We start from the raw sequence: 109,434 nt of genomic DNA on the forward strand, positions 1-109,434 counted from the left end.
AATTCTTGCCGCTTCAGTAGAATCTTTTTTATGCAATTGTTTATACAAGTCTGTATAATGCTTTTCTTCAGATGCTTTTTCTTTACTACTTGAACCACTCTTTATTGAATTATTTGTATTTATAGGTGTCTCATCTCCAGCTTTCCATTTTTGATACCCTTTTTCTAATTCTTCATCTTCGCCACCATCTACCCAGCTATTTACTCTAGCTATTATATCATCTAGGTTAGGTTGTACCTGTGTTGAATAACATAGACAATTAGGATGTGATATTGGATATTCTTCAATAGGAAATACTCCTTGACCTAGATTGTAGTTATTTTGGTTAGCATATACATCGCAAATATCTGGGCCCCACCTTTTAATTTGCCTTTCATAATGACTTGAAGATAAATTCCATTTAAACCCCTGACAAAATACATTTTCTTTTGCACTTTCCCGATTAGCTTCATTAGCAGTTTAAAAATTTGAGCCTTTACATCTTAATGACTGTTAATTATCTTAACCTTTATACTTTTATAGCATAGCTCTTTAATATGTTTTTATTGAATGAAAAAATAGGTGTCTTAACTATAGATTTACTATAAATGCGACACCTATTCTTTCGAACATATAAAAAATAACTATATTTTTTAATTAAATTATTTAAATTATATTATTTATAAATAAATTTGTAATATTACTAAATATCCTTTGATTTAAATCCACGGCCTCGTACTTCATTTATCTCATTAATTGTAATAAATGCATTAGGATCATGTCTAAACACAATTTCCTTTATCTCAGGAATTTCATCATATGAAATTGTTGTATAGATTATCTTTTTTTCTTGTCCCGTATACGCACCGGTGGCATGTATATATGTAACTCCTCTAATCATTTCCTTAATAATATCATCGGCTATCACTTCTGGATGGTCAGATATTATTATAAGTGATCGTTGGTAATTCATGGCATCTTTTATAAAACCAAGTGCCATGGAACTAACATAGAACCCTATAAGTGTATATAGACCTAATGTCATATTAAAAAACAAGCAACCCACCAAAACTACCACAATATTAAATGCAAGCGAGGTGTTTTTTACCTCAATATTTCTCTTCATTTTTAGTATTGCAGAAATAATATCTGTACCACCGGCAGAGGCTTTTGCCCTAAATATCAATCCGATACCAAGTCCGTTTAAAAATCCCCCAAATACCGTTTGTAGCAATATGTCATGTACAGGAATAATTTTACCCATATTTTGAGTCAAACCCAAAATCAAAGAGTATATTATCATGTTGAACATGCTAAACAAACAGAAATCTTTTTTCAAATATATAAATCCAAGTACAAATATCGGAATATTTATCAAAAATGTCACAAAACCAACATTTAGACCTGTCAAGTAGTTTATTGCAGTTGCAAATCCAGTTACTCCACCACTCAACAGATGAGCTTGCCTCAAAAATCCGTTTACTCCAACGGCAGAAATAAACAACCCCAAAATCATTGTCAATATTCTGAGACTCGGATGTTCTTTGAATTGATCTCTCACCTGACTCATAAATACCTCCGAGAATTATAGCTTTATTGAGTTGACAATATAGAGCTTGATCCTGCAGTACCAGTTGTTGCTCCTCCAGCCTGCTGTGATGCTCCACCGGCTGGTTTCTGTGTTGCTGGCTTCGTTACAGGCTTTGCTCCAACTCTTACAATACCCATCTTTGCTGGATAGCTACTAATACCAATTTTTTCAGTTTTAGTAGTTTTCCCACTTGCATCTTTGTATATTCTATAGGTTGCTACTGTATATCCTGGACTGGCATATTTTTCAACTACTTTTTTTCCAGCAGGTAATGTCGGATCTGTTATAGTTTTTGATCCAGCGCCAGTATAACCAAGCATTTGAGTAGTCACATCTATGTTTGAAAGGTCGTCCTTATTTCCAAATATCTGTGAGTATATTTTTCCATTTGCTGTAAAATTTTTAATATATATATTGTGTTTATATGGATTTTTAAATTTAAAATCCTGTCCTGGATTACCATCATAAACTGTTGCATCTCTACCCAATGCAACATAATCGGAAGGAATTGTATGATTTCTTCTAGTAGTTATTTCCATACCTGATAGCAATGCAGCATTGAATATTGTCGATGATGTCTGGCATACTCCACCGCCAACTCCCATAGTTAATTTTCCACTTTCAATTACTGGTGCATACTTGTATCCATTACTGATAGTCTTTTCACCAGTCAAGCCATTGAATGAAAATTCATCATTAGGCTTAAGTATAATTCCACTGGAATCCTGAGCAGATTTTCTAATATTGAAATCTCTTCCAGGCATACCACCATAGTTTGTAGAAAATCCTCCCAGCAATGTATCAATGCCTTTTAAATCATCCGCCTTTAGCTTTGCTTCTTCAAGCTTTACGACCAATGATATATCAAACTTATCATTTTTTATTTCCCCATCAATCTTCTTCTTTGATTCTACAACATTCATTTCCCTTCCAGCTTCATCAGGTACAATTGATGTTTTTTCATCCTTATAAAGCAAGGATGCATTTTTCACTGGAGCATCTAGCTCTTCCTTTATTGATGTTAGTTTTTTTTCAAGCTTGGCTACATCATATGCTGTAGCCAATGATATGTTAGTTTTAGATCCAAAATCAGACTTTAACGTTGTAAATATATTCGATATAAAGCTACCACTACGATTTATATTGAAGGCATTATCGACCGTCTTTTTAAAATCTATTTTCATATCTAAATCTGAAGGAGAAATTTGCCACTTCATATCTTTGTGATTCAATGTTATATTGTCAAATTTTTTGCTGTCTTCAAGCTTGGATATTGCCTGAGACTTCGTCAAATTCTGAATATTAATACCGGCAACATACACATTTTTTGCAATTTTGTCAGAGCTGACTTGATATCCAAGTACACTCGTCCCAACAACCAAAATCCCCAAAATTATACCTACAGGTATAACTACCTTTTTATTATCTTTCAAAAAGCTCATAAAATATCTCCTTTTTTTAATACAAAAAAATAAATCCAAATTTTCTTTCATTAAAAAGCAATTTTTAATAATTACCTTTATTTAATATCTAATTAGAAATAAGTTCTATCAATATTATATCACAAATTATTGATTTTCAAACAAATAAATACTGACCAGAAATAAAAAAATAAAATAAAAAAATATAGGTTGCGTTTTCTAAACTATTCTGTTATAATTATGATAAGATATTTTATTGGAGGAACTGATATATGAACAAGGAACTCTTCATTAGCAGATTGAATTTTGCTATTAAAATAAGAAATTATACTCAATACTCACTTTCAAAAAAAACCGGAATAAATAAGGGATCATTGAGTTCATATATGAGCGGAAAATACCTTCCAAAGCAAGATAAAATTTACATTTTGTCTGATGCCCTTGAGGTTAACCCAGAATGGCTGATGTGTAGCTCGGATGATATGGAATTAAACCTCCCAAATAAATTTGGATACGACGAGGCTTCAGAGGTTGGCTCATATCCATTTATAGAAGATTCCGTATCAGCCGGTGTACCCAACCTTATCTCCGGATATGATTATCTAAACCATATTCAGATACCTGATTTTTTTCTTGGTAGATATGCTGGAAGAAAAGATATTGTTGTATTGAAGGTCAATGGTGATAGTATGAATAAGATAATTCCTGATGATTCGATTATTGTCGTACTACAGGATGTTCCTCTATCTTCTCTATCCACAGATGATATTGTCGTTTTCAGCTATAATTATGAATATGGAGTAAAAAAGCTAATAAAAGACAAAGTCAATAATAGACTTATTTTTAGACCTGAAAGCTATGAGAGTTGTTTTCAAGATCTGATTGTTAATTATGGTGATACCAATCTTCAAATTGTCGGTAAAGTAATTATGTATAATGTTATGCTATAATTTAAAGCAATCGTGTATAATTTTATGCTTTTAAATATAAAGAAATCATAAATAAAAAAAGACACAACAAAATGCTGTGTCGAAATTTCAAAACTAATCTTATTGAACTGTCGTGTCAGTATTTATGATGCTAGAAATTCATTAAGATGCTCTATGATTTGTTTTCTTTCTTCTGTTGAACTCTCTAGCTCTTTCAACCTCTTCTTCGTTAAGCTTCTTGATAAGCTTTCTATTGATAGGAACGAACAATTTATGACTGTTGTAGAAGCATATCAAAAATGTAAGTGTCAAATCGAAAACTAAGAACACCAACATATAAAAGGATAACGACACAACAACACCTGCAAAAATATTTGCCAAAATTATTATGAAACCTACTCCAAAAGTGACAATTGTTGAAAATACGAAATATCTCAAAGATCTATTAAAGAAACTATGCAATTTTAGACCTAATTCTCTCATTATTTTCACCCACTTTCATCAATATTTGGCTCCATATATTTTTGGATAATAACCAAAACTTTTTACAGTATTTCAAAAATTATACTCAACCTAAATATATAATAACAAATTATGACACTAATATCAATACAAAACAACAAATTATTATAAATTTATTTTTATTGATTTTTTTGCGAGCTCGTCTGCCAGTTCATTATACTTGTTTCCACTGTGTGCTTTGACCTTTACAAATTTAATTTTTATCTTTTCACCATAGAAATTAGATATTTTTTTGTATTCCTGAGTTCCTTTTTTGTTTGCCTTCCATTCTCCAGTGAACCATTTTTCGATGCCATTATAATCATAATAAATAGTTAAATTGTCATAATTATTGTCATAACAGTACTTCATTGCGATTATTGATGCATTTATTTCTCCAGCAACATTTCTCATGCTTGTAAATTCATCATTATCACCTTTAATTGAAAATTGTTCGATTACAACATCATTCTTAAGAATTACGACACCGGAGCCATATGTGTTAAAAGTAGAATCAAAACTACCATCAACATATGCTTCAATAATGTCATTATTACCATAAATTGTATCTATATGTTGATTTTCATCGCAATTTTTATCAATATTTTTTTTATTATCTGTACTAACATCTTTTTCAATATTTTTTTGTAGATAATCCATCGCTTCATATGGTTTATAAAAGGATTTGTATGAGGCATTTGAAAATCCCTGAATCATTTCTTTACAATCATTCCAATTTAAAAAAATCCCATTTATCCTACCATTCAAAACTACATAGTATTTTTGCTTCTTCATACACATATCTCCTTACCAATAATATTTTTCATTTTATCAAATATTTTTACTACTAATACAATTACAATTGCTTCAGATACGAATTATTATGAAATAAATAGCTATTGCATAGCTATTTATTTCATAAATCATTGCTGCATAATAAGCTTTGTCCTATTGAAAAATAGGACAAAGCTTATTTTACTTTTTTCTAGCCTTTAGTATATCATAGATAATTCTAAAAATCATCTTTATCAATTCTCTAATGTAGTATTGCTTCACTAAAAAATTTTTTGTTCTAGCTTCCACCATATATTTGTCTTTTATATCCTCTTTTGATGAAATGTACTTCACATATTCTTGCTTGACATTATCCTCGCTCTTTTCTAAATCCTTCTTAAGAATACTTGCAATATAATAAGTAGCTATTGTGATCAATGTAACTACGATAATTTTCACAGGACTATGAATAAATCCGTTAATATCGCTACCAACATAGCTTACTAGAAACATCATCAAAAACTTTCCAAACATCATAGGTGGAATAAATATCTTATAGCTAATATTGCATAATGAAGATGCAACAGTCAGCAATGAGCTAGGTAAAAAAGGAAATGTATAAAAGGCAAATATCCCTAAAAAGCCTTTTTCTTCAAGTATTTTTGATGCCTTAAAAAATTTGTCTGATTCAAATTTTTTTCTTAACTTGGAAAACACCTCGAGCTTTAATATTTTTTTTAAAAATAAAAATACGCAAATTGTTCCAACTGATGAACCCAACCATGTAGCAACAAATCCAGCTATCAATCCATTAACAGCTGCACTCGTTGCTACAATTGCCAACAATGGTAATGCGGGTATAAAGCTTTCCAAAAATGCTGCAAAAAAACTAATCAGAATTGATATGATAAAATAGTCTTTTGCAAAATAAAGTATATTGTTTATTAAATCCAAAATTATCACCTCTAATTATTGACTTAACTAATGATAACATAATATCCTAAATAAACACATAATAATCAAAAAAAGAAAAAACTTTATCTTAGATAAAATTATATCTAAAATAAAGCTTCTATGCCACAGAATGAGATTTTATTGTGTTATTCAAAATATTTTCAAGAATGTAGTTTGTTACTGTGTTGCAAATATATGTCGAGAATTTCAAATCATTTACTTCAAAATTTCCATTTGTCTTGTATTCCCCATACAAGGTTTCAATAAATGAATTGATATCATCCAAATATTGTATTCTATTATTTTTTATATTAAAATCCTCAGCTACTTTTGTCAATCCCTTCTCATATTTTATATGAATTATCATGCTGTGCTTAAATTCCCATCTTTCACTATGGGCAACACAGAAAAAATCTGCCAAAAAGTGACAAATCACACCTATCTCTTGAGAAAATTCCTTCTTCGTAAATATCTTTTCCATTTTATCTAAATCGAGTCTCTTTAAAAAATCTATTTTCTTTAAAATCATCTCATAGGATTCATCCATATAATGCTTTTTTAATTTATACTTTGAAATAATATCTGGCTTGACATTGCCATATATAAAATTTTTGTCATCTATTAAAAATCTCTTGTTACTATCAGTGTGTTCTATTAATGAATTAGCAATAATAATATGCGTCTTCATCATCATAAAAAACCACCTACTCCCTAAAAAAATACTTGCCTTGCCAGCTATTTCGTCTATTGAGTTCATCATCAATTGCATTTAATACTTCCCATTTTTTCAGACTCCATAGCGGTCCCACCAATTCTTCTTTTTTCCCATCACCGGTCAGCCTATGTATCACGATATTTTGTGGTATAATCTCCAACTGATCACATACCAAATCAATGTATTCATCAAATTCCATAAGCTTAACCATATTTTTATTATACATCTTTTCCATTGCTGTGTCACGAATTATATGCAATAAGTGTATCTTTATACCTTGAATATCCAATTTGCAAACTTTTTTCACAGTCTCAATCATCATTTCCTTTGTCTCGCCAGGAAGTCCATTTATTATATGAACAACAACATCTATTCCCTTTTCTCTCAGACGCATGACGCAATCTTCAAAAGCTTTGTAATTATGTCCTCTATTAATAAGCCTTGATGTATTATCATGAATGGTTTGTAACCCAAGCTCCACCCATAAATTTGTACGAAGATTTAATTCTGACAAATATTCTAGCACATCATCCTCGATACAATCCGGTCTTGTCGAAATAGACAATCCAACGACATCGTCCAAATTTAATATGGTTTCATATTTTTCCTTTAATACTTCAACCGGTGCATATGTATTCGTAAATGCCTGGAAATATCCGATGTATTTTGCATTAGACCACTTCTTTTCCATCATTTTTTTTATATTGTCAAATTGTGATACTAGGTTTTCATTTGGATTCCCAGCAAAATCACCAGAGCCCTCCTTGCTACAATACGTACATCCACCTGTCGATATTTTACCATCAATATTAGGGCAAGTAAAACCAGCATTTATAGAAACCTTAAATACCTTTGAATCAAACCTTTTTCTTAGATAATAGTTCCAAGTGTGATATCTTTTGTTTTCAATTTTGTATTTAAATTCATTTTCAATTTTTGAATCTTTACTTTTTTTCATTCCAAATAATAAACCCCTTTTTATGAGCAGGACATAGGTTAATATCTACTTGCATTGAATTTCATAAATTCATATAAGCTACTGTAAATATTATCTATTGCCTTCTCTATTTATAATGTTTATTCCCACAACAATAAAATATATTCCGAAAATTATTACTATACCAGATAGTATACTCACTAAAAATCTACTCAAAAATAGTGGAGAAACTATTAACAGTATTCCGACCAATAGTTTTAATACATTTGATGTACTAAAGTATACAGTCGAAAATCTTCTATAGTTCATATAATTTTGCAGCTCTCTAACCAATAAAAATAATCCTATAGAAATCGATAGAAGCATATTTACTTGCTTTGGAAAAATGAATAATAGGATGGCAGTTACAAACAACCCCATGCATTTTATCCTGGCTTTGTTGATTTCTTTTTTATCAGAGTATCTTGTAAGTTCATTTAAATTTTTTAGACTTAACCAAGCACCATATAGAAAAGAAATCCCCATTCCCCAAGAAAATACATTTATTCCAATATTTTTTCTCGAAATGCAATAAGTTCCTATTGCCAATAGCATAACACCAAGTACGATAAACTTTTTGCTATTTTTACTATCAAATATTCCACTAAAATTAAAATTACTAATCATACTACCACCAACCATTCATTCAACAAATATTATTTTAAAACTGAGTTATAATCCATTATCATATTAATCGCATCGGCAACCGATGGAGTTTCGTAAGCAGCCGAAGCTTTTACAGCTTCAGCAGATTTTGACATTGCAAAGCTCATTTTAACACCACCTAGCATATTGATATCATTTGGAGAATCGCCAATAGTCGCTACCTCATCCAAGCTTATATTATTCATCTTACAAACCTGCTTAATAGCATTAAGCTTTGATATAAGCTTTGGTACTATATTCATCGTATACTCACTTGAAATATAAACCTCACACTCGTGACCTATTTTCTTTTTAAAATCCTCAACTAGCATATTCAGCTTATCTCTATCTAGTGATGAAATCCCGATATTTCCAACATTTGAAGCATAGGTTTTTTTTGACATTATTTCCGGATCAATTTTGTATCCACTTTTGAAATATCCCGATTTAGATCCATCATTTGGCATAATCACTTCACCGCCATATTTAAAATAAATAACGTCTTTACCAAAGTCTATATAAGCAATTGAACTGTATACCTCAATAATTTTTTTTATCTGTGTATCCGACAAAACACCCTTGAATATGCATTGATTGTCTCTATCGTATATATAAGAACCATTTTCACAAATAAGATATCCATTGAAATTGATATTCCGTATAATATTCTGAGCGTGAGTATGTACTCTTCCTGTTGCAATATTGAATTGAATATCCAAGCCTTCAGCAAACTCAATAGCCCTAATATCCCTCTCCGAAATAGTATCATTATATAAAGTTCCATCTAAATCACAGAAAATATATTTTATCATAAAGCCTCCATCATACATTTTTTCTGAATCTATATAATTTAAATTTTTACATCAACCTTTTTTCAATATCAATCTAATTTCATTAAGAGCAAATTTTGTAGCTTTATTTCTTATCGTATTTCTATCACCTGTAAAAATTCGTTTTATAGAATATACTTTTCCTCTATTATATACACCAAAATACACTAATCCAACCGGTTTTTTTTCACCTTCCCCATTTGGACCTGCAATTCCAGTCGTAGAGATACCAATGTCAACACCTAGAGATTTGGCTATCCCAGTTGCCATCTCCATTGCTGTTTCTCTGCTTACCGCACCAAAATTGTCTAAGGTTTCCTTATTTACACCCAATCTATGCACCTTTGACTCGTTTGAATATGTAACACATCCTTCCATTAGAGACGAAGAAATACCTGGATAACTTATTAGGGATGAAGCTATCAATCCACCAGTACATGATTCGGCTATTGAAATCTTTAATCCGCTTTCAACCAACATTTTTGCAACGACAGTATCTAATTCTGATTGACTATCTGAAATACTTTCATCACCCACTAGATAGATGTATTCTCCACAAATTTCCTCGATTTTGGATACTAACCCATCTATTAGCAAGTCACATTCCTCGCTCGTCCTACATTTTGCTGTGACTCTAATCAAAACCTCGCCTTCCTTTGCATATAGTGCCATAGTCGGATTGGTTTGACTGTTTAGTAAGTCAATTAATTTGATCTCAAGTGATGATTCACCAATTCCAAAGAATCTAATGTATTTTGACTTTATTACCTCTTTAGATTCAGAAATCAATAACGGTAATACATTTTCTCTAAACATAGCTTTCATTTCTCTTGGTGGTCCAGGTAAAACAATTATCTTTTTACCATTCTTGGCAAAAATTGCTCCTGGAGCAGTTCCATTATTATTTGGAATTATTGTTGCTTCTTCAGGAAACATGGCTTGTCTGATATTATTGGCTGGAATCTTACTTATATCTCCACTGAATTTTGCACATTTTTCAAGAATGATTTTCCAATAGTGTTCATTTAGCTTCAGCTCTTGATTAAAATATTTTGCTGCACCCTCCTTAGTTATATCATCAATTGTCGGTCCTAATCCACCTGTAGCTATTACAATATCAGCCCTTCTAAATGCGAAGTCGAAGCAGTCAACCAATCTATCAATATTGTCACCAACAGTCATTTGTGTATATACATTCATTCCCAAATTTGCTATTTCCCTTGAAAGAAATTGAGCATTGGAGTTCAAAATATCTCCCAATAACAGCTCTGTACCAACAGAAATTATTTCAATGTTCATAATATACTCCTTCTTTTACCCATATATTCGAGGTAAACTTTTGACATAGAAAATATCTCTACATCGAAATATTTTTTTAATTTATATACTATAATACTATCAGAAAAATCAATATTATTCAAGGTTTACACGCTATTACCACTTAATTTACTTGTTTTTATTATGTCATTTCCTTCATTAGTCTTTTTTTATTAGAAAACCACACAAAAAGCATGATATTTTTTTTATAAAATAAAGTGTTTTATGATTTTTATCGGTCAATAGTATTGCAATATTGGTGTGTTTACGTGTATAATTATCATATATCATAAATGACTAAAAGGGGGTATATTATGAAAGTTGCTGTAATATATGGTGGAATTTCTTCAGAGAGAGAGGTTTCATTAAAATCAGGTAAGGCTATGGTTGAAAATCTAAAAAAAGATAAATATGATGTATTAGATTTTAAGATAGACAACAAGACCGATGTTTTCAATCTTGATAAAGATGTCGATTTGGTAATATTGGGTCTACACGGAAAATTTGGAGAGGACGGTTGTATACAATCTATTCTTGATGCAATGGACATAAAATACTGCGGATGTAGTCCACTTACTAGTGGAATATTGATGGACAAGAATTTTACCAAGACAATTGCAAGACAAAATGATATCTTGACTGCAGATTGGCTGACGATTAAAAGTGTAGATGAAATAAACTATGATGATATCGATAAGCTTGGATATCCAGTATTTATCAAGCCTAATTCTGGCGGCTCAAGTGTGGCTACTTTTTTTGTAAAGAATAAGGAAGATGTCGAAAATGCAGTAAGAGAGGGCTTAAAATACGATGAAATTGTCATGATTGAAAAATATGTAAAGGGTATCGAATATACATCATTTGTATTGAATGGTGAAATATACCCAACTATCAAAATAACCTCTGACCAAGAGTTTTTTAACTATGAAGCAAAATATTCCACTACCAAGGGTGCGAAGGAAGTTGTTGTCGAATTACCGAGAGAATTGGACGAAAAGGTTTTATCGACCTCATCAAAATGTTGGAATGCATATAATTGCAAAGGATATGTCAGAGTCGACTATATAATAACTGATGATGGAGATGTATACTTGCTTGAATTAAATACTTTGCCAGGAATGACAGAAACAAGTCTGATTCCGAAAAGTGCTGCAGCAAGGGGTATTTCATATTCTGATTTACTGGACAAGCTTATTGAAACATCAATGTAGCATATAATATTCGAATTAATATAAAAGGAGCCAAAGGGCTCCTTTTAACTTATAAAAAATATCAATAGCTACAGCTTTGGCAATGATTTTTTGTCCACCTTTCCAATCGGTGTGACTGGCAGCACACACAATCTAGCAATGTTTCGTGGAATCATATGAGGAGGCAGGTTTTCCATTAGAAAGCTTTCAACTTTTTTTTCTTCATAATAATCCTCATATGGTACAAAATAAGCATCCAAATAGTTTTCACCATTTTTGTCTTCCCTTTTTACCACTACACTGTTTTTTATCTCTGGAATCATATTTATCATATTTTCAATTTCAAATATTTCTATTCTTATTCCGTTTATCTTAATCTGAGAATCCATTCTTCCCAAAACAGAGATAGTACCCTCATCATCAATCCATTTTCCCAAATCACCTGTTCTATACATAATCTGAGTATTTTCATCATGGGCAAATGGATTTTTTACGAAGGACGATTTATTTTGCTCTTCATTATTCAAGTATCCGTTTGCAATCTGGATGCCAGAAAGACACAATTCACCCGGCATACCAACAGAGCAAATATTGTCATATTTATCTAGAACATATATTTCAGTATTATACACAGCCTTTCCTACTGGAACTTGTTCATAATACTTATCCACATGAAACTGAGTACACAAAACAGTGAACTCTGCAGGACCATATTCGTTATAAATTTCATAGTTTCTTTTCCTATAGCCCTTAAATTTATCACCACCGACCTGCAAAACTCTCAATGTCGGACAAGAACAATTCATAACAAACAGCTTTCCCAATATTGAAGGCAAAGCTAGTATAGTAATCCCTTTAAGCATACAATAGCTTTCAAGGGTATACTCATCAACTCTTGAAATTTCTGGTATGACATCAACAGAAGCTCCAACCAATAAATAAGGAAATATCTGCTTCATAATGGCATCAAAGCTAAAGCTCAAATATATTCCACATCGATCTTTTTCAGTTGCTTTTATATAGTCTATTGAAAAATAGCACATATTCATTAAGCTTTCGTTTCTGATACTAATACACTTAGGTCTACCGGTAGTTCCAGAGGTAGAGATTCTATATGCCTCGCCTTTTGGATCGTATTTATGCTTTTCAAGCTCGAAATCATTGCTTCTAACTGCTTCATCATCCATACTCACAATATCATAATTCCAGCCACAGCTCTTAATTCTTTCCAAGAGAGAATCACAGGTAAGTATAACCTTTGCTTGTCCATCTTCTAAAAGATACCCCAATCTCTCATCTGGATTCGTTCTATCAATTGGAAAGAAAACTGCCCCAGCTTTTATCACAGAAATTGCAGCCAAAGGAACATAGATTGTTCTCTCTTGCAAAACAGCGACCGTATCTCCTATTCCAATGCCAATGTGGTTCAAATACGCTGCTATTCTATCAGTAATTTCATCCATTTCTCTGTATGTAAGGCTCCTATTAATATCACATATCGCAATATTTTCAGGTGTTGTTTTTATCTGTACCTTCAATTTGTCTAAGTATCCGACCATTTTATCAAATTCATATATATTGGATTCGTTCGTCTTTGTAAACAAATCTCTATGCTCTTCCTTCATATTCTGGATTTCTCTCAATCGAATTTCAGGATTCGATATAATTTGCTGAAGAATGTACTTAAATAAGTAAACGACACTTCTAGCTGTATTTTTATCGTAATAGGATTGTCTGTACATCAGCTTGATTTTTAATCCGTCATGAACACTTACCCTCATATACATATCGAGCTTATCAAGCTGTTCATCAGAATGGTTACTATCGTCAAATACGTTGAATAAAAATGCTGTATTTATAAGCTTGTCGTTTACAGCGTTCTTAAATGTGCTAGAGCATCCAACATAATAACTGTACTCATGAGATTCAATTGTTTGATTCATAATATTTCTACAAAAATCAATAAACCTCATGTTGTAATTATTTGTGTTGATTCTTATTGGAAGCAGATTGTTATTCTTTCCAAAAACGACATCATCTTCATGGGTAAATTTTTGTAGAACTATTCCGAAAACTGTATCCAAAAGTGAATCCAAATTTATTGAGTTTTTCTCACAATACGACAGCATATTTCTAAACGCTGTTTTCTTAATTGATTTTTGAATCATACTGAATTTTTTTGATTCATTATTATAAAAATCATTTGGAAATCTAGCCAGAGTTATGTAACCGGACAAAAGATTGTTCCAGTATTTTTCTGCAAAATTATGATGTTTATTTTTCACCATTCTAATCACATTCCTTTTTCCAATTAAGAGATCTCTTTACAGCTCTTAACCAATTATTATAATATTCCTCGTACTTTTCTCTATTTTTATCAGGGAAATAATTTTTTTCGTCAAATGACATTCTTCTAATTTCAGATAAATTTTCGTATACTCCACAGCCCAAGCCTGCCAATAACGCTGCTCCAAGTGCGGTACTTTCGGATAAATATGATTTTTTCACATCAATCCCCAATATATCAGCTTGAAACTGCATTAAAAAACCATTATTGCTGGCTCCACCATCAACCTTTAAATTTTTTATAGGACAATTTAAATCCTTTTGCATATCCAAAATCACATCCTTGCTTTGATACGCTATAGATTCCAAGCAAGCCCTGATAATATGCTCCTTTGTTGCTCCTCTTGTCAAGCCCATGATTGTACCTCTGGCATACATATCCCAATATGGTGCTCCTAGCCCTGTAAAAGCTGGAACAACATAAACGCCATTGTTATCTTCAACCGCTGTAGAATACTTTTCACTCTGTTCAGAAGTTTTTAACATTCTTAGATTATCTCTAAGCCATTGAATCAACGACCCAGCAACAAAAATACTTCCTTCAAGAGCATATTGAACCTTGTCGCCAATACCCCATGCAATAGTTGTAATCAAACCGTTGTTAGATCTTATGATATTTTTTCCTGTATTCATCATTACGAAGCATCCAGTTCCATAGGTATTTTTCACATCACCAATATCAAGGCATTTCTGTCCAAATAAAGATGCCTGCTGATCTCCTGCACAGCCTGAAATAGGAATTTCAGAGCTTGCAAGCATTTCCTTATCTATGTGACCAAATATGGAATTTGAAGGCATTGGATCTGGCAGCATGCTTTTTGGTATTCCAAAAAGTTTTAGTAGTTCATCGTCCCAAGCCAAATCATTTATATTGAACAGCATAGTCCTTGAAGCATTCGAATAATCAGTTACGTGCGACCTTCCTCTCGTAAGATTCCAAATTAACCAAGTATCTATAGTCCCAAACAGCAGATCACCATTATTTGCTTTTTCTATTGCTCCATCTACATTATCCAATATCCATTTTATTTTACTGGCTGAAAAATAGGCATCTATAGGAAGACCTGTTTTTAGCCTTATCATTTCTCCAAGCCCTTTTTCTTCAAATTCTAAACACATTTGAGCAGTTCTTCTACACTGCCAAACTATGGCATTATAAATCGGTTTGCCGGTATTTTTGTCCCAGACGACAGTTGTTTCTCTTTGATTCGTTATCCCTATGCAATGAATTTCTTTTGGTGATATTCCGGAGAATTCTATAACCTCTCTCATTACCCCCATCATAGTTCCCCATATTTCAAGTGCATCATGCTCCACCCAAGCATCGTCAGGATAATATTGCTTAAATTCCTTTTGTGACAATTTATGGATTGTTCCATCGACGTTGAACAGAATAGCTCTACAGCTTGTAGTACCTGCATCAAGTGCCATAATGTATTTCTTTTTTATATCTTCCATAAAACCACCTCCAGCATCAAGTGTATTTTTTATTTATTTTTGAGAATAAATATTTTCAATAAATTTTTGAACTTGTTCAACTACCTGATTTTGCTGTTCTTCGTTTGATATATTTGCATTGTTGTCGTTATTTAGCAATTGTATGTCCGCAAAATTGGAATTGTTTCCTCCAACAATCTCATGGAAAAATGTCTTATCCGGTAGATTTTTCTTAAACTCATTAAATTTTGAAAAATCAAGTATTCCATCATTAGTTCCCCAAACCAATAAGGATGGTTTATTTATTAGCTTTAAATCATCACCAATCACATATGCTCCTAAAAATACAGCACCTATTACCTTTTTTTCATTTGCAGCAATTTTTAGTGCCATATTGCCACTATCTGAGTGTCCAACCACAATCCATTTTGTTATATCCTCGTGTTTCTTAAAAATTTCCTCTATTTTATTTTTTGAAAACATTGCAGAATTCAATGTCAATTTTGGTACGAAAACTTGATGATTCTTTTTTGCCAAACTTTTGGAAAACCTTGCATATGACTTTTGCTCAACCCTTTCTGCTGGAATAATGATAATACCAATATCACCCTTATTTGAATTGTTGGTAAAAAAGAAGGTAGAGCCCTCCAATTTTTGAATATCTACACCATAACTTGAAATCATTGCATGGTTGGCATATTCATTGACCTTATATGTCTTGTTTAGCCATATTACATACACAATACTTGAAATTATTGAAATCACAACAACTAGAGCGAGTATAAGCTTTAACACAAATCGCTTTCTCTCTTTTTTTATTTTTTCTTTTTCTAATTCCAAGGTCTGATTTATATTTAATGTCTTTTCTAGCTCCATAGTAATATTCAATGTATCTATACTACTATCCTTCTTATTTTTTCTAATCCTCAGCTTCGATTCTTTTATTTCCCTCAACAAATATCACCACCATATTATAATTATACAATTCATTATATTTATCTTATCTAAATTATACCATAAATACTACTCTTAATATCTTAAAAATTCCATAACAATAAAAATGCTTAATAAAAGGAAAATATTAATAACAAAAAGCATTGATAACACACTTTATACTCATATATCATCAATGCTTTTTGTATTTTTAAATTATATTCCATTCCTCAATTTATTTAAAAAGCAGATGGAACTATATCAATCTCTAAAACTCGGCATTTTTTGGTGTTCTTGGGAATGGTATTACATCTCTAATATTAGAAACACCTGTCAAATACATTATAATTCTTTCAAATCCCAATCCGAAACCTGAATGAGTTGCTGTTCCGAACTTTCTAAGCTCAAGATACCACCAATAATCCTCTTCCTTTAGACCCATTTCTTTTATTCTATCCATCAATACCTCGTATCTTTCTTCCCTCTGAGAACCTCCAATTATTTCTCCAACACCTGGTACTAGAAGATCCATGGCTCTAACTGTCTTTCCATCATCATTGGCTCTCATATAAAATGCCTTGATATCTTTTGGATAATCAGTTACAAACACTGGTGCGTTGTATACCTGTTCTGTAATATATCTTTCATGCTCAGTTTGAAGATCACAACCCCATTCTACAGGATACTCAAAAGAATGATCTGACTTCAATAACAAATTTATAGCTTCTGTATATGTTATCCTAACAAAATCAGAGCTTACTATATTATCAAGTCTATCCAGTAATCCTTTATCAATAAAGCTATTAAAAAATGCCATTTCTTCTGGGCAATTTTCCAGAACAAAGCTTATTATATATTTAATTAAATCTTCAGCCAATTCCATATTGTCTTCCAAATCAGCAAAGCTTATTTCAGGCTCAACCATCCAAAACTCAGATGCGTGTCTGGCAGTATATGAGTTTTCAGCTCTAAAAGTAGGTCCAAAAGTATATATATTTCTAAAAGCAAGAGCCATAATTTCGCCATTCAGCTGACCAGAAACGGTAAGATTGGCCTCCTTGCCAAAGAAATCTTGGCTAAAATCGATGCTTCCGTCTTTATTTAGCGGAGGATTTGTCATATCCAAAGTCGTTATTCTAAACATTTCCCCTGCTCCCTCTGCATCACTGCCTGTTATAATCGGCGTATGTGCATAAACAAAATTTCTTTCCTGAAAAAATTTATGTATTGCGTATGCAACTACTGATCTTACTCTAAAAACTGCAGAGAAGGTATTACTTCTCGGTCTTAGATGGGCTATTGTTCTCAAATATTCAAAGGTATGCTTTTTCTTCTGTAGTGGATATGATGAATCTGATTCTCCCTCAACTATCACTTTCTTAGCATGAATCTCTATTGGATTTTTTGCATTGTCTACCTTTACTAATTCTCCCTCTATCAATAATGATGAAGATATTGGTAGCTTCGATATTTCAGCAAAATTATCAAGATTATTTTCATCAACCACTATTTGAAGATTTTTGAAAAATGAACCATCGTTCAATTCAATAAACCCAAAGCTTTTTGAAATTCTAGACGTTCTTATCCATCCAGCAACGCTCACACTTTTACCTAAATACTCATCACTATTTCTATATAGTGATTTTACTTCTAAAAATTTCTTTTGCATTTCTTATTCCTCCTAAATATAAAAAAACACACAGCATCCTCAAAGGGACGATGTGTGTTAAATCGCGGTACCACCCTAATTATCGAAAAATCGATCTCTTAGTCAGACTATAACGTGTCCAAACGTCAAATCCTAATAAGCAAAATGCCTTTCAGACTGAAACTCCGAGATGTTCTTCACTATTGATATTACACTAGACTCTCACCACAACTAGCTCGCTGTAAAAATTGATCAACAACTACTCTTCTCTTCACAGTAATATTGTATTTATGTTTTTTATATGAACCTAAAAACAGTATCCACATATATAAAATTAACTTAATACATACAATATAGTATATCAACGAATAAAATTACTGTCAACTATAATATATAATAAATTTGACGAAAAAATTGTGTTTTTCTCCTAATCACTTAGGCTTGTGTACACCGGCAAGGCTTTGCTAAAATCTGACACTTGACCTTTTGAATTAATGGCTACCACAAAGAATTCATAATTAATACTTCCATCCTTTAATTTCAATGTCACATTATTTTTTTCAATATTTTTAGCATACAATATATATTTTTCATCTTGAAGCTTCTTGTTTACATAATAAACTCTGTATTTATATTTTTGCTTATTGTCAAGCTGTTTCCATTTTAAATGAATTGTTTTCTTTTCGAAGTCTATGCTATAATCAAGTCCCTTGACTTTTTTATGCTGAAATTCTACATTTAAGTCTTTTTCAATAGTAACAATATTGCTAGGCTTCGTTTCTTTGACACCATTATATCCCACAACATATATTTGGTAGTCCTGATTTTTTTCCAGTTTTAATATTGTTGAAATCCTATTGCCTACTGGAACGCTTCTCTTATATGCTTTAATATTTGTAAACGCCTCAAATTCTCCATCACCTTTTTTTAGATAAACTCTATAGGTATTTACATATTCAGAAAAATCCCAGCCGATTTCCAGTGTTCTACTATCACTCCTCAATCTGTATTGTAGATTTTTTATTTCAATATTGCCAAATTCAGGCTTTACTACAGAAACAGATGTGTATGTTTTTTTATTTCCAGAATTAATTTCTACTTGATATGTACCAATCCTATTTGCATTGACCCTTCCATTTGCATCAATTGTGATACCATAGCTCATTTCTATTCCAGAATCTCCATTTATAATTCTTTTATTTTCATCATACTTCGATTGGTCAACGTTGTTTAGAACAGAATATTTAATCTCTGATTTTTCATTGTTCGGAGATGTTTTAATACTTGGACTCAAATAAATACTTTGATTTTGTTCAAGCTCGAAGTATTTATCTATACTTAGATCATCAACCCTAGGATAAATTCTTATTGTCTTTTGAATCTCTTTTCTATCGTACCTCGAAATCAATTTTGCTTCTCCAGTTCCAACTGCTTCAACATAGTCGTTCTCTATCTTTAATATTTTCGAATCTGTAGTTGAGTAATTAAATTTATACCCTTTTTCCAGTTTTTTGTAATCTTCAATGTCAATTACACTTTGTATTTTTGTTCTATCTCCATAGTAGTTTAAATCTGATCCAAGATTGATTTTTAAATCATTAATTTTGGGGTTTACTACCATTATTGTAGCTTTTCTCAAGACACGATTTTTGTTCATTATTCCAATCGTAGAATAACCTTCTCTCAATGCTTTTATCTTGTTGTTTTTCATGGTTAGCACATTTTTCTTATCCAATATTACAAACCTTAGATTAGGTTTTTTTGCAAAGGAAGGTACAACAATGTAATCTCCTGCAGATATATTTACCTCATCACCAACCTTAATAACGTACTTATTAAGGTTGGTGATAAATGTTCCACCAATTATTCGTATATCAATTCCTTTAATCATAGGCATAACATATCCGTGCTTTAATCCAATCGACAATAAAATAAACAAAATAGGAAGGATAAAAATTAATATGTTACTTTTCTTTTTCATAAAAATTTCTCCTTCCTACTATAATAATTTATTTAATAAAATGCTTTAATAAAATACTCTAATAGAATGAATTTAATTAGAATTAATTCTTATATTAGCTTTCCTTAATAAAATATCTTTCGTACCACACCAAGAATACCAATATAGTATAAATTTTTCTGGCATTATTTGATATACTATTGTAGTGATCATCAAGTATTTTATTTATTTTTTCTTCTTCAAAAAATTCAGCTACATATGGCTTATTAAAGTACTCTTTAACAAAATTATAATGCTTTTCTTCTCTAAACCAATGCTTGATAGGCACTGGGAATCCTTTCTTCTTTCTCTTATACCATTCTTCAGGTAATTTCTTTTCAGCAGTTTTTCTAAGTATGTATTTTGTTGTTCCATTCGCAATCTTTTGCTCAGTGCCAATTTCTTCACCGACACGCATTACCTCTTTATCAAGGAATGGAACTCTAAGCTCTATAGAATGTGCCATACTCATTTTGTCCGCTTTTTGGAGAATATCACCTTCCATAAATAGCTTTATATCTATCATCTGTTTTTTTGTTACATCATCCTTTCCCTTTACCATATCGTAAATAGGTTGAGTGATTTGTCTAACAGTTCTAGAATTTTGGAATTTCGGCTTAAGTATTGATTTCGCCTCTCCTTCATCAAATATCAAAGCCTCCCCTATAAATGTTTCCTCAACAGGTCTTCCTGCTCTCAGCAAAGTGGTTTTTCCTCTAAATTCAGGTAGCCCTTTGGCTATTGCAGCAGCTGGCTTTAAAATAAAGTTAGGCAATTTTTTCAATTTTTTCTGTCCAGCATCATCGTCATACCACTCATAGCCTCCAAATATTTCATCTGCACCTTCTCCAGAAAGTACAACTATTACACCATTATCCCTTACAAGCTTAGATAAGAAATACAGTGGTAAAGTCGAAGGATTTGACTGTGGCTCATCCATATGATATTGAATTGTTTCAAGGTTTCCAAGACAATCATCTCCCGTAATAGTTTTTCTGATGTTCTTTATCCCCAATATTTTTGACAATTCAGCTGCATAGATTGATTCATCAAAATTCTCCTGCATAAACCCTATCGAAAAAGTAACATCTGGCATTAAGCATGCTGTTACGTAGCTGGAGTCTATACCTCCAGATAGAAATGAGCCAAATGGAACATCGGTATGACTATGAAGCTTAATAGACTCGTCCATAACTGATTGAATTTTTTTGATATTTTCCTCAACTGAATGATGCTTGTCATTGAAGCTGACATCCCAATACTTTTCAACTTTCATTTCTCCATTTTCAAAAGTAAAGAAATGTCCAGGCTTCAATCTTTCAACCCCCTTGAAAAATGTTTCATCAGCCTGCGAAGAATACTGGAAAGTCAAGTATGGTTTTAACGCCTTTTCGTTCAATTCTTTCTTAAAAAATGGGTGTTCTAAAAAGCTTTTAATTTCAGAGCCAATCAACAATCCATTCTCATTACCATTTTTGTATTTGTAAAAATAATATGGCTTTATACCAAAATGATCTCTGGCTCCAAAAACTCTTTTATTCTGCTTGTCCCATATACAAAATGCAAACATACCTCTAAGCTTATTTACCAAGTCAGTTCCATATTCCGTATAGCCATGAATAAGTACCTCACTATCCGTTTCACTTATAAAATGATATCCTTTGGCTATCAAATCATCCTTAATATCCTGATAATTATATATTTCACCATTGAATATGAGAATTTTGTTACCATCCTCACTATACATAGGCTGAGCACCAGATTCAGATAAGTCCAATATGCTCAATCTAACAAATCCCATTGCAGCATTATCATCTATGTACTTACCTGACATATCAGGACCTCTATGCCATATCCTTTTATTCATATTGTCAATTATTTCATTCTTGTTTTCAACAGTATCAAAAAATGCTGTAAATCCACACATATAATTAAATTCTCCTCACCTAAATTTATTATCTTAATTTTTTATTTATTTCTAAACCATACCAATTGATAAATGAAGATACACACATCAGTGTCTATTTTCTATTATTCATTTTATTTATTTTTTCAAAAACTATTTCACAAAGCACAAAAGTCACAATAAAGAGTAACACATAGTAAACAATAGCTTTTCCAATCTCGCCTTGAAATAGTTTTTCAAAATTGCCATTAGAGCTTTTTATCATGTAGTCTATACCTGTAACTCCAATAGCAAATAGAAAAGAGTTTAAATGCTGTTTTTTATTTCTCATATCTATCTCCTTTTTCAATACTAATATTATATCACAAGAAGATAGTTTTTCCCACACATTAACAAATATTAAGACTACAAAAAAGAATAACTCTTTAGCCAGAAACTGCTCAAAAGTTATTCTTAATTCTATTACCATCTTCTCAATTCTACTATCATCTCTTATTTTCTTGATTTTATTATTGTCTTAAAATCAAACCTATATAAGTATTATTAACTTTTATTAAAGCTTAAAATATTAATTTCAATATTAATCTACAATACATTTTTAATTAATCTACAATACATTTTTAATTAAGCTACAGTACATTTTTATTCATATATATCCAAATATCCTGATGGATGGAAATAATACATCTCTTTTGTATTTTTATCTACAAAAACACCCAAATCAGTAGGAGCATCAGGTAGGTATACATAGCCTTCATGACCTTTTTCTTTTAGAACACTAAAATCTTTTTCATCCCCCATGTAATTATAATCGACACTTGAATTTTTTGATTTAAGTGCTTCCAATGCCTGTGACTTTGTCAACGCAGTATCTTCATTATTATTCTGTACACTATCTACTGAGGAATCAAGCTTTTTAGCTTCAGCAGTAGCCTCTGCATTTTCATTCTTGCTTTTTGAAGCCATATTTTGGATATTCTCATTCTTTGCAGAATTTTTGTCATCACTTACAGCTTTTTTATAAACCTTTACATTTTTGTAAGTCTTTTTATTAATCTTTTTTGAGATTGTTTTTTTGCTCAAATCAATGCTATTAGAGTCCTTATTAACTCGTTCTTCAACCTTTTGGACTACTACACTACTCTGCTTATCCAATAACTCAGGAGTTTCATTACTACTTTCTCTGCTATTGACAGCATTACTATCAGATACTGTGACATACATAACATCAGCTTTAGTATTTGCACTATTAAGTTTTTTATTTGTATTCACTGCTCCCGAAATAGGACTAACCAAAGCCAAGCTAGTAACTAAAATTCCAATTGTAAATAATCTTTTTTTCATAATATCACATCCTTTACTTCTATATCTATATCATATCACTTTTTATGAAAAATATTGATTACAGTGGTGTTATTTAGCATTACATTTTAGTTACAAAGGTTACATATTGTAATAAGTTTAGCTATATTTTTTTCATTAATAACACTTATAAAATCAATCGATTGATCGTTTTTTTACTTAATTATAAAAAACCGTAGGCAATATATCACCTACGGCAAAATTTTGGAAAATTACTTTATATTTAAAGATGCCTTTTCAATATCCTTGTTAAATGCTTCTATACCTCTATCAGTCAGTGGATGGTTAATCATTTGCTTGATTACCTTGTATGGTACAGTAGCGATATCAGCTCCCATCTTTGCAGCATCTATAACGTGTAGAGGATTTCTAACACTTGCAACTATTATTTCAGTATCGATAGAATTTATTGCAAAAATCTCTGTTATTTCGTCAATTAGGCTAAGTCCATCAAAAGATATATCATCTAATCTTCCAACAAACGGACTTACATAAGTTGCACCGGCTCTAGCTGCTAACAAAGCCTGACTTGCTGAGAAAATCAATGTAACATTTGTCTTAATTCCTCTCTTTGTAAACTCCTTTACAGCCTTTAAGCCTTCTTCACACATTGGAACTTTAATAACAATATTTTTGTGAATTGACGCTAGCTTTTCGCCCTCCTTGATCATCTCAGCATAATCCATGCTAAGCACTTCTGCACTTATTGGTCCATCAACTATTCCAACTATTTCATTTACAACATCAGTAAAGTCTCTTCCTTCCTTTGCAATCAAGGATGGATTTGTAGTAACCCCACAAATTACACCTAATTCGTTTGCTGCTTTAATTTCTTCGATATTGGCAGTATCAATAAAAAATTTCATTTTTTCCTCCTAAATAATTTTTATATATAAATTTTTATTTAAACTTTATCATCTTATTCTCCAGCGATTCAATACATGCCAGAGATTCAACTCTTATCCCCTTATCCTCCAAAAGTATACTTCCATCCTGATATGATTTTTCTATTACTATTCCTACTCCAACAAGCTCTGCCCCTGCTTGAGTAATGATGTCGATTAATCCCATTACTGCTCCACCCTTCGCTAAAAAATCATCAACAATCAATATTTTCTCTCCGCTCGAAATATATCGCTTTGACACCATAACATCGTATAGCTTGTTCTTTGTATAAGAGAAAACCTTGGATTTGTATACATCCTTATCCAAATTGCTAGACTCATTTTTCTTTGCGAAAACAACTGGAGCATAGTCAAAATACTGTGAGGTAGTTGTAGCTATGGCAATTCCAGACGATTCTATAGTCAAAATCTTATCTATTTTCACATCGTAGAACCTCTCTCTAAACTCCTTACCTATCTCGTTTAAAAACTTAACATCAATTTGATGGTTTAAAAAACTGTCTACCTTTAAAATATCGCGACTATTTATCGTACCATCTGTTAAAATTTTATGTTTTAGGGACTGCATATTAATTCCTTTCATATTTTCATTCCATTTATGACTTTATATCCAACTATATTATAAACTATTTGAAGTTTTTTTTCTATCTTATTTTTTTATTTGAAACTAAATATAATATTTGATATAATATAGGACAACACTATTTTAAAAGGAGATGAAAATTTAATGGCTTTTTATTTTGATACACCTTCGAGAACTTTTAGTGAATACCTATTAGTTCCAGGGTATTCTTCTGCTGATTGTATACCAGCAAATGTTAGTTTAAAGACACCGGTAGTTAAATTTAAGAAGGGCGAAGAACCTACTCTTACTATGAATATACCACTAGTTTCTGCCGTTATGCAAGCCGTTTCTGATGATAGAATGGCAGTTGCTCTAGCAAAGGAAGGTGGAATTTCTTTTATATATGGCTCTCAAACAATTGAGGATCAGGCTGCTATGGTTACTAAAGTTAAAATGCACAAGGCCGGATTTGTTGTCAGTGATTCAAATTTAACACCTGAAAATACATTATATGATATTTTAGACCTAAAAGAAAAAACTGGTCACTCTACAGTTGCCATCACTGATGATGGTACTAGCACTGGAAAATTACTTGGCATAGTTGCAAGTCGTGATTATAGAGTTAGTAGAATGGATAAAAATACAAAGGTTAGTGAATTCATGACTCCAATCGAAAAAATCGTCTATGCCAATAAAAATGTTACTCTAAAGGAAGCAAACAACATTATATGGGATAATAAGCTTAATTCCTTACCTGTTTTGGATGATGAAGGTAAGCTTATGTATATGGTGTTTAGAAAGGACTACGATTCTCACAAGGAAAATCCTTTGGAATTGCACGATTCTCTAAAGAGATATGTAGTTGGAGCAGGTATCAACACAAGAGACTATGAAGAAAGAATACCGGCGTTGGTCAATGCTGGAGTTGATATTCTATGTATAGACTCATCTGAAGGATATTCAGAGTGGCAAGCAAGAACTATAGCATGGGTAAGAGAAAAATACGGTGATACTGTGAAAATTGGAGCTGGTAATGTTGTTGACAGAGATGGATTTAGATTTTTAGCAGAGGCTGGCGCAGATTTTATAAAGATCGGTATCGGTGGTGGTTCAATATGTATCACTAGAGAACAAAAAGGTATTGGAAGAGGTCAGGCAACTTCAGTTATTGATGTAGCAAAGGCCAGAGATGAATACTTTAAAGAGACTGGTATATATATCCCAATTTGTTCAGATGGTGGAATAGTATACGATCATCACATTACATTAGCACTTGCCATGGGAGCAGATTTCGTTATGCTTGGAAGATATTTCTCTAGATTTGATGAATCACCTACAAACAAGGTAAACATAAATGGTGTATATATGAAGGAATATTGGGGTGAAGGATCTGCAAGAGCGAGAAACTGGCAAAGATATGACCTTGGTGGAGACAAAAAACTTTCTTTTGAGGAAGGTGTCGATTCATATGTTCCATATGCGGGATCTTTAAAGGATAATGTTGGCATGACTCTTTCAAAGGTTAGATCTACAATGTGTAACTGTGGTGCATTGTCAATACCAGAGCTGCAAAAAAACGCAAAGCTTACATTGGTTTCTTCAACTTCAATCGTTGAAGGTGGAGCTCATGATGTAATGCTTAAGGATAATAGAAACCTATAAAAATATAATGACCGATAAGCTTTAGAAATGATAAATAGATAAAGGCTAAAAAACGGCTAAGCTTCAGAAATTAAATTGCTGAAGCTTAGCCATTTTTATTTAAAATTATATCTTATTTAAAATTATTTTCATAATTTAGTGGATTTTCTAATCCTGCTATTTTAACAATATCTAGAAAGGAATATTTTCCTCCTACTTTACAAATATTAATGTATTTTTTCCATGCATTATCATAATCAAGCTTTGACAGCTCATAGAATTGCAAAGCACAAAGCTGTGCCAATACATAATCTATATAATAAAATGGATCTTTAAAAATATGTCCCTGCCTATACCAATATCCACCATTTTTCAAAAATGCCAGATCAGAATAGTCTCTATGTGGCAAATATTTTTTTTCCAATTCTCTCCAAATACTTTTTCTTTCACTAGGACTCAAGCTTGGATTTTCATATATTATATGCTGAAAATGATCCACCAATGTTCCATATGGTATGAATTTCAATGCGGAATCGTAATGGTATTTTTTATATTTTTCTTCATCTTCACCAAAAAATAAATTCATCCATGGGTAAGTAAAAAATTCCATACTCATAGAATGTATTTCACAGCTATCTAGTGTTGGAAATGCAATTTCAGGCATATCAATATCTCTAGATAAGTACATTTGTAATGCGTGTCCTACTTCATGTGTCAAAACATCAATATCATCAACAGTCCCATTGAAGTTTCCAAAAATAAATGGGTCCTTAAATTCTGGTAAAAGAGTACAATATCCACCCATAGCCTTATTTGGTCTAGGCTTGACATCGAATAATTCATTATTTACCAAATATGTATAAAATTCACTTGCCTCAGGAGAAAGCTCACTATACATTTTTGCACCCATTGAAATTATATATTTACCATCCCCAATTAATTTTGCATTTCCATCAGAAAAATGAACCCCTTCATCATAATAATCGAATTTTTCAGAGTTTATTCTTTTTGCCTGCTCTAAATATATTTCGTTTGCCAAAGGAACATATTTTTCGGTCACGAATTTTCTCAAGCCTTCTATATTTTTCGTAGAGTAATCAGTTCTCAGCATTCTCATATAACCAAGCTCAATAAAATTATCATATCCCAGCTTATTTGCCATTTCATGCCTAATTTTAACTAATTTATCGAAAATTAGGTCGAAGCTTTCTTCGTTTTTTTCAAAAAATTCTGTGTGAAGCTTGATTGCTCTCACTCTTACTTCTCTATCCGACGAGCCTATATATGGTGCCAGATCAGAAAGATTACACACTCGCCCATCAAATTCAATCTTAGCAGAAGATAACAATTTTGTATATTCGCTCATCAGCAAGTTTTCTATTTGCAAGAGATCGACAATTGACTCTGAAAAAGATTTTGCTTTTAACTCAATAATAGAATAAAATTGCTTTCCAAATTCAGCAACTAGCTCCTTTTCAATATTTTTTTCAAGTAATGCTTTGTAAAATATGTTATCGAGTTTTTTAAAATAGGGATCATATTCATCCCAATAATTATTTTCTTCACAAAATAACTCATCTGTAGTATCTATTGAATACCTTATAGAGGCATATTCTTTCATAGTCTCTACATGATTTCTAATTCGATTAAGCTCATTTATAAATTTTAGTATTTCTGTAAAATCATCGCTCTGCCTTATTTTTTCTATTAATCCTAAAAACTGAAAGTTCACATCCTCATAAGACACTCTTTCATATTTAATATCAGAAAATTTCATCTCATCCTCCTAAAAATACTACTTTGTATTTAATATTTAGCCTACCATTAGCATAAAATATAATATAATTATATAGCCTAATTTACTGCTTTAGCTCTAAATCATCTCGCCTATACGATTCTATTATATCATATTTAATTTTCATGCTTGATTATTTATCATAAAAGATTTATAATATATATGTCATGACACTTGTAAAAACATATATAAAATTATTATTTTCTTATGTCAGGTTTTATGATAATATCTCAATTTATTAGGGGGAAAAAATGAAAAATATTGAAAAAAATGATATCGAATATAAAATAATCACAAAAAAATCCAAATTACCTACTCTAAAAAAGCTTTTCCATAGATACTTTATTCAGGCGTTAAATGGAATGGCTTTAGGACTATTTTGTACATTGATTATTGGACTTATTATTAAGCAGATAGGAATAAGCATAAGTGGGCCAATATCGACCTTTATGATCACTATTGCTACGGTGGCAATGTCCTTGACTGGAGCTGTAATAGGCATAGGTGTCGCCCATTCACTTGAATCTCCGAAGTTGGTAATACTTGCCTCAGGAGTAAGTGGCATGATTGGTGCATTTGGTGCTGCTTTTAATTCAGGAAAACTACTAAGCGAAGCAGGTCAGTTTGTTATTTCTGGTGCAGGTGATCCACTTGGCGCCTTTATCTCTGTCGTTATTGGAGCCGAAATAGGAAGACTAGCTTCTGGAAAAACAAAAATTGATATTATTGTCACTCCTTTTGTAACTATTATGGTCTCATCAATTGTTGCATTTACGATTGGACCAATTCTTATGAATGCTATGACTGCATTGGGTCATTTTATTATGATTTCCACTGAACTACAGCCTTTTTTAATGGGAATAATAGTATCAGTAGTTATGGGTATAGTTTTGACACTACCAATAAGTTCAGCAGCATTATCCATAATACTCGGACTTTCTGGAATTGCATCTGGAGCAGCAACAATCGGTTGTTGTTGTCAAATGGTTGGATTTGCTGTAATTAGCTTTAAAGAAAACGGATGGAACGGACTTTTAGCACAAGGTTTAGGCACATCAATGCTACAGATTCCAAATATTATGCGTAAGCCAATTATTTGGATTCCTCCAATTATTGCTAGTGCGATATTGGGACCAATATCTACAGTACTTCTGAAGCTGGAAAATAATCCTGCTGGTGGTGGTATGGGAACATCCGGTTTAGTTGGACAGCTTATGACATGGCAGACAATGTCCTCATATTCAGACAATACCATGCTTTTCTTTGAAATAATTATATTTCATTTTGTTTTGCCAGCAATAATCTCATTAATCATATCAAGATTTATGAGAAGTAAAGGTATCATAAGATATGGAGATTACAAATTAGATTTATAAGGCGAATTTTTTATAAATTAATTTTTTTCTAAGCTCGGTTATGAATAAATCATGCTATTTTTGCTATAAATAAAATAGCATGATTTTTTATGTATAATAAATGCTGCTAATCAATTAATAAATATTTAAGGAGGAAATTTGATGAATAAAAAAAGTAATAAAAAATTGGATGGTAGAAATAAAGCTTCTATTGCTCTATTGATATCGTCTATTGTATTTTTTTCGATAAATCCAATAAAGACACATTTACTCAACACAAATCTCAAGGAAAATGATTCTGATAAAATAAAAATAATAACTAAGTCTGTAAAATTAAAAAAAGATACAAAAACTGAAAATGTCAGCAATAATACTACCTCAATCTCTGACAATTCTGCAGCAGCTTCAAATTCTAATAACGGAAAAGCTTCAAAGGAAAATAATACTACAGTAGCATCAGCTTCAAAGGAAAGCAACTCTAGTAATACAGATAACGAAAAAAATAGTTCTAATGAATCCATAAATTTTGAAAAAGTTCAATCACTAAACCTTGATATGGTAAGAGCTGCAAAAGGTAAGGTTGATTATTCATCTGCAATTGGAGCTATCTCCATACCGAATATAGATTTGCTATTGCCGATTTTTAAAGGTCTTGACAATCACTATCTGTCTTATGGTGCCGGAACACTAAAATCCAACCAAAATATGGGTCAAGGAAATTACACATTGGCAGCTCATAACTATCCTGATTATCCAAAAATTTTGTTTTCGCCATTACCAAAAATAAAATCCAACGATCGTATCTATATTACTGATTTTGGCAAAATTTATGAATATAAGACTGAATATATTAAACTAATTGAGCCTACAGATATATTTGTAATAAATGATACTCATAATAAGACAGAGCTAACATTAATAACCTGTAATAATGATGGAAGCAAAAGGTATCTTGTGAAGGCGAGCTATATTGGGCAATCATCCTTTACTGACAATACAAGTGAAACAAAATCTATATTCCGACTGAACTAGAGAGTCATAAGGTAAACAGTTAAATTTACATAAACAATAAATCTATCAGATTATAGCTTCTAAATAAAAAGCGTTGATGGTTTTGAACTTTTTAAAAATAATTCATTTCCAACAACGCTTTTTATTTTTCGTCAATATTTATTATATTTTATTAAAATTAATTTTTTTATTCGCTTAATAAAAAAACAAGCTAATATTAAAGCAACTTTCAACATAATAGCTTGTTTTACATTTTATTTATCTATCTCTGATTTAAATGGTGTATCTCTATACAGCTGTGCTTTATATACGTTTTCTTTTATGTAGCCAAGCTCGTACATCTTGTACAGAACAATAGCCTGTCTCTTCTTTGCCTGCTCGTAGTTTTGATATAAATTAGGATTGTTCGTAATACCGGCCAACATAGTAGATTGTCCAAAATTTAATTCATTTACATTTTTCCCAAAATATAATTTTGCACCAGCCTGAACACCATAAGTCGATTTTCCAAGATAAATATTGTTAAGATATGCCTCCAAAATTTCATTTTTAGTCATGATTTTATTCAACACTATTGCATTATACATATCTTGTATTTTTCTTTTCAATGTTTTTTCATTACTCGTCAACAGATTTTTTGATACCTGCATATCAATCGTACTTCCCCCCTGAGTCATATTACCTGTAAGATTGTTAATGAAAGATCTTACCAATGATTTATAATCAATTCCTTTATGACTATAGAATCTTTCATCTTCAATTGATATTACGGCATTTTGTAAATTTTTCGGTATCTTTGATAGTGGTACTGGCTCTTTATTTATATAGCTTTCTAGCACCATTTTCTTCGTCAATACCGGCATATCATTTATTATACTCTTAACATAAATAAAACTGGCACTTCCACCAACAACCATTATAATAAGAAGAAATGCAATTATCTTTTTTAAAAGACGAAATCTCCACGATCTCACATCGTATTCATCTTCGTAATATTCTTCATCCTCATCAAAATCATCAACTTCGACAATTCTTTTTTGTCTCCAATTATTTCGTCGATTTTCTCTTTCTCTCTCTCTTTCGATATAAGAATTATCTTTTTTATATGTAAATCTTTCACTGCCAGGAAAATTCCTAGATTTTTTTTCATTTTCAAAGGTTAATGTATTAGACCCACTTGTCTGTTGCTTTTTTATTCTAATTTTAGAATTTTTGCTTTCCGATTTTGTTCTCATCGATCTGGAGTCGCTACGTTGATTACTTTTACTGATATCGTAGTATCTCATAGCTGAATCGTTTTTCTTATCTTCCACCGAAAAATTAAGAGTGTCTTTTCTATTTTCAAAAGATGCTCTTTTTAGCTTATATGTTTTTATGTCATCATAGATTTCCTCTTCAAGTCTATTTCTGCTTCGTCCACCTATGCTATTGTCATTCCTATTTCTGTTATTCGTATTATTATTGCTATCGAAAACATCAGACATAAAATCGTCCCCCTCAATTTATTTTAGTAACTGTTCCCTAATCTTTAAAAATAACTTTGCAGTCGCCAAGGTATCCGCATCTGCTCTATGTGCATTTACCAGATTAATATCATAAAACTCACAAGCAGTTGCCAGCTTATTGTTATTGCCAGTATATATTTTCCTCGATTTTAATATTTTTAACATTTCCAAAGTGCAAACATAGTTGTCTATCGGCATCAAACCATATTTTTGCAAATAAAAATTCAAAAATGATAAATCGAATTTGGCATTGTGTGCAATCAATACCCTATCACCAATATAATCCCTAAATTTAGGTAATACTTCATCTATTTTTAATTCACTTTCAACCATCTCATTTGTAATATTTGTAATATCTGTAATAGCTGTAGGTATTATTGAATTCGGCTTTATCAGCCTTGAATAATTTAAAGCAATTTTATTTTTTTTTATTTCTGTTACACCTATCTCAATAATTTCATGCCCCTTATATGGACTAAGACCAGTAGTTTCAAGATCTACAACCACAAATTCGTCTTTTCTCAGCAAAGAATCCATCAGTTAATCCTCCCATTTTTCCATAAAACTATGCTTCTTCCCATCAATCTGCCATCCCAATATTGAATCGATATTTACATTTTCGGCAGCTTTAAAAATTGATTTTTCAACGTTTAGAAAATCATTCGATAAATTTTTTATTAAATCCTTAATCTCATATCTTTTATTTCCAGTTTTCTTTGCTGCAACCATACATGCGCAGTTTAGAGGCCATATTCCGCTAAATGAAATCCATCTAATTATATCCTCTTCTCTTATATAGTATAGTGGTCTGATAAGCTCAATGCCTTCAAAGTTTGTCGATTTAAGCTTTGGCAGCATCGTTTTAAAATTACCAGCACATAGTAAATTAAGCATTGTAGTCTCTATTACATCATCAAAGTGATGTCCCAGCGCCAATTTATTGCAGCCCAGCTCCTCTGCTTTACCATATAATGCCCCTCTTCTCATTCTGGCACACATATAACAAGGATAGTCACTTGCTATTCTATCAGCAACTTCAAAAATCTGAGAATCAAATATTTCCAAATCGATATCTAGATATTCACAATTCTCCAAAAGTAGCTTTCTGATGCTAGAATGGTAGCCTGGATCCATCGCCAAATATACAACATCAAAGCTTACAGGAGAATGGCGTTTCAATTCCTGAAATAGCTTCGCCATCAAAAGACTATCTTTTCCACCAGAAATTGCAACAGCTATTTTATCCCCTTCTTCCACGAGTCTATATGTCTTGATTGCTTTTATAAATTTGGACCATATTCTTTTCCTGTATCTCTTGGTAATACTTTTTTCTATATCCTTTAAATCCTTTTTATCTTCCTCGGGAACTAAAGCCTTACACCCAGTACCCGCCAAATTATTATCTGACATCTATTTCTCCTGTATTTTTAATTCCAATTTTTTATCAGCATTAATAAAGTATGTTACAGTAGCATCAAATTTTCTGTCATTTTCGTCTTTTAGACCCTTCAACGATGCACTTTTCCCTTTAGAAAATGCTTTAATCATAGTTTTTGTTGGTTTTTTACTGTATTTTTTCAAAATTGAATTGTTTTTCCAAACAGTAAAACCACAATTAATATAGTTTTTGCAAGCAAAAGCCTTTTTTGATTCTATAATATCTCCACCACATTCCGGACATTTTGAAATAATTTCAAAGCCAGTCTGATCGTCAACACTACTATCACTTTTTTTCGATTTACTTTCCTTATCTGTACTTTTCAGCTTGCTTTCTATTTTTGTATTTTTCAGTTGACTTTCCTTGACGAATTTTTTTGTTTTTGGGTTATATACAATTTTTTCTGTATTTATATTTTTATTTGGTCCCATCTTTATATTATTAACATTGTCATAGATAAATTTGCAAATATTATTTAGATAGTCCTTTCTGCTAAACTCGCCTTTTTGTATATCAAATAAATTCTTTTCCAATTTTCCGGTAAAGTCAACATCAAATAAGTTTTTTACTGGAAATATTTCAACTAGATTAATACCCAAATCAGTAATAGAGTAATTTTTCCCCTTTTTCTTAACATATCCAACCTGAGAAATTTTTTTCAATACATCTGCTCTTGTTGCCGATGTTCCAATTGAATATCCAGAAAGGACTGTCGTATCATCCTCTGAAGCATTTTTCCCACAGTTTTTCATAGCCTTTAACAAAGTGTCCTCCGTATATGGCTTTGGTGGTGTGGTGTTTTTCTCAATTGGGCTAATTCCCAATACATCTACACTTTCACCTTTTTCTACGTATGGAAGCAGGCTCCCCTTTGAATCCTTTTCATAAATCTCAAGATATCCCCTTACCTTCAAAACCTTCCCCTTAGAAATAAAACTATATTCGTCAATATTAGTTATTATTTCGGTGTTTTCATACTCAGCTGGAGGCATAAAATTTGCCAGAAACCTATCCTTTATAGCATTATATACTATCCACTCATCCTCATTCAAATTTTTTGGAATAATGTAGGTTGGAATAATAGCACTATGGCTCTCAACCTTTGATGAATCGAATACCCTTTTTGTCTTTGAAAAATTTATGTTTTTTTCAGCAGGATGACCTTTTTTAATCGTTTCAAGTGTCGATTTTACTTTATCTGCCAGACTTTCTTCCAAAAAAACTGAATCAGTCCTCGGATATGTGATAAATCCACCACTGCCTTTTCCTTCATATAAATTTTGACACACACCAAGTACCTTATCAGAAGTAAATCTGGAGTACTTAGAGGTTATATATCCCTGCAATGAAGTCAATGAAAATAATTTTGGAGCATACTCCTTCGAATTTGTTACCTTTTTGTCTTTAATAATGGCTTCATTTGAATAAATCTTGTCAACAATTAGACTTGCCTCTTCCTTTGTATCAAATTTGCTGTTCTTCCCTTTTTGATATTTTCCAGTATATTCTCCGTTTTTACTCTTGAATTTTCCCTCTATTTCATAATATATCTTTGGAATAAAATTTCTTATTTCCATATCTCTGTCATAAACTAGCTTCACAGTTGGAAGTATAACTCTCCCGATATTTAACATTTTTCCATTTCCATATTTTAGAGTAGCTGCACAGGTAAAATTAATTCCTATTAGCCAGTCGGTAATAAGTCTTGTGTATCCAGCCGCTTGCAGATTTCTCATTTCAGAATCATCCTTCAAATTCGATAAGCCTCTAGTTATGTCTTCGGGGGTCCATTCATTGACCAAAATACGTTTAACTGGTTTTTGATTTTTAGACATCATAAATATCAGGAATGAAATTAATTCACCCTCTCTATCGTTGTCGGTAGCATTGATAATATACTCGACATCATCTCTTTTTATTAAATTATCAATAATATTAAATTGTTTTTTCTTATCGTCATCTATCTTAAACCCAAATTTATTTGATGGAATAAATGGATAATTTTCCATTTTCCAAGAGCCCGAATATTTTTCTTTATCGTAATCCTTCATATCATAAAGCGATACCAAGTGACCAACTGCATATGTAACTATATATCCATTTCCCTCATAATAACCATCTTTCCTTGAATTTGCCTTTAAGAAAGATGCAATAGTCTTTGCAACAGACGGTTTTTCAGCCAATATCAATATCATTTTGCTCATCCATTCTAAAATTAAATTCATATAAGTGTATTATTGAGAATCATTCAATAACTATCATAATATTATACCATAAAACAAAGCTTTTATAAATATCAAAAGAACACGTTAAAAGTAATAGATTGAAATAATGTATGAAGTAACATATGGAATAATGGACGAAAAAATAAATATACAAAAAGTATCACACATTCTCTCAAAATTGTGAATGTGTGATACCTCTTATATGGTCAACCTTCAAGTCAACTCAAATATTAAAATAATTTATCCATTTTTTTAACAGCAAGTAAAATCCTCTGTTTCCTTTGGAATACCACCCTTGTGATTTCCTGTAAAGCAAGCATCACAGAACGACAACCCTGGACATAGCTTTGGTAAATCATCAATCTCTAAAAAACCAAGTGAGTCTGCATTTATACTCTCTCTAATTTCTTCTAATGAATTGTTTACTGCGACCAGATTTTCTCTACTAGGAACATCTGTTCCATAATAGCATGGAAATTTAAATGGTGGTGAACTTACCCTTACATGAACTTCAAGTGCACCTGCATCTTTTAGCATCTTTACAATATTTCTAATGGTAGTTCCTCTAACTATTGAATCATCTACCATTATGACTCTTTTTCCTTTTACAACATCTCTTATCACATTCAATTTTACTTGAACACCAGATGTTCTCTCGTTTTGTTTTGGTTTTATAAAGGTTCTACCAACATAGCTGTTCTTATAAAACGCCATTCCATATGGTATACCTGATTCCTGAGAGTATCCGACCGCCGAAGCCAATCCTGATTCTGGTACACCTACAACCAAATCTGCTTCTACTGGAAATTTCTTTGCCAATATTCCGCCTGCCTCTACCCTAGACTTGTAAACACTTACACCATCTATAAAGCTATCGGTTCTTGCGAAATAAATATACTCGAATATACATCTTGCAGCTTCAAGCCTTTCTGAAAATCTATCTGACATTATTTCACCATCAGCAATTGTAACTATCTCTCCTGGCTCTACATCTCTAATAAACTCCGCTCCTATTGTATCAAGTGCAGCAGATTCAGAGCTCAAGAAAAACGTATTATCCTTCCTACCTATGCACAACGGTCTAAATCCAAATGGATCTCTTGCACCTATCAATTTTGATGGACTTCCTACCACAAGTGAAAACGCACCTTTTAATTTTTTTGCAGCACTTTTCACTGCATCCTCAATCGAAAGTGTATGTAGCCTTTCCCTTGCTATCAAGTATGCAATTACCTCTGAATCGGTTTTAGTCTGGAATATTGCACCTGTTGTAGCCAATTCATTTTTTAATTCAGATGTATTTGTCAAATTTCCATTGTGTGCCATTGATAAAATACCCTTTATGTAGTGAATAACAAAAGGCTGAGAGTTTTCTCTTCCCCAGCCACCAGCTGTTGAATATCTAACGTGACCTACACCCAAATTACCATTTAGCGAATTGATAATATCCTTATTAAATACTTCGTTTACTAGCCCCAAATCCTTATGAAATCTCACATCATCTTTTTCGCCGAATGTATTCCTAACTGATATACCACAGCTTTCCTGACCTCTATGTTGAAGTGCAAAAAGTCCGTAATAAATATATGAGGCAACGTCTTCTCCATCTATGTCATAAGCACCGAAAACGCCACACTCTTCTCCTAATCCAGTCATTACTTCTTCTCCCATAGCATCTATCCTTAAAAACCTAGGCGATTTCTAACTTCAGAATATGCGCCCTCAGCATTTCCCAAATCTCTTCTAAATCTATCTTTGTCTAATTTTTCGTTTGTATCCTTATCCCATAATCTACAAGTATCTGGTGATATTTCATCTGCAAGAATTATTTCACCATGGAATCGCCCGAACTCAAGCTTAAAATCTATCAATTTAATATTTGCCTTCAAGAAGTATACTTTCAATAATTCATTGACCTTTAAAGCCATTTCTCTAATCTGATCAATTTCTTCCCTTGTAGCAAGCTTTAATGCAATGGCGAATGAATCATTGATAAGAGGATCTCCCAGCTCATCATTTTTATATGAAAATTCTGTTGTAGGCTCGTCAAATATAGTTCCTTCTTCAACACCCAATCTCTTTGAAAAGCTTCCTGCAGCGACATTTCTAACAATCACCTCTAAAGGCACTATTTCAACAGATTTTACAACAGTATTTCTAGAATCTATCGTTTTGACAAAGTGAGTTTTTACTCCATTTTCCTCCAAATAAGCGAATAACCTATTTGACATCAGGTTGTTGATTTCTCCTTTGCCTACGATTGTTCCTTTTTTCAAGCCATTAAAGGCTGTAGCATCATCCTTATAGGACACAATTAGGTAGTCTTCGTTATCTGTCCTAAAAACCTTCTTTGCCTTGCCTTCATAAAGCTGTTCCAATTTTTGCATTAAAATCACTCCTTATACATAAAAAATATTTAAATACTATTCAATCATTCGTGTTTATCACCAAATTATCATATAAACAACAATATTATATCATCAATAATACTGTACAAAACATAATTAATAAAATATGACGTATATTTTTATTATCTAAGTATATTTTATTCGTATTTGTGTTTTTTTGCAATAGTAAATTCGTATTTTTTTAGTTTTTTCCGATTTTTTTGGAAAATTATCATAAATATCAAATAGGAATCATGTTTTTATCTCTTTTTCACGAACAAATATCCTCGCTAAACGGATGTTTTGTTCGTTTATTTTATATTTTTATATAGCTATATCGAACTATATTTTCCTAGGAAAATTTTAGCTATTTAACTCAACCTTCTGCCCATCCAAATAAACATCTATTATCGAGAATTTTTTATCTAATACCAATATATCTGCATTTCTTCCTTCCTCGATAATTCCGCATACACTATCTATTCCAACAGACCTTGCTGGTACCTGAGTAGCCATTTGTATCGCCTCAAATGGACTGGCAATTCCCCATTTTACAAGATTTCTTACAGCATCTATCATTTTCAAAACAGATCCTGCCAAATTTCCATTTTCTAGTCTAACGGTTTCTCCGTCTAACTCAACATCAAAGTCTCCAAGCTTGTATTTGCCGACTGACATTCCACCTGCCATCATACAATCACTGATCAAAGCAACACTTTTATATCCTCTAGCTCTTACCAATACATCTACAGCAGCTGGATGTACATGATGTCCATCGCAAATTAATTCTGCAAAAACATTTCTCAATGTCATAGCAGCTCCTACCATACCAGGATTTCTGTGATGTAAGCCACTCATTCCATTATACGTATGAACAAATATATTGGCTCCAGCATCAACCACATTTCTTGCTTCTTCATAGCTTGCAGCACTGTGACCAAGTGCTACGTATATACCCATTTCTCTAGCCTTTTTAGCAAAATTTACACTTCCTTCAAGCTCTGGAGCTAATCCAATTTTTTTTATCAAGCCGCCAGAGATATTTTGCCATTTTATTAATTTTTCAATTTCTGGCTTCAAAAAATATTTTGGATTTTGAGCTCCCTTATATTTTTCGGTAAAAAATGGTCCCTCAAGGAAAATACCCTGTATTTTTGCACTATAGGTATCCTTGTTTTTCTTTACAATATCTACAACTTCTATAATATCTTCCTCTGCTGCAGTAAGAGTCGTAGCCAGAATGGAAGTAACTCCTGCTCTTAAAATATCCTTACATATTGATCTGAATCCTTCTTCCGACTTATCCATAAAATCATGACCACAAAATCCGTGAACATGAGTGTCTACAAATCCAGGACATATGATGGAATCCTTATAATCTATTATATCTCTTCTATCTATTAAATTATTTCCATCAATTTCATCATTTATTAATATCCTTTTTATCCTTTTATCTTCTATCAATATTGCTGAATCCTCCAGCATTCTATCCTTCAATACTATATATTTGGCTTTTAATATCATAATAACCTCCAAAAAATAAATTCTAACAAAAATCGTAAATGTAGACTAAGCACAAGATTATTGATTGTCATTTTCTTTTTCAAATCCATAACTCAATGCTCTAATTGTATCTCCATGCATCTTAGCCCTGTTGTTCTTGTCTCTCTGTACAAAATGAGAATAAAGTATGTCAACCATTATTGAAATTGGAAATTGTGGTGATATGACATTTCCGTGATTCAAATGTCTAAGAGATGGCACCAATATAACCTCTGAGCAGAACTCGCCATAGAAATCTCTTATCTGTGATGTAATCAAAACAGTATTTGCTTTTTTCTTGTGAGCTTCTTTTAAGAAATATAGTACCTCTTCCGTTTCACCACTTATACTTACACCAAATACCAGATTTTTTTCATTCTGAAATACTGCTCTCATCTTCATTTGATCCGAATCTGTTATCGAGTCGATATCAACACCTATTCTCATGAATCTAAGCTCCATTTCACTTGCAGCCAGTCCTGATGAGCCTTTTCCACATACGAATACTTTTTCTGAACTAATTAAATAGTTGATTACTCTTTTTAATTGATTTTCATCTACCAAACTATATGCTTTATTAAGTAGCTCTTGATAAGTACTTAAAACCTGACTTACATTGTCCGCCATATCCTCTTGCTTTTCCACAAAGCCTTCACTATATTGATATATAAACTCTCTATATCCTCTAAAGCCACACTTTTGAGCAAATCTTGAAAGAGATGCCTCAGACACAAATAGCTTATTAGCCAGCTTTTTGCCTGAAAAATCTTGCTTCTTGTCATTGTGAATGAAAAAATCTGCTATATTTTTCTCAACTGTAGTAAACTTTTCATAATTTGACTCGATTATTGCAACCACAGATTTAACATAATATCCCATGATTTTCCTCCTTAACACTACTATATCTTTGAAAATAACAAAAAGGCATATGCTTATTTGCATCTTGCCTCTTTATTATAACTCAAAATCATATCTTTATCTTAAAAATTGCTTTTTTTATTTTATGCGGTTTATCGACTGCAATTGCTGTCATATGTCCGTCCGCAGGATAGCATATCAAGAAGTCTCCCTCGCTTAACACCACAGAAGAATTTTTTTGCCCCTCTAATGGAAGAAAATCATCCTTGTCGACAAATTCGCCTTGCTTCATATTATCGATAAAGCTTAGGTCTATCTGTTCACAGCCATCTAGCATCAGGTGTAAATCTAGATAGTTTTTATGAGCTTCCCAAAACCTATTATCAGGACTAGTTGTCACATATTCGACAATATTCACAAAAAGTCTTTTCCCATCAATTTCGTATGAGCCCTTTCCAAAGGATTTCAAATCGTTTCTTTTATAGTAGTCGAAGCACTCTTTTATCTGTGATTCAAGAAAAGAATATTCTCCTAAATCTTTTATATTCCCAAATATCATATTTTACCCCCTACTAGTCTCTATATACAGTTGTGTTTGGTAGTGGAGCTTCATTTACTCCCTTAACCTTAGACCAAGCTATTGAAGCTACAAGTCCAACAACCAAAGACACAGCAATTGATATTATTGAATATGACCAGAATGAAATCTTTGCTGGGTCTACAAAGTATTTAATATATACCATTACGCATGATGCTGCTATAAATGCAAGCGTCGCACCAAACTTATTTGCAACCTTTGTGAATGCCCCCAAAATAAATGTGCCAACAAGTATTCCAAGGACTAGACCCATAAATCCGTTAAACCATTCATATGCAGATTTTACTCCGCCCTGTGCAAGAACTATTGCAACCACAATCGCAAATATTCCAACTACCAATGATACCCTCTGACCTATCTTTGTCTGTTTTTCAAAGCTCAATTCCTCCTTGTTTATACGAGCCTGTATATCTAATGTCCAGCTTGATGCTACAGAGTTTAGTCCAGTAGAAAGAGTAGACTGAGCTGCTGCGTAAATAGCTGCAAGAAGTATTCCTGTTACACCCACCGGTAATTCAAATGCTATCCATGATGCAAAAATTTGATCCTGCTGTGCTGCTGGAGGTAATACGTTTCCCTGTACCTGATAAAATACATATAACCCCGTACCTATCAAGTAGAATACTGTAGCAATAAATATAGATAGGCAACCATTTGCTATCATCATCTTATTTAACTGTTTTGTATCCGTAGTAGTTGTAAATCTTTGAACTATATCCTGACTAGATACATATGAGCCCATAGTATTTAGACCAGCACCTATTATCAATAGGAATATGCTATCTCTAAAAATATTGGCATCGAATAATGGTTGATCGGCTGCCAAAAACTTTTGATTATTTGCCAATTGCTCTATAACAGCTCCCATTCCACCGTTAATATGAGCAATAAGATAAATCAGACCGAAAGTAACACCAATAAGGAGAACTGCCCCTTGTATAAAATCAGTCCATAATACTGACTTTAATCCACCTGTATATGAATAAATAATTGCAATAACACCCATGATTATTATTAAAATATTTACATTTACACCCATCAGCTTTGACAATACCATACATGGTAAATACATGATGATAGACATTCGTCCAACCTGATATATTATGAACATTACTGCTCCAAGTATTCTTAGTCCTTTACTGTTAAATCTTATTTCCAAATAATGGTAAGCTGTATCTATACCTAGCTTACTGTAAATAGGTAAGAAAAATCTTATTGTAAACGGTATTGCGACTAGCATTCCAAGCTGTGCAAACCACATGATCCACGTTCCCGCATACGAGTTACCAGCCAGTGATAAAAATGAGATTGGACTTAGTAGCGTTGCGAATATAGATACAGAGGTTACCCATCAAGGTACTGTTCCATCTCCCTTGAAATATTCCTTTCCCTTCATCTCCTTCTTAGAGAAATGAAGACCAGCAAATAACACTGCTGATAGATATGCGATTAATATTATTAAATCAATCTTAGTAAAACCTTGCATAGCAACCTCCCAATTATCCTATGTATTTGACTCTAGCGTCTCTTATCATTTTTGCAGCCTCTTCAACTATTTCCATATCTTCTTCTATAAGTGCTGCCAATGGCTTTCTTACACCACCAACATCAAGACCTTCATTTATCTTTAGTATTGCCTTTATAACAGCATACATATTACCATGAGCAGAGCACATCTTGTATATTACTTCATTTACATCATACTGAATTTCTTTAGCTATATCTAATCTACCAGCTCTTACATACTCATCCATCTTTAAGAATAAATCTGGCATCACACCGTATGTTCCTCCAATTCCACCTTCAGCACCTATCACTCTGCCTGAGATGAACTGTTCATCTGGACCATTGAATATTATATAATCATCTCCAGCCGCTTTTTTAAACATTTGAATATCCTGAACTGGCATTGATGAATTCTTAACACCGATTACTCTCGGATTTTTTCTCATTTCTGCAAATAGACCTCCTGTTAAAGCCACACCTGCCAGCTGTGGTATATTGTATATTACAAAATCAGTGCTTGGAGCTGAATCTGATATGTCATTCCAATACTGAGCTATCGCATATTCAGGCAATCTAAAATAGATAGGTGGTATCGCCGCTATTGCATCTACACCCAAACGTTCTGCGTGTGCCGCCAATTCTTGAGAATCCTTTGTATTGTTACAAGCAACATGAGCGATAATTGTTAACTTGCCTTTTGCTTCCTTCATTACATTTTCAAGAATTATTTTTTTGTCTTCCACACTCTGATAAATGCATTCACCAGAAGAACCATTTACATATAGCCCCTTTACACCTTTATTTATGAAATATTTCGTCAATTCTCTTGTTCTTTCAGGACTGATATTTCCTTCATGATCATAGCAAGCATAAAATGCTGGTATTACTCCTTTGTACCTTTCAAGACTTTTCATAGTTACGTTTTCCTCCATGTCACAAATAAATTTATATAATAATTTCAAATTTAAAGCCTATTAATTAAGCACTATTTTTCTTCAATCTTTTCGACAAAAGCTCTTGTAATAAGCTGTGGTCTTGTAATTATTGAACCGACAACTACGCTATATGCTCCAAGCTCAATTACTCTTTTTGCTTTTTCTGGAGTATTGATATTCCCCTCAGCTATTACCTTATTTTCAACCTTATCAATAATTTTTCTTAAAATTTCAAAATCATTTTCTTCAATCCTATCTCCTTTTGACTGTTCTGTATAGCCTACCATTGTTGTTCCAATAAAATCAAACCCAAGCTCGTCAGCATGTATTGCCTCTTCAACTGTAGAGCAGTCAGCCATAAATAGTTGATCTGGATACTTTGCCTTTACTTCTCTGAAAAAATCATCCAGACTCATATTATCGGGTCTAAGGTCGCTAGTGGCATCCATCGCAATTATCTCAGGTCTGACCTTCATTAAATCGTCAACCTCAGACATAGTTGGAGTAATGTACACCTTTGATCCTTTGTAATCTTTCTTTACGATGCCAATAATCGGCAAATCTACCTGCTTTTGAATCTCTTCAATATCTTCTCTTGTATTGGCTCTAATACCGACTGCACCGCCTTCCTTTGCAGCTAATGCCATTCTACCCATAATAAAAGAAGAATGAAGTGGCTCGTTTTCCAACGCCTGACAGGATACTATTAGCTTACCTTCTATAGACTCTATCTTACTCAAATCAGTCATGCTCAACCTCCTTTTTTATTTCTTATTATCATGCCACTAAGTATATATCAGTGTAAATTATATTTCAATATATATTTTAAATTCTGAAATATATTTCAATTTATTGATAAGTATGATATCATTTTCCCATTTTCCCAGATGAATTAACTATATTTTTGAAAGTTATTTCAATTATTCTCTTTATCCTTGAAAATATTATTTTCTCATTTATACTAATAATAAGGAATTAGATTTTTAAGTGGATTCTTACAAAATTTAAATTGAAAAATTAAACTGTTAATATGGAGGATATATTTATGATTATTTATAAAGCCGAAGATTATAAGGATATGAGTAGAAAGGCTGCAAATATTATTTCAGCACAGGTAATAATGAAGCCAAGCTGTGTTCTAGGACTTGCCACTGGCTCCTCGCCACTTGGCACATACAAACAGCTTATAGAATGGTACAATAAGGGAGACATAGATTTTTCCCATGTGACTACAATAAATCTTGATGAATATAAGGGATTGTCTCCAGAAAACGAGCAAAGCTATCGTTTCTTTATGAATACAAGCTTTTTTGACCATATAAACATAGACAAGAAAAGGACATTTGTACCAGATGGGCTTGAGATGGACAGCGAAATAGCTACAAAGAAATACAATGAAATAATAAAAAATTCAGGTGGTGTCGACCTACAATTACTTGGACTTGGACATAATGGACATATAGGATTTAATGAACCTGGAGAACAGTTTGAGAAAGAAACTCATTGTGTAAGTCTTGCACAAACGACTATAGAAGCCAACAGAAGATTTTTTGAATCAGAAGCTCAGGTACCAAAGCAGGCCTATACTATGGGAATCAAATCAATCATGCAGGCAAAAAAGATAGTTCTTATAGTGTCAGGTAAAGACAAGGCTGAAATTTTGGATAGAGCATTAAATGGTCCAATTACACCAGAGCTTCCAGCTAGTATACTTCAGCTACACAATGATGTTATTGTAGTTGCTGACAAGGCTGCATTATCAAAATGGTCAAAAACTATATATTAGCTTTAATTTAATTTTTGACCGATTCAAAAATAAAGTGTCTATTTAGTTATAATTAGTTTCTGTTTACCGATAATTAATTCTATTTGTCGATAATAAGCTTCTATGCTACAGCTTCAAAGCATATATCAATTTGACTGTAGCATAGAATTTTAGTTTCACAACACCCCCCATTTCCAATATGAAAAAATATATATTTTCATATTATCATATTGTTTAGAATATTTCAACAAAAAACTACAGTACCAATTCAAGGTTGATTTGATACTGTAGAATAAAAACTTAAATAATTTAAAATCCGCTAAATCTGCTTTAAATAATCAGATATTCTATTTTTTACTTTTTCCTCACCCATTATCTGTTGAATACTCCAAAGGTCTGGTGATTGTTGTCTTCCAACAACTGCAACTCTTATCGCAGTGGAAACATCTGTGATATTCCCCTTGTATGCTTCAGGATTTTTCTTAAATTCCTTATTGTTTGAAGTAAATCCGTTTCCATCAGTGATAATTTTCACCTTTTCAAACCACTGTTCATTACTATCAGAATGATCATATGCTTCCAAATACTGCTCTAAAATAGCCTTTGCATCATCGTTTGATACTCTTTCTGGCATTTTATCTACATATTCAAAGCCTTCATCAAAATAGTATGAAACAAATTGCATTATTTGAGTACAATTTACTAAATCTTTTCTAGGCTTTTTACCATCTCTACCAATCGATAAGAGCTTAATTAAATCATCCTTGTATTTATTCAGTAGCGAATTTGCGTTTTTGTCAAATTTTTCAGACCAGGATAACATGAAATCCATTATATCTTCTACAGAAAGCCTAATTAATACATCCTTAGATATATCATTCAATTTATTTAAATCAAATAATGCTCCAGAAGAGCTCATATTCTTTGTCTTAAAAGAAAATTCCTTAAACGATTTTTCTGGATTCTTCATTCTCCACTCCTCATAATTCGAGTTCATCAGCGTCATCAGGTATTCTGTTACTGCCTCAGGGAAATAACCATCTCTCATATAGTATTCAAGTGATAGCTCAGGGTCCTTTCTCTTTGACAGCTTTCTCTTTTTACCATTCTCTGATTTCATCAAATGAGCAGTGTGGTTGTAATTTGGTCTTCTCCACCCCATTACGTGAAACAATTCAAGATGTATCGGAAGTGTAGAAAGCCACTCTTCTCCTCTTACTACATCAGTTATTCTCATGAAATGGTCATCAACGACATGAGCAAAATGATATGTAGGTATACCGTTTTGTTTTAGGATAACCACATCTAGGTTATTTTGTCTAACAGTAATTTCCCCTCTGATTCCGTCAATAAATTTCATAGCTATTTCAGGATTACCCGAAGCTTTAAGTCTTAAAGTCCATGGTTTACCAGCTTCAATATTTGATTTTATAGCTTCAAAGGACAAAGCTCTATCTGTAGCCCATTTTCCATAATATCCGGTATTCACACCTTCTTTTTCTTGTTGATTTCTAATAGCTTCCATTTCTTCTTCAGAAACGAATGAAGGATACGCCATTCCCTTTTCAGTCAGAAACTTTGCTGCAGTCTGATATATTTCTTTTCTTTCGCTTTGTCTGTATGGACCATATGCTCCAACCTCTCCATATAGTGACACACCTTCGTCAAATTCAATACCAAAGAATTTTAACGAGTTGATAATAAGCTCTTCAGAACCCTCTACACGCCTTTTGTCATCAGTATCCTCAATTCTAAGCAGCATTATACCATCAGATAAATGTGCCATTCTTTCATCTACCAAAGCGCCATACAGGTTACCTAAATGAATAAATCCAGTTGGACTTGGTCCTAGTCTTGTGATTTTTGATTTTTTTTCAAATTTTCTTTCTGGAAATTTTTCTTCATAATATTCTAACGTCTTATCTACGTTTGGAAATAATAATTCTGCTAATTCTCTACTCATACATTTCTGTGTAAACACACTTCCTCCCAACATATATTATAATTTTCTTTCAAGAAAATCAGTTAACTTGTTTACAGAGCTCATATCGTCTCTTTCCAAATCAGTTGGTTGAAGAGATAAATCGAACTTATCTTCAATTGCCAGCAAGACCTCAATGATTGCCAGCGAATCAAGTAACTCATTTTCAAATAAATCTAAATCTTGATTTTCTCTTATCTCATCTGTATCAAGAACTTCCTCAAATATTTCTATCACACCTGCTTTAATATCCATTCTTATAATCCTTTCAAATCCATTAATAACTTTTAAACACAAAATCAGCAATTGACTTTGTAAGGTCCATTACTTCACTAGCTTATTAAAAAATTTTAAACACTAGCTATATTATATATCAATATAAGCATATTTTAAATATAATTATTCAGATAACCAGAAAAAATAAGCATTCCGAAGCAAATAATATGGAAGGTTACAAAAATCTGTAAAAGCTGATAGTGCTTATTTTTTGCGTGCTTTTTATGAAGCTTGCTCGCCAAATAATCGTCTGTTAACGCCAATGCAATACCTTGATATACACCATAGGCAATATAGTACCATGTCAAGCCATGCCAAATTCCCATAGTAGTCATAGTTATCATTTGACCAATTCTATAAACATTTTTTTTCTTTTTTCTGTACTTCTTATTTTTTAGTGTGTTTAGTACAAATCTAGAAAATATGTAATCTCCAAACCACCTAGACAGGCTTATATGCCATCTAGTCCAAAACTCCTTCATGTCTTTACTCACAAATGGCTTATCGAAGTTTTCTGGAACCTTTACACCAAATAAATAGCCTGTTCCGATAGCCATATTACTATACCCTGCAAAATCAAAAAATAGGTAAAGTGTGTAGCAATACATATACTGAACCAAGCTAAAAATACTGCCATCATTTGGAATTTCCTTTAACCAAGCTATGTAAATAAGAGATGCAAAGAAAAACTTATATGCCAATCCTACGACCATTTTCTTAGCACCGACCAGCAGGTAATCATTAATATATACATCCCTTGGGATTTCAGCATTGATCTCATCAATAAATTTTCTATACCTATCTATCGGTCCAGAGCTTAAGGTTGGAAAAAACAAAACAAAGTATAGAGTATCTGTGAGCTTTATTTCATCAATATTTCCATCATATATATCTATTATTATCTGAACTGTCTTAAAGGACATATACGATATTCCCACGAATCCAATAATTCCAAGAGCCGTAAAGCCAGATATCTTATTGAAAATAAGTGGTAAAAGCGATAATAAAACAAACAGCCTAAATCTCCATTTTTTATTTTTATCATTAGCCTTTAAGTATATCTTAATCAATACCATCTCCCAAAGAAGAAAAACTCCAATGGTAAGCATTTGATTCTCCATGCCTATAGTAAGGATAACCATAAAAATAGTCGCAAAAAAAGCATAATACTTGATTTTTATTTGCTTTATGCCCAATATAATAGCAGGCACAGAAATCAGAAGAAGGATATAAATATAAAAATAATCTTCATACTGTGAAATAGTCATCTATGCCTCCTCAGCTATATATAAATATAGCTTCTTTCTATCTATTTTTCCGTTCGTGTTCAAGGGCATTTCATCAATAAAATCAAAGGATCTAGGCACCATATATTTTGGTATCAGCTTTGATAATTCACGCTTGATTTCTACAGTTTTCTTCAGCTTACTTTCCTTTATTCCTTTTTTTAACACTACAATTGCCTTTAAATAAGAAACCTCGCCGTCCTTACTTATTGGAAGAACTACAGCACTTGAAATCTCATTTATTTTTCTTAGATTGTTTTCTATATCTTCAATTTCAATTCTATATCCATTTAATTTAATCTGAAAATCTTTTCTTCCAAAAAACCTGATATTTCCATCATCATCTATAGCTCCAAGATCTCCAGTTTTATATGCCCTTAGCCTTAACTTTTCATCTAGTGCCGAAGCTGGGCTCTTTGCTTTGAATATACTCTCAGCCTCAACGTAAAAGCTTTTATTAGTTATTTCTGAATTTTTGTAATATCCCTTTGATACGGAAGGACCAACTATTACAATTTCTCCCTTTTCTCCTTTTGGAGCTTCCTTCATTTCATCATTTACTATTTTGATAATGCTGTTTGGCATAGGAATTCCAACTGGCAGGCTTTTATTTGCATCGATATGCTTTCTATTTATAGAAACCTGACTAATTCCTACAGTGGCTTCAGTTGGACCATATCCATTTATTAGCTTTATCCCTGGAAATCTATCAAGCAATTCTTTGGCAACAGGTACAGGCAATACCTCTCCTATAAATAGCATCGTTTCCAATTCAGGTAATAGCTCCTGTGAAAAAGTTTCATCATTCAAGCACATATTTGCAAAAGAAGGTGTTGAAACCCACACCTTAATATTTGATTTTTTTAGCTCAGCATATAATTTCTTGAAATCCAAAATCAAGCTATTTGGAATTGAAAACAAGGTTGCACCAAAAATTATTCCAGGATACAAAGTCGAAACACTCAAATCAAAGGAATATGATGGTTGATCTAAAACCACCATCTCACTTCCATCTATACCTAGAACAGGCGAAATCCACTCAGAAAAGCTATCCAAATTATATGTACTGATTTGCACACCTTTTGGTTTACCTGTAGTTCCTGAAGTAAATAATATATATGAGTTTTCATCATTATCTACCCATTTTTCACGACTGACTTCAAAATCATAGGCATTGCTCTTTTCCGTCATCAAATTCATCAATGTAGCTTTATCAACAATATCTACACTATTATAAACAGAGCTGTCTAACAAAATTTCTTTGTCAGAAAGATTAAAAATAACCTCTGGCTGAACTGTTTCAATAATGTCCTTCATTCTCTGTGCAGGCGAGCTCGTATCAATTGGAACATATGCCTTCCCAGCTTTCAAAGAACCTATCATTGCAACTAATATCATGACATCCTTGTTGCCATATATAACCGTCGGTACATCCGAATTAAATTTCTCTATCAAATAATTCCCCAAAATGTTAGAATATTTTTCCACTTCAGCATAACTAATTGATTCCTTACCACAAATTACTGCCAATCTATCAGTCTTTGAATATCGCCTTACGCCCTCAACAATATTTAACATAAAAAATCCCTCTCTTTATCATTAATAAATCATTTTACACTATTGCTACTAATAACTCATATATTTTTATAAAAATGTCATGGATAGCTTTATACTAATATGCATAAAAGCTCAAGCTTTATTCTAAAATTCATTGTAAATAAATGACATTTCATTAAAAGGCAAAAATGCATAAGCCAATATACATAAAATAATAGCTATTGAAATAGTTATTGAAAGCTTTGTATCCCTGTTTAGTTTTATATTATTCATAAAACGTCTATAAAAAGATATTTTACTACTCTTAATCACAGCTTTTTTTATATCATCCATTTTTTCACCTCATTAAGTCAATATATTATTCACATACATTCTCTAATTATTAGGGGCTAATTTTTCCCCTCAAAAGCATTGTATAATCTTTCGCAGATATCAACCCATCCCAAGGTGCCAATATGCATTACGTCACGAAGATAAAACTTAGATTTATCATACTGTGTCAAATCCATCAGCGATATATCATAATCTTTGCTTATAGCTCGTACCTTTGCATAGTATGCTTCCCTTTTTTCGGTCGTAATTCCTGTATAAGAATAAAATTCATCCATGGAAGGAGTCAATATTACTATCGGCTTTATTTTCAAATCTCTACAGGTCTTTAAAAATATATCAAGATCCTCATATTCAACTGATTTTGTCAAATCAACAGCTTTATACTTGTTCAAAAAAAACTTATCCTTTCCAAATATATTTTTTTTGTAATACACCTTGTCAATATAAAGTCTCTTTCCACCAAGTAGATGATCTTTTTTTCCAACTCTTTTTATCGCATCGTAATATGCTTTCCTACGCTCAAGCTTCCAATCGAAATATTTTCTTGTTAAGGAATGTTTATTTTTTTGAGAAGTCATCAACAGCTCCTTATATAGCAGACCCTTGTCTTTTAAATTGACCATAAATTTCTTAAAATTATAATACGGTTCAAAAACTATATTATTATGTTTTTTAATATAGTCAAGTGCATACTGTCTCTCTGATTGAAATTCACTACTTGATTTCAATAACGTAGTAACTCTTTTCGCATAAAGTATTTTTGTTTCATTGCTTATTTTTTTGTTGTCCATAAATCTATAGAACTGAACAGGTGAAAATCTCCCTTGAAAATGGCTATCTGTTACTCCACCTTTATCCATAAACCACTGCATCGATAAAAGAAGAACTATCTTTTTACTTGGATTATCCAAGCTCCCAAGTACCGTTGCATGCTGTAAATCTTGTGTGTACGCCTTTCCTATTGTAACAATTCCATTCTTTATTTTTCCAGCATTAAAATAATAATCAGGATGCTGGCGAGTTGAATGACTCAGCTCAGAGGAACCAAACATTAAAATATTATCCTTATTACTCAAAAAATTATTTGCAAAGTAGCCTTTATTCTTTACAACACTATCTGCATTGAACAGCATCGGATTCAAATCGTTATTTGACAGCATTCTCACAACCTCTTTTTCTAAAAACCAATTTAGAGAAAATGCAAATATTACACCTATGACAATTGGAACAACAATATATTTTAATTTCTTCATAAACCCCCACCAAATATTACACAAAATTATAGATATTACATAATATCAAAAAAAGCTTAACTATTTCTAGATTAACCGATATTACAGTCTAAAAAACAGCATAAAAAAGCTCGAACACATCTTACAAAATACGAATGTTCGAACTTTTTATATTAAATATAACAAAATATTAATTATACTGCGGAATTATATATCTTAGAGCGCCTAAATTACTTGAATATTTTCCAATATCTGCCATTTTATTGCCGATTGCTTTTGGCCATGAAATATCACTAGCATACTGATGCCAAGTGAATCCTATAGACCATTTCATCTCATACAATGTATTTTGATTGTATTGTGAATTGTGAATATATCTCTGTGATATCCATGTAGCCGCACCATCTATACCTGCCGCAACACTTGTCCAACCATTTTTGTATGCAGTTGCCGATCCTCCAGCAAGTGCATTTCCATCAACTGCACCTATTCCAAAAAAATTATATACAGTTTTACCATTATACTGAACACCTGATGCAAGCTTTGACGTACCATATCCCGTCTCTAGCATTGAATGAGCAACAAGATAAAGCACATTAATATTGTTCTTTTTAGCGGCATTTATAAAGGCCTGTCCCTGATTATGGAATACATTTCCACTCTTACAATACTTATTTAAATATGAATTAAGCTGGTCAACCGTCAAATCATTACTGTATGAATCTAATGCCAAAAACTGCATCATTCCCGAGTAGCTAGTATGATTTTGTGGATTCATATAATAAGTCAATTCCTCAGCACTTGCTTTTCTCCAGCCACTAGAGCCATTTAAATTGAGCGCCTTTGAAGTCTGTAAATTGACATGACTACTCAAAGACATCCCCATATTTTTATAGCTAATACCACCTGCCACAGATGGTGTTGTATTTTCTTTTATATTATTGTCATCGACAACCTCAACACTCGTATTGCCAAAATCAGCTGAAACATCTTCCGCTGATTCGATTACATCATTAGCTCTTTCTCCAGTATCCTCAAGATAATATGAAGATACATATCCTGTCACACCATCAACACTAATCTTTGCCCATCCATTCCTCTCTGATACGAAATTTACCAGCTGACCTCTATTTAATGTCTTTACTCTTTCACTAGTTATTTCAGAGGATTTTCTCATATTCAATTTATTTGAAATAACACGCTTTACAGCATAGGATGAATTTGATTCACCGCTTAGACTCACAGCTGTCGTACCAACGTCTTTCACTAGCCTAGATGAAACAAAGCCCACTTGTCCATTAAACTCAACTCTTGTCCAACCAACTGCTTCAGCAATAACCTTTAGCTTATCTCCCTTGTGAAGCACAGCCAAGATGCTACTATTTGTACTTGCTCCACTTCTCATATTCAATAGGTCATTAGCTACTTCCTTATATTTAGTCGTTTGCTGAGGAGAAGTCTTGACATTAGAGATCTCTTTCATATCTAGTGTCACAGCATTCTTTGCTACCCAACCATCTTTATTTCCTGATTTTATATTATACCAACCATCCTTTTCAGATAATATCTCTACTTTATCACCTTTTTTTAACACAAATTTTACACTGTTATTTATACTAGGATTAACTCTTATATTTACAAATTCAAAATTTATCACGCCAGTTTGTCCTGAAGCTATGGCTGTAGCACCTACAAATGGTAATAACGCCAAAGCCGACATCGCCAATTTACTTTTCAAAAAATTCATCTCCTTTCGATTACTACTTATTACAGTATATCAAACCTTTACAATTTTGTAAACATTAAATGTAATAAGTTACAAACAAGTAACATATTTTTTCTTCTATAATACTACTGCTTTATTTGAATGATATCTTATATTATGTTATTCTATTAATATAAGATAAAGCATTTAATTCTATTTGATATTTTTGAATAAAATTTTTAAAAACTTATACAGCTAATTTACAATATCACAATAAATTTACTATTATGTAATAAACTATAGAAGTATTTTTTATATGATAAAGAGGAGGATTTCTAATATGGTAAACACAATTGAAAAAGACAAGATAGCGAAATTAAAGAGAATTATCGTGGATAGCGATAATATTGTTTTCTTCGGAGGTGCTGGCGTATCAACAGAATCAAATATTCCGGATTTTAGGAGCTCAAATGGACTTTTCAACAAATCCTTAAATAAGCATTTTACACCAGAACAGCTAGTTTCAAGAACATACTTCGAAAGATATCCAGACGACTTTTTTGATTTTTATAAAAAGAATTTGATTTTTAAGGATGCTAGACCAAATCTAGCACATCATGCTTTGGCAAAGCTAGAAAAAATCGGTAAACTAAAGGCAATAATAACTCAAAATATTGATGGACTGCATCAGCTAGCTGGAAGTAAAAATGTATTTGAGCTTCATGGTAGTGTTCACTCCAATACATGTACATTTTGCAGATCAAAGTATTCCTTGGAGGAATTTTTAGCACTTGAAGGTACTACTCCCAAATGCTCCGTTTGTGGAAATACAGTAAAGCCTGATGTAGTATTATATGAAGAATCACTTGATGACAGGGTTATTGCCGACTCGATAAAAATGATATCACAGGCTGATGCTTTAATTGTCGGTGGAACGTCACTCGTAGTCTATCCTGCTGCAGGTTTTTTGAATTATTTTAAGGGTAGAGAATTGGTTCTAATAAATAAAAGCTCTACAAATATGGATTCAATGGCAAGTCTTATAATAAATGCTTCAATAGGAAAAATTTTATCGGAAATCGTAAATGAATTGTAATTAACCTATACTGGTATTCATTGCAATAATCATTTGGCATTCATTACAATAATTATTGAATTTGTGCTATTATACATATGCCTTTGGGAAGATTTGTCAAGGACACAAACAAAGTTTCTTTGACAAATTTATATCTTCTCTATTTCTTTCTTGATTAGCTTTAGTATTTTATTCATACCATATTAAGGCACCTTTTATAGATCTAACTCATTCCGTTTTATCTGTGATAGTCGCTTTTTTCTTTCTTCCTGTTTCTGCTGACTGATTAATTTTTTTATTTTGTTTTGTAACTGCTTGATTTCTTCTTCTGACATTAAGATTTTTTCATCTATATTTTTCATTTTCTGTTTTCCTCTCTTTCTAATTTTGAGCAATAAAAAAAACAGTAAACCTTTTTTGATTTACTGTTTTTTAACTAAAATAGTATATACTATTATTTTTACTATACTCCTAATTGATCTCGCTTCAACTGGATTAATTTTTTAACTACTTCAATTGATACAGACCATTTTTTCTTTGTTACTTGAAAATAATTTCTTTCGATTTCTTTTTGAAGCTCTTCATCCGTAATACTATCTAGCTCTTTTAGATGAAATGTAAAAAATTTATCTATAGCTTTTTCTTCTTCAGGTTGCACTCGATATTTTATAAGCATTATTTCATATGTTTCTATTCCATACTTTGAACTTATATCATCTATTGCATTCATAATCCAAGATAGCTCTGTTAATACTTCTTCTTTAAAATTATCTTTCATTAATCCAGCCATATGCAATCCCTTTACAACATCCACTCTAGATCCATACGAATCCAAATTGCAGCTTGTCTTCCAACTATATGAGTTAATTGATCTTGTACAGTTTGCCATACTAAATCATCACTATGACGCAACGCCCATTTTATCGCCGTTTTTCCCCTCTTTGTTCCAATACTCCTTAGTTCTATCGGTTCCTGTTTCGTTGATAAACCAACAATTTCGATATTCGTTGAATCAAAAGTTTCATTTGCATATACTAAATTAGCACCTATTCCTAAACAAAGCACAAGAGCTAGAAATGTGGCTGTTATTTTTTTCAAGCTTTCTTTCATTCTATTTTAAGCCTCCTTCTTCAAATATTTTACTTAATTACACACTTTAATGACTGAATTTTTTCAATCTCCGTTTTTATACCTCTGAGGATTGCTGTCGTTCATAAATACCACCACTCTTAATCAAATATTACTATCAAACAACTTAACTGTTGCTAATTACAATTACAGTACTGACACTTATATGTTTCTTTACCATCCAAATCAAACACTTGATAAATACATACTCCTAATTTTGTATCTATGCTATTTGCTACCTTCAATGATGGTGGTTCTGACTCTCCATTTTTTTCTATCAGGCTTATATACTGTCTTGTTATATCTAAACCATCAACCAATTCTTGCTGCGTTATTTTTTTCTCTTTCCGTATTTCTTTAATTCTATTTTTCATATCATAAACACTCTCATTTCGTTTTTTTAAAGTATACCTCTTCAGCAATATAATTACAAGTATTTATTGCTTTTTTATTATGTAGTACTTGACAGTTGCCTATAAAGTTAAAGCACACATAGACTTGTTGTTTTCTGTCTTTTCCTTTTCTTCCTCCTGTTGCTTCATGGACTACAGCTTTTTCTATATACTCATTTATCATCGGGACTGTCAATTCTTCAATATCTGTATATTTTTCTATCATTTTTAAGAATTTATCGGTGTCAACCTTTCTTTGATAATAGCTTAGCTTTCCTCCACAATCTGAACAAATTAAAAGTCCTGTAAATGGATGGGAGGTTGTCCCGATTACTCCATCATCGGTATAGTGTTTTATTATTTTCTCTGTCTTTATGAGGTCAATCCTTTTAGAACGAAAAACTTGGAATTTAAATAAAATCAAAAAATAGAATAAAAAAATAGTAAAATAATAAAAAAATACAATAAGAAACGTCTATCGAAATTATCTGTCAGTAGATGCTTCTTATTGTATAAATTTTAAACTGTTTTCCCCAGGCACAAGCATATTTTACACTGTGTACCATTTTTGTAAATTGTTGATTTTTTTTAATTAATTTTCTGTAACTTTTAATTTTATTTCTTTTTACTCTTTTTCAATCCCCAAACAATGCTCAGCTGCAAAAAATTAATACAGCTTTTCAGCAGCTTTAATCAATACATCAAGACTTTTTTCGACATTCTTTTTGAATTTGTCATCAAAACCAGACATATTGCCTACAAGTATTGCAGAAATTCTTTCTTCTTCCTCTTTAAGAACTTCTTTACCACTTTCTGTAATTCCATAGAAAGTATTTCTTCTGTCTTTAGGATCGTCTTCCCTAAATACATACCCAGAATCAACAAGTTTGTTTAAAAGTATGCATAAGCTTGAAGTCGATACATATAAATCTTTACTTAGATTTTTCAATTCAATTTTTTCATATTTTTTTAATTGCTCCAATGTGAAAAATTGCTTTGAAGTAAACTTCTGTACTTTTTTCGTACCAGTACCAGTAATACTCTTAATCAAATTATCAAACACATTAAAATTTTCTAACAGAAGAAGTGCCAAATCTTTATCTTCCATAATTTTCCCCCCTTGTATGCGACAGTCCTCGCAAAATACTTAATTTGATATAAAATAATTAAATAACATTAAATTAATATAATGTTTATTATAACACATTTTAACAATAATTCTACAAAAAAATTAGATTAGTAAAAAAAATACATAAATTTTTCATATTCGTAATATCATTGAAAAATCAATATTAATTTTCTTCCTCTTTTATTTTTAAGTATTTTATATATCTTTTACTAAGATAAAATCAATACAATAATATTTTACGCAGGACTATTATTTTAAGACTAAACCTTTATTGTTTTTACAAATAATAAATTCATACAGTCTATTTAACAAACCATTTTATTTGCAGCTCTAAAATTTTATTTCTTTACATAAATGAAATAAATTATTACCTATCTTGCAGGATAAAGCTCAAGGCTTTATAGCATAGCTTCTTAAAGCTGAGTAGATATACTAGGTAGCTTTTCAAGAGAATCTATTTGTAATAGCTTTAAAAATTCATCTGTTGTTCTGTAAATTATCGGTTTCCCCGTTTTGTTAAGTCTCCCTGCCTCAAATATCAATTCGCTGTCAGTCAATGTTTTCAGCACCTTGTCGCATTTCACACCTCTTATATTTTCCAATTCATTTTTCGTAATAGGCTGTTTGTAGGCAATAATAATCAATGCTTCTAGTGTAGCTTGACTGAGATATCTTCTCCTCGGATTACCAACTACATTTTTTATATAGTCCGAAAACTCCTCATTTGAACACATCTGATATTTGTCATTTACCTTAATAATTTGAATACCCCTATTGTTGTCCTTGTACTCGTCAATTAGAATGTTTAACATTTTTTCGATTTCCTTTGGAGAAAGCTCCTCGTTAATCGCAATATTTAGTTGTTCAATGCCAACTGGCTCTGTGCTAGAAAACAGTATGGCTTCAATTATATTTTTTATATCAATTCTTCTCAAAAAAACACCTCTTTATCAACAAAATAATTGATACAAATTTTTTATCATCATATCAAACGAACAATCTATATATCAGATTATTCCCTATTTTGTTCATTCCATACATTATTATTATATTATATTTTTTCTATATTGTATACCATAAAAACTCAAAAAATGAATGTTATTAATATATTTTTCCTATATTTAATCATCATATTTGATAAAATCTATTTATTTTTATAAAAAAATGTATCGAAATTAAAATTATTGTACAATATTTTGATAAAAAATATGGTTTATAGAATGTATTATAGGAAACACATCAATTTTTACATTATTTTTTATTTTCTATTTTTTTAAGCAAGAAATATCAGCCTCTAAAAAATCTTTAGGCTGATATTCCCCAGCTAGCTTTTCTTTATCAATATTTTACCCAGAAATTTGTCTTGAATTATTACTATTTCCTTTAGCTTTATCAATTCAAGTATAGCTAAAAAATTTGCTATTTTTTCATCTTTATCACAAGATAACAGGATTTTGTCAAAATAAACACCATTTTTACCTTCAAGATATTTTCTTATACTCTGTATTTTCTCCTCCACGTGAATAATCGGCTTTTTCACTATTGTTTCTAGTTTTTCATTGCCTCTTGTATTCTCTTTCTTTTTTTCCTTTGGGAATATTTTGGGAAGCAGCTCTTCTATCAATTCTATTGTGATGTTTGTCAAATCAAAGGATACATCCTCATCTATTTCAGGTTCAATTTTCCTGTAGTACCTCTTGTCGTATTCATCAATACCGTCTATCAATAATTCTGTTATCTGCTTGTATTTTTGATATTCCTCCAATTGTCTAAAAAGCTCTTCTCTTGGATCAGACTCCTCAGAGCTACTGTTTTTCACATATAGTATGTATCTGGATTTTATTTCTAATAATTTTGAAGCCATAGATATAAAATCACTTGTCAGCTCTAAATCAACCTCTTCCATTTCATCTACATACGATAAATACTGTTCTGTTATTTCTATAATGGAGATTTCACTTATATTTATTTTTTTCCTTGTAATTAAATCTAGTAGAAGATCCAAGGGACCCTCGTATTTTTGTGTCTGTATGTTATAATCCATGGCTACCTCACAAAACTATATCTATAAAAACATTGAAACAATACCAGAAAAGAAAGAATATATTGGACTAAGTACAAAGCTTAGCACATTTGTCATAATCAATAGCATCAATATAATAAAAGAATATCTGGTATATTCATAAAGCTTATAATTCAAACTATCCGGAAGAAAAGTAGATATAAAGCTCCATCCGTCAAGTGGTGGTATCGGCAAAATATTAAATGAAGCAAAAGCAATATTATAAACTATCAACGATTCACATACCATTTTTAGTGAATAAATTCCAATGTACTTGTAAATCGTAGCGAAAAATATTGCTGAAGCCAAATTCATAAATATTCCTGCTAATGAAACAGTTATATTTCCAAATTTTTCATTTTTGTAGTTATTTGGATTCACTGGAACTGGCTTTGCCCATCCGAATCTGGCTACAAACATCATAATCATCCCAAAAATATCTATATGAGATAATGGATTAATTGTCATCCTTCCAGCATTCTTAGCTGTATCATCACCATTTAAATGTGCGACAAAAGCGTGTCCAAATTCATGTATAGATATTGCGAAAAAAATCGCCAATGCTGATGTCAAAAATGATGACACACTATTTAAAAACTCAAAATTCAATATTACATCCTCCTAGTTTTTTACTTTTACTAAAAGAGAAAATGGGGGAAATCCCCCCATTTAAATTATACTTCCATCAAAATTGGTAATATCATAGGATTTCTCTTTGTCTTAATATACAAGTATTCCTTTAATTCATCCTTAATTGTATTTTTGATGTACGCCCATTCTCTAATTTTTTTCGTATCACAATTATCAAACACTGCTTGAACGATATCCTTTGCCCCTTCAATCAAGCCCTCAGATTCTCTCACATATACAAATCCTCTTGATATGATATCCGGACCTGCAAGTATTCTTCCATCATCCTTTGAAAGAGTTACAACAATTGTCATCAAGCCATCCTCAGACAAATGCTTTCGGTCTCTAAGTACTATATTTCCTACATCGCCGACACCCAATCCGTCTATCAGAATTCTACCAGAAGGAACTCTTCCGTTTCTCCTTGCACTTCTTCTATCCACTTCGAGTACATCACCATTGGATATAATAAATATATTTTCTTCTCTCACTCCAACCTCACAAGCTAGCTCAGCATGCTTCTTTAGCATTTTGAATTCACCATGAACTGGTAGAAAAAACTTTGGTTTTGCAAATGCCTGCATTAATTTCAATTCATCTCTTCTTGCATGACCGGAAACATGAATATCTGCTATATCACTCGAAACTACATCAGCCCCTTTTTCTAGCAAGAAATTTATTACCTTTGATACCGTCTTTTCATTTCCAGGAATTGGATGGGCTGAAATAATAACCAAATCTCCTTTTTTTATTTCCACTTTTTTATGTTCAGAATTTGCCATTCTTGCCAATGCAGACATCGGCTCACCTTGAGAGCCTGTCGTGATGATTACTAGCTCATTATCCTTATATTTGTGAATGTCATTTAGATCAATAATGTGTTCGTCTGTCTCTAAATATCCTAATTCCTTTGCTACTCCAAGAATGTTTACCATTGATCTTCCTGAAACTGCAACCTTTCTGTTATACATCCTTGCAACATCAGCAATTTGCTGTAGCCTATGTATATTTGATGCAAATGTTGCTACTATTATTCTACTATCTGAAGCCTTTTTAAACAAAGTTTCCAAGCCTGCTCCGACACTTTTCTCCGACATTGTACTGCCTGGCTTATCTGCATTCGTACTATCAGCCATCATCAAAAGTATACCTTCCTCATCACTTATCTGACATATCCTATGAATATCCATAAGCCCACCATCTATCGGTGTCAAATCAATCTTAAAATCTCCCGTATGATAAATTACACCTTGATTTGTATGAACAGCGATTGAGTACGCATCTGGAATACTGTGATTTACACGAATAAATTCTACACTCATATGTTTTAGCTTCACTTGATCTCTTGAACCTACAATATTCAATTTTGCGTTATTTACCCTATGATCCTTCAATTTTACACGTATCAGCTCAATGCTCAATGCAGACCCATACACTGGTACGTTCAATTTCTTCAATAAATAAGGCATTGCCCCAATATGGTCCTCATGACCATGTGTAATAAAAATGCCCTTCACTTTATCAGCATTTTTTACCAAGTAAGAAACGTCTGGAATGACAATATCGATTCCCAGAAGCTCGTCCTCTGGAAAACTTAATCCAGCGTCAATTACTATAATCTCGTCCTTATACTCTATAACGGTCATATTTTTCCCAATCTCGTTAAGACCCCCTAGTGGTATAACTTTTATTTTTTCATTATTCTTTGCCAAATTAACTCTCCTTTTTTTATTTTTACACGAACACACAACATTATCTATAATATACCACATATTCATACATTTAAGCAAATAAAATAATTCCTTTTATCAATATCCTATGTTAAAATATATAAATAAAATAACGGAATTTAAATTACAGAAAGGGGTTGACTATGAGAGGAAAATCACATCTTGCAATAGGTCTATTGACGACGGTCGAGGCAGCATCTGCTATAGGTATAAGCATTTCTCCAATAGGCATATTACTATCAATTATTTTTTCGATTATCCCTGATATCGACGAGGCAAATTCATCGACATTGAATAAATTAATCAGTAAAAGCTTCACAAAAAAATTACATAAATTCCTACTCTACTCATTATTGATACTATCTGTCTTTTTCTACGCAAGAACAAATATCAGTCTTTACATTGTATTATTCTTGTCATTGACAATGATTGGGCTTGTTGAAAAAAAAATAACCGAAAATTTTGTTAGATCAACCTTTATTTCGATATTTTTTCTGAACATAACAGCTATCCTTGTTATGTTCAGGCTCAATATGAGTGTAATAATGCTGTCATCGCTGCTGTGTATATTTCCAGTTACAAAGCATAGATCTCTAAGCCACACAGCTATAATGCCAATATTCATTTATTTTTTGATGAAATATTTCGAGATGGAGTTTAATCTAAACAATATAGCAATACCATCAGCAATAGCATATTCATCTCATCTTGCTTGTGACATATGCACAAAAAGAGGAATTCCAATTCTTTCTCCAATTTATCGAAAAAACATCAGTATTGCAAATCTCAGGGTAGGCTCTTTCCTTTGCAATTTTATCGAGATTTTGATAATTGGTATTCTCGTTTCCTTGCTTTTGTTTATGTTATTTAAAGGGCTGATAAAAGTATCATTAATTTAAAGTTATTGATTCATAACTAATAATTTAGAGCTATTAATTTAAAGTTATTAATTTAGAATTATTTTTTGTTCTATCAATATAAACTAACAAAACTATCTACTCCAGTTATATCCGATTAAATAAATAAGAAAGCTCGCATATCCTTTTAATAAAATGATATGCGAGCTTTCTTATTGAAATAACATTAAGTTAATTCCTATTTGCACTTGCTACATAAACCATAAAATTTCAGATCATGATCCTTGATTTCGAACTTATAAGTATTTTCAACTTTTTCTTCAATTGCATCCAATAAATCTTCTTTTACTTCTATTATCGTTCCACAGTTTTTACAAATCAAATGATGGTGATGATGATTTTCTTCACCTTCAAAATTGATTTCATATCTTGTGCAACCATCGTCCAAGTTAAGCTTTGATATGCCATTGATTTCATCAAGAAGCTGCATTGTTCTGTAAACAGTAGCTAGACCAATTTCAGGACAATCAACTCTCACCTTATCATAGATTTCTTCTGTACTCAAATGAGAATTTTCATTCTCAATTAATACTTCAATGATAGCTCTTCTCTGTGGAGTAATCTTAAATCCTGTAGCCTTTAACTTTTCTTTTAATATTTCCATCGTTTTTTCCATAATTAATGATCACCTTTTTTCAATTGATAACTTACTAATAATATAGACCATATTTTATATAATGTCAACTAAAACTTTTTATAATCCAGATAATTTTGTAAAATTATTACAGCTGCTAATTTATCAATGACTTTTTTTCTATTTTTTCTACTGATATCTCCATCGATTAAAACCCTTTGTGCAGACACTGTTGTGAGCCTTTCATCCCAGAATTCAACCTTGATTTTCAACTCATATTCTATCAATTCGCAAAATTTCTTCACTAATTCGGCCTGAGGCCCTATTGTGCCATTCATGTTTTTAGGCAATCCTGACACAATTAGATTTACATTTTGCTCATCTATTATCTTTTTTAATTCTTCTAAATCTTTTTTTTTGCTTTTTCTATGGATAGTTGTAACACCTTGTGCTGTTATTCCCAGCATATCACTAACAGCCACGCCTATTGTGTTGTTACCAATATCCAGTCCCATTATTCTTCCAGTTAGCATTAAAATCTCCTATTATGTTTATTAATATTTATTGTTTTTATCAACGTTATTGTCTTTATTAATATTTGTTAATGTTTATTAATTTTTATTGTTTTTTCAATATATTACTCTATACTACTCTCTGTCTTTTCTTTGTATTCAATAACCATAATAATGACAATAGGAACAATCAAATACAAGGAATCTGTTGCCGCTGAAATTATTCCTGAATCGTTAACCAATAGTGTCACAAGACATCCTACGATTATAGACAAAAATCCCTTGTAAACATATGGGTATCTATTCTTTATCGCACCAGAAAATTTACTAGGTCTAAATATAGCTATTGATAGCAGCAAAAGGGCTACCAAAAGCAGATTTACCCAGATTGTAGTTTGGGCAAGCAAAATATTCATCTCAATTTTTCTTAGAAATACATTTGCTATTTCCATAGGTCCATTAACCATGATTCGATTGACAAAATTGCCCAAATGTGAGCCTATGTTTAGAACTATATCCGCAACGGCAAATACAACGACCAACAGTATTGTTGCCAATAGAATCAGCACACATTTTTTTATATCTACTTTCGCATTATTTATCAACAAAATATATACCAGAAACGCAATCATTCCTGAAATAGCACCTCCGACATTAGCCCCCATCGAAGGATATGCAGAAATAAATAACACACCCATCAAAAGTATTCCAATTATCCACTTAGGAAATTTTTTATACTCAAGTATAACAGAGAATCCCAATATGGCACTACCTATGACAACACCCTCATATTCATTTCCAATACCGTAATATCTGGCTGCTACCATAGGATCGTAACTCATAATATTGCTTTCCATTAAAGGTGTTTCAAAAAAAGCATCCAGGCATATCACAGCTATCATTATCAGAGAATATAGACCAAGCTGTTTTATGTCATCCTTTTTAAATATTATTTTAGGCACTAAATAATAAATAATAGAAAAAAACACTATTGAAAGAGAAATCATCGGCTTTGAGCTAGATTGAAGCATAGGTGCACTCAAAAATGCCAATGGCATAATCAGCCCCAGCTTTGAAGCCTCTTTCAATGTATATATTATCCTATCTCTAAATCTTATCGGAATTCTATTCTTTTGCCATAATGAAATGACAGCTGCAATGATAACAATCGATATTAACGAAACGTAAATATTTATCACAGACATTCTTATTGAAGATATAGAAACAATTTTTTCAAAATCCTTTAATAAATAATCAATATTTCCATTTTTCTCCAATGAAGTAAGCTTTTTACCTATCATTTCTTCATTTTTAAGTCCAAATCTGTTTAATATTTCTGCACCAAAATCGACATTTGATATTATTCCAGCTCTTCTCGTAGTGGCTGAATTCAACAGACCAAACCCACCATCAGACATATCGAACCTTATTATCGGAGTGAGTTTTTTATTGTTTATATACTCTAGATTGCTGGGGTATGAACTCATAACATAAACAGTATCATTTTTACCTACAATACTGAATACATAGTCTAGATAATCACTTATTTTATTGTAAATAGAAAACTTCATTTTTTTATAGGTTTTATTATTCAAATTCATTTTGTATTTATCTAGTCTATATGTATCACCTGTGTTTACATACAACAAATCAGATTCATCATAGTATTTTTGAGTTTCTTTTTTTAGTTTTTCGTAGTCAGTAGAAATTCCAAAAGGAAAATTTGTATCTTTTTTGTTAATATCATCAGTATTTCCACTAAATAATCTACCCTTTGAATCCATAAAGGTCAAACAAAAATCTCTATTTTTGACTATTTGACCATTTTCAAAATAATCATTATTACCAATAACAGAAATTTTTTTACCATTTGCATTTATAGTTTCTCCAAGATAACCTATCTTAGATTTGTAATCTCCACTTGTCAAATTGACGAAATCTACATTATTAATATTTACTAAATTAATCTTACCTGCCTTCCAGCCTGTTGCCGATTTATATAGCTTTGCACCTTCTAAAGTATCATTAAAGTTAAGCTCTAAATCAGAGCTAATGTTTGCTCGTGTACTTGCTCCCATGGTTGCAAAATTTCTTTTATCATCGTAGCCTTTGTCACCTCTGATATTCATCAGTGCAACATAACCACTTGATTTCAATTTGGTTCTAATAAACTTTATATTATTAAAATTTTCTAAATTAGTTCTGCTAATATCTACTACAATAACTTTTCCACCGTTTTTAGCTGTATTATTGTCAGCCTCCTTATCAAGACTCCCCTTAGAAATGGCTCTTTCCGTTGATAGCTGAATTTTTGTATTGGAATTAGCAAGGCTTGTAATTGAAATTGAGAATATCATCATAAACGACAATATTATAGACGTCATTTTTCTTAACATTTTCTCCCTCTCATTACCTCTCAAGTTTTAAATATGTTGATATTACTTCTTCCAATATTTCATCTCTTTCGAATCTCTTTATCGCTGCTCTGGCATTATTGTAACTAGTAATATAGCTAGAATCACCTGATAAAAGATAGCCTATTATCTGATTTACCGGATTATACCCTTTCTCATAAAGAGAATCATAAACGTATTTAATAGTCTCTGAAACATTCATTTTATCATCATTCAAGCCTTCAAATTGCATTGTATAATCTAATTCGTTGTCCATTTTTTATTCCTCCCATATCATAATTTAGAAAATACTTTTGTATTTTCTTACAATAAATTTTACAATAAAAACAACATTTTATCAAGGAAATAAGAATATTATTATTTCTAATTGCATTAAAATTAGCCATTTGTAAGCTATTCAAAAAAGTAGAGGGCAAATTTGCCCTCCTACTCAGCTTTTTTCTGTATAATTTTTGCTCCTCTTTCACAAATCGTGTAACGAATCTGTTGACATTTAAGATTTTTTATCCAATTTGGGATTCAACTACTGCTTTTGCAGCTTCAAATGCCTCATCAATTTTTGAAATATCGACACCACCAGCTTGTGCCATATTAGGTCTACCTCCACCTTTGCCTCCAGTTACCTTTGCAACCTCACGAACTAGATTACCAGCATGAACTCCTTTATCAATTGCACCCTTACTAGCAGTTGCTACAAAGCTTAATTTCCCTTCATTTACACTTGATACCACAGCTACTCCATTTTCAACCCTATCTCTAAGATTATCAGCTGCTTCTCTTAATGTATCATTGTCAATTGCTTCATATTTGTTTGTAATCAATGCTACACCATTAATCTCAATTTTATTTTTCAATGCTTCAGCTGCACTTTCCATGCTCAGCTTTGTTTTTAAAGAATGTAATTCTCTTTCCAATTCCTTGTTCTCATCTGTTAAGGAAGCTGCCTTTTTGTACAAATTATCTTCTCTTGTCTTCAATACTTCGGCCACATTTTCAAGCAAGGAATCCTTTTCTAAAATATAGTTATATACTGCTCTACCTGTGATAGCTTCAATTCTTCTAACACCTGCAGCAACTCCTCCCTCTGACAAAATCTTAAATAATCCAACCTCAGAAGTATTTTTTAAATGAGTTCCTCCACAAAGCTCTATTGATGCCTCGCCCATTTTAACAACTCTTACAACATCTCCATATTTTTCACCAAATAATGCTGTCGCACCCATTTCTTTTGCTTCTTCAATATTCATCTGGTAGTCAGTTATTTCTATAGAATCCAACACAAATGAATTTACTATTTTTTCTATCTCACTCAATTCTTCCTTTGAAATTGGCTCAAAATGCGTTATATCAAATCTTAATCTATCTGGCTCAACAAGAGATCCTGCCTGATTAACGTGCTCTCCCAAAACCATTTTTAATGCCTTATGAAGCAAATGTGTTGCAGAGTGATTTCTTGCAGCGTCCATTCTCAAGCTCTTATTTACGTGAGTATATACTTTGTCTCCTAACCCAAAATGACCACTTTCGACATAACCAATATGCTTAATGCTTCCATTTGCTCCTTTAATAGTATCAATAACTTTGAAAATACCTTGATCAGAATCAATAATTCCCTTATCACCAACCTGACCACCACCATTTGCATAAAAAGTAGTTTCATCCAACACTATTTCGGCTTCGCTACCTTCTTCAATATTATCAACAAGTTGATTTTCAAAGACAATGGCTTTAATTTTTGCTTCTCTTGAAAGCTCAAAATATCCCTTGAATTGAGAGCTTGCCTCTTCCAAAGAAGCAAGAGGATCTTCTTTCCAAGCATCGCCCTCACGATTTCCTCTTGCAGCTCTTGCTCTATCCTTTTGAGCCTGCATCTCTTTTTCAAAGCCTTCTTGATCTAGAGTTAAGCCTTCATCTTCCAGTATCTCCAAAGTCAAATCTATTGGAAATCCATATGTATCATAAAGCTTAAATGCCATCTCACCAGTTATTTCATTTCCATTGCTTTTAATTACTTCCTCTGTATATCCCTTTAGGATTTCAAGTCCCTGTCCAAGTGTTTCGGCAAACTTTTCTTCTTCTATGCCTATAACCTTTTTGATATATGATTTTTTCTCTACTAGCTCAGGATAAGCCTCACCAGAGGTTTTCGCAACCTCTTCCATCAATTCCTGTAGGAACGGACGATCAATTCCCAAAAGCTTTCCATGTCTAGCAGCTCTTCTTAGAAGTCTTCTCAGCACGTATCCTCTGCCTTCATTCGATGGCAATATTCCATCCCCTACCATAAATGATACAGATCTGATATGATCAGTTATTATCCTTATCGATTTATCGTTTGCCGGATTTTCACCATATTTCTTCCCTGCAATCTCAGTAACCTTGTTCAATATTTGTTGAATTGTGTCGACTTCAAATATTGTATCTACATCCTGCATAACGCACCCAATTCTTTCAAGTCCCATTCCAGTATCTATATTTTTATGTTCAAGGTCTTGGTATGTGCCATCCTCTTGTCTATCAAACTGTGTAAATACAAGATTCCAAAACTCAAGATATCTATCACAGTCACAGCCTGGTTTGCAATCTTCACATCCGCAGCCGTACTTTTCGCCCTTATCAAAGTATATTTCTGAACATGGACCACATGGACCCAATCCTATTTCCCAGAAGTTATCGTCTTTTCCAAGTCTCACGATTTTTTCCTTTGGAAAACCAATCTCTTTTTCCCAAAGCTCAAAAGCCTCATCATCACTTTCATACACAGTTACCCAAAGCCTTTCCTCTGGTATTTGAAGCCATTCAGTGATAAATTCCCAAGACCAATGTATTGCGTCATGTTTGAAATAATCACCGAATGAGAAATTACCCATCATTTCAAAAAAAGTTGCATGACGTGCAGTTACACCAACATTTTCAATATCACCAGTTCTTATACATTTTTGAACAGTACACATTCTATTTTTAGGTGGCTTTTCTACTCCTGAAAAATAGTTTTTCAATGGAGCCATACCAGAGTTTATCAATAGAAGTGACTTATCATTACTAGGAACAAGTGAATGTGATTTTGCTATGTAGTGCCCCTTAGCTTCAAAAAAATCCTTGTACATCTTTCTCAATTCATTAAGACCCAATTTTTTCATAATTTACCTCCAATAACATATTCATAATTTCTAATAAAATCTAATAAAAAAGCCCCTGTATTACTACAGGGGCGTGGATACGCGGTACCACCCTGATTACCGACAAAATCGGCATCTCATTAACTTTAACGCGGCAAACGGTCTATTATACTACTATTTCAAATAGACTACTCCAAGACTGCTTCAGAAACTATTTCCAAGGTATTTCCAGCATCAACCTCTCTCTATTGAAAAATCATTACCTACTACTTCTCTTCTCAGTATTTATCATTAGATGTTCTTCACTAAATAACAAATCGTAATTTCTCACGAATTATTAAATCCATAATTATAATAGATATGATACATCATATCCGATTAATTAGCAATATTTTTTTATAAAATTTATTATTTTTTTCAAATACTTATTTAGTCTGTTTACTGACCTTTTCATTTACATTACACGAGTGATGCTCATGTGGCTATCAGCTTTAAATTATTCTATTATTCCACCACCAACCAATACATCGCCATCGTAAAATACCACACTCTGACCACTCGTAATTGCCCTTTGTGGTGTCTCAAAAGCTACCGAAACTCTTCTGTCACCAATTTTCGTTACCGTAGCTTTTGAAAGCTTTGATGAGTACCTGATTTTTGAATCGACCACTCTAGGTGTTTCCATTTCATCTATATTCATATCCAAGAAATTTACTTCACAGGCAATCAATTCACTCTTGAATAAGTCATCATTATCACCCAAAATGATAGAATTGTCCTCGCCATTAATACCTATAACATAAGCTGGCTTACCAAAAGTAATTCCCAAGCCCTTTCTCTGACCAATAGTGTAACTGATTATACCATTATGCTCGCCTAATTTATTTCCATCAGAATCCAAGAAGCTTCCTTTTTTAACCTTTTTTTCAGAATGTGTCCTTAAAAATGCTTCATAATCTTGATCAGGTACAAAACATATATCCTGACTATCTGGTTTGTTATGCACTTCAAGCCCAATTTCTTCAGCAATTTTTCTAATAACAGGCTTATCAAAATTTCCTATTGGGAAAAGAATCCTCGCCATTTTCTTCTGATTAAGGTTATACATCATATATGTCTGGTCTTTTTTATCTGAGCTCGCTCTTTTCAATTCATATAAACCCTTTTCGTAATTGTATTCCATTCTTGCATAATGCCCCGTTGCAACGAAATCACAGTTAAGCTTGTCGGCTACTTCAAACATTTTTTCAAATTTTATATTTTTATTGCAAAATACACATGGATTTGGAGTTTTCCCCTCAAAATATTCATCAATAAATCTAGATACAACATCTTTTTTAAAATTATCCTGAAAATCGACAATGTGATGCTCAACCCCAAGTTTGTCTGCAACTTTTTTTGCATCAGCTATTGCCTGATTTTTATCATCATCTCCAGGCTCCCACAGCTTCATTGTGGCACCGACCACCTCATAACCGTCCTTTTGCAATAGATACGCTGCCACAGAGCTATCAACGCCTCCACTCATACCAAGCAAGACTCTTTTTTTCTTATTTAAAATTTCTCCACTTTCCTTCAACGCAATCACCTCATATTCTTATACATTTATAAATTTATCTCTCATAATGTTTCTTATTAATGGTCAATTATACTCAATTAAAGCAAAAAAGAGCATTTAAGCTCTTTTGATTCGATAAAATATTACATTTTATTTAGGATATCATCTGCCCTAAAATTAAAATTAGAATTAGAATTATAGTCATCTATCATATCTTGTAAAGAAATTGACACAGTCACATTTTCTATTGCTTTTTTGATTTGTTCCCACACATACCTAGTAGAACATGAATCAAAGTTTTCGCACGCCTCGCTATCAAGCAGACATTCAGTGAACGCCATATCGCCTTCAAGCACTCTAAGAATATCAGCTACAGTTATATCGCTCGCAGGCTTTGACAATAAATATCCACCCTGTGCACCTCTTACACTTCTTATCAACCCAGCTTTTTTTAAAGTCGAAAAAATTTGTTCAAGATATTGATCAGAAATATTCTGCATTTTTGCTATATGCTTAAGCGAAACTGGTCCATCTACGGAAGAGTTTGCCAATTCAAACATAGCTTTAAGTCCATATTTACCCTTTGTAGATAACTTCACTAATTACCACCTCACTTCGAACCAATCCCTAGTAAATAACTCAGAATTAGATTCTAAATATATAATATTATATCCTAGTAATATTGTCAAGATTAATTTGTTAATTTATTTCCTCTTTTTTGTTTATTTTCCATTATTTTTTCTTTAGCTTTTTTAGAAAATCACTTATGGAATTTTCGAATTTATTGTTCTGTGGATCATAATAGACCCTACCTATCAAATTATTTGGCATATATGTTTGTTCCACGTAATGATTTTCATAGTTATGAGGATACTTATACGGAATATTTTCTTGATCAGATAGACTTTTTTTACTTGTCAAATCCTTTAAATAAATAGGAATATCATCGTGAACCTCTGTATCCAGATCTGAAATTGCCTTATTTATCGCAATATAGGATGAATTTGATTTTGGTGAAGTCGCAAGTAGAATCGTGGCCTGCGAAAGTGGGATTCTAGCCTCTGGGAGTCCCAAGGATAGTGCGGCTTCAACACATGATCGAACTATAGTTATCGCATTAGGATATGCAAGACCAATATCCTCGCACGCAATAACCTGTAATCTTCTACATATACTTTCAAGATCTCCACCCTTTATCAATCTAGCTAAATAATATGTAGATGCATCCGGATCACTTCCTCTGATTGATTTTTGAAATGCGCTCAATAAGTTATAGTGATTATCCCCATCTCTATCAAAATTGTAATTTGTCGATAATTTCATTCTTTCTATTGATTCTATTGAAATAAAAAGCTTACCATCCTTATTTAGCTTTGCATTATTTAGTGAAAGCTCAAGTATGTTTATCGCAGACCTCAAATCTCCACCAGAGGCAGCTGCAAGCTTGTACAGTGCACTGTCCTCTACAATGGCTTCTGTTACTGAGGCTTTATTTATCTTATGTAATAAATTCCTTAGTCCAACAACTATATCATCTGCCTTTAAAGCTTTGAATTCAATAACCACGCTTCTACTCAATATCGCATTATATACAAAATGATATGGATTTTCTGTAGTACTAGCAATCAAGGTTATTTCACCGTTTTCAATAAACTCTAATATGGATTGCTGTTGCTTCTTATTAAAGCTTTGTATCTCATCAATATACAAAATCAACCCACTCTGAGCCTCCATAGTACCTATTTTAGAAATAACCTTTTTTACATCCTCAAGAGATGAATTGGATGCATTTATTTTATAAAAGCTTTTGCTCGCATTTTTTGATATTATTTCTGCTACAGTCGTTTTTCCAGTTCCAGGTGGACCAAAAAAAATCATATTTGGAAAATTATTGTTGTCTATCATATTATTAATAAGCTTGTCTTTACCAATAATATGACTTTGACCGACCACTTCATCTATGGTCCTTGGTCTATATTTATCCGCCAATGGCATATTCATCACCTCGCAATAAAGGACTGCAAAGCGTGCAGTCCAAATTACTATTATAAAAGCCTTCTCGCAATAAATCAGTGTTCTTTTCTAGCTCAACTGCAAACGCAGTCCAAATTACCACTATAAAAGCTTACTAGATTTTATTTTTATTTAACTCATCTAATAATTTATCGTTCAATATTTTAATATGAGTCCCCTTCATTCCCAGAGATCTAGATTCTATCACTCCAGCGCTTTCAAATTTTCTAAGAGCATTTACTATTACAGATCTAGTAATACCTACTTTGTCAGCAATTTTACTCGCTACTAGTAATCCCTCATTTCCACCTAATTCTCTAAATATATGTTCAATTGCTTCTAGCTCTGAATATGAAAGTGTACCTATTGCCATCTGAACAACAGTTTTCTTTCTCATATCTTCTTCCATTTCTTCGCTAATAGCTCTAAGTATTTCAAGACCTACAACTGTTCCGGAATACTCAGCCAATACCAAATCTTCATCAGTAAAAGCAGAATCATATCTGGATAGTATCAAAGTCCCTAATCTATCTCCACCACCTAATATTGGAACAACAGTCGTATATTTTTCCAATCTATCATGTTCAAATGGGAAATAGCTTAGTATGTCCTTCCCACTTATATTTTCCCTAGTTTCCACTATTTTTAATATATTTTGTGTATATTCATAAGGAAATTTTTCTGTCTTTGTATCTTCGTCAAATAGTACAGAGCTATCTTCCGGTGTTTGCAAATGATAGCCTAGTACCTTTCCCTTTGCGCTTACAATATATACGTTCGAATCTAAAACGTCACCTAGAATACTTGACAATTGATTGAATGAAAGCGAAGTACCTGCAGTAAGTTGAAGTACTTTGTTAATCCTTCTTGTTTTTGTTAGCAAATTACTAGCCATAAACATTACCTCCTATTTTTCTAGAAACAATATATTTGTTTTATTAACATTTTCTGCCCAATTTGAATCACTTTTTGCAAATTAATTTTTTATCATGTTTACATATTAAAACCATCTTGTATACTAATTGCATTCTTAATTTTAAGAGTATCATAAATATCACAATTTTTCAACATTTTTTTACAATTTTAAAAATTTTCTCAATAATATCTTAATTTGGAATTGATTCTTTTTATATACAAAAGAAAAAACGGGAATTGTTTCATTTTTTAATACAAATCCCGTTTCTCATTTAATTTTTTATTTCTAAAATCGTGGGAATACTAATCTTTTTTGACTTTTTTCTTTACCTTTGTACTAGCATTTGTCACACATTCAGGATTAGAACAAATACTCTTTGACTCTTTTTTGGAGTTTTTTTCCACCATATATGCTCCACATGACTCGCAAACCTCACCAGTAGGCTTATTCCATTCTACAAAATCACAGTTTGGATAATTACTACACCCATAGAATGCCCTACCAGATTTTGTTTTCCTAATAATTACATCGCCATCGTTACATTTTGGACATTTAACACCAAGCTTTTCTACAATTGGCTTTGTAAACTTGCATTCAGGATATTTTTTACAAGCCATAAACTTTCCAAATCGTCCATGCTTTATCACCATATTAGAACCACATAATTCACACTTTTCATCTACTTCAATATCCATATTTATTTTCTCAATATTTTCAAGAGCTGTCTTTATAGATGATTCCAATGGCTCATATGCCTCTTGTATAACCTTTTTCCACTGCACCTCACCATCTTCCACCTCATCAAGTAGAGTTTCTAGCCTAGCTGTGAAATCTACATCTGTAAGCATCTCAAAATTATCTTCCAAAATTTCGGTAACAATTGTCCCTAATTCAGTTGGTTTTATAGATTGACCTTCTTTTTCGACATATCCTCTTGTCAAAATAGTACCAATAGTAGGAGCATATGTAGATGGTCTTCCAATCCCCAGCTCTTCAAGAGTCTTTACCAAGCTTGCCTCGGTATATCTGGCTGGTGGTTGGGTAAAATGCTGCTTTGGGATAATTTCAGAAATATCAAGCTTGTCTCCGATCTCAATTTGCGGAAGAATCTTGTCATCTCTATCAGTAAAATTGTATATCCTTGTATAACCATCGAAAATCTGCTTTGATCCAGTCGCTTTAAATACATAGTTATCTATTTTACATTCTATTGATATATTTTCATATATAGCATCTGCCATTTGACTTGCAACAAATCTTCTCCATATCAAATTATAAAGCTTATATTGATCCTTAGATAATGACGATTTTATCTTGTCTGGCTCTCTGTTAACAGATGTAGGTCTTATCGCCTCGTGAGCGTCTTGAGCATTCTTTTTTGTCTTTTGAGTAGATTTCTTATCTCCAATGTGATAATTATCTCCAAAAGCAGAATAAATGTATTTTTTTGATGCCTCTTTCGCCTCATCTGATATTCTTTGAGAATCCGTTCTGATGTAGGAAATCAAACCAATAGTTCCTTCACCGCTGATATCAATTCCTTCATATAGCTCCTGAGCAATTTTCATAGCTTTTTTTGTAGTAAAGCCTAACCTGTTTACTGCTTCTTGTTGCAGCATAGAAGTCGTAAAAGGCTTAACAGCAGATCTTCGTCTTATTTTCGTATCGATGCTCGAAACTAAAAGCTGTCTATTTTTTATTTTACATATTATGGCACTTACATCAGCTTCGTTATTCAAATCAACTTTATCTGTATCAATACCGTAAAAACTAAAATCGACATCAGTGTCCCTTACATTTGAAATAACATTTAAAGACCAATACTCTGTTGGAACAAATTCATTTATTTCTTTCTCTCTATCACAAATTATTTTTGTCGTAACAGACTGTACTCTGCCAGCACTCAGACCTCTTCTGACCTTCTGCCATAAAACTGGACTTATCTGGTATCCCAACAGTCTATCTAATACTCTTCTCGCTTGTTGTGCATCAATCAAATTATGATTCAGCTTTCTCGGTTGCTTTATAGACCTTTTTATCGTATCCTTTGTTATTTCATTAAACTCAATTCTACAGTCCGAATCAGAATCGATTCCCAAAATATAGGACAAATGCCAAGAAATAGCCTCACCTTCTCTATCAGGATCGGTTGCAAGATATATTTTAGTCGCCTTTTTGGCTTCTTTTTTAAGCTCTTTTATTATATCTCCTTTTCCCCTAATATTAATATATTCGGGTTCAAAGTTATTTTCTATATCAACACCAAGCCTACTTTTTGGCAAATCTCTTATATGACCAACTGATGCCTTCACAGAGTAGTGGCTCTTTCCTAAAAATTTTTCAATTGTTTTTGCCTTTGCGGGGGACTCTACTATTACTAAAGCCTTTGGCACAAGGAACACCTCCATTATAATATATTGGGTGCGTATCTATTGAAGCCTTGTTCTACTACCAAGTCCAAAATCAAAAGCTTTTCTACTATATATGTAACTTCACTTATGCCATATCCACTGATTAAGGAAATTTGTTCAATATCTATCGCTCCTCTTGATGATATAATGTCGAAAATAGCTCTTTCTTCAATTGAAATCACATTATCCGAAATATCATCAAGCAATATATTATCACAACTTGTATTAGTATTTCCACTATTTTTTAAAAATAATTTGTTTTTCTCAATAAATAATTCTTCTTTTTTTTCAAATATTTCGTAGTCCTCTAAAATATTTTCGACTTTTCGAACAGATTTGGCTCCTTGTGCTATCAGTTCATTGCAACCGCCGCTTAGAGAAGAAAAAATACTACCTGGAACTGCATACACATTTCTATCCTGTTGCAGTGCACAGTCTGCAGTAATTAATGCCCCACTTTTTTCCTCTGCCTCTACAACTATGACACCAGAGCAAAGTCCGCTTATTATTCTGTTTCTTACAGCAAAATGGTAGGATTGAGTAGCCTCATCGAAATTATGCTCTGATAGAATCAATCCTCCACTCTCTATTATTTCTGAATACAACGCTTTATTCTCTAATGGATATATTTTATCTATATTGGTTCCAAGTACGGCTATTGTCTTTCCTCCTGAATCCACACAATATTTATGAGCATAATAATCTACATTTTTAGCCATACCACTCACAACGACAAATCCATATTTCGACAACGATGATGAAAAATATTTTGTTGCATTTTTTCCATATTCTGTACCCTTTCTAGAGCCCACTATTGCAATTTTTTTATACATATCACTTATTATATTGATATTTCCTCTATAATAAAGAACATAGGGTGGATCATAGATTTGTTTCAAGCATTCAGGATACATACTATCGTCAATTGTAATGTAAGAAATATTTCTTTTATTCATCTCGTGCTTTAAATCAACCAAATTAGTTAAAAAAGAAGAGTATTTTTTAATTTTGTTTTTTATTTTTGGTGACATATTCTCGTCAGCCATTATTTTTTCCAATAAAGCTGCTATTTGAGAGATATCATTGAAGTAATCATGATAAGCTTCTCTAATATGCTTCATCTGCTCACATGAAATTTTACAATAAGAATTAGCCCAAAGGTAGAAATCTCTAACCATAAATACCTCCTAGTTCTACTTTATTTCCTATAAATTTGCTTCCCACATTTATTTTCTACAATAATTTATTTCCACAATAATTTATTTTCTACAAATTTATTTCCTACAATTTTTTCCAGCGAAAAATAATCCCAATTCACCTAATACAAAATTTTTAACCTCTTGAAAAATATTTGTAATATGCCCGTCTATACGAAAAAGCCTCCATAATATCCTTCTCATCTACGTCTTTGCTATTTCGCAAATCCGCAATTGTTCTTGAAACCTTGAGAATTTTTATATACGATCTATTGTTCAGCCCATATTTTCTATAAATCATCTGGATTGTCTTTTCTGCCTTACCAGTCAACTCGCAATACCTAATGGCCTGCTCCGTAGACATCTGGGAATTTAAGTCAATATTTGTACTTCTAAATCTATCCAATTGAATTTTTCTTGCGACCTCAATTCTATTTTTGATAGTTATAGAATCTTCCTCCTCTTTCTTTGATGATATATCCTCATAATCTATTTCACTCACCTCAGAAAAAAGATCTATCCTATCCAGAATAGGTCCAGATATTTTACCTCTATATTTATCAATTTCAGATTGACGGCAAATACATTTTTTACTACTGTTATAAAAACCACACGAACATGGATTCATACTTGCAATAAAAATAAAGTCAGATGGATAGGTTATATTGTAATTTAATCTGGATATATTTATACATCCATCCTCTAAGGGCTGTCTCAGAGCCTCGATCGTATTTCTATCAAACTCAGGCAATTCATCAAAAAACAAAATACCCTTATGTGCTAATGTAATTTCTCCCAGCATTGCTTTTGCACCACCACCGATAATTGATATTTTGGTCGCGCTATGATGAGGCTGTCTAAAGGGTCGATTTTTAACAAGTCCAATAGAGCTTCGATTTAATCCAGCCGAGCTCATTATTCTTGTAATTACAATGGAATCATCTCTATTAGGCTTTGGTAAAATCCCTTTCATCGCCTTTGCTATCATAGTTTTACCTGTTCCTGGTGGTCCTATCATCAGCATATTGTGACCTCCCGCAACAGAAATTTCTGCACATCTTTTGGTAACCTTGTTCCCCTTTATCTCTTCAAAATCTATATTTATTTCATTTTCTTTATTTTTTTCTAAATTTTTGTAATGATTTAGATTTACAAAAAATTGTTTTCTATTCTTAACTAGTATTTCATCCTTTCTTTTTTTAATAAAATCCTTTTTTTTAAAATCTGACATATTAATTATATCAACACAATCTCTAACTGATTTTACTGGAACGATTTCAATAGAATCTATCTCGCTGCATTCAAGATAATTATCAGCAGGAATATACACCCTTTTAATTTTCTTTTCACACATCGACAGTACAATTGAAAAAATCCCCTCCATACTTCTTAGATTTCCGTCTAGAGATAATTCACCTAGAAAAACGCTATTTTCTATATCATTGTTTTTTTTATTTAAATACTCGGATAATATACCAATGCAAATACCCAAATCTAAATAAGATCCATCCTTCTTCAAATCCGCGGGTGATAGATTCACGACTATCCTGTTTAATGGGAATACGTAACCACTATTGATAACAGCAGATTTCACTCTCTCTTTTGATTCCTTGACTTCTGTTCCTGCAAGTCCAACTATACTGAAAATCGGCATTCCTCTGGATATATCTACTTCAATGTCAATTGGAATTCCACCTATTCCATATAATATTCCTGATTTAGTTTTATTTATCAATGAAATCCACCACCTATATAAGCATCTTTGATATGCCTTATTTTTTTCTGATGATACATAACCTCAAAAACATCAAATCTTATGTCCACATTTATTATTTTTTTATTTGATATATATGCTTTCGCAACAGCTAATATTTTGTTCATTTTTCTCCTATCGACAGCTTCCCTTGGCTCTCCAAATTTGTTAGAGGTTCTAGTTTTTACCTCGCCAAAAACTAGTGTATTACCATCGACAAATATTATATCTATTTCTCCAAGCCTATTCCTATAATTCCTTTCCAAAACAATGTGGTTAGTCCGTTCAAGATACAATGATACGGCATCTTCACCAATTTTACCTATTTCATAATTACTTAAATGCTTTTGCATACAAACTCCTCATGTAACACAATTATTTATAGTCAAATATCGACTAAAATTTAGTTTTAAATATTTTCAAAATGTATTTATATGATTTTTATTCTATATTTATACTATGTTTATACTGTATTTATATTATTTTTATCTACTTATGTATTATAGGCAAAAAATAATAAAAATAGACAAAATAAAACCACCACATTTCACAAAATAATGATATTATATCAAAAAAGTGAAATGTGATGGCTAAATAGCCTATTATTTAATTTTTAAAATCTATCCGCAGGCAATATTTCAATCCAGTATCCATCAGGATCCACAATGAAATATATCCCCATCTTTTCGTTCTCAAATATCACGATACCCATATCCTTGTGCTTCTGGTATACCTCATCATATCTATCAGTAGTAAATGCCAGATGGAACTCACATTCCCCCAGATTATATGATTTAGTTCTATCTTTAAGCCAAGTCAATTCCAAAGTAAAATCAGTTTTACCATCACCTAAATATACTAATTTATAGGATCCATCTTCAGCTACCTTTTCCTTTACAGGCTTTAAGCCAAGGCTTTCATCATAAAATTTCAAGCTTCTTTCCAGATCTAATACATTAAAATTAAAATGTGAAAATCTCATAAAATCCATCTCCTTCTCTTTAGCTACAGCAACAGCAGTCATCGCCAAATAAAACTCGCTTATCTATTGAGTCTAAATTTTGACATCCAGTCAATATCATAGCTCCTTCTAAATCGGCTTTTACTCTTTCAAGATATAGTTCTACACCGTCAGTCTGACCACCTAGTGATGCTGTTACAAATGGTCTCCCTATTAGACATGCATCTGCACCAAGAGCAAGCATTTTTAAAACATCTACACCAGTTCTAATACCACCATCAACAAACACTTTTATTCTTTTGTCAACTGCTCTGGCAATACCTTCTAGCACATCCGCAGTACCCGGAGTGTAATCCTGAACTCTGCCACCATGATTTGACACCACGATACCATAAACTCCCGCCTCAACTGCCATCAAAGCCTCATCCGGTGTCATAATTCCCTTCAAAATAAAAGGAAGACTTGTTGATTCAACCAATTCTTTTATTTCAGCTACAGATTTTGCCTTTACAGGTGTACCATGAATATTCAACGTAATCAAACCACAAGCGTCAATGTCAACACCGATGGCAATAGCACCAGCCTTCTCTGCCGCCTTTATTTTACTTATAATATTTTCATTTTCCCAAGGCTTAATAAATACAATCCCATTACCATCGTACTGCTTTAATACTTCGAGATTATCAAGCAAGAACTGAGGTATCGCTGTATCACCGACCATAGCTATCGTATTTTTATTTTTACATCCAGCCACAACTGGTTCAATATATTCTTTTTCAGTAAGCTGACCGCCCATGTTTAAAGTAGTCCCTGTGATAGGTGCTGCCATAACAGGTAAATCAAGCGTTCTGCCAAAAAGCTCTATGGATGTATCCGGATTTTCAACATTGTGAATTGTCCTCATATTTATCTTTATTCTGTCGAGAGCTTTGACGTTTTCTATAAAGGAATTGCCCGTTCCTTTGCCACCCATTCCTGGTACTTCACCACGACAAGCAATACCGTCACATACCCGACAAACCTTACAGGATCCATTAAACTTAATTTTAGCATTTTTAAGAACTTCATCATAAGTCATAGTTATTTTTTCACTCATAATATCCACCTTCTATATATAAAATTCACATTAAATATAATTATACTACTTTCTCACATTTTTTTCATCGAAAAATTCTGTAAAATTCTTTAGAAAGCTCAATCTATGAATGCTTGTAATACCATATTTTTTTATAGCCTCATAATGCCCCTCTGTTCCATAGCCCTTATTTGATGAAAAACTGTACTCTGGGAACCTTTTATCATACTCATACATCAGCCTATCTCTAGTCACCTTAGCCAAAATGCTTGCAGATGCTATTGAAATTGATTTTGAATCTCCTTTTATTAGAGATTCCTGTCTCATATCCATATTCGGTATAATAACAGCATCATTTATCAGATAATCAGGCTTATATTTCAATTTATCTATCGCCCTTTTCATCGCAATATATGTGGCATTTAGAATATTATGCTCGTCGATTTCATCAGGAGTAGCAACGCCAATCCCATAATCATATGCTTTCTCTTTAATAATATCAAATAGCTCTTCTCTGTTTTTTTCAGAAAGCTTTTTTGAATCATTTATCTTGTTTATTCTTATTGGACCCTTATAAACAACGACTGCAGCAACCACCGGTCCTGCCAACGGTCCTCGTCCTGCCTCATCAACACCGCCAATTATCTTAAAGCCATTTTTCCTCGCTCTATTCTCATACTGATTAAGCATATCTAGTCTATTTATTTCAGACAAATATTTTTGTTTTTTTATCTCAAGCTTTTGAGCAATATCAATTACAGATTTTCTATCATCATTTTTTATGCAATCAGCAAAGCGATCAATCAGTTCCAAATAAGCACTTGTATCATTATCATTAATAGTATCCAAAGAAATTGAGCTATATAATTCCTTAACTGTAGATACCTTAATAGATTTATACGATTTTGTCTCATTATCTAAATTGGAAATATTGTAATATTCTTTTGTCAGCTCATCAAGCAGCCTCTTATCCATAATTTGCTCCATTACCCTCCATTAATTTAGTCAATTATTTTGATTAATCATTTTAAATTCAACTTAATTAAATTGTTTTTATTTTAACTTAATTAAATCATTTCAAATTCATTAATATTAATTATCCAATTATTTTACCTTCGTTGATATTAAATGGTTTTTCCAGTATTATCCTTCCAATTTTTCCGTCTCTAAATTCATTTAATACTGTGGTTGCAATTCTTGTATAGTCAAGCTCCTTATTTCCCATTATAAAGCCTCTTTTTCTACCTATTGCTTCCATGGTTTCAAGTGGTGTTTCAGCGACTGAATCTAATTTATATCTTTCGCAAAGTTTTTCAGGTGCAATATTTTGTAATTTTTCAATCAGCCTTAATCCCAAAGTTTCAACATCAAGAATTTCATCTTTTATAGCTCTAGTAAAAGCAAGATTAAGAGCGACCTCTTGATCCTCAAATTTTGGCCAAAGAATACCTGGAGTATCCAATAGCTCCATATTTCCTTTTATTTTAACCCATTGCTTTCCCTTTGTTACGCCAGGTCTGTCACCTGTTTGAGTACTTCTTCTTCCCGATAATTTATTTATTAGTGAAGATTTACCAACATTTGGAACACCTACTATCATCAATCTAATTCCTCTGGCTTTTCTTCCTTTTTCATTGAATTTTTCCATCATTTCTTTTGTTTGAGCTCCACACTCAGAAATAACCTTATTTATTCCTTGTCCGTTCATTGCATTTATAGGAATCGCCTTAATTCCTTGCTTCTCATAATATCTAATCCATTCATCAAGATCTTTTCTCTCACACATATCAGATTTATTCAACAATACTACTCTAGGCTTATCTCCCACGATTTTATCTATTTCAGGATTTTTACTGCTGAATGGTATTCTCGCATCTAGTAGCTCAATTACTATATCGACTAGCTTCAAATTGTTTTGTACCAATTCTCTAGTCTTCTTCATATGCCCCGGATACCAGTTTATATTCAAATTGTCATCCTTTAAATATTCTTCATTATAACTCATATTTTCACTTCCTCTCGAAAAAAAGGATGTCTATAAAGACACCCTAATTTACAAATATACTGATTATCTTTTGTTTCTAGCTTCTTTAATCTTAGCAGCCTTACCAACTCTACCTCTTAGGTAGTTGATCTTAGCTCTTCTAACCTTACCGAATCTAGTAACTTCAATTTTTTCTACCTTTGGTGAGTGAACTGGGAAAGTTCTTTCTACTCCAACACCGAAAGATATTTTTCTAACTGTGAAAGTTTCTCTAACTCCTCCACCTTGTCTTTTTAGTACAACACCTTCAAAAACCTGGATTCTTTCTCTCTTACCTTCGATAATCTTAACGTGTACCTTTACTGTGTCCCCTGGTCCAAAATTTGGAACATCGCTCTTAATGTGTTCTGCTTCAATAGCTTTAATTAATTCGTTCATTTTTTCCTCCTAATCATAGACGTACATAAATACTGACCATCGTAAAAGAGGTACGCCCGTACTCAATAACTACTATATTATATCTATAATACGTTCAAAAGTCAATACTTTGATAAATAAAATTTTACTAATATGTAGTATTGTTAATTTTTATTGAAATTCTATATTTTTCACTTTTTTTTTCCCATCGTTTGGTGTATAATAATGACTAAATCTTAATTAACAAATAGTTATTTTTTTAATTTTCAGAAAGAGGTGTAGAAAATGGGAATTTACGAAGAATTAGTAGCTCGTGGATTAATTGCACAAGTTACAGACGAACCAGAAATCAAAGAACTAGTTAATACAGGTAAAGCCACTTTCTATATAGGTTTCGATCCAACTGCAGATTCATTACACGTTGGACACTTCATGGCATTATGCCTTATGAAGAGACTTCAGATGGCTGGTAACACACCTGTAGTTCTTGTAGGTGGTGGAACTGGATATATAGGCGATCCATCTGGAAGAACTGATATGAGAAACATGATGACACCGGAAACAATTCAACATAACTGTGATTGCTTCAAGGTACAGATGGAAAAATTCATCGAGTTTGGTGAAGGAAAAGCTATAATGGTAAACAATGCTGATTGGCTTTTGGACTTGAATTATATTGAAATGCTTAGAGAAGTTGGTCCTCACTTTTCTGTAAATAACATGCTAAGAGCTGAATGTTATAAAAACAGAATGGAAAAAGGTCTTTCATTCTTGGAATTCAACTACATGATAATGCAATCATATGATTTTTATCACTTATATAAAGCTTACGGATGTAATATGCAGTTTGGTGGAGACGATCAATGGTCAAATATGCTAGGTGGAACTGAGCTGATCAGAAGAAAATTAGGTAAAAATGCCTATGCAATGACTATTACTCTACTATTAAACTCTGAAGGTAAAAAAATGGGTAAAACTGCTAATGGTGCAGTTTGGCTAGACCCTAACAAAACATCTCCTTTTGAATTCTACCAATACTGGAGAAATGTTGGAGATGCAGATGTTCTAAAATGTATTAGAATGCTTACTTTTATACCACTTGAGGAAGTTGATAAGATGGACAAGTGGGAAGGTGCTGAATTGAATAAAGCAAAACAGATACTTGCTTTCGAGCTTACAAAGCTAGTGCATGGAGAAGAAGAGGCAGTAAAGGCAGAAACGGCTTCAAAGGCACTTTTTGCTGGTGGTACAGACGATTCAAATATGCCTACAACAGAAATTGACTCATCAAAGCTAACTGATGGTGCTATTAATATTATGGATTTAATGATCGAATGTGACCTTGCTCCTTCAAAGAGCGAAATCAGAAGACTTATCCAGCAAGGTGGAGTTTATGTAAACGATGAAAGCGTGACAGATATAGACTTCAATGTCACTAAAGAAATGCTTGCTGATAAAGTTATTATAAGAAAGGGTAAGAAAACTTACCACAAGGCTATAATTAAAGCATAGGTATTTAGATAATTAAAAGCAAATGATTAGATAATTAAAGAATGGTGATTAGATAGTTAAATCATAATTGCTAGATAATGATTAGATAAATATAACATAGTGATTAATTTCTAATTTTACATTCAAATCTCAATAATAAAAGCTACAGAAAAAATCAAATGTGTGGTGACCACAACTTTTGACACCTTCTGTAGCTTTATTTTTATCCTAATGAATTTTTTTGGTATAAATAGCCTGATAGAAGTATTTAACCTCGTACCTTTTTTGGTTATAACGCTAGTCATACAAAATTTTTCTGAATATCCTATTTTTTTATTAAATCAGGTCTTCTTTCCATTGTGATTTTTTTGGATTCATCAAATCTCCATTCATCTATTTTTTTATGGTTGCCGGAAAGCAATACCTCAGGAACCTCCAATCCATTAAAGCTCCTAGGTCTTGTGTACTGTGGATACTCAAGCAGGTCATTTTCAAAGCTTTCATCCTCATGACTTTCAGATCTATTCAATACTCCTGGCACCAGCCTTGCAATAGAATCTATCATAACCAAAGCTGGTAACTCCCCACCTGTCAAAACATAGTCTCCAATAGATATCTCATCAGTCACAATAAGGTCGATAATTCTTTGATCAACACCTTCATAATGACCACACAAAAATATTATGTCGTTTTCTAAAGACAAGCTCTTTGCTATTTTTTGGTCGAAAACTCTCCCCTTTGGCGACAAATAAATAACTCTTGGATTTTCCAGTTCATACTTATCGACGATATACTCATATGTTGAAAATATCGGTTGTGGAGTCATGACCATGCCAGCACCTCCTCCGAACGGATAATCGTCAACCTTTTTATGTTTATTTTCCGAAAAATCCCTTATATTGTATAATTCAACCTCTAATATAGAGCTTTCTACTGCTTTTTTCATCATACTTTCCCCGATATATGCCTTAAAAATATCAGGAAAAAGTGTCATAACATGTATTCTCATTAGTCTAACAGCCCCGGTATTGGATCAACCACTATTTTATTTTCTTTAGTATTTATCTCTGGAACGATTTCATATGTAGCAGGAATTAGATATTCTTTTCCTGATTCATTTTTTACCACATACACATCATTTGCTGTATACTGTAGAACGTCAACCAGCTCTCCAATCACTTCTCCATCAACTGTCACAACGCTCATCCCTAGCATATCGACAATTAACATCTCATCATCTTCTAAAGCATAGACATCATCTCTTGATACATATATGAATTTGTTAATAAATCGTTGTACAGATTCAATGGTATCAAAGCTTACTATTTTTAACACCACCATATTAGTTGAAAGAATACTCACTCTTTCTACATTGAACAATTCATCTCTGTTATTTCCGACATAAAAAGACTTTAAATCCAAAAATCTCTCAATATTATCAGTGTGAGAGTAAACCTTTAATTCTCCCTTTAAACCTCTAGTAGTTACAAATTTTCCTACTTTGAAGTAATTTACTTTTTCAGCCATATCCTACCTCTTAAACTTAATAAAAGACTAGGCAAAGCCTAGTCTTCAACTATTTCCAAAGTTACATTAACTTTTTTCTTGTTGGAAACTGATTTTAATACTGTTCTAATAGATTTTGCTATTCTACCTTTCTTTCCAATAATCTTTCCCATTTCTGAGTCGTCAACCTTTAGTTTAAGTAGAATATCCTTACCATCTACTATTTCCTCAACAAATACTTTATCAGGATTGTCAACAAGAGCTTTAGCTATACCTTCCACTAGCTCTTTCATAGAATCATCTCCTAAAAGGACTATTTAGATGCTTTTGTAGCGTCGAATTTTTCAGTTATTCCATTTGAAACAAATAATTTCTTAACTACTTCTGTAGGCTGAGCACCTGTTAATAACCACTTGATTGCCTTTTCTTCGTCAATCTTAACCTGCTTTGGCTCTGTCAACGGATTGTAGTATCCTATTTCCTCAATAAATCTACCATTTCTTGGTGATCTTGCATCTGCTACTATCACTCTATAAAAAGGTTTCTTATGAGTTCCCATTCTTCTTAATCTTATTTTTACTGCCATTTTAAAATACCTCCAATATTTTCCTTTTATTATTTTATAATTATTTATTATATATTCCTTATCAAAGCTTTAGAACGGTAAATTAGGTAGCTTTGGGAATCCTCCCTTTCTCATTTTACCCATCATACCACCTGATTGGAACATTTTCATCATTTTTTTCATCTCATTAAACTGTTTAATGAGTCTATTAACATCCTGTACATTTGTACCACTACCTCTAGCTATTCTCTTCTTTCTCGAAGCATTCAGTATCTGAGGATTTCTTCTTTCTTCTATTGTCATCGATTGAATTATCGCTTTTGTCCTGTTGACCTCTTTGCCATTTGTGTCGATATTGCCCATTTGAGATTTCATTGCTCCCATACCAGGAACTAGCTCCAGTAATTTATCTAATGGACCAAGATTTTGAATTTGCTCAAGCTGAGTAAGAAAATCTTCGAAATCCATCTCATTTTTTCTCATCTTTAGCTCTAATTCCTTTGCTTTTTCCATATCCATAGCATCCTGTGCTTTTTCTATCAGGCTAAGCATATCGCCCATTCCCAAAATTCTGGATGCCATTCTATCTGGATAAAAAGGCTCAAGATTATCTAGCTTTTCTCCCATACCTACAAACTTTATAGGCTTGTTCGTAACTGCTCTAATAGATAATGCAGCACCACCTCTTGTATCACCATCAAGCTTCGTAAGGACTACTCCATCAATTCCAAGTGCTTCATTAAAGCTTTCAGATACATTTACAGCATCTTGTCCTGTCATGGAGTCTACAACCAATAGGATTTCCTGAGGTTTTACGTATGATTGAATATCCTTTAATTCCTGCATAAGAATCTCATCTACGTGCAATCTACCCGCAGTATCGATTATCACGACATCATGCTTGTTTGATTTCGCAAATTCTATTGATGCCTTCGCTATATTAACCGGAGATTGTTTATCCCCCATTTCAAAAACTGGTATTTCCAGTTTTTCACCGACAACCTTTAGCTGTGTAATTGCAGCCGGTCTATAGATATCACAGGCAACCAGCAGCGGTGATTTCCCTTGCTTTTTTAGGTATCCACCCAGCTTTCCAGAGGTTGTAGTTTTACCTGCCCCCTGTAAACCTACCATCATTATGATAGTCGGCGGTTGCTGAGAAAATGTAATTTTACTTTGTACATCTCCCATAAGCTTTGTCAATTCGTCATTGACGATTTTTATTACCATCTGGGCTGGAGTAAGACTCTTCATGACATCTTCGCCAACACATCTCTCCTGAACTGTCTTTACAAAATCTTTTACAACCTTGTAGTTAACGTCCGCTTCAAGTAATGCCATCTTGACTTCTCTCATCACTGTTTTTACATCTGATTCAGTCAATTTTCCTTTTGATCTTAATTTACTAAAAGCATTTTGTAATTTGTCAGATAAACCTTCAAATATCATATTATATCAGCTCCTTAATTTCATCTAAAATAATTTTAAGCTGAGTTACTCGTTCAGCATCAATTTCAAGAGTCATATTTTCTTTATTTTCTTTATCAAAGCCAAGACACTTTTCTATACTGTTTACAAAAATCTCTATTTGTTTCATTTTATCTATCATTCCAAGCTTACTCTCATAATCCTTGAGTGCGGTTTCAGATCTCTTCAAGCTATCGTATACACTCTGTCTGGAAATTTTTAAAATCTGACTAATTTCACCTAATGAATAATCTTCATCATAATACATCGAAATGATATCTCTCTGTTTATCAGTCAATAGGGAAGCATATTGAGAATATAAGCCTTCAATCTCCAACATTTTTTCTATATCCATAGAGCCTCCGTTCTGTAAAGGTCTTAAACCTTACAGATAATATAATACTCTAAATATGAGTATATGTCAACAAATTTTTAGATTTATACTATTAGAAACCATTAATTTTATAATTATGTTGACATTTATTCTTATTCCACTTGTCGTAGTTTTTTTGACACAGCTTTTACTAAAATAGTTTAAAATAGTTTTTATTTATTACAATATTATTTATCTTTAGTCATCTCCAAAAAGAGCATCAGTAAATGATTTTGCATTGAATTTCTGTAAATCCTCAACGCTTTCTCCCACACCGATCAGCTTTACAGGTACATCTACTTCAGATTTTACTGCAAGTACAACTCCACCCTTTGCAGTACCATCTAATTTAGTAAGAACTATTCCTGTTATTTTAGCAACCTCTTTAAAGGTTTTTGCCTGACTAACTGCATTTTGCCCTGTCGTAGCATCTACTACAAGCAATACCTCCCTCCTTGCTTCTGGAAATTCTCTTTCTACTATCTTAAATATTTTTCCCAATTCATTCATAAGATTTGTCTTGTTGTGAAGTCTACCAGCAGTATCGCAAATAAGTATATCTGCTCCTCTCGCCTGTGTTGCCTTTATTGCATCAAACACAACTGCACCAGGATCAGCCCCTTCATGATGCTTTACAATATCAACTCCAACTCTTTTTGCCCATATCTCTAGCTGCTCGGAAGCTGCTGCTCTAAATGTATCAGCAGCTGCCAATACAACCTTTTTTCCTTGTGATTTGTACTTCTGAGCTAGTTTTCCTATTGTAGTAGTTTTCCCAACGCCATTTACACCAACCATCACTATAATAGCAGGCGATGGCTCAACAACAATTTCATTTTCACCTTCTGAAAGAATTGTTTCGATTATTTCCTTTAATAGATCTCTTACTTGTGATGGCTCCTTAACCCCTCTCTCTTTAATTATGTCTCTAAGGTCGTCAATTATCTGCATTGTGGTGTTAAGACCAACATCAGCAGCTATCAATACTTCCTCAAGCTCCTCCAATAACTCTTCATCTATTTTAGTGTACGATTTTAATATTGAATCAATTTTTCCAGTAATATTGTCTTTAGTTTTCGATAAACCTTTGAATAGTCTTGCAAAAATACCTTCATTTTTTTTGGTAGGTTTTTCTCTTCCTTCATTTTCGATTATATTGTCTTTTTCTTCATTTGAATTAAACATAATTTCTCCCTTCCGAAAATACAATTCCAATTAAGCACAAGTGTTATTTTATCAGTGTAGCTAAAATCTCAATGGTTATTTTCTCTTATTTATAATCTCGTGAATATCTCTTTGCTATTCGTTCAACCATAACCAAAATCTCTATAGCTACTTTCTCTAATTCTACTCTGCAAGCTCTACTGCATCATTAAGCCTCATACTGATAACAGAAGAAACTCCCTTTTCTTGCATAGTTATTCCGTAGATATAATCAGCAACCTCCATAGTACCTCTTCTATGAGTAATCGAAATAAACTGAGTATCTTCACTCAATTCCTTCAAATATTCTCCAAATCTGTAAACATTGACATCATCAAGTGGAGCTTCTATTTCATCTAATATGCAAAATGGTGTCGGCTTTGAAATGAGTATACCAAAAAGAATACAAATTGCTGTCAACGCCTTTTCTCCACCAGATAACAGACTTAGGTTTTTCATTTTTTTTCCAGGAGGCTGAGCAGTTATCTCAATATCACAGCCCAAAATATCATCATCGTCTGTTATTCTCAAATTAGCATTTCCACCACCAAATAGCTTTACATATACTTTTTTGAAATTTTCATTTATCCTATGGAAGCTCTCTACAAACTCAACCTTCATATTTTCAGTTAAATCATCTATTATTTTTGTGATTGACTCAATTGACACTTCCAGATCCTCTTTTTGAGCCTTGTAATAGTCATACCTGCTTTTAACGTCCTCGTACTCTTCAATCGAATCCAAATTTACATTTCCCAAGGCTTTAATTGATCTTTTTAACTTCTCTATCTTAGCATAATCTATTTCCACGTCATCATCTTTCAGCCCCAAAGCTTGTTCAAAGCTCATCTCGTATTTTTCCTTCAGAAACTCATATAATGAGTCCATTCCAAATATAACTCTTTCAAGCTTTGAATCGAGTTTAAACTTTTGATCCTTGTATTCAGAAAATGATCTTGTTTTCTGTCTTAGCATAGTATTTTTTTCATCTATATCTATCCTTAATTCATCCTTTTCAATTTTATTTTCCGAAAGCTTCTCTGATAGACCATCGTGCTCAATTTGATATGCCGCCAATTTTTCATTAAGATTTACAAGCATATCATCAAGAGAATTGATTTCTTCTTCAAAAACACTTACTTGAAAATTTAACCCGTTCTTTTTTTCCAATGAATCCTCAATGCTTGCCTTTATCCTATTCAATTCCTTTATATTCATTTCAAAAATATTTTTGTTTCTCTCAAGAATCAAATTCTTATCATTAAATAGCTTTGTAAATTCCTCTAATCCCTTCTGATGTGCTAGCATTTCAGACTCAAGCTCAGCAATAACAGTAGTATTATCGTCGTTTTTTTCAGATAGGCTTTGAATGTCTTGTTCAATCTCGTCGAACAATTTCTTTTCATCCTCTAATTTTTTTTCAATACTAGATATCTCCACCAAGTTTGAATCTATTTTTGACACTCTAGTCTTAACTCTATCCTCTTCTACCTTTATCTCTGTGGAAAATGAAAACAAAGCTTTTTCTTTTTCATTGAGCAAATACATTTCATCCTTTTTTGTTGCTTCAGTCGAGAATAATCTTTCTTTTAGTGCTAAAATCTCATTATCTATGTTAGCTATATCGTTCTTATTTTTTGCTATTTTTTGCTCTAGCTCTAGTATTATCCTCCTTCTTGATAGAATTGCCCCTGTAGATTTTAGGCTTCCTCCTGTCATTGAACCTCCAGCATTTAAAATATCACCATCAAGAGTTACCAATCTGTATTTATGACCGGATTCCTTCGCAAAGGATATAGCACTGTCCATATCCTTCATGACAATTACTCTACCAAGGATATTTTCCATTACTCCGGAATATTTTTTATCATAGTTTAGCAAATCTGAGCAAATTCCAATTGGCTTTTCTCTAAATTTCGATAAATCTAATGATAATTTGTTTCCTCTCATAATGTTCACTGGCAAGAATGTAACACGTCCATAATTATTTTTCTTTAGATATTCAATTGCCGTCTTTGCAGTGCTTTCACTATCGACTACAACATTTTGAATGCTCGCTCCCAATGCCGCTTCAATCGCTTTTTCATAAGCTGCAGAAACCGATATAAGCTCGCCCAAGGCACCATAAAGCCCTTTTATATCTTTATTTTTTAGAACCTCCTTTACACCCTTATTAAAGCCTTCATGCTGTGCCTCCATCTCCCTATAGGTATTTAGCTTACTTTGTAAGGCGCTGACTTCAATATTGTAATTTTGAATATCTCTATTTAAGCTCAAAATTTTTCTATCAATTTCTAATATCGAATTGTCGAGTTTATCTATATTACCTTTATTATTTTCTATTTCTATTTTAATTTTTTCGACATCTTCACGCTTTGACTTCAAAATGTTGCTTGAGCTCTCTAGCTCCAATTTTAAACCATCGTTCTCAGCTTCAACATCTTTTATTCTTCTACAAAAATTATCAATATTCGCATTTACAGTCGCAAAATTTCTGGATATATTTTCCTTTTCTTCAAGTAATCTAATTGATAAGTTTTTATTGTCATCGATACTTTTCTTCGTTGCATTAACCTTATTTTCCGCCGACAGCTTATCTTCAAATATTGCTTCAAGCTCGTTTTGAAGGGTATCTATGAGGTACGAATTCTCATCAATTCTTTTTTCAGATTTTTCAAGCTCTATTCTGTCGACATTAATTCTATCATCAATCAATTTCAAATCAGATTTTTTCTGCTGAATATCATTTTCTTTATTTTTTATTTTTTCAGAGGTCACTTTAATTTCGATATTTGTATTATTAATAGAGTCGCTTATGCTTGCCAATTGATCGTTTATGCTATCAATTATCTGTTCTATCGACTCTGATTTTATCATAATTTTATCTATTTCTTCTTCTAGCTGCGATTTTTCGCTATCCAAAATACTTATTTCTCTCTCAATGTCATTTAGTGACAATTCAAAGCTTTTCTTTTCTTCTTGAAATGACAGCCTCTTGTTTATAGTATCATTGATTTCCATAAGCTTTAATTCATCTCTATACTCAATAAATTTTTTTGCTTTCGCTTGCTGTCTTTCTAGAGGCTTTATCTGCCCTTCAATCTCTGAAAAAATATCAACTATCCTAGTTAAATTATCACTAGCTTTTTTTAAATTTTTCTCTGCATCATTTTTTTTATACCTGTATTTCGCAATACCACACGCTTCATCAAAAATCTTTCTCTTTGTAGCCGGATTATTGCTCAGAATTTCCTCGACCTTACCTTGCTCTATAATCGAATATCCATCCTTCCCAATACCGGTATCCATCAATAGCTCTCTTACATCCTTCAATCTACACTTACTTCTATTGATGTAAAATTCCGACTCACCGTTTCTATATGCTTTTCTCTTTACTATTATTTCTTTCTCACCTGCAATAATACCCTCAGAATTATCTAAAATCAAGGATACCTCACATGAATTCATCTCACTTTTTGTGTCGGTTCCGGAAAAAATAACGTCTTCCATTTTTTCTCCACGTAGACTTTTCACGCTTTGTTCTCCCAAAACCCATCTAATGGCATCGGAAACATTACTTTTACCACTTCCATTTGGTCCAACAACAGCAGTTACACCTTTTTCAAAGAATATATCGGTTTTCATAGGAAATGATTTAAACCCTTTTAGAGTAAGCCCTTTTAAATACATCTTTACTCCTTTCGCCTACCTAATCCATAAATATCAAACAAACTGTCATTTATTTCTGAAATTGTAGTCCTGCAAATTATTTTATCATCTATCATTACTGTTAATATATCGTCACCTACATTAACACAATTTTTTTCGCTTTCAATAGTTTTTAGCCTACAGCCAAATTTATCATAAAAAAACCTTACATTCGATTTTTTATTGCCGATTATTGTGGATACTAGCCTCTTTGGTGCGATTACTACAATTTCATCAAAATCGTGTTTTTCATTGTCTTCTATTAGTGAAACCAAATAATCTTGTACCATCCTTGAGGCAACCAGCTCCTTAAAAGCAGGATGGTATGGTCCAGCCACAATATCTCTACCCACTTGTATATCGTCAGTAGACTGTAGCCCCACCCTAATTACCTTTATCTTATTTCTTTCAAAAATAACCAGTAGCTTTTTTACAATATCTATGGATTTATCAAGGTCAAACGGCTCATATCTACCATCTAAGTATGCATTTTCCAGACCAGTTTCCTTTATTACTATCGTTGGATAAATTCTAACGAAATCAGGCTTCATATCGACAAAATCAAGCGCTGTCTGTATACATTTTTCCTCAGTGTCCGATGGCAATCCCACCATCATCTGCAATCCTAATTTTATACCAAAAGCCTTTATTAATTCAGAGCTATATCTGACAATTTCACTATTATGACCTCTTAGACTATCAATCAATACATCGTTGTCCATGGACTGTACACCGAGCTCGATAATAGTGGTTCCCAACGATTTTATCAATTTCAAGGCTGCAGAATCAATGCAATCTGGTCTTGTAGACATTCTAATATCATTTACCAGTCCACGTTTTTTGTATTCATACGCAACAGACAACAATTCTTTTTGAATATTTGAATCTATCGCAGTAAAGCTTCCACCAAAAAAAGCTATCTCGAGATTCGTATCTTTTTGTATTGTTTTAAGAGACTCCTCGATTATGCTTCTCGTCCTCTCCGCAGTCATATCAGTCGAAACTCCAGTTATTTTTTTTTGATTACAAAAAACACAATCATGAGGACACCCTTGATGAGGAACGAAAATCGGTATTATCTTATTTTTCAACTTATTCACCATTTATTCTACAATTGACCCATCTTAATCAAGGCATTTTTTGCTGCCTCTTTTTCTGCTTCTTTTTTATTTTTTCCCTTACCTTCACCGAGAACATCTCCACCAGACCTAACCTGCATTTCGAACTCCTTATTATGATCCGGACCCTTTTCATCCACAAGCTTATATGTAAGCTTTTCGTTCTTGCTTTGAATTATTTCCTGTAATATTGTTTTGTAATCTCTGAAGATATTTCCATCAATTGTATTATGAATAGTATCTCTTAGGTAAAAAAGTATAAATTCTTTTGCACATTCATACCCACCGTCAATATATATAGCAGCGATAACTGCTTCAATCGCATCTGCCAATATTGAAATCCTATTTCTTCCTCCAGATATTTTTTCTCCCTTACCTAAAAAAAGATAGCTTCCGATATTGATTTGCTTTGCAACTTTACTAAGGGATTCTTCACAAACTACAGTAGCTCTAATCTTTGTCAGCTTTCCTTCAGGGAAATTTTTCTTAACGTTAAAAATGTAATCGCTAACTACAAGTCCCAATACCGAATCTCCCAGAAATTCAAGCCTTTCATTATATAAAAAACATTTATGTTCATTTGCAAAAGAAGAGTGAGTTAGAGCTATTTGAAGTAATTCTTTATTTTTAAAGCTATAATTTATTATTTTTTCAAATTCTAATAAGTCTTTTTTCATAGACTCCTTCAATGATGTCATTAACAATTCCTCCAATTATCAATTTAAACTGGAGAGAAAAATCCCTCCAGTTTAAAGAACAAAATATTAATTTACTCTTGATAAATATTCACTAGTTCTAGTGTCTATCTTAACCTTGTCACCAACGTTAATAAACAATGGAACCTGAATAACTGCACCAGTTTCAACTGTAGCAGCCTTCGTAACGTTACTCGCAGTATCACCCTTGATTCCTGGTTCAGTTTCAATTACTTCCAGCTCTACAAAATTAGGTCCTTCAACCTGGAAAGGTGATCCCTGATAAAATCTTATTGTTGCAACTTCATTTTCCTTTAGGAATTTAATCGCATCTTCTACCTGCTCATAATTTAGAGGTATCTGATCATATGTTTCTTCATCCATAAAGTAATATAATTCACCATCACTGTACAAATACTGCATCTGCTTAGTTTCTATATTGGCTTTTGGGAATTTATCACTTGGATTGAATGCTTCTTCTCTTATTGCTCCCGTTATTAGATTTTTGTATTTTGTTCTAACAAAAGCAGCCCCTTTTCCTGGCTTAACATGTTGAAAATCAACAACTAAGCATGGCTGTCCGTCTTTTTCAAAAGTTACACCTTTTCTAAAATCACTAGCTGTTACCATTATATATCCTCCATAGACTCAAATAATTATCTCATTAATTATACCATTAAGGTGTTGATTTGTCTATATTTCTAGATATTTTATTATAAATATGATACAATAATTATAAGTTGAATGTAATGTTAAATGTTTTTTACGATAAGGAGGAGTTTATGTGAAAGCATCAAAAAATTCTGATTTTTATATTCCAAAATTGATACCTAAGGAAAAACTTTTCTTATTATCAATGATTGTTTTCATTTCAATAGCAACCATATCATGCTCGAAAAATACAGTCGTTGAAAATGCTTTAGAAAATTCGGCATCTGTATCCCAGTCAGTCTCATCAAGCTATGATGAAAATTTTACCAAGCTTATGGAAAATAAAAACACATCTTTCGACGACAAGGAAAAAATAATATCAATAATAAATCAAATTCCAATGAGCGATGAAGTAAAAAAAATAAATGTTGAATTTCCAAAAGATGACTCCAATAAAAGCTTGGTTATTAATTTAAAGTCCACACGAGAAATTAACGACTATGTAGGTTCTATATCAGTAAGAGCTGTGGATTATCAATCAATATTTATTTTTTATCTGGTACAGGATCTGGATTCAATAGCTTGGAATATTGATAACAAAACAAAAATTGATATTTCAAGAAAGGATTTCGATAATAATACAGATTCTACTCCAATCACAAAAAATAGAAACGATACTGAATTAAAGCTTGATTTCGCATCCATGGTAAATTCTGCAGCAAGTTACAGTAGAGAAAGGGGAAATGTTAGAAGCTCCTATAAAAATAATAAGGAAGAACCTGCAAATAACGCTCTAAAGAAAGTTGACTTTAATACCTTCATGACAGAAAATAATAGCTTTAATGCTGACCCTACTTGGTACCTAATCAACGGATATAACACTGACAAGGTTTGCTTAGCTAATGGAAAAGCAATTTTTATCTTCAATATTAAAGATAAAAAATTAGAAAATAGTATAATAATTGATGATGGAAAAATGTCAACCTCAATTCAAGGCGAAGTCTGCAGAATAACTACAATTTCAAAGGATTTTAAGACAATTTATGTATACGAGTTCGGTTCGACAAAGTTAGATTATTGGTATAAATACAATGTTGAAAAAAACGAGCTTACGAAGATAACCGGCGTTTTGCCTACAATGGAGGGAATGAATCCATCAATTGATTTGGCTCCACGATATAAATTGACGAAATATAAATTTTCACTTGAATCTACTAAGGATAAGAAAAATCTTGTACTGATAAACAATGAAGCAAATGAAAAATATATGCTGTTTAATAACTAATAAAATTGAGACTGTGAAAAAAAGTCTGTAAATTAAAATCAAAAATGATGTGACCCCCAAAAGTTAGAATTTATTAGCGAAACAGGAGAATATAGAATTTTTTCTGTAAAATTGCCTTCTATGTTAATTTTGACTATTAGACAAATTGATTTTATATAATAAATGACCTTCAGAGTAGGCTTTTCAGAAAGCCTGCTCTGATTTCATATTATTATTTATTTTTTTGCATGTCAATGAAAACTGATGGTTTTCAGTTTTTTTGATATTAATATCCTATGCGTTCTTCATACATTATTGATAATTCTCCAAAAATGATTCCCCAATTTCTAGTAGGCTGATTCCATTTTTTGCTAATCTTATTTATTTATAAATACAGTACTTTTTATAATGACATCTTTGTTGAAAATACACTTATATTTCTATTCAAGCGTTTAAATTGTAAATTCAAGCTTTCTATGGCATTTGTTGTATAAATTACCTTCCTAGCTTCTGGCGAAAGCTTGTAAATTGGTGTTATATAATTCCAGTTTACATACCAAGATTTCATTGCATTTGGATATTTTTCAGACCATTTTTCTTCTACAGCATCCAAATTTTGTTTAAACAGTTCTTCATTATTTGATAGATATATGCTTTTAAATCTGTCGCAAATTACTTTTTATCCTTGTATGATACATATTTTAATGTGTTTCTAACTTGGTGAACAATACATCTTTGATATTCTGTATTAGGAAATGCTACATTTATCGATTCTTTTATTCCTGACAATCCATCTGCACAAAGTATTATTATGTCTTTTAATCCTCTATTTTTTAATTCATTAAAAATTGTAAGCCAGTATTTTGAAGATTTTCCATCACCTACATACATTCCTAAAGCTTCCTTTAGACCATCTTTATTTATTCCTAGATGTTCATTCATTTCTGACTCAAGCATATCTTGAAGAGTCTCTCCTAACAAGTCTTTTAACGCTTCTTGAATATCTTTTGCTGTCTTTATATCATATGTTGATATTAACTCTGCAATTATATTCTTTTTTGTTGGATTCATTGGTTTTCTTTTTTTCTTCTCATATCAAAAATCCCTCCTATGATAATTATATATTTTACTATAGAAGGACTTATTTTTATTTACAGGCTTTTTTGCATACTCTTGAAAAAAACTTCACACACTCTTTCTAAAAGATAAATTTCACTTCTATTTCATCATTTATCAACTCTCTATTAAATCTTTCATCCATCAAATTTTTAAAACCTTCATTAAACTCATAGCCTATAAAATTTCTTTTATTATTAACTGCTGCAATAAGACTAGTTCCACTCCCTAAAAATGGATCTAATACAAAATCACACTCTAAAGTGGAAACATTAACAATTCTATTAATTAATTCTGTAGGAAAAATCGCTGGATGTATGGTATTCTTTCCTACACTCCCTGCCTTTCTATTAATATTCCAAAAAAGTTTACCAGAAATAGTATCATTTTTATAATCTTTAAACTCAAATAGTTTTTTTATATTTATTTTTGTATCATTTGATTTTGTAAAAATTAAAACATATTCATGATGGTCACTTAAGTTCTTAGAATTTGTTGGTATTCCTGATGATTTATGCCAAATTAGAATACCTCTGTAAATAAATCCTATTTTCTTACATTGATCTATGAATAATTTAGGTAATAGTATAGGTTTCCCATTTCTAATCCTAATATTTATATTTATCCATAAACTCCCCTTATCATTCAGTTTATCATAGCATTCACTCCATACAGTATTCATTCTTGAGCTATAAATATCATATGATTCTTGACCAATTTGATTTTTCTTATAATAATTCTTTAAATCCCAATATGGTGGAGAAGTAACTATTAAATCTATAGATTTATTTTCGATACCTACCATATTTTCAGAGGTATTAAATATTACTTTAGTTTCTTCTTTTCCTTTACGTCCTACATATATATAATTACCTAAAAATATATCGTCCCTCTTAAACGGAATATATCTTATTTCTCCAAATTTATTATATTTATAGTTTCGTAATTTATCACTATCAACAATTATTAAATACTTGCCATTATCAGATATTGTCGCGTCTAAAATTCTATCAAACACATTAAAAGTAGATAGTAATAAATGTTCTGTTATGTTAGCCTTACCATCATCCTTAGTTGGAATCCAAACATTTCCTGGATCCTTTCCTTTAGGATTATAATTTTTTTTCCTTTTTCCCCATTCAACATCTTTCCAAATTGGCTTTTCTCGAATTTCATCCTTATTAAAATGGAACTCTTTTTTATCTTTTACAAACCAAACACAGTATAATATATTATCTAATTTATCAGTATCTTCCGGTATTACAATTGTATTTATATAATAAAGATTCAATTTTTCTGTAGCATATTCAATTAAATCAAAAAAATCTTTATCTATATAACCATCTCTATATTGAGATTTTACAATACAAAAAAAGTTACCACTTTCAGACAAATTTAAATATTCTTCTTCAAGAATTTTAATAGCTACATCAATACTATTTTTTATAATAATTGTATTATATTTCACTTTCAACATCTATTTCACCAATTCGTTTCCTTGCAATCTGACAATATTTTTCAACATTTTCAATATATATCCATCGTCTACCTAATTCTTTACAAATTTTAGCACTGGTTCCACTTCCACCAAAAGGATCTAAAACAATATCGTTAACATTTGACCAAGACATTACATGATCTTTAACCAGCTGTTCAGGAAAAATAGCTGGATGTTCATATGCAATTTTATCTTTAGTTGAAAACCCTTTTCCATTATTATATTTCCATATATTCGTTCTAACACCAAATTCATTAATTGTCTTTCTACCTTTATCAACTAAACTACCATCTTTCTCTCTACGAGTTATATTTCCAAAAGTAGACATTCCTGCACAGGAATTCTTTTTATCTCTTAATAAATTAACTGTTTTAGGCTTTCCCTTACTCATTACGAACATATATTCAAAAGAATTAAAATATCTGTTTGGATGCGGTGGAGCAGAACCAGATTTTTCGTAAATAATAACATCGTAAACATTAAAGCCTAATTCCTGAAAATACAGTGCATGTCGAAAACTTGTTAAGGACTTGTTTCCCTTGTAAGTTTTATCTCCAATAACCCATACCACTATCCCACCTTTTTTTGTTACTCTATAAAGTTCTCTTGCAACCTTTCTAAATATTCTATTATTCCAAACCAAATTATTCTCATAATCTCTTAAATCATCATACGGAGGACTGGTTACAGTTAGATCTATGCTTTCATTTGGCATTTTTTTCATTACTTTTATACAATTATCATTAATAATCTTTCCTATAAAATCCTCAATTTTTTTCACAATATTCTCCTTATGCAACTATCTTCTCATATTCAGCTTCTGTTATCATTTTTTCAGATAATGCATATTCAAGTTGATATGATTTTAAAGCATTTATTTTATACAATTCTCTAAGCCTATCAGCGATATTTTTTTTTCTATGATTATTTTGATTAAACCCGAAATATAAATCCTCTTTTAATGAATCTTTTATAAAATGAATTTTTCTATGGCACATAGGACATATACCAAAAATATTCTCGAAATGATCAGGACCATCAGCAATACTAAAAGGTATTAAATGATGATACTCTATATATGGTTCATTGTTATTCTTAATGAATGTTTTTTCTCCACAACACTCACAGGGAATTAATGAATTCTCATCCGAATATTCGATTAATTGTAATTTTTTAAGAAGAGAAATAACACGCATATCTCGTTTACGTTCTAAAGTTGGTTTAATATTTTCCATAGATACTTCGATAATTTTTCGTCTTAAATCTTCTGTATTTAAGCTGCTAAATTGGTTAATATAATTTAAATCAACAGAGTTTTCCTCAATTTCATCAATTTCTACTAGTTCTCCAACTTTTATCATTTCAACAATTCGTTTAATTTCTCTAATAATTTCTTGTTTCTTAGTTAAATTCAAGCTTTTCAATATATTAATAAAGTATTCATTGAAATACGTATAAACTTGTTCAGTAATAATTGATCCCACATCGATTCTGTTAAATATTAAATATTCGCATATTACTAAAGAAAAGAGGATAGTTTTCTCAACTTTAATGTTATATAAATCCCACTCCATCTTTATTCTATGATTTTTTTCATAAACATTACCTGTGTAAACAGATTCATATTTTTTTCTCAATTCCTTTTCACATCTATCAAATAATAGATTATATTTATTCAATTTATAATTTTCAATTATTTCATAAATCTTAAAAAGAATATTGAATTTTTCTTCATTCTGTAGGATCCAGCCATTATTTGATGTAGAAGAAACGAAGCCTAAGTAATTCTCACTATTATCCTTATAAAAATCAGTTCTGATTCCTAACATATACTTCTTTATTTCTTTTTCAAAATCCTCATTTTTATTTTCAGTTCTCAAATTAAAACTATCCAGATATGTTTCTACTTTTGGTATTGACTCCACGAATTCATCATAATTTTTAATAATATCATCTATATTATCATTATTACTTCTTGATAAAATTCTATCGTAAAATCTTGGAAATATCTGTTTATATTTTTCTAAACACCTAAGAATTGAAAAATAAGGACTATAATTTATTTTAAATTTATCAGAAAAACAATTTTGACAATTTTTTATAGAAGGAAATTCAATAGTTACAGGTTGGGAAACCATCTTTATTTTTTGATGTTCCCAAATTATAGAAAATTCCTTAGAATTAGCCTTTACAGCTATTTCTCCAATAGGAGTTAAACTAGAAAATTCATTATCATTACCTGCTCCATTATTTCTTGAATGAAAATACCCATAATAAAATAATATTTGTCTTTCATTTCTTAATGAAGCATGAAAATCATTTATAGTTCCTGTAATATCCACTTTTTTCTTAGGATTATTCTTTTGAAATTCTTTTATTATTTCTGGTAAATTTGAAACTTCAAAGTCCGGTCTATACAAATGCTCTTTTATAAACGCTTTAACTCCTGATTGTCCGCCAATATTCATTAAATAAATAAAATAGTATTTATTTACATTAGAATAATATGACTTTTTATCTTCGTTAATATCGACTACTCCTGCAAATTCATTATAAGTCCTAAAATCTCCTCTCAAATCAGCGTGTTTAGGAAAGAAAAACCTTTCAGCATCGTCTTTAACTGATTCTGGAAGAGTACTAATGTAGTTATTAAAATTTCTTATAATTTCATTAATTCCTTCTTTGGTGTCGATTTTTTTAGAAATGAATATCGCATCATATAGAACAATATATTTTTTGGTATACCACAATGTTCCAGAACTTTTAATTTTAGACATTTCCATGGATTTAGTAATAAAGTAATTACTTGGCGTTATATTATCTATAAAATCATCAATTTTTGTCATCATAATTTTCCTCCACACATACAACTATATTTGATACATCACAATTTAATTCTGTGCATATTCTTAATAATACATCAGTTTTAACATTTTTATCGTTTCTTAATTTATGCAAGGTACTATTAATCATATTTACTCTATCCATGAGTTCTTTATTAGTCATATTTTTATCTATAAGTAACTTCCACAATGACTTATAGCTAAATTTCATTTTTAACTTCCTCTCTAAATTAATTATCTAATTATTTATATTATACCAAAAATATAACCTTTAAACAAACCTTATATATCTTTAGATAGTGTCAACTTTTTATGGAGTTTTTTCATCCTAATTTCCTAAGTATTTTTTTACATGAAATCCATCACAAACATAGACCCTTTGCCTATAATCTTTTAGCCCGTTTTTTATCCTTATCCCTCCATCTACATGAATATACAATTTTTCTAGCTCACCTACATCATAGTTTTTTTGAATATATCCCATCATTTGCATAAACCATGCTAAATGGTAATAAATTAAAAATAACTATTAAAGCTACAAACAGACTTGTTAATTTCTTACTTTCTTTTCCAAACATTCACTTGTCTCCTACTCTTAATTTCTTATTTGTTCTTAATTCTGAGAATTCCCCTCTTATTCTTTATCAAATTATTTTAATAACTGTTGTACCCCCCAATTTTTTGGGAGGGTACACATCAAAAAGCTTATAGTTTTGCAATTTTCTACTTTGTTTTTTCTCTACGTCTGATACCTAACACAATCAGCACACTGCCTGATAAAAGAATTAATCCTGCATATAAAGACAAATTTGCCCCATCTCCTGTCTTTGGCAATGTTCCGGGCTTTTTAGGTTCATCTATAGGCGGTGTTGGCGGAATTTCAGGTACAGGATTTGTTATTTTGTTTGTCTTAGACTCATTCTTTCCTGCTCTTACCAAAGCTTCGTTGATAAGAGTTTTCCCTGATGCCGATTTTTCTACTTTCACCTTGAATGTTACTTCAAATGTTTCACCGGCTGCTACATTTTCTTTTGTCCAAATAATTTTACCGTCTTTATAAACTCCGTTATTGTCTGCTGAACCTTCTACATAGCTTGTAAATTCAGGTATCTTATCTTCAATAACGACTTTTTGACCCTTACCTGTTGTATTATGATAGCTTACCTTGTATGTTAATGTTTCACCGACTTTCACTTCTTTTCCGTCGATATCAGTAGTATCAATTCCTTTGAATACCTTCTTTGTCGGCGGTGTCGGAGTCGGATTTGTTACTTCATTTGTGTCGAAATCACCTTCTCCGTCATTTACCTTAGCTGTATTCTTAAGAACTTCTCCCTTAACATCGCCGGATACTTTTACTTTAAAGCTGACTCTAAGTGTTTCTCCCTCAGCTACCTTCTTTTTCCATGTAACAATTCCGTTTTCGTTATTTCCACCGTTATCCGCAGATATAAACTCAGTATGTGCCGGAATTTTATCGGTTATGATTACATCCGCTTCTTTACCCTTTGTGTTTTTGTAGGTAATGGTGTAGGTCAGTTCCTGTCCGGGTTTCACTGCCTCTCCGTCTATATTTGTGCTTGTATCTCCTTCAAAAACTTCCTTTTTAGGTACGGTAGTCGTCGGGTTATGAGTCTGATTTGTATTGTAATCATGCTTACCGTCATTCACTTTAGCCTGATTATCTATCGCCTCTCCATTAACATCTTTATCAACCTTTACTGTAAATTTAACCGTAATACTCTTACCGTCTTTTACATTAGCCTTCCAAGTTACTACTCCGCCTTCTTCTTTCCCCTCGTTATCTGCCGATACGAATGTTGTATGTGCAGGTAGTTTATCTGTGATAATTGCCTCCACATCTTCTCCTGTAGTATTCTTGTAGGTGATGGCATAAGTCAGTTCTTGTCCGGGTTTTACTGCCTTTCCGTCGATATTTATACTTGTATTACCTTCAAAAACTTCCTTTTTAGGTTTAGTTGGAGTTGGGTTGGTTACTTCATTGGTATCATAGTCGTTATTTCCGTCATTCGCCTTTGCCTTATTCTTGATAGTCTCTCCGTTTACATTTTCATCAACCTGAACAGTAAAAGTAACTACTAAGGTACCTCCCTTTGTAACCTTCTTCTTCCATATTACTGATCCGCCTTCTTCTTTTCCTTCGTTATCTGCTGACACAAACTTTGTATGTGAAGGAATCTTATCTATAATAGTGACATCAGCATCTTTTCCTGTGGTGTTTTCATAGGTAATGGAATAAGTAATCTTTTGACCTGCTTCTACCCTTTTGCCGTCTATCTTTGTAGTAGTTCCAAATTCCAATACTTCCTTAACAGGCTCTTTTGGAGTCGGATTGTTTACTTCGTTAGTATCTGCTTCGTTATTGCCGTCGTTTACCTTTGCCTTGTTATTTAACGGTGCTCCGTTAACATCAGAATCAACCTTTACTGTAAATTTAACGGTAACGCTCTGACCTTTTGTTACATCTACTTTCCAAGTTACTACTCCGCCTTCTTCTTTCCCTTCGTTATCTGCTGATACAAACTTCGTATGAGTCGGAATCTTATCTGTAATTGTAGCCTTTACATCTTTATCCGTTGTATTTTTGTAAGTAATGGCATAGGTCAATTCCTGTCCGGGCTGAACTGTCTCTCCGTCTATATTGGTAGTATTGCTTCCTTTAAATACCTCTTTCTTCGGAGGAATATGCTTGTTGGTTATGACAAAACCGTTCTTGGCATCTCCTGTCTTGTTACTTTCATAAAATGCAATATTTACTTCCGCTACATCGTACTTGATTTCGCTTCCGTCTTTATTGTATTTTGGAAGATCCTTGAATGTGCCTTTCCAGTCTCCTTCTTTGTTCAGTTTCAGAGTCTTTCCTGAAACTTCTTTTCCGTCTGCAAGAAGTTTTACCGTAACGGAGTCTTTTTCAGGTCCTATCCATTTCTTTGTTACAGGCATTGATATTTTTTCCGTATTGGTATTTGTTACTACAAATCCATTTGTCATATCGCCTGTAATTTCTGTATCGTAATTGTCTATCTTTACTTCTTTTACGGTGTAGGTAATTTCTTCTCCGTCCTTGTATTTATCAAGGTCTGTGAAGGTATGCTGCCAGTTGTTTTCTTTATTTAAGGTTACTGTGTCTACTTTGCTTTTATCTGCGTAAAGTTCTATTGTAGCAGAAGCACCTTCTTTACCTACCCATTTCTTGGTTACAGGTACTGATATTTTTTCTGTATTGGTATTTGTTACTACAAATCCGCTTGTCATATCGCCTGTAATTTCTGTATCGTAATTGTCTATCTTTACTTCTTTTACGGTGTAGATAATTTCTTCTCCGTCCTTGTATTTGTCAAGGTCTGTGAAGGTATGCTGCCAGTTATTTTCTTTATTTAAGGTAACTGTATCTACTTTGCTTTTATCTGCGTAAAGTTCTATTGTAGCAGAAGCTCCTTCTTTTCCTACCCATTTCTTGGTTACAGGCACAGATACTTTTCCTGTAATTGTATTTGTAATTGTAAAGCCGTTTTCTGACGTTCCTGTAATTCCTGTAGTATAGCCTTCTATATTTACTTCTTCTATGCTATATACTATTTCGTGTCCGTCTTTTTTGTCATACTTCAAAAGATCTGTAAAGGTATGTTTCCACTCTCCTTTGGCATTTAGAGTAACTGTTTCTTTTTCCGCATTGTCTGCAAGCAGTTTTACTTTTACCGAATCTGTCGGCTTTCCTACCCACTGTTTAGTTACAGGTATCGATATTTTCTCTGTATTGGTATTTGTTACTACAAATCCGCTTGTCATATCGCCTGTAATTTCTGTATCGTAACTGTCTATCTTTACTTCTTTTACGGTGTAGATAATTTCTTCTCCGTCCTTGTATTTGTCAAGGTCTGTGAAGGTATGCTGCCAGTTGTTTTCTTTATTTAAGGTAACTGTGTCTACTTTGCTTTTATCTGCGTAAAGCTCTATTGTTGCCGAGCTTCCTTCTTTTCCTACCCATTTCTTGGTTACTTTGACATCTCTTGTTTTCTGATATTCTGCCGGAATTTGAAAATCTTCAACTTCCCCGTCCGGTGCGAGTCCTGTCGGTGATTCGACAAACTCCGCTTGAGTTGCTATACGGACTCTGGCATTTAATGTATCTGTCGGTTTTGTTTCAAGTCTTTTTCCAAAATTCAAATTGATTACGCCATCTTCGCTAACATGACTTGTTACTCGTTCCGTTTCATCAAAGGTTCCGTTTTGGTTAAAGTCAATCCATGCTGATACATTAGCAGAATCTGCACCGTTTAAGTTGGCAATGACAGGAAGGATGTACTCTTCATCTGTTCCAAGATGGAATGTAGGATATTTGTCTCCCGTTAATTGTTGTTCTCCTTCATCACCTTTGACATCAAGCGCATCATGTGTATCATCATAAGTCCACCTTTCATCAGTGCTATTTGTAATATCATCTGTATCCGGCTTTACAGAGCCGAGAAAAGGAGAGTTAAAGCTTCTGTTGACTAAAAGCGTTGCATCTTCATGACTATCTAACGTATCTAATTTCTCTTGCGAATTTGACGATGCTATCAAATCTACAAAGTGCAAAGGAGTACCGTAACTGCTTTCTGCATCACCGCTGTCAAAACCGATTACAAAACCTAAGGTAATGCCCTGTTGTCCATAAGTAATGTTATAGCTTGATATGGTCTTGGCATTTTGTGATACAAAAAACGGTGTTAATTGATTATTCTGTGTAATATACGGTCCGACTACCTGAGTGTCCTGTCCTGCATACGGACTGTCGTTAACAACCGCATCCCACTTATACTTCGGACAAGGTGTATGCACCGGAACCTGCGTGCTAAGCGTTGATATATCACTGATTGTCGGAGCCTTAATGTCTTCACTAACCCTCGACATATCAATTAATCTAAACGGACCTCCGTCCGTCGTTATAATCTGCACTTCATAATCACTGATGGATTCCCCGTCTAAAATAATCGGATGTACGGGAATTTCTTTTCCTCTCATCTTTGCTGATAAAGAAAATGTAATACCACTATCCATTACATCGCTGTTAGGCTGAAGCACTACTTTCGCATTTCCCGTATTATAGCCTGAGCCTTTTAATAATCTCCCCCAACGGTCAGAAAGCTCACTTGGATAATATTTCTTATCGCTGTTATTTCTGTAATCTACATTCTTTGCATTCGGATCATATCCGGATGCTTCCGGATCGTATCCTTTTTCTATCAGTCTGTCTCTGTATATTTCTGTAGATCTGAAAGGAGCAAGCTTCGTTACTTTAACTGTAATCTCATAACCTTCAGCAGGTGATACCACAAGCTCGGTTCCCTCTTGAACAGAACCGTCTTCTGCAAGATTTGTCGCCTTGCTCCAATCCGCAAAATAGACAAAATCTTTCAGCTTTGCGGACTCTTCAAAAGTTCCTTGCCTTTTTGCATAAACCCCGCCTGAACTTTGTAAACCTACATCATCTGCATATACAGCACTCATCGGTATTAAATTAAAAATAATCACCAGTGCTGTAAACAGACTTACTAATTTCCTTATTTTTCTAATCATCCATTTACCTCCTTATTTTTAATTTTTTTATAACTTATTTCCCTCATCTTTTCTCTTATTTGTCAAAATCTAAATCCGCTAATCAATAAAAATTTTTGAAAATGTCTGCAATAAAGTATGTAATTTTACATTGTCAGACACCTTCTTTCTACACGCAACAAAAAAAGCGAACAAAAACAACACGTACTAAATGTATCAGAACGTGTTTTTTGTTCGCTTTTTAAACTATTATATTTTAATTTACAGATAGTTAATTCATCTGTCTGTCTGTCTGTCTGTCTGTCTGTCTGTCTGTCTGTCTGTCTGTCTGTCTGTCTGTCTGTCTGTCTAATTATTATGTTCTTACCTTCCATCGTATGTCAACCCTTTTGAAAATTTTTCATAAATATTATACTATAATTTAAGTGAAAATGCAATAAAATGCATTTGACACTTATTGCTGTTTTTTGCCTTTGAATAGTACAAATTCTAATAACATCTCTTCAAAAGAAAGATTCAGATATTAACATCTGTAAAAGCAAAAGATATACACTCCT

Annotated in this window: 95 protein-coding genes, 3 pseudogenes and 2 other annotated features; of the genes and pseudogenes, 10 read left to right on the forward strand and 88 right to left on the reverse strand. The window is 32.3% G+C overall.

Annotation, left to right across the window (positions count from 1 at the left end):
* Positions 1–682 precede the first annotated feature (682 nt).
* Together BM120_RS06235 and BM120_RS06240 are read right to left on the reverse strand one after the other, a co-directional pair.
* Positions 683–1,549, reverse strand: a complete 867-nt coding sequence (locus tag BM120_RS06235; RefSeq protein WP_091994176.1) for a YitT family protein — start codon at positions 1,547–1,549, stop codon at positions 683–685.
* 23 nt (positions 1,550–1,572) lie between these two features.
* Positions 1,573–3,012, reverse strand: a complete 1,440-nt coding sequence (locus tag BM120_RS06240) for a VanW family protein (RefSeq protein WP_091994178.1) — start codon at positions 3,010–3,012, stop codon at positions 1,573–1,575.
* Between the two features lie 251 nt (positions 3,013–3,263).
* Between BM120_RS06240 and BM120_RS06245 the strand changes: the two genes are divergently transcribed.
* Entirely contained in the window at positions 3,264–3,941 is a 678-nt protein-coding gene (locus tag BM120_RS06245) for a LexA family transcriptional regulator (RefSeq protein WP_091994179.1), read from the forward strand.
* Between the two features lie 141 nt (positions 3,942–4,082).
* Here the strand turns inward: BM120_RS06245 and BM120_RS06250 are convergent, their stop codons facing one another.
* The 8 genes from BM120_RS06250 to BM120_RS06285 all read right to left on the reverse strand — a co-directional run bounded on the left by BM120_RS06250 (position 4,083) and on the right by BM120_RS06285 (position 10,614).
* The gene (locus BM120_RS06250; protein ID WP_091994181.1) at positions 4,083–4,403 is read right to left on the reverse strand and encodes a hypothetical protein; all 321 of its coding nucleotides are present in this window, start codon (positions 4,401–4,403) and stop codon (positions 4,083–4,085) included.
* A 144-nt stretch (positions 4,404–4,547) separates the two neighbouring features.
* The gene (locus tag BM120_RS06255; RefSeq protein ID WP_091994183.1) at positions 4,548–5,216 is read right to left on the reverse strand and encodes a ribonuclease H1 domain-containing protein; all 669 of its coding nucleotides are present in this window, start codon (positions 5,214–5,216) and stop codon (positions 4,548–4,550) included.
* Between the two features lie 180 nt (positions 5,217–5,396).
* Entirely contained in the window at positions 5,397–6,149 is a 753-nt protein-coding gene (locus BM120_RS06260) for a TVP38/TMEM64 family protein (protein WP_177187387.1), read from the reverse strand.
* A gap of 118 nt (positions 6,150–6,267) precedes the next feature.
* On the reverse strand, positions 6,268–6,843 hold the full coding sequence (locus BM120_RS06265; protein ID WP_091994186.1) for a zinc dependent phospholipase C family protein: 576 nt from the start codon (positions 6,841–6,843) through the stop codon (positions 6,268–6,270).
* Positions 6,844–6,853: 10 nt separating this feature from the next.
* Positions 6,854–7,822, reverse strand: a complete 969-nt coding sequence (locus BM120_RS06270; protein ID WP_091994188.1) for a tRNA modification radical SAM protein MnmL/YtqA — start codon at positions 7,820–7,822, stop codon at positions 6,854–6,856.
* 90 nt (positions 7,823–7,912) lie between these two features.
* Positions 7,913–8,467 carry a DUF308 domain-containing protein gene (locus BM120_RS06275; protein WP_242941571.1) on the reverse strand — a complete coding sequence of 185 codons (555 nt, stop codon included), beginning with the start codon at positions 8,465–8,467 and terminating at the stop codon, positions 7,913–7,915.
* 29 nt (positions 8,468–8,496) lie between these two features.
* Positions 8,497–9,297: a Cof-type HAD-IIB family hydrolase gene (locus tag BM120_RS06280; RefSeq protein ID WP_091994191.1), complete on the reverse strand. Its 801-nt coding sequence runs from the start codon at positions 9,295–9,297 to the stop codon at positions 8,497–8,499.
* Positions 9,298–9,348: 51 nt separating this feature from the next.
* Positions 9,349–10,614 (reverse strand): competence/damage-inducible protein A, encoded by a 1,266-nt coding sequence (locus BM120_RS06285; protein ID WP_091994193.1) that lies wholly within the window; start codon positions 10,612–10,614, stop codon positions 9,349–9,351.
* Positions 10,615–10,946: 332 nt separating this feature from the next.
* Here BM120_RS06285 and BM120_RS06290 point away from each other — a divergent pair, with 332 nt between their 5' ends.
* Complete coding sequence (locus BM120_RS06290; protein ID WP_091994195.1) at positions 10,947–11,843, forward strand: D-alanine--D-alanine ligase; 897 nt, start codon at positions 10,947–10,949, stop codon at positions 11,841–11,843.
* A 68-nt stretch (positions 11,844–11,911) separates the two neighbouring features.
* On the opposite strand, the gene BM120_RS06295 is transcribed toward BM120_RS06290, so the two are convergent.
* The 10 genes from BM120_RS06295 to BM120_RS06340 all read right to left on the reverse strand — a co-directional run bounded on the left by BM120_RS06295 (position 11,912) and on the right by BM120_RS06340 (position 24,926).
* Positions 11,912–14,110, reverse strand: a complete 2,199-nt coding sequence (locus tag BM120_RS06295) for an AMP-binding protein (protein WP_091994196.1) — start codon at positions 14,108–14,110, stop codon at positions 11,912–11,914.
* A 1-nt stretch (position 14,111) separates the two neighbouring features.
* Positions 14,112–15,626, reverse strand: coding sequence for a glycerol kinase GlpK (glpK, locus tag BM120_RS06300; protein ID WP_091994198.1), 1,515 nt, complete (start codon positions 15,624–15,626; stop codon positions 14,112–14,114).
* A 33-nt stretch (positions 15,627–15,659) separates the two neighbouring features.
* Positions 15,660–16,559: an alpha/beta hydrolase gene (locus BM120_RS06305; protein ID WP_143076517.1), complete on the reverse strand. Its 900-nt coding sequence runs from the start codon at positions 16,557–16,559 to the stop codon at positions 15,660–15,662.
* Between the two features lie 247 nt (positions 16,560–16,806).
* Complete coding sequence (asnS, locus tag BM120_RS06310; RefSeq protein WP_091994201.1) at positions 16,807–18,207, reverse strand: asparagine--tRNA ligase; 1,401 nt, start codon at positions 18,205–18,207, stop codon at positions 16,807–16,809.
* Positions 18,208–18,247: 40 nt separating this feature from the next.
* Positions 18,248–18,470: a binding site (T-box leader), on the reverse strand.
* Between the two features lie 143 nt (positions 18,471–18,613).
* A complete protein-coding gene (locus tag BM120_RS06315; protein ID WP_091994203.1) occupies positions 18,614–20,167 on the reverse strand; it encodes a fibronectin type III domain-containing protein in 1,554 nt (517 codons plus the stop codon).
* A 94-nt stretch (positions 20,168–20,261) separates the two neighbouring features.
* On the reverse strand, positions 20,262–22,112 hold the full coding sequence (gene asnB / locus BM120_RS06320; RefSeq protein WP_091994205.1) for an asparagine synthase (glutamine-hydrolyzing): 1,851 nt from the start codon (positions 22,110–22,112) through the stop codon (positions 20,262–20,264).
* A 94-nt stretch (positions 22,113–22,206) separates the two neighbouring features.
* Positions 22,207–22,422 (reverse strand): hypothetical protein, encoded by a 216-nt coding sequence (locus BM120_RS10880; protein ID WP_177187388.1) that lies wholly within the window; start codon positions 22,420–22,422, stop codon positions 22,207–22,209.
* 311 nt (positions 22,423–22,733) lie between these two features.
* Positions 22,734–23,435: a hypothetical protein gene (locus BM120_RS06330; protein ID WP_091994209.1), complete on the reverse strand. Its 702-nt coding sequence runs from the start codon at positions 23,433–23,435 to the stop codon at positions 22,734–22,736.
* Positions 23,436–23,665: 230 nt separating this feature from the next.
* Entirely contained in the window at positions 23,666–24,319 is a 654-nt protein-coding gene (fsa, locus tag BM120_RS06335; protein ID WP_091994211.1) for a fructose-6-phosphate aldolase, read from the reverse strand.
* Between the two features lie 34 nt (positions 24,320–24,353).
* Positions 24,354–24,926, reverse strand: a complete 573-nt coding sequence (locus BM120_RS06340; protein ID WP_091994325.1) for a xanthine phosphoribosyltransferase — start codon at positions 24,924–24,926, stop codon at positions 24,354–24,356.
* Between the two features lie 159 nt (positions 24,927–25,085).
* Here BM120_RS06340 and BM120_RS06345 point away from each other — a divergent pair, with 159 nt between their 5' ends.
* Entirely contained in the window at positions 25,086–26,585 is a 1,500-nt protein-coding gene (locus BM120_RS06345; RefSeq protein ID WP_091994213.1) for an IMP dehydrogenase, read from the forward strand.
* A 112-nt stretch (positions 26,586–26,697) separates the two neighbouring features.
* Here BM120_RS06345 and BM120_RS06350 read toward each other — a convergent pair whose 3' ends face one another.
* Entirely contained in the window at positions 26,698–28,341 is a 1,644-nt protein-coding gene (locus tag BM120_RS06350) for a M3 family oligoendopeptidase (protein WP_091994215.1), read from the reverse strand.
* Positions 28,342–28,610: 269 nt separating this feature from the next.
* Between BM120_RS06350 and BM120_RS06355 the strand changes: the two genes are divergently transcribed.
* On the forward strand, positions 28,611–29,735 hold the full coding sequence (locus tag BM120_RS06355; protein ID WP_091994216.1) for a PTS sugar transporter subunit IIC: 1,125 nt from the start codon (positions 28,611–28,613) through the stop codon (positions 29,733–29,735).
* Between the two features lie 141 nt (positions 29,736–29,876).
* Positions 29,877–30,746, forward strand: coding sequence for a class A sortase (locus tag BM120_RS06360; protein ID WP_091994218.1), 870 nt, complete (start codon positions 29,877–29,879; stop codon positions 30,744–30,746).
* 233 nt (positions 30,747–30,979) lie between these two features.
* Here BM120_RS06360 and BM120_RS06365 read toward each other — a convergent pair whose 3' ends face one another.
* From BM120_RS06365 to BM120_RS06420, 13 genes and pseudogenes are all read right to left on the reverse strand, one after another.
* A complete protein-coding gene (locus tag BM120_RS06365; RefSeq protein WP_242941572.1) occupies positions 30,980–32,209 on the reverse strand; it encodes a transglycosylase domain-containing protein in 1,230 nt (409 codons plus the stop codon).
* 18 nt (positions 32,210–32,227) lie between these two features.
* Complete coding sequence (locus tag BM120_RS06370) at positions 32,228–32,767, reverse strand: 3'-5' exonuclease (RefSeq protein ID WP_091994220.1); 540 nt, start codon at positions 32,765–32,767, stop codon at positions 32,228–32,230.
* Between the two features lie 3 nt (positions 32,768–32,770).
* Positions 32,771–33,640, reverse strand: coding sequence for a tRNA 2-thiocytidine biosynthesis TtcA family protein (locus tag BM120_RS06375; protein ID WP_091994221.1), 870 nt, complete (start codon positions 33,638–33,640; stop codon positions 32,771–32,773).
* Positions 33,641–35,863 (reverse strand): DNA topoisomerase, encoded by a 2,223-nt coding sequence (locus tag BM120_RS06380; RefSeq protein WP_091994222.1) that lies wholly within the window; start codon positions 35,861–35,863, stop codon positions 33,641–33,643.
* Between the two features lie 282 nt (positions 35,864–36,145).
* On the reverse strand, positions 36,146–37,564 hold the full coding sequence (gene purF, locus BM120_RS06385; RefSeq protein WP_091994223.1) for an amidophosphoribosyltransferase: 1,419 nt from the start codon (positions 37,562–37,564) through the stop codon (positions 36,146–36,148).
* Between the two features lie 11 nt (positions 37,565–37,575).
* Positions 37,576–38,280 carry a phosphoribosylaminoimidazolesuccinocarboxamide synthase gene (purC, locus tag BM120_RS06390; protein ID WP_091994224.1) on the reverse strand — a complete coding sequence of 235 codons (705 nt, stop codon included), beginning with the start codon at positions 38,278–38,280 and terminating at the stop codon, positions 37,576–37,578.
* Positions 38,281–38,643: 363 nt separating this feature from the next.
* Entirely contained in the window at positions 38,644–39,804 is a 1,161-nt protein-coding gene (nagA, locus tag BM120_RS06395; protein WP_091994226.1) for an N-acetylglucosamine-6-phosphate deacetylase, read from the reverse strand.
* 57 nt (positions 39,805–39,861) lie between these two features.
* Positions 39,862–40,701 carry a MurR/RpiR family transcriptional regulator gene (locus BM120_RS06400; protein ID WP_091994227.1) on the reverse strand — a complete coding sequence of 280 codons (840 nt, stop codon included), beginning with the start codon at positions 40,699–40,701 and terminating at the stop codon, positions 39,862–39,864.
* 88 nt (positions 40,702–40,789) lie between these two features.
* Positions 40,790–41,239, reverse strand: coding sequence for a NanQ anomerase/TabA/YiaL family protein (locus tag BM120_RS06405; protein ID WP_091994228.1), 450 nt, complete (start codon positions 41,237–41,239; stop codon positions 40,790–40,792).
* Between the two features lie 13 nt (positions 41,240–41,252).
* Positions 41,253–42,617, reverse strand: a pseudogene (locus BM120_RS06410) (sodium:solute symporter family transporter); the annotation flags it as partial.
* A 12-nt stretch (positions 42,618–42,629) separates the two neighbouring features.
* On the reverse strand, positions 42,630–42,764 hold the full coding sequence (locus BM120_RS11300; RefSeq protein ID WP_330389393.1) for a hypothetical protein: 135 nt from the start codon (positions 42,762–42,764) through the stop codon (positions 42,630–42,632).
* Positions 42,765–42,777: 13 nt separating this feature from the next.
* The gene (locus BM120_RS06415) at positions 42,778–43,698 is read right to left on the reverse strand and encodes a dihydrodipicolinate synthase family protein (RefSeq protein WP_091994230.1); all 921 of its coding nucleotides are present in this window, start codon (positions 43,696–43,698) and stop codon (positions 42,778–42,780) included.
* Positions 43,699–43,769: 71 nt separating this feature from the next.
* Positions 43,770–44,468, reverse strand: a complete 699-nt coding sequence (locus tag BM120_RS06420; RefSeq protein WP_091994232.1) for an N-acetylmannosamine-6-phosphate 2-epimerase — start codon at positions 44,466–44,468, stop codon at positions 43,770–43,772.
* Positions 44,469–44,764: 296 nt separating this feature from the next.
* Between BM120_RS06420 and nagB the strand changes: the two genes are divergently transcribed.
* On the forward strand, positions 44,765–45,505 hold the full coding sequence (gene nagB / locus BM120_RS06425; RefSeq protein WP_091994234.1) for a glucosamine-6-phosphate deaminase: 741 nt from the start codon (positions 44,765–44,767) through the stop codon (positions 45,503–45,505).
* Between the two features lie 298 nt (positions 45,506–45,803).
* Here the strand turns inward: nagB and gltX are convergent, their stop codons facing one another.
* The 7 genes from gltX to BM120_RS06460 form a co-directional block, all read right to left on the reverse strand.
* Positions 45,804–47,465 carry a glutamate--tRNA ligase gene (gene gltX, locus BM120_RS06430; RefSeq protein ID WP_330389394.1) on the reverse strand — a complete coding sequence of 554 codons (1,662 nt, stop codon included), beginning with the start codon at positions 47,463–47,465 and terminating at the stop codon, positions 45,804–45,806.
* An 18-nt stretch (positions 47,466–47,483) separates the two neighbouring features.
* Entirely contained in the window at positions 47,484–47,762 is a 279-nt protein-coding gene (dltC, locus tag BM120_RS06435; RefSeq protein WP_330389395.1) for a D-alanine--poly(phosphoribitol) ligase subunit 2, read from the reverse strand.
* Positions 47,763–47,854: 92 nt separating this feature from the next.
* Complete coding sequence (gene dltB, locus BM120_RS06440; RefSeq protein ID WP_091994247.1) at positions 47,855–49,009, reverse strand: D-alanyl-lipoteichoic acid biosynthesis protein DltB; 1,155 nt, start codon at positions 49,007–49,009, stop codon at positions 47,855–47,857.
* Positions 49,010–50,605 (reverse strand): D-alanine--poly(phosphoribitol) ligase subunit DltA, encoded by a 1,596-nt coding sequence (dltA, locus tag BM120_RS06445; RefSeq protein WP_091994249.1) that lies wholly within the window; start codon positions 50,603–50,605, stop codon positions 49,010–49,012.
* Between the two features lie 123 nt (positions 50,606–50,728).
* Positions 50,729–50,917, reverse strand: a complete 189-nt coding sequence (locus tag BM120_RS06450; protein ID WP_091994251.1) for a hypothetical protein — start codon at positions 50,915–50,917, stop codon at positions 50,729–50,731.
* A gap of 56 nt (positions 50,918–50,973) precedes the next feature.
* Positions 50,974–52,170, reverse strand: coding sequence for a D-alanyl-lipoteichoic acid biosynthesis protein DltD (dltD, locus tag BM120_RS06455; protein WP_091994253.1), 1,197 nt, complete (start codon positions 52,168–52,170; stop codon positions 50,974–50,976).
* Positions 52,171–52,339: 169 nt separating this feature from the next.
* Positions 52,340–53,887 carry an SH3 domain-containing protein gene (locus BM120_RS06460; protein ID WP_091994255.1) on the reverse strand — a complete coding sequence of 516 codons (1,548 nt, stop codon included), beginning with the start codon at positions 53,885–53,887 and terminating at the stop codon, positions 52,340–52,342.
* 307 nt (positions 53,888–54,194) lie between these two features.
* On the opposite strand from BM120_RS06460, the gene BM120_RS06465 reads away from it, so the two are divergent.
* Positions 54,195–54,950 (forward strand): NAD-dependent protein deacylase, encoded by a 756-nt coding sequence (locus BM120_RS06465; protein ID WP_091994257.1) that lies wholly within the window; start codon positions 54,195–54,197, stop codon positions 54,948–54,950.
* A 194-nt stretch (positions 54,951–55,144) separates the two neighbouring features.
* On the opposite strand, the gene BM120_RS10885 is transcribed toward BM120_RS06465, so the two are convergent.
* From BM120_RS10885 to BM120_RS06510, 10 genes and pseudogenes are all read right to left on the reverse strand, one after another.
* Positions 55,145–55,291, reverse strand: a complete 147-nt coding sequence (locus BM120_RS10885; RefSeq protein WP_177187386.1) for a hypothetical protein — start codon at positions 55,289–55,291, stop codon at positions 55,145–55,147.
* 101 nt (positions 55,292–55,392) lie between these two features.
* Complete coding sequence (locus BM120_RS06470; protein WP_091994328.1) at positions 55,393–55,719, reverse strand: hypothetical protein; 327 nt, start codon at positions 55,717–55,719, stop codon at positions 55,393–55,395.
* Between the two features lie 11 nt (positions 55,720–55,730).
* Positions 55,731–56,039 carry a hypothetical protein gene (locus BM120_RS06475; RefSeq protein ID WP_091994259.1) on the reverse strand — a complete coding sequence of 103 codons (309 nt, stop codon included), beginning with the start codon at positions 56,037–56,039 and terminating at the stop codon, positions 55,731–55,733.
* Positions 56,040–56,194: 155 nt separating this feature from the next.
* Positions 56,195–56,431 carry a helix-turn-helix transcriptional regulator gene (locus tag BM120_RS06480; protein ID WP_091994261.1) on the reverse strand — a complete coding sequence of 79 codons (237 nt, stop codon included), beginning with the start codon at positions 56,429–56,431 and terminating at the stop codon, positions 56,195–56,197.
* 13 nt (positions 56,432–56,444) lie between these two features.
* Positions 56,445–56,717: pseudogene (locus BM120_RS11115) on the reverse strand (DUF4368 domain-containing protein); the annotation flags it as partial.
* 399 nt (positions 56,718–57,116) lie between these two features.
* Positions 57,117–57,557, reverse strand: coding sequence for a MarR family winged helix-turn-helix transcriptional regulator (locus BM120_RS06490; protein ID WP_091994263.1), 441 nt, complete (start codon positions 57,555–57,557; stop codon positions 57,117–57,119).
* 434 nt (positions 57,558–57,991) lie between these two features.
* Entirely contained in the window at positions 57,992–58,513 is a 522-nt protein-coding gene (scpB, locus tag BM120_RS06495) for an SMC-Scp complex subunit ScpB (protein ID WP_091994265.1), read from the reverse strand.
* A 389-nt stretch (positions 58,514–58,902) separates the two neighbouring features.
* Positions 58,903–59,622: a segregation and condensation protein A gene (locus BM120_RS06500; protein ID WP_091994266.1), complete on the reverse strand. Its 720-nt coding sequence runs from the start codon at positions 59,620–59,622 to the stop codon at positions 58,903–58,905.
* A gap of 21 nt (positions 59,623–59,643) precedes the next feature.
* A complete protein-coding gene (locus BM120_RS06505; protein ID WP_091994268.1) occupies positions 59,644–60,249 on the reverse strand; it encodes a site-2 protease family protein in 606 nt (201 codons plus the stop codon).
* A gap of 65 nt (positions 60,250–60,314) precedes the next feature.
* Entirely contained in the window at positions 60,315–61,982 is a 1,668-nt protein-coding gene (locus BM120_RS06510; protein WP_278335333.1) for a ribonuclease J, read from the reverse strand.
* A 161-nt stretch (positions 61,983–62,143) separates the two neighbouring features.
* Here BM120_RS06510 and BM120_RS06515 point away from each other — a divergent pair, with 161 nt between their 5' ends.
* Positions 62,144–62,899 (forward strand): metal-dependent hydrolase, encoded by a 756-nt coding sequence (locus tag BM120_RS06515; protein WP_091994269.1) that lies wholly within the window; start codon positions 62,144–62,146, stop codon positions 62,897–62,899.
* Positions 62,900–63,095: 196 nt separating this feature from the next.
* Here BM120_RS06515 and BM120_RS06520 read toward each other — a convergent pair whose 3' ends face one another.
* The 18 genes from BM120_RS06520 to rplS form a co-directional block, all read right to left on the reverse strand.
* A complete protein-coding gene (locus BM120_RS06520) occupies positions 63,096–63,533 on the reverse strand; it encodes a Fur family transcriptional regulator (RefSeq protein ID WP_091994271.1) in 438 nt (145 codons plus the stop codon).
* Positions 63,534–63,601: 68 nt separating this feature from the next.
* The gene (gene ruvX, locus BM120_RS06525) at positions 63,602–64,024 is read right to left on the reverse strand and encodes a Holliday junction resolvase RuvX (protein ID WP_091994272.1); all 423 of its coding nucleotides are present in this window, start codon (positions 64,022–64,024) and stop codon (positions 63,602–63,604) included.
* A 104-nt stretch (positions 64,025–64,128) separates the two neighbouring features.
* Positions 64,129–66,399 carry a hypothetical protein gene (locus tag BM120_RS06530; RefSeq protein ID WP_091994274.1) on the reverse strand — a complete coding sequence of 757 codons (2,271 nt, stop codon included), beginning with the start codon at positions 66,397–66,399 and terminating at the stop codon, positions 64,129–64,131.
* A gap of 13 nt (positions 66,400–66,412) precedes the next feature.
* Positions 66,413–66,673, reverse strand: a complete 261-nt coding sequence (locus BM120_RS06535) for an IreB family regulatory phosphoprotein (protein ID WP_091994276.1) — start codon at positions 66,671–66,673, stop codon at positions 66,413–66,415.
* Between the two features lie 247 nt (positions 66,674–66,920).
* Positions 66,921–69,557, reverse strand: coding sequence for an alanine--tRNA ligase (gene alaS / locus BM120_RS06540; RefSeq protein ID WP_091994278.1), 2,637 nt, complete (start codon positions 69,555–69,557; stop codon positions 66,921–66,923).
* A gap of 64 nt (positions 69,558–69,621) precedes the next feature.
* Positions 69,622–69,825 (reverse strand) — a binding site (T-box leader).
* A gap of 207 nt (positions 69,826–70,032) precedes the next feature.
* Positions 70,033–71,115 (reverse strand): tRNA 2-thiouridine(34) synthase MnmA, encoded by a 1,083-nt coding sequence (gene mnmA / locus BM120_RS06545; RefSeq protein WP_278335334.1) that lies wholly within the window; start codon positions 71,113–71,115, stop codon positions 70,033–70,035.
* A 122-nt stretch (positions 71,116–71,237) separates the two neighbouring features.
* Positions 71,238–71,693 (reverse strand): RrF2 family transcriptional regulator, encoded by a 456-nt coding sequence (locus tag BM120_RS06550; RefSeq protein WP_091994280.1) that lies wholly within the window; start codon positions 71,691–71,693, stop codon positions 71,238–71,240.
* A gap of 133 nt (positions 71,694–71,826) precedes the next feature.
* A complete protein-coding gene (locus BM120_RS06555; protein ID WP_091994282.1) occupies positions 71,827–73,089 on the reverse strand; it encodes a replication-associated recombination protein A in 1,263 nt (420 codons plus the stop codon).
* 133 nt (positions 73,090–73,222) lie between these two features.
* Positions 73,223–74,002 (reverse strand): GTP-sensing pleiotropic transcriptional regulator CodY, encoded by a 780-nt coding sequence (gene codY, locus BM120_RS06560; RefSeq protein WP_091994284.1) that lies wholly within the window; start codon positions 74,000–74,002, stop codon positions 73,223–73,225.
* Between the two features lie 323 nt (positions 74,003–74,325).
* The gene (topA, locus tag BM120_RS06565; RefSeq protein ID WP_091994285.1) at positions 74,326–76,416 is read right to left on the reverse strand and encodes a type I DNA topoisomerase; all 2,091 of its coding nucleotides are present in this window, start codon (positions 76,414–76,416) and stop codon (positions 74,326–74,328) included.
* Between the two features lie 14 nt (positions 76,417–76,430).
* Positions 76,431–77,612 carry a DNA-processing protein DprA gene (gene dprA / locus BM120_RS06570; protein WP_091994287.1) on the reverse strand — a complete coding sequence of 394 codons (1,182 nt, stop codon included), beginning with the start codon at positions 77,610–77,612 and terminating at the stop codon, positions 76,431–76,433.
* A gap of 154 nt (positions 77,613–77,766) precedes the next feature.
* Positions 77,767–79,365, reverse strand: a complete 1,599-nt coding sequence (locus tag BM120_RS06575) for a YifB family Mg chelatase-like AAA ATPase (RefSeq protein ID WP_091994288.1) — start codon at positions 79,363–79,365, stop codon at positions 77,767–77,769.
* Positions 79,362–79,736, reverse strand: a complete 375-nt coding sequence (locus BM120_RS06580) for a YraN family protein (RefSeq protein WP_091994289.1) — start codon at positions 79,734–79,736, stop codon at positions 79,362–79,364. The genes BM120_RS06575 and BM120_RS06580 overlap by 4 nt, the downstream gene beginning before the upstream one ends.
* A 260-nt stretch (positions 79,737–79,996) precedes the next feature.
* Positions 79,997–80,365: a VOC family protein gene (locus tag BM120_RS06585; protein ID WP_091994291.1), complete on the reverse strand. Its 369-nt coding sequence runs from the start codon at positions 80,363–80,365 to the stop codon at positions 79,997–79,999.
* A 19-nt stretch (positions 80,366–80,384) separates the two neighbouring features.
* Positions 80,385–81,422 carry an alpha-hydroxy-acid oxidizing protein gene (locus tag BM120_RS06590; protein WP_091994333.1) on the reverse strand — a complete coding sequence of 346 codons (1,038 nt, stop codon included), beginning with the start codon at positions 81,420–81,422 and terminating at the stop codon, positions 80,385–80,387.
* Positions 81,423–81,485: 63 nt separating this feature from the next.
* On the reverse strand, positions 81,486–82,394 hold the full coding sequence (locus tag BM120_RS06595) for a ribonuclease HII (RefSeq protein ID WP_091994335.1): 909 nt from the start codon (positions 82,392–82,394) through the stop codon (positions 81,486–81,488).
* A 121-nt stretch (positions 82,395–82,515) separates the two neighbouring features.
* Positions 82,516–83,424 (reverse strand): ribosome biogenesis GTPase YlqF, encoded by a 909-nt coding sequence (ylqF, locus tag BM120_RS06600; protein ID WP_091994292.1) that lies wholly within the window; start codon positions 83,422–83,424, stop codon positions 82,516–82,518.
* A 63-nt stretch (positions 83,425–83,487) separates the two neighbouring features.
* Positions 83,488–83,841, reverse strand: coding sequence for a 50S ribosomal protein L19 (gene rplS / locus BM120_RS06605; RefSeq protein WP_091994294.1), 354 nt, complete (start codon positions 83,839–83,841; stop codon positions 83,488–83,490).
* A 264-nt stretch (positions 83,842–84,105) separates the two neighbouring features.
* Here rplS and tyrS point away from each other — a divergent pair, with 264 nt between their 5' ends.
* On the forward strand, positions 84,106–85,332 hold the full coding sequence (gene tyrS / locus BM120_RS06610) for a tyrosine--tRNA ligase (RefSeq protein WP_091994295.1): 1,227 nt from the start codon (positions 84,106–84,108) through the stop codon (positions 85,330–85,332).
* 304 nt (positions 85,333–85,636) lie between these two features.
* On the opposite strand, the gene trmD is transcribed toward tyrS, so the two are convergent.
* The 11 genes from trmD to efp all read right to left on the reverse strand — a co-directional run bounded on the left by trmD (position 85,637) and on the right by efp (position 96,576).
* Complete coding sequence (trmD, locus tag BM120_RS06615) at positions 85,637–86,320, reverse strand: tRNA (guanosine(37)-N1)-methyltransferase TrmD (protein WP_091994297.1); 684 nt, start codon at positions 86,318–86,320, stop codon at positions 85,637–85,639.
* Positions 86,320–86,838 carry a ribosome maturation factor RimM gene (rimM, locus tag BM120_RS06620; RefSeq protein WP_091994298.1) on the reverse strand — a complete coding sequence of 173 codons (519 nt, stop codon included), beginning with the start codon at positions 86,836–86,838 and terminating at the stop codon, positions 86,320–86,322. Before rimM ends, trmD begins: the two co-directional genes overlap by 1 nt.
* 38 nt (positions 86,839–86,876) lie before the next feature.
* Positions 86,877–87,110: a KH domain-containing protein gene (locus tag BM120_RS06625; RefSeq protein ID WP_091994300.1), complete on the reverse strand. Its 234-nt coding sequence runs from the start codon at positions 87,108–87,110 to the stop codon at positions 86,877–86,879.
* 20 nt (positions 87,111–87,130) lie between these two features.
* A complete protein-coding gene (gene rpsP, locus BM120_RS06630) occupies positions 87,131–87,403 on the reverse strand; it encodes a 30S ribosomal protein S16 (protein ID WP_091994301.1) in 273 nt (90 codons plus the stop codon).
* 69 nt (positions 87,404–87,472) lie between these two features.
* Entirely contained in the window at positions 87,473–88,831 is a 1,359-nt protein-coding gene (gene ffh, locus BM120_RS06635) for a signal recognition particle protein (protein ID WP_091994303.1), read from the reverse strand.
* A gap of 1 nt (position 88,832) precedes the next feature.
* A complete protein-coding gene (gene ylxM, locus BM120_RS06640; protein ID WP_091994305.1) occupies positions 88,833–89,204 on the reverse strand; it encodes a YlxM family DNA-binding protein in 372 nt (123 codons plus the stop codon).
* A 216-nt stretch (positions 89,205–89,420) separates the two neighbouring features.
* Positions 89,421–90,407, reverse strand: coding sequence for a signal recognition particle-docking protein FtsY (gene ftsY, locus BM120_RS06645; RefSeq protein WP_091994306.1), 987 nt, complete (start codon positions 90,405–90,407; stop codon positions 89,421–89,423).
* Positions 90,408–90,569: 162 nt separating this feature from the next.
* Positions 90,570–94,115 (reverse strand): chromosome segregation protein SMC, encoded by a 3,546-nt coding sequence (gene smc, locus BM120_RS06650; protein WP_091994307.1) that lies wholly within the window; start codon positions 94,113–94,115, stop codon positions 90,570–90,572.
* A gap of 2 nt (positions 94,116–94,117) precedes the next feature.
* Positions 94,118–95,224: an elongator complex protein 3 gene (locus BM120_RS06655; protein ID WP_091994309.1), complete on the reverse strand. Its 1,107-nt coding sequence runs from the start codon at positions 95,222–95,224 to the stop codon at positions 94,118–94,120.
* Between the two features lie 17 nt (positions 95,225–95,241).
* Complete coding sequence (gene rnc, locus BM120_RS06660) at positions 95,242–95,949, reverse strand: ribonuclease III (protein ID WP_091994310.1); 708 nt, start codon at positions 95,947–95,949, stop codon at positions 95,242–95,244.
* Positions 95,950–96,015: 66 nt separating this feature from the next.
* Entirely contained in the window at positions 96,016–96,576 is a 561-nt protein-coding gene (gene efp / locus BM120_RS06665; protein ID WP_091994312.1) for an elongation factor P, read from the reverse strand.
* A gap of 154 nt (positions 96,577–96,730) precedes the next feature.
* On the opposite strand from efp, the gene BM120_RS06670 reads away from it, so the two are divergent.
* Positions 96,731–97,882, forward strand: a complete 1,152-nt coding sequence (locus BM120_RS06670; RefSeq protein ID WP_091994314.1) for a DUF4825 domain-containing protein — start codon at positions 96,731–96,733, stop codon at positions 97,880–97,882.
* Between the two features lie 265 nt (positions 97,883–98,147).
* Here the strand turns inward: BM120_RS06670 and BM120_RS11210 are convergent.
* The 8 genes and pseudogenes from BM120_RS11210 to BM120_RS06705 form a co-directional block, all read right to left on the reverse strand.
* Positions 98,148–98,932, reverse strand: a pseudogene (locus tag BM120_RS11210) (IS256 family transposase).
* A gap of 127 nt (positions 98,933–99,059) precedes the next feature.
* On the reverse strand, positions 99,060–100,445 hold the full coding sequence (locus BM120_RS06680; RefSeq protein WP_177187389.1) for a DNA-methyltransferase: 1,386 nt from the start codon (positions 100,443–100,445) through the stop codon (positions 99,060–99,062).
* Entirely contained in the window at positions 100,435–101,256 is an 822-nt protein-coding gene (locus BM120_RS06685) for a DNA-methyltransferase (protein WP_207645705.1), read from the reverse strand. The genes BM120_RS06680 and BM120_RS06685 overlap by 11 nt, the downstream gene beginning before the upstream one ends.
* A 10-nt stretch (positions 101,257–101,266) precedes the next feature.
* Complete coding sequence (locus BM120_RS06690; protein ID WP_177187390.1) at positions 101,267–103,321, reverse strand: HNH endonuclease; 2,055 nt, start codon at positions 103,319–103,321, stop codon at positions 101,267–101,269.
* The gene (locus BM120_RS06695; protein WP_091994319.1) at positions 103,308–103,529 is read right to left on the reverse strand and encodes a helix-turn-helix domain-containing protein; all 222 of its coding nucleotides are present in this window, start codon (positions 103,527–103,529) and stop codon (positions 103,308–103,310) included. The genes BM120_RS06690 and BM120_RS06695 overlap by 14 nt, the downstream gene beginning before the upstream one ends.
* Positions 103,530–103,646: 117 nt before the next feature.
* Complete coding sequence (locus tag BM120_RS11395) at positions 103,647–103,811, reverse strand: UPF0236 family transposase-like protein (RefSeq protein WP_143076518.1); 165 nt, start codon at positions 103,809–103,811, stop codon at positions 103,647–103,649.
* A gap of 230 nt (positions 103,812–104,041) precedes the next feature.
* Positions 104,042–108,898, reverse strand: a complete 4,857-nt coding sequence (locus BM120_RS06700; protein WP_091994321.1) for a Cna B-type domain-containing protein — start codon at positions 108,896–108,898, stop codon at positions 104,042–104,044.
* Between the two features lie 125 nt (positions 108,899–109,023).
* Positions 109,024–109,251, reverse strand: coding sequence for a hypothetical protein (locus tag BM120_RS06705; RefSeq protein ID WP_091994324.1), 228 nt, complete (start codon positions 109,249–109,251; stop codon positions 109,024–109,026).
* Between the last annotated feature and the right edge of the window lie 183 nt (positions 109,252–109,434).

The organism is Peptostreptococcus sp. D1 (genome assembly GCF_900112955.1).
Lineage (GTDB): Bacteria > Bacillota > Clostridia > Peptostreptococcales > Peptostreptococcaceae > Peptostreptococcus.

What these genes read in the sequence shown, in the direction of transcription:
- BM120_RS06235 (WP_091994176.1), bottom strand. Translation starts at nt 1,549, where the DNA reads ATGAGTCAGGTGAGAGATCAATTCAAAGAACATCCGAGTCTCAGAATA.
- BM120_RS06240 (WP_091994178.1), bottom strand. Translation starts at nt 3,012, where the DNA reads ATGAGCTTTTTGAAAGATAATAAAAAGGTAGTTATACCTGTAGGTATA.
- BM120_RS06245 (WP_091994179.1), top strand. Translation starts at nt 3,264, where the DNA reads ATGAACAAGGAACTCTTCATTAGCAGATTGAATTTTGCTATTAAAATA.
- BM120_RS06250 (WP_091994181.1), bottom strand. Translation starts at nt 4,403, where the DNA reads ATGAGAGAATTAGGTCTAAAATTGCATAGTTTCTTTAATAGATCTTTG.
- BM120_RS06255 (WP_091994183.1), bottom strand. Translation starts at nt 5,216, where the DNA reads ATGAAGAAGCAAAAATACTATGTAGTTTTGAATGGTAGGATAAATGGG.
- BM120_RS06265 (WP_091994186.1), bottom strand. Translation starts at nt 6,843, where the DNA reads ATGATGATGAAGACGCATATTATTATTGCTAATTCATTAATAGAACAC.
- BM120_RS06270 (WP_091994188.1), bottom strand. Translation starts at nt 7,822, where the DNA reads ATGAAAAAAAGTAAAGATTCAAAAATTGAAAATGAATTTAAATACAAA.
- BM120_RS06275 (WP_242941571.1), bottom strand. Translation starts at nt 8,467, where the DNA reads ATGATTAGTAATTTTAATTTTAGTGGAATATTTGATAGTAAAAATAGC.
- BM120_RS06280 (WP_091994191.1), bottom strand. Translation starts at nt 9,297, where the DNA reads ATGATAAAATATATTTTCTGTGATTTAGATGGAACTTTATATAATGAT.
- BM120_RS06285 (WP_091994193.1), bottom strand. Translation starts at nt 10,614, where the DNA reads ATGAACATTGAAATAATTTCTGTTGGTACAGAGCTGTTATTGGGAGAT.
- BM120_RS06290 (WP_091994195.1), top strand. Translation starts at nt 10,947, where the DNA reads ATGAAAGTTGCTGTAATATATGGTGGAATTTCTTCAGAGAGAGAGGTT.
- BM120_RS06295 (WP_091994196.1), bottom strand. Translation starts at nt 14,110, where the DNA reads ATGGTGAAAAATAAACATCATAATTTTGCAGAAAAATACTGGAACAAT.
- glpK (WP_091994198.1), bottom strand. Translation starts at nt 15,626, where the DNA reads ATGGAAGATATAAAAAAGAAATACATTATGGCACTTGATGCAGGTACT.
- asnS (WP_091994201.1), bottom strand. Translation starts at nt 18,207, where the DNA reads ATGCAAAAGAAATTTTTAGAAGTAAAATCACTATATAGAAATAGTGAT.
- BM120_RS06315 (WP_091994203.1), bottom strand. Translation starts at nt 20,167, where the DNA reads ATGAAAAAGAAAAGTAACATATTAATTTTTATCCTTCCTATTTTGTTT.
- asnB (WP_091994205.1), bottom strand. Translation starts at nt 22,112, where the DNA reads ATGTGTGGATTTACAGCATTTTTTGATACTGTTGAAAACAAGAATGAA.
- BM120_RS10880 (WP_177187388.1), bottom strand. Translation starts at nt 22,422, where the DNA reads ATGAGAAATAAAAAACAGCATTTAAACTCTTTTCTATTTGCTATTGGA.
- BM120_RS06330 (WP_091994209.1), bottom strand. Translation starts at nt 23,435, where the DNA reads ATGAAAAAAAGATTATTTACAATTGGAATTTTAGTTACTAGCTTGGCT.
- fsa (WP_091994211.1), bottom strand. Translation starts at nt 24,319, where the DNA reads ATGAAATTTTTTATTGATACTGCCAATATCGAAGAAATTAAAGCAGCA.
- BM120_RS06340 (WP_091994325.1), bottom strand. Translation starts at nt 24,926, where the DNA reads ATGCAGTCCCTAAAACATAAAATTTTAACAGATGGTACGATAAATAGT.
- BM120_RS06345 (WP_091994213.1), top strand. Translation starts at nt 25,086, where the DNA reads ATGGCTTTTTATTTTGATACACCTTCGAGAACTTTTAGTGAATACCTA.
- BM120_RS06350 (WP_091994215.1), bottom strand. Translation starts at nt 28,341, where the DNA reads ATGAAATTTTCTGATATTAAATATGAAAGAGTGTCTTATGAGGATGTG.
- BM120_RS06355 (WP_091994216.1), top strand. Translation starts at nt 28,611, where the DNA reads ATGAAAAATATTGAAAAAAATGATATCGAATATAAAATAATCACAAAA.
- BM120_RS06360 (WP_091994218.1), top strand. Translation starts at nt 29,877, where the DNA reads ATGAATAAAAAAAGTAATAAAAAATTGGATGGTAGAAATAAAGCTTCT.
- BM120_RS06365 (WP_242941572.1), bottom strand. Translation starts at nt 32,209, where the DNA reads ATGTCTGATGTTTTCGATAGCAATAATAATACGAATAACAGAAATAGG.
- BM120_RS06370 (WP_091994220.1), bottom strand. Translation starts at nt 32,767, where the DNA reads ATGGATTCTTTGCTGAGAAAAGACGAATTTGTGGTTGTAGATCTTGAA.
- BM120_RS06375 (WP_091994221.1), bottom strand. Translation starts at nt 33,640, where the DNA reads ATGTCAGATAATAATTTGGCGGGTACTGGGTGTAAGGCTTTAGTTCCC.
- BM120_RS06380 (WP_091994222.1), bottom strand. Translation starts at nt 35,863, where the DNA reads ATGATATTGATATTGGCTGAAAAACCGTCTGTTGCAAAGACTATTGCA.
- purF (WP_091994223.1), bottom strand. Translation starts at nt 37,564, where the DNA reads ATGGGAGAAGAAGTAATGACTGGATTAGGAGAAGAGTGTGGCGTTTTC.
- purC (WP_091994224.1), bottom strand. Translation starts at nt 38,280, where the DNA reads ATGCAAAAATTGGAACAGCTTTATGAAGGCAAGGCAAAGAAGGTTTTT.
- nagA (WP_091994226.1), bottom strand. Translation starts at nt 39,804, where the DNA reads ATGATATTAAAAGCCAAATATATAGTATTGAAGGATAGAATGCTGGAG.
- BM120_RS06400 (WP_091994227.1), bottom strand. Translation starts at nt 40,701, where the DNA reads ATGGGATATTATGTTAAATCTGTGGTTGCAATAATCGAGTCAAATTAT.
- BM120_RS06405 (WP_091994228.1), bottom strand. Translation starts at nt 41,239, where the DNA reads ATGATATTTGGGAATATAAAAGATTTAGGAGAATATTCTTTTCTTGAA.
- BM120_RS11300 (WP_330389393.1), bottom strand. Translation starts at nt 42,764, where the DNA reads ATGCAAGGTTTTACTAAGATTGATTTAATAATATTAATCGCATATCTA.
- BM120_RS06415 (WP_091994230.1), bottom strand. Translation starts at nt 43,698, where the DNA reads ATGAAAAGTCTTGAAAGGTACAAAGGAGTAATACCAGCATTTTATGCT.
- BM120_RS06420 (WP_091994232.1), bottom strand. Translation starts at nt 44,468, where the DNA reads ATGACTGATTTGAGTAAGATAGAGTCTATAGAAGGTAAGCTAATAGTA.
- nagB (WP_091994234.1), top strand. Translation starts at nt 44,765, where the DNA reads ATGATTATTTATAAAGCCGAAGATTATAAGGATATGAGTAGAAAGGCT.
- dltB (WP_091994247.1), bottom strand. Translation starts at nt 49,009, where the DNA reads ATGACTATTTCACAGTATGAAGATTATTTTTATATTTATATCCTTCTT.
- dltA (WP_091994249.1), bottom strand. Translation starts at nt 50,605, where the DNA reads ATGTTAAATATTGTTGAGGGCGTAAGGCGATATTCAAAGACTGATAGA.
- BM120_RS06450 (WP_091994251.1), bottom strand. Translation starts at nt 50,917, where the DNA reads ATGGATGATATAAAAAAAGCTGTGATTAAGAGTAGTAAAATATCTTTT.
- dltD (WP_091994253.1), bottom strand. Translation starts at nt 52,170, where the DNA reads ATGAAGAAATTAAAATATATTGTTGTTCCAATTGTCATAGGTGTAATA.
- BM120_RS06465 (WP_091994257.1), top strand. Translation starts at nt 54,195, where the DNA reads ATGGTAAACACAATTGAAAAAGACAAGATAGCGAAATTAAAGAGAATT.
- BM120_RS10885 (WP_177187386.1), bottom strand. Translation starts at nt 55,291, where the DNA reads ATGAAAAATATAGATGAAAAAATCTTAATGTCAGAAGAAGAAATCAAG.
- BM120_RS06470 (WP_091994328.1), bottom strand. Translation starts at nt 55,719, where the DNA reads ATGGCTGGATTAATGAAAGATAATTTTAAAGAAGAAGTATTAACAGAG.
- BM120_RS06475 (WP_091994259.1), bottom strand. Translation starts at nt 56,039, where the DNA reads ATGAAAGAAAGCTTGAAAAAAATAACAGCCACATTTCTAGCTCTTGTG.
- BM120_RS06480 (WP_091994261.1), bottom strand. Translation starts at nt 56,431, where the DNA reads ATGAAAAATAGAATTAAAGAAATACGGAAAGAGAAAAAAATAACGCAG.
- BM120_RS06490 (WP_091994263.1), bottom strand. Translation starts at nt 57,557, where the DNA reads ATGGAAGATAAAGATTTGGCACTTCTTCTGTTAGAAAATTTTAATGTG.
- BM120_RS06500 (WP_091994266.1), bottom strand. Translation starts at nt 59,622, where the DNA reads ATGGATTATAACATACAGACACAAAAATACGAGGGTCCCTTGGATCTT.
- BM120_RS06515 (WP_091994269.1), top strand. Translation starts at nt 62,144, where the DNA reads ATGAGAGGAAAATCACATCTTGCAATAGGTCTATTGACGACGGTCGAG.
- BM120_RS06520 (WP_091994271.1), bottom strand. Translation starts at nt 63,533, where the DNA reads ATGGAAAAAACGATGGAAATATTAAAAGAAAAGTTAAAGGCTACAGGA.
- ruvX (WP_091994272.1), bottom strand. Translation starts at nt 64,024, where the DNA reads ATGCTAACTGGAAGAATAATGGGACTGGATATTGGTAACAACACAATA.
- BM120_RS06530 (WP_091994274.1), bottom strand. Translation starts at nt 66,399, where the DNA reads ATGTTAAGAAAAATGACGTCTATAATATTGTCGTTTATGATGATATTC.
- BM120_RS06535 (WP_091994276.1), bottom strand. Translation starts at nt 66,673, where the DNA reads ATGGACAACGAATTAGATTATACAATGCAATTTGAAGGCTTGAATGAT.
- alaS (WP_091994278.1), bottom strand. Translation starts at nt 69,557, where the DNA reads ATGAAAAAATTGGGTCTTAATGAATTGAGAAAGATGTACAAGGATTTT.
- BM120_RS06555 (WP_091994282.1), bottom strand. Translation starts at nt 73,089, where the DNA reads ATGCCATTGGCGGATAAATATAGACCAAGGACCATAGATGAAGTGGTC.
- codY (WP_091994284.1), bottom strand. Translation starts at nt 74,002, where the DNA reads ATGGCTAGTAATTTGCTAACAAAAACAAGAAGGATTAACAAAGTACTT.
- dprA (WP_091994287.1), bottom strand. Translation starts at nt 77,612, where the DNA reads ATGGTTAGAGATTTCTACCTTTGGGCTAATTCTTATTGTAAAATTTCA.
- BM120_RS06580 (WP_091994289.1), bottom strand. Translation starts at nt 79,736, where the DNA reads ATGCAAAAGCATTTAAGTAATTATGAAATAGGTAAAATTGGTGAAGAT.
- BM120_RS06585 (WP_091994291.1), bottom strand. Translation starts at nt 80,365, where the DNA reads ATGAGATTTTCACATTTTAATTTTAATGTATTAGATCTGGAAAGAAGC.
- BM120_RS06590 (WP_091994333.1), bottom strand. Translation starts at nt 81,422, where the DNA reads ATGACTTATGATGAAGTTCTTAAAAATGCTAAAATTAAGTTTAATGGA.
- BM120_RS06595 (WP_091994335.1), bottom strand. Translation starts at nt 82,394, where the DNA reads ATGGATAAGAGGCTGCTTGATGAGCTGACAAAAGAATATTACAATATT.
- ylqF (WP_091994292.1), bottom strand. Translation starts at nt 83,424, where the DNA reads ATGAGTTATAATGAAGAATATTTAAAGGATGACAATTTGAATATAAAC.
- rplS (WP_091994294.1), bottom strand. Translation starts at nt 83,841, where the DNA reads ATGAACGAATTAATTAAAGCTATTGAAGCAGAACACATTAAGAGCGAT.
- tyrS (WP_091994295.1), top strand. Translation starts at nt 84,106, where the DNA reads ATGGGAATTTACGAAGAATTAGTAGCTCGTGGATTAATTGCACAAGTT.
- trmD (WP_091994297.1), bottom strand. Translation starts at nt 86,320, where the DNA reads ATGAGAATACATGTTATGACACTTTTTCCTGATATTTTTAAGGCATAT.
- rimM (WP_091994298.1), bottom strand. Translation starts at nt 86,838, where the DNA reads ATGGCTGAAAAAGTAAATTACTTCAAAGTAGGAAAATTTGTAACTACT.
- BM120_RS06625 (WP_091994300.1), bottom strand. Translation starts at nt 87,110, where the DNA reads ATGAAAGAGCTAGTGGAAGGTATAGCTAAAGCTCTTGTTGACAATCCT.
- rpsP (WP_091994301.1), bottom strand. Translation starts at nt 87,403, where the DNA reads ATGGCAGTAAAAATAAGATTAAGAAGAATGGGAACTCATAAGAAACCT.
- ffh (WP_091994303.1), bottom strand. Translation starts at nt 88,831, where the DNA reads ATGATATTTGAAGGTTTATCTGACAAATTACAAAATGCTTTTAGTAAA.
- ylxM (WP_091994305.1), bottom strand. Translation starts at nt 89,204, where the DNA reads ATGGATATAGAAAAAATGTTGGAGATTGAAGGCTTATATTCTCAATAT.
- ftsY (WP_091994306.1), bottom strand. Translation starts at nt 90,407, where the DNA reads ATGTTTAATTCAAATGAAGAAAAAGACAATATAATCGAAAATGAAGGA.
- smc (WP_091994307.1), bottom strand. Translation starts at nt 94,115, where the DNA reads ATGTATTTAAAAGGGCTTACTCTAAAAGGGTTTAAATCATTTCCTATG.
- rnc (WP_091994310.1), bottom strand. Translation starts at nt 95,949, where the DNA reads ATGACATCATTGAAGGAGTCTATGAAAAAAGACTTATTAGAATTTGAA.
- efp (WP_091994312.1), bottom strand. Translation starts at nt 96,576, where the DNA reads ATGGTAACAGCTAGTGATTTTAGAAAAGGTGTAACTTTTGAAAAAGAC.
- BM120_RS06690 (WP_177187390.1), bottom strand. Translation starts at nt 103,321, where the DNA reads ATGACAAAAATTGATGATTTTATAGATAATATAACGCCAAGTAATTAC.
- BM120_RS06695 (WP_091994319.1), bottom strand. Translation starts at nt 103,529, where the DNA reads ATGAAATTTAGCTATAAGTCATTGTGGAAGTTACTTATAGATAAAAAT.
- BM120_RS11395 (WP_143076518.1), bottom strand. Translation starts at nt 103,811, where the DNA reads ATGCAAATGATGGGATATATTCAAAAAAACTATGATGTAGGTGAGCTA.
- BM120_RS06700 (WP_091994321.1), bottom strand. Translation starts at nt 108,898, where the DNA reads ATGATTAGAAAAATAAGGAAATTAGTAAGTCTGTTTACAGCACTGGTG.
- BM120_RS06705 (WP_091994324.1), bottom strand. Translation starts at nt 109,251, where the DNA reads ATGGAAGGTAAGAACATAATAATTAGACAGACAGACAGACAGACAGAC.